This window comes from Microvirga sp. VF16 (assembly GCF_016864375.1).
GTDB lineage: Bacteria > Pseudomonadota > Alphaproteobacteria > Rhizobiales > Beijerinckiaceae > Microvirga.
In genome coordinates, this window is record NZ_CP069355.1 from 1,198,618 (window position 1) to 1,310,306 (window position 111,689).

115 protein-coding genes, 3 pseudogenes and 1 riboswitch (2 of these 119 only partly in view) are annotated in these 111,689 nt (G+C 62.2%); of the genes and pseudogenes, 88 read left to right on the plus strand and 30 right to left on the minus strand.

Annotated elements, in window-relative coordinates; all coding sequences use genetic code 11:
• The 7 genes in view from JO965_RS31170 to phnL (JO965_RS31200) are tightly spaced (at most 46 nt apart) and all read left to right on the plus strand, a layout consistent with a single transcriptional unit that may run on beyond the window.
• Positions 1–57, plus strand: the 3' portion of a protein-coding gene (locus JO965_RS31170; protein WP_203444754.1) for an alpha-D-ribose 1-methylphosphonate 5-triphosphate diphosphatase. It extends 1,083 nt beyond the left edge of the window; 57 of the gene's 1,140 nt are visible here — the last part of the coding sequence; its start codon lies beyond the left edge, outside the window; the stop codon is at positions 55–57.
• A 46-nt stretch (positions 58–103) separates the two neighbouring features.
• Positions 104–568: a phosphonate C-P lyase system protein PhnG gene (gene phnG / locus JO965_RS31175; protein ID WP_203444755.1), complete on the plus strand. Its 465-nt coding sequence runs from the start codon at positions 104–106 to the stop codon at positions 566–568.
• Entirely contained in the window at positions 565–1,197 is a 633-nt protein-coding gene (gene phnH / locus JO965_RS31180; RefSeq protein ID WP_203444756.1) for a phosphonate C-P lyase system protein PhnH, read from the plus strand. Before phnG (JO965_RS31175) ends, phnH (JO965_RS31180) begins: the two co-directional genes overlap by 4 nt.
• Complete coding sequence (locus JO965_RS31185) at positions 1,194–2,303, plus strand: carbon-phosphorus lyase complex subunit PhnI (RefSeq protein WP_203444757.1); 1,110 nt, start codon at positions 1,194–1,196, stop codon at positions 2,301–2,303. The genes phnH (JO965_RS31180) and JO965_RS31185 overlap by 4 nt, the downstream gene beginning before the upstream one ends.
• The gene (locus JO965_RS31190; protein WP_203444758.1) at positions 2,300–3,202 is read left to right on the plus strand and encodes an alpha-D-ribose 1-methylphosphonate 5-phosphate C-P-lyase PhnJ; all 903 of its coding nucleotides are present in this window, start codon (positions 2,300–2,302) and stop codon (positions 3,200–3,202) included. Before JO965_RS31185 ends, JO965_RS31190 begins: the two co-directional genes overlap by 4 nt.
• A gap of 5 nt (positions 3,203–3,207) precedes the next feature.
• Positions 3,208–4,005, plus strand: coding sequence for a phosphonate C-P lyase system protein PhnK (gene phnK / locus JO965_RS31195; protein WP_203445569.1), 798 nt, complete (start codon positions 3,208–3,210; stop codon positions 4,003–4,005).
• 17 nt (positions 4,006–4,022) lie between these two features.
• Positions 4,023–4,724 carry a phosphonate C-P lyase system protein PhnL gene (gene phnL, locus JO965_RS31200; protein ID WP_203444759.1) on the plus strand — a complete coding sequence of 234 codons (702 nt, stop codon included), beginning with the start codon at positions 4,023–4,025 and terminating at the stop codon, positions 4,722–4,724.
• Positions 4,725–4,892: 168 nt separating this feature from the next.
• Here the strand turns inward: phnL (JO965_RS31200) and JO965_RS31205 are convergent, their stop codons facing one another.
• The gene (locus JO965_RS31205; protein ID WP_246776970.1) at positions 4,893–5,618 is read right to left on the minus strand and encodes a GntR family transcriptional regulator; all 726 of its coding nucleotides are present in this window, start codon (positions 5,616–5,618) and stop codon (positions 4,893–4,895) included.
• A gap of 121 nt (positions 5,619–5,739) precedes the next feature.
• On the opposite strand from JO965_RS31205, the gene JO965_RS31210 reads away from it, so the two are divergent.
• The 8 genes from JO965_RS31210 to phnN (JO965_RS31245) all read left to right on the plus strand — a co-directional run bounded on the left by JO965_RS31210 (position 5,740) and on the right by phnN (JO965_RS31245) (position 13,527).
• Positions 5,740–7,290, plus strand: a complete 1,551-nt coding sequence (locus JO965_RS31210; protein WP_203444760.1) for an ABC transporter substrate-binding protein — start codon at positions 5,740–5,742, stop codon at positions 7,288–7,290.
• Positions 7,291–7,416: 126 nt separating this feature from the next.
• The gene (locus JO965_RS31215; protein WP_246776971.1) at positions 7,417–8,277 is read left to right on the plus strand and encodes a phosphodiesterase; all 861 of its coding nucleotides are present in this window, start codon (positions 7,417–7,419) and stop codon (positions 8,275–8,277) included.
• A gap of 7 nt (positions 8,278–8,284) precedes the next feature.
• The gene (locus JO965_RS31220) at positions 8,285–9,304 is read left to right on the plus strand and encodes an ABC transporter ATP-binding protein (protein WP_203444762.1); all 1,020 of its coding nucleotides are present in this window, start codon (positions 8,285–8,287) and stop codon (positions 9,302–9,304) included.
• Positions 9,301–10,314 (plus strand): ABC transporter ATP-binding protein, encoded by a 1,014-nt coding sequence (locus JO965_RS31225; RefSeq protein WP_203444763.1) that lies wholly within the window; start codon positions 9,301–9,303, stop codon positions 10,312–10,314. The genes JO965_RS31220 and JO965_RS31225 overlap by 4 nt, the downstream gene beginning before the upstream one ends.
• On the plus strand, positions 10,308–11,246 hold the full coding sequence (locus JO965_RS31230; RefSeq protein WP_203444764.1) for an ABC transporter permease: 939 nt from the start codon (positions 10,308–10,310) through the stop codon (positions 11,244–11,246). Before JO965_RS31225 ends, JO965_RS31230 begins: the two co-directional genes overlap by 7 nt.
• Complete coding sequence (locus JO965_RS31235; RefSeq protein WP_371826916.1) at positions 11,243–12,151, plus strand: ABC transporter permease; 909 nt, start codon at positions 11,243–11,245, stop codon at positions 12,149–12,151. Before JO965_RS31230 ends, JO965_RS31235 begins: the two co-directional genes overlap by 4 nt.
• A 51-nt stretch (positions 12,152–12,202) precedes the next feature.
• Entirely contained in the window at positions 12,203–12,967 is a 765-nt protein-coding gene (locus JO965_RS31240) for a DUF1045 domain-containing protein (protein WP_246776972.1), read from the plus strand.
• Positions 12,968–12,990: 23 nt separating this feature from the next.
• A complete protein-coding gene (gene phnN / locus JO965_RS31245; protein ID WP_246776973.1) occupies positions 12,991–13,527 on the plus strand; it encodes a phosphonate metabolism protein/1,5-bisphosphokinase (PRPP-forming) PhnN in 537 nt (178 codons plus the stop codon).
• Positions 13,528–13,663: 136 nt separating this feature from the next.
• Here phnN (JO965_RS31245) and JO965_RS31250 read toward each other — a convergent pair whose 3' ends face one another.
• A complete protein-coding gene (locus tag JO965_RS31250; protein ID WP_203444767.1) occupies positions 13,664–14,407 on the minus strand; it encodes a GntR family transcriptional regulator in 744 nt (247 codons plus the stop codon).
• 518 nt (positions 14,408–14,925) lie between these two features.
• Between JO965_RS31250 and JO965_RS31255 the strand changes: the two genes are divergently transcribed.
• The 3 genes from JO965_RS31255 to JO965_RS31265 are packed head-to-tail and all read left to right on the plus strand — an operon-like array spanning position 14,926 to position 17,077.
• The gene (locus JO965_RS31255) at positions 14,926–16,044 is read left to right on the plus strand and encodes a mandelate racemase/muconate lactonizing enzyme family protein (protein WP_203444768.1); all 1,119 of its coding nucleotides are present in this window, start codon (positions 14,926–14,928) and stop codon (positions 16,042–16,044) included.
• A gap of 13 nt (positions 16,045–16,057) precedes the next feature.
• Positions 16,058–16,396: an ABC transporter permease subunit gene (locus JO965_RS31260; RefSeq protein WP_203444769.1), complete on the plus strand. Its 339-nt coding sequence runs from the start codon at positions 16,058–16,060 to the stop codon at positions 16,394–16,396.
• Between the two features lie 9 nt (positions 16,397–16,405).
• Positions 16,406–17,077: a GntR family transcriptional regulator gene (locus JO965_RS31265; RefSeq protein WP_203444770.1), complete on the plus strand. Its 672-nt coding sequence runs from the start codon at positions 16,406–16,408 to the stop codon at positions 17,075–17,077.
• Positions 17,078–17,229: 152 nt separating this feature from the next.
• On the opposite strand, the gene JO965_RS31270 is transcribed toward JO965_RS31265, so the two are convergent.
• Positions 17,230–17,922 (minus strand): UTRA domain-containing protein, encoded by a 693-nt coding sequence (locus tag JO965_RS31270; RefSeq protein ID WP_203444771.1) that lies wholly within the window; start codon positions 17,920–17,922, stop codon positions 17,230–17,232.
• A 172-nt stretch (positions 17,923–18,094) separates the two neighbouring features.
• On the opposite strand from JO965_RS31270, the gene JO965_RS31275 reads away from it, so the two are divergent.
• From JO965_RS31275 to JO965_RS31345, 15 genes are all read left to right on the plus strand, one after another.
• Positions 18,095–19,651, plus strand: coding sequence for an ABC transporter substrate-binding protein (locus JO965_RS31275; RefSeq protein ID WP_203444772.1), 1,557 nt, complete (start codon positions 18,095–18,097; stop codon positions 19,649–19,651).
• Between the two features lie 7 nt (positions 19,652–19,658).
• The gene (locus tag JO965_RS31280; protein WP_203444773.1) at positions 19,659–20,648 is read left to right on the plus strand and encodes an ABC transporter permease; all 990 of its coding nucleotides are present in this window, start codon (positions 19,659–19,661) and stop codon (positions 20,646–20,648) included.
• Positions 20,645–22,225 (plus strand): ABC transporter ATP-binding protein, encoded by a 1,581-nt coding sequence (locus tag JO965_RS31285; RefSeq protein ID WP_203444774.1) that lies wholly within the window; start codon positions 20,645–20,647, stop codon positions 22,223–22,225. The genes JO965_RS31280 and JO965_RS31285 overlap by 4 nt, the downstream gene beginning before the upstream one ends.
• A complete protein-coding gene (locus tag JO965_RS31290; protein ID WP_203444775.1) occupies positions 22,213–22,995 on the plus strand; it encodes an ABC transporter permease in 783 nt (260 codons plus the stop codon). Before JO965_RS31285 ends, JO965_RS31290 begins: the two co-directional genes overlap by 13 nt.
• A complete protein-coding gene (locus tag JO965_RS31295) occupies positions 22,992–23,999 on the plus strand; it encodes a sugar phosphate isomerase/epimerase (protein ID WP_203444776.1) in 1,008 nt (335 codons plus the stop codon). Before JO965_RS31290 ends, JO965_RS31295 begins: the two co-directional genes overlap by 4 nt.
• Positions 24,000–24,141: 142 nt before the next feature.
• A complete protein-coding gene (locus tag JO965_RS31300) occupies positions 24,142–25,284 on the plus strand; it encodes an alpha-D-ribose 1-methylphosphonate 5-triphosphate diphosphatase (protein WP_203444777.1) in 1,143 nt (380 codons plus the stop codon).
• Positions 25,285–25,333: 49 nt separating this feature from the next.
• On the plus strand, positions 25,334–25,798 hold the full coding sequence (gene phnG, locus JO965_RS31305) for a phosphonate C-P lyase system protein PhnG (protein WP_203445572.1): 465 nt from the start codon (positions 25,334–25,336) through the stop codon (positions 25,796–25,798).
• Positions 25,795–26,448 (plus strand): phosphonate C-P lyase system protein PhnH, encoded by a 654-nt coding sequence (gene phnH / locus JO965_RS31310; protein WP_203444778.1) that lies wholly within the window; start codon positions 25,795–25,797, stop codon positions 26,446–26,448. Before phnG (JO965_RS31305) ends, phnH (JO965_RS31310) begins: the two co-directional genes overlap by 4 nt.
• Positions 26,449–27,555: a carbon-phosphorus lyase complex subunit PhnI gene (locus tag JO965_RS31315; RefSeq protein WP_203444779.1), complete on the plus strand. Its 1,107-nt coding sequence runs from the start codon at positions 26,449–26,451 to the stop codon at positions 27,553–27,555. It begins immediately after the preceding gene.
• A complete protein-coding gene (locus tag JO965_RS31320) occupies positions 27,552–28,445 on the plus strand; it encodes an alpha-D-ribose 1-methylphosphonate 5-phosphate C-P-lyase PhnJ (RefSeq protein WP_203444780.1) in 894 nt (297 codons plus the stop codon). Before JO965_RS31315 ends, JO965_RS31320 begins: the two co-directional genes overlap by 4 nt.
• Entirely contained in the window at positions 28,442–29,245 is an 804-nt protein-coding gene (gene phnK, locus JO965_RS31325; protein ID WP_203444781.1) for a phosphonate C-P lyase system protein PhnK, read from the plus strand. The genes JO965_RS31320 and phnK (JO965_RS31325) overlap by 4 nt, the downstream gene beginning before the upstream one ends.
• A gap of 15 nt (positions 29,246–29,260) precedes the next feature.
• Positions 29,261–29,992, plus strand: a complete 732-nt coding sequence (gene phnL, locus JO965_RS31330) for a phosphonate C-P lyase system protein PhnL (protein ID WP_203444782.1) — start codon at positions 29,261–29,263, stop codon at positions 29,990–29,992.
• Positions 29,992–30,708: a DUF1045 domain-containing protein gene (locus JO965_RS31335; RefSeq protein ID WP_203444783.1), complete on the plus strand. Its 717-nt coding sequence runs from the start codon at positions 29,992–29,994 to the stop codon at positions 30,706–30,708. Before phnL (JO965_RS31330) ends, JO965_RS31335 begins: the two co-directional genes overlap by 1 nt.
• Positions 30,705–31,268 (plus strand): phosphonate metabolism protein/1,5-bisphosphokinase (PRPP-forming) PhnN, encoded by a 564-nt coding sequence (gene phnN / locus JO965_RS31340; protein WP_203444784.1) that lies wholly within the window; start codon positions 30,705–30,707, stop codon positions 31,266–31,268. The genes JO965_RS31335 and phnN (JO965_RS31340) overlap by 4 nt, the downstream gene beginning before the upstream one ends.
• Positions 31,269–31,287: 19 nt before the next feature.
• Positions 31,288–31,473, plus strand: a complete 186-nt coding sequence (locus JO965_RS31345) for a hypothetical protein (RefSeq protein ID WP_203444785.1) — start codon at positions 31,288–31,290, stop codon at positions 31,471–31,473.
• A gap of 225 nt (positions 31,474–31,698) precedes the next feature.
• Here JO965_RS31345 and phnF read toward each other — a convergent pair whose 3' ends face one another.
• On the minus strand, positions 31,699–32,454 hold the full coding sequence (gene phnF, locus JO965_RS31355) for a phosphonate metabolism transcriptional regulator PhnF (RefSeq protein ID WP_203444787.1): 756 nt from the start codon (positions 32,452–32,454) through the stop codon (positions 31,699–31,701).
• Between the two features lie 223 nt (positions 32,455–32,677).
• Between phnF and JO965_RS31360 the strand changes: the two genes are divergently transcribed.
• From JO965_RS31360 to JO965_RS31390, 7 genes are all read left to right on the plus strand, one after another.
• Positions 32,678–33,931: an ABC transporter substrate-binding protein gene (locus JO965_RS31360; protein WP_203444788.1), complete on the plus strand. Its 1,254-nt coding sequence runs from the start codon at positions 32,678–32,680 to the stop codon at positions 33,929–33,931.
• Positions 33,932–33,984: 53 nt separating this feature from the next.
• Positions 33,985–34,875: an endonuclease/exonuclease/phosphatase family protein gene (locus JO965_RS31365; RefSeq protein WP_203444789.1), complete on the plus strand. Its 891-nt coding sequence runs from the start codon at positions 33,985–33,987 to the stop codon at positions 34,873–34,875.
• Positions 34,875–36,053, plus strand: a complete 1,179-nt coding sequence (locus JO965_RS31370; protein ID WP_203444790.1) for an ABC transporter ATP-binding protein — start codon at positions 34,875–34,877, stop codon at positions 36,051–36,053. The genes JO965_RS31365 and JO965_RS31370 overlap by 1 nt, the downstream gene beginning before the upstream one ends.
• A 122-nt stretch (positions 36,054–36,175) precedes the next feature.
• Positions 36,176–37,021: a carbohydrate ABC transporter permease gene (locus JO965_RS31375; protein ID WP_246777070.1), complete on the plus strand. Its 846-nt coding sequence runs from the start codon at positions 36,176–36,178 to the stop codon at positions 37,019–37,021.
• Entirely contained in the window at positions 37,018–37,848 is an 831-nt protein-coding gene (locus JO965_RS31380; protein WP_203444792.1) for a carbohydrate ABC transporter permease, read from the plus strand. The genes JO965_RS31375 and JO965_RS31380 overlap by 4 nt, the downstream gene beginning before the upstream one ends.
• Positions 37,849–37,866: 18 nt before the next feature.
• Positions 37,867–39,147 (plus strand): ABC transporter substrate-binding protein, encoded by a 1,281-nt coding sequence (locus JO965_RS31385; RefSeq protein ID WP_203444793.1) that lies wholly within the window; start codon positions 37,867–37,869, stop codon positions 39,145–39,147.
• A gap of 49 nt (positions 39,148–39,196) precedes the next feature.
• Positions 39,197–41,509, plus strand: coding sequence for an alpha/beta fold hydrolase (locus tag JO965_RS31390; protein ID WP_203444794.1), 2,313 nt, complete (start codon positions 39,197–39,199; stop codon positions 41,507–41,509).
• On the opposite strand, the gene JO965_RS31395 is transcribed toward JO965_RS31390, so the two are convergent.
• Positions 41,478–41,783 (minus strand): hypothetical protein, encoded by a 306-nt coding sequence (locus tag JO965_RS31395; RefSeq protein ID WP_203444795.1) that lies wholly within the window; start codon positions 41,781–41,783, stop codon positions 41,478–41,480. The genes JO965_RS31390 and JO965_RS31395 overlap by 32 nt on opposite strands.
• A 188-nt stretch (positions 41,784–41,971) precedes the next feature.
• Here JO965_RS31395 and JO965_RS31400 point away from each other — a divergent pair, with 188 nt between their 5' ends.
• The 10 genes from JO965_RS31400 (at position 41,972) to JO965_RS31445 (ending at position 50,937) form a co-directional block, all read left to right on the plus strand.
• Positions 41,972–43,402, plus strand: a complete 1,431-nt coding sequence (locus JO965_RS31400) for a Mur ligase family protein (protein WP_203444796.1) — start codon at positions 41,972–41,974, stop codon at positions 43,400–43,402.
• 42 nt (positions 43,403–43,444) lie between these two features.
• Entirely contained in the window at positions 43,445–44,233 is a 789-nt protein-coding gene (locus JO965_RS31405) for a cyclopropane-fatty-acyl-phospholipid synthase family protein (RefSeq protein ID WP_203444797.1), read from the plus strand.
• Between the two features lie 164 nt (positions 44,234–44,397).
• A complete protein-coding gene (gene phnG / locus JO965_RS31410; RefSeq protein WP_203444798.1) occupies positions 44,398–44,793 on the plus strand; it encodes a phosphonate C-P lyase system protein PhnG in 396 nt (131 codons plus the stop codon).
• Positions 44,794–44,798: 5 nt separating this feature from the next.
• Positions 44,799–45,398 (plus strand): phosphonate C-P lyase system protein PhnH, encoded by a 600-nt coding sequence (gene phnH, locus JO965_RS31415; RefSeq protein WP_203444799.1) that lies wholly within the window; start codon positions 44,799–44,801, stop codon positions 45,396–45,398.
• Between the two features lie 4 nt (positions 45,399–45,402).
• A complete protein-coding gene (locus tag JO965_RS31420) occupies positions 45,403–46,512 on the plus strand; it encodes a carbon-phosphorus lyase complex subunit PhnI (protein ID WP_203444800.1) in 1,110 nt (369 codons plus the stop codon).
• Positions 46,509–47,381, plus strand: a complete 873-nt coding sequence (locus JO965_RS31425; protein ID WP_305846604.1) for an alpha-D-ribose 1-methylphosphonate 5-phosphate C-P-lyase PhnJ — start codon at positions 46,509–46,511, stop codon at positions 47,379–47,381. Before JO965_RS31420 ends, JO965_RS31425 begins: the two co-directional genes overlap by 4 nt.
• A gap of 45 nt (positions 47,382–47,426) precedes the next feature.
• A complete protein-coding gene (locus JO965_RS31430; RefSeq protein ID WP_203444801.1) occupies positions 47,427–48,587 on the plus strand; it encodes an alpha-D-ribose 1-methylphosphonate 5-triphosphate diphosphatase in 1,161 nt (386 codons plus the stop codon).
• Positions 48,535–49,467, plus strand: coding sequence for a phosphonate C-P lyase system protein PhnK (phnK, locus tag JO965_RS31435; protein ID WP_203444802.1), 933 nt, complete (start codon positions 48,535–48,537; stop codon positions 49,465–49,467). The genes JO965_RS31430 and phnK (JO965_RS31435) overlap by 53 nt, the downstream gene beginning before the upstream one ends.
• 16 nt (positions 49,468–49,483) lie before the next feature.
• Positions 49,484–50,224 carry a phosphonate C-P lyase system protein PhnL gene (gene phnL, locus JO965_RS31440; protein WP_203444803.1) on the plus strand — a complete coding sequence of 247 codons (741 nt, stop codon included), beginning with the start codon at positions 49,484–49,486 and terminating at the stop codon, positions 50,222–50,224.
• Entirely contained in the window at positions 50,224–50,937 is a 714-nt protein-coding gene (locus JO965_RS31445; protein ID WP_203444804.1) for a DUF1045 domain-containing protein, read from the plus strand. Before phnL (JO965_RS31440) ends, JO965_RS31445 begins: the two co-directional genes overlap by 1 nt.
• 159 nt (positions 50,938–51,096) lie before the next feature.
• Here the strand turns inward: JO965_RS31445 and JO965_RS31450 are convergent, their stop codons facing one another.
• The 7 genes from JO965_RS31450 to JO965_RS31480 form a co-directional block, all read right to left on the minus strand.
• Positions 51,097–51,489: a methyltransferase domain-containing protein gene (locus JO965_RS31450; RefSeq protein ID WP_203444805.1), complete on the minus strand. Its 393-nt coding sequence runs from the start codon at positions 51,487–51,489 to the stop codon at positions 51,097–51,099.
• 11 nt (positions 51,490–51,500) lie between these two features.
• Positions 51,501–52,262, minus strand: coding sequence for an ABC transporter ATP-binding protein (locus tag JO965_RS31455; RefSeq protein WP_203444806.1), 762 nt, complete (start codon positions 52,260–52,262; stop codon positions 51,501–51,503).
• Positions 52,259–53,185 (minus strand): FecCD family ABC transporter permease, encoded by a 927-nt coding sequence (locus JO965_RS31460; protein WP_371826963.1) that lies wholly within the window; start codon positions 53,183–53,185, stop codon positions 52,259–52,261. The genes JO965_RS31455 and JO965_RS31460 overlap by 4 nt, the downstream gene beginning before the upstream one ends.
• A 101-nt stretch (positions 53,186–53,286) precedes the next feature.
• The gene (locus JO965_RS31465; RefSeq protein WP_203444808.1) at positions 53,287–54,288 is read right to left on the minus strand and encodes an ABC transporter substrate-binding protein; all 1,002 of its coding nucleotides are present in this window, start codon (positions 54,286–54,288) and stop codon (positions 53,287–53,289) included.
• A gap of 141 nt (positions 54,289–54,429) precedes the next feature.
• A riboswitch (cobalamin riboswitch) is annotated at positions 54,430–54,629 on the minus strand.
• A gap of 427 nt (positions 54,630–55,056) precedes the next feature.
• Positions 55,057–55,752 carry a 4'-phosphopantetheinyl transferase superfamily protein gene (locus JO965_RS31470; protein ID WP_203444809.1) on the minus strand — a complete coding sequence of 232 codons (696 nt, stop codon included), beginning with the start codon at positions 55,750–55,752 and terminating at the stop codon, positions 55,057–55,059.
• Complete coding sequence (locus JO965_RS31475; RefSeq protein WP_203444810.1) at positions 55,749–59,738, minus strand: non-ribosomal peptide synthetase; 3,990 nt, start codon at positions 59,736–59,738, stop codon at positions 55,749–55,751. Before JO965_RS31475 ends, JO965_RS31470 begins: the two co-directional genes overlap by 4 nt.
• Entirely contained in the window at positions 59,735–59,974 is a 240-nt protein-coding gene (locus tag JO965_RS31480) for an MbtH family NRPS accessory protein (protein WP_246776975.1), read from the minus strand. The genes JO965_RS31475 and JO965_RS31480 overlap by 4 nt, the downstream gene beginning before the upstream one ends.
• Positions 59,975–60,145: 171 nt before the next feature.
• Between JO965_RS31480 and JO965_RS31485 the strand changes: the two genes are divergently transcribed.
• The 3 genes from JO965_RS31485 to JO965_RS31495 all read left to right on the plus strand — a co-directional run bounded on the left by JO965_RS31485 (position 60,146) and on the right by JO965_RS31495 (position 64,115).
• Positions 60,146–61,186, plus strand: a complete 1,041-nt coding sequence (locus JO965_RS31485) for a GNAT family N-acetyltransferase (RefSeq protein ID WP_203444811.1) — start codon at positions 60,146–60,148, stop codon at positions 61,184–61,186.
• Between the two features lie 44 nt (positions 61,187–61,230).
• Complete coding sequence (locus JO965_RS31490; protein WP_203444812.1) at positions 61,231–62,568, plus strand: lysine N(6)-hydroxylase/L-ornithine N(5)-oxygenase family protein; 1,338 nt, start codon at positions 61,231–61,233, stop codon at positions 62,566–62,568.
• 119 nt (positions 62,569–62,687) lie between these two features.
• On the plus strand, positions 62,688–64,115 hold the full coding sequence (locus tag JO965_RS31495) for an MATE family efflux transporter (protein ID WP_203444813.1): 1,428 nt from the start codon (positions 62,688–62,690) through the stop codon (positions 64,113–64,115).
• Between the two features lie 14 nt (positions 64,116–64,129).
• Here the strand turns inward: JO965_RS31495 and JO965_RS48360 are convergent, their stop codons facing one another.
• From JO965_RS48360 to JO965_RS31525, 6 genes and pseudogenes are all read right to left on the minus strand, one after another.
• Positions 64,130–64,216, minus strand: coding sequence for a (2Fe-2S)-binding protein (locus JO965_RS48360; RefSeq protein WP_246777072.1), 87 nt, complete (start codon positions 64,214–64,216; stop codon positions 64,130–64,132).
• Positions 64,214–64,855, minus strand: a pseudogene (fhuF, locus tag JO965_RS48365) (siderophore-iron reductase FhuF); the annotation flags it as partial. The gene JO965_RS48360 and the pseudogene fhuF, both read right to left, overlap by 3 nt.
• A gap of 4 nt (positions 64,856–64,859) precedes the next feature.
• On the minus strand, positions 64,860–66,851 hold the full coding sequence (gene fhuB / locus JO965_RS31510) for a Fe(3+)-hydroxamate ABC transporter permease FhuB (RefSeq protein WP_203444816.1): 1,992 nt from the start codon (positions 66,849–66,851) through the stop codon (positions 64,860–64,862).
• Positions 66,848–67,729, minus strand: coding sequence for an ABC transporter substrate-binding protein (locus tag JO965_RS31515; protein ID WP_203444817.1), 882 nt, complete (start codon positions 67,727–67,729; stop codon positions 66,848–66,850). Before JO965_RS31515 ends, fhuB begins: the two co-directional genes overlap by 4 nt.
• 375 nt (positions 67,730–68,104) lie before the next feature.
• Positions 68,105–68,449 (minus strand): hypothetical protein, encoded by a 345-nt coding sequence (locus JO965_RS31520; protein WP_203444818.1) that lies wholly within the window; start codon positions 68,447–68,449, stop codon positions 68,105–68,107.
• Between the two features lie 56 nt (positions 68,450–68,505).
• Complete coding sequence (locus JO965_RS31525; protein ID WP_203444819.1) at positions 68,506–69,012, minus strand: sigma-70 family RNA polymerase sigma factor; 507 nt, start codon at positions 69,010–69,012, stop codon at positions 68,506–68,508.
• Between the two features lie 743 nt (positions 69,013–69,755).
• Between JO965_RS31525 and JO965_RS31530 the strand changes: the two genes are divergently transcribed.
• Positions 69,756–69,941: a hypothetical protein gene (locus JO965_RS31530; protein WP_203444820.1), complete on the plus strand. Its 186-nt coding sequence runs from the start codon at positions 69,756–69,758 to the stop codon at positions 69,939–69,941.
• 306 nt (positions 69,942–70,247) lie between these two features.
• Here JO965_RS31530 and JO965_RS31535 read toward each other — a convergent pair whose 3' ends face one another.
• Positions 70,248–70,427, minus strand: a complete 180-nt coding sequence (locus JO965_RS31535) for a hypothetical protein (RefSeq protein ID WP_203444821.1) — start codon at positions 70,425–70,427, stop codon at positions 70,248–70,250.
• Between the two features lie 1,576 nt (positions 70,428–72,003).
• Here JO965_RS31535 and JO965_RS31540 point away from each other — a divergent pair.
• The 3 genes from JO965_RS31540 (at position 72,004) to JO965_RS31550 (ending at position 73,371) form a co-directional block, all read left to right on the plus strand.
• Positions 72,004–72,342 carry an integration host factor subunit alpha gene (locus tag JO965_RS31540; protein ID WP_203444822.1) on the plus strand — a complete coding sequence of 113 codons (339 nt, stop codon included), beginning with the start codon at positions 72,004–72,006 and terminating at the stop codon, positions 72,340–72,342.
• Between the two features lie 252 nt (positions 72,343–72,594).
• Positions 72,595–73,020, plus strand: coding sequence for a PilZ domain-containing protein (locus tag JO965_RS49645; RefSeq protein WP_203444823.1), 426 nt, complete (start codon positions 72,595–72,597; stop codon positions 73,018–73,020).
• 3 nt (positions 73,021–73,023) lie between these two features.
• Positions 73,024–73,371: a hypothetical protein gene (locus JO965_RS31550; protein ID WP_203444824.1), complete on the plus strand. Its 348-nt coding sequence runs from the start codon at positions 73,024–73,026 to the stop codon at positions 73,369–73,371.
• 118 nt (positions 73,372–73,489) lie between these two features.
• On the opposite strand, the gene JO965_RS31555 is transcribed toward JO965_RS31550, so the two are convergent.
• Positions 73,490–74,635, minus strand: a complete 1,146-nt coding sequence (locus tag JO965_RS31555) for a diguanylate cyclase (RefSeq protein ID WP_203444825.1) — start codon at positions 74,633–74,635, stop codon at positions 73,490–73,492.
• Positions 74,636–74,990: 355 nt separating this feature from the next.
• A complete protein-coding gene (locus JO965_RS31560; protein ID WP_203444826.1) occupies positions 74,991–75,242 on the minus strand; it encodes a hypothetical protein in 252 nt (83 codons plus the stop codon).
• A 144-nt stretch (positions 75,243–75,386) separates the two neighbouring features.
• Between JO965_RS31560 and JO965_RS31565 the strand changes: the two genes are divergently transcribed.
• The 3 genes and pseudogenes from JO965_RS31565 (at position 75,387) to JO965_RS31575 (ending at position 76,803) form a co-directional block, all read left to right on the plus strand.
• On the plus strand, positions 75,387–75,548 hold the full coding sequence (locus JO965_RS31565; protein WP_203444827.1) for a hypothetical protein: 162 nt from the start codon (positions 75,387–75,389) through the stop codon (positions 75,546–75,548).
• A gap of 25 nt (positions 75,549–75,573) precedes the next feature.
• Positions 75,574–76,251, plus strand: coding sequence for a GTP cyclohydrolase I (folE, locus tag JO965_RS31570; protein WP_203444828.1), 678 nt, complete (start codon positions 75,574–75,576; stop codon positions 76,249–76,251).
• 54 nt (positions 76,252–76,305) lie between these two features.
• Positions 76,306–76,803 (plus strand): annotated as a pseudogene (locus JO965_RS31575) (PACE efflux transporter).
• Positions 76,804–76,885: 82 nt separating this feature from the next.
• Here the strand turns inward: JO965_RS31575 and JO965_RS31580 are convergent.
• The 3 genes from JO965_RS31580 to JO965_RS31590 form a co-directional block, all read right to left on the minus strand.
• The gene (locus JO965_RS31580; RefSeq protein ID WP_203444829.1) at positions 76,886–77,272 is read right to left on the minus strand and encodes a 6-carboxytetrahydropterin synthase; all 387 of its coding nucleotides are present in this window, start codon (positions 77,270–77,272) and stop codon (positions 76,886–76,888) included.
• A gap of 203 nt (positions 77,273–77,475) precedes the next feature.
• Positions 77,476–79,413: a bifunctional diguanylate cyclase/phosphodiesterase gene (locus JO965_RS31585; RefSeq protein ID WP_203444830.1), complete on the minus strand. Its 1,938-nt coding sequence runs from the start codon at positions 79,411–79,413 to the stop codon at positions 77,476–77,478.
• A 1,059-nt stretch (positions 79,414–80,472) separates the two neighbouring features.
• The gene (locus JO965_RS31590; protein WP_203444831.1) at positions 80,473–81,042 is read right to left on the minus strand and encodes a TetR/AcrR family transcriptional regulator; all 570 of its coding nucleotides are present in this window, start codon (positions 81,040–81,042) and stop codon (positions 80,473–80,475) included.
• Positions 81,043–81,166: 124 nt separating this feature from the next.
• Here JO965_RS31590 and JO965_RS31595 point away from each other — a divergent pair, with 124 nt between their 5' ends.
• The 6 genes from JO965_RS31595 to ugpC all read left to right on the plus strand — a co-directional run bounded on the left by JO965_RS31595 (position 81,167) and on the right by ugpC (position 87,124).
• Positions 81,167–82,054, plus strand: coding sequence for a metallophosphoesterase (locus JO965_RS31595; protein ID WP_203444832.1), 888 nt, complete (start codon positions 81,167–81,169; stop codon positions 82,052–82,054).
• Between the two features lie 23 nt (positions 82,055–82,077).
• Entirely contained in the window at positions 82,078–83,382 is a 1,305-nt protein-coding gene (locus JO965_RS31600; RefSeq protein WP_203444833.1) for an ABC transporter substrate-binding protein, read from the plus strand.
• Between the two features lie 81 nt (positions 83,383–83,463).
• Positions 83,464–84,408: a carbohydrate ABC transporter permease gene (locus JO965_RS31605; RefSeq protein ID WP_203444834.1), complete on the plus strand. Its 945-nt coding sequence runs from the start codon at positions 83,464–83,466 to the stop codon at positions 84,406–84,408.
• Positions 84,398–85,279 (plus strand): carbohydrate ABC transporter permease, encoded by an 882-nt coding sequence (locus JO965_RS31610; RefSeq protein ID WP_203444835.1) that lies wholly within the window; start codon positions 84,398–84,400, stop codon positions 85,277–85,279. Before JO965_RS31605 ends, JO965_RS31610 begins: the two co-directional genes overlap by 11 nt.
• Positions 85,279–86,016 carry a tyrosine-protein phosphatase gene (locus tag JO965_RS31615; protein WP_203444836.1) on the plus strand — a complete coding sequence of 246 codons (738 nt, stop codon included), beginning with the start codon at positions 85,279–85,281 and terminating at the stop codon, positions 86,014–86,016. The genes JO965_RS31610 and JO965_RS31615 overlap by 1 nt, the downstream gene beginning before the upstream one ends.
• 1 nt (position 86,017) lies before the next feature.
• The gene (ugpC, locus tag JO965_RS31620) at positions 86,018–87,124 is read left to right on the plus strand and encodes a sn-glycerol-3-phosphate ABC transporter ATP-binding protein UgpC (protein ID WP_203444837.1); all 1,107 of its coding nucleotides are present in this window, start codon (positions 86,018–86,020) and stop codon (positions 87,122–87,124) included.
• A 26-nt stretch (positions 87,125–87,150) separates the two neighbouring features.
• On the opposite strand, the pseudogene JO965_RS31625 reads toward ugpC, so the two are convergent.
• The 3 genes and pseudogenes from JO965_RS31625 to JO965_RS31635 form a co-directional block, all read right to left on the minus strand.
• Positions 87,151–87,396, minus strand: a pseudogene (locus JO965_RS31625) (tyrosine-type recombinase/integrase); the annotation flags it as partial.
• Positions 87,397–87,421: 25 nt separating this feature from the next.
• On the minus strand, positions 87,422–87,988 hold the full coding sequence (locus JO965_RS31630) for a transposase (RefSeq protein ID WP_371826964.1): 567 nt from the start codon (positions 87,986–87,988) through the stop codon (positions 87,422–87,424).
• Complete coding sequence (locus tag JO965_RS31635) at positions 87,874–88,455, minus strand: winged helix-turn-helix domain-containing protein (RefSeq protein ID WP_203444839.1); 582 nt, start codon at positions 88,453–88,455, stop codon at positions 87,874–87,876. The genes JO965_RS31630 and JO965_RS31635 overlap by 115 nt, the downstream gene beginning before the upstream one ends.
• A gap of 171 nt (positions 88,456–88,626) precedes the next feature.
• Between JO965_RS31635 and JO965_RS31640 the strand changes: the two genes are divergently transcribed.
• The 3 genes from JO965_RS31640 (at position 88,627) to JO965_RS31650 (ending at position 90,770) form a co-directional block, all read left to right on the plus strand.
• Positions 88,627–89,460 (plus strand): IS5 family transposase, encoded by an 834-nt coding sequence (locus JO965_RS31640; RefSeq protein ID WP_203439360.1) that lies wholly within the window; start codon positions 88,627–88,629, stop codon positions 89,458–89,460.
• Between the two features lie 88 nt (positions 89,461–89,548).
• Complete coding sequence (locus JO965_RS31645) at positions 89,549–90,382, plus strand: IS5 family transposase (protein ID WP_203439360.1); 834 nt, start codon at positions 89,549–89,551, stop codon at positions 90,380–90,382.
• A gap of 100 nt (positions 90,383–90,482) precedes the next feature.
• Entirely contained in the window at positions 90,483–90,770 is a 288-nt protein-coding gene (locus JO965_RS31650; RefSeq protein WP_203444840.1) for a hypothetical protein, read from the plus strand.
• 601 nt (positions 90,771–91,371) lie between these two features.
• Here JO965_RS31650 and JO965_RS31655 read toward each other — a convergent pair.
• Positions 91,372–92,517 carry a LacI family DNA-binding transcriptional regulator gene (locus tag JO965_RS31655; RefSeq protein WP_203445575.1) on the minus strand — a complete coding sequence of 382 codons (1,146 nt, stop codon included), beginning with the start codon at positions 92,515–92,517 and terminating at the stop codon, positions 91,372–91,374.
• Between the two features lie 242 nt (positions 92,518–92,759).
• On the opposite strand from JO965_RS31655, the gene JO965_RS31660 reads away from it, so the two are divergent.
• The 16 genes from JO965_RS31660 to JO965_RS31730 all read left to right on the plus strand — a co-directional run bounded on the left by JO965_RS31660 (position 92,760) and on the right by JO965_RS31730 (position 107,203).
• A complete protein-coding gene (locus JO965_RS31660; RefSeq protein WP_203444841.1) occupies positions 92,760–93,515 on the plus strand; it encodes an SDR family NAD(P)-dependent oxidoreductase in 756 nt (251 codons plus the stop codon).
• Between the two features lie 305 nt (positions 93,516–93,820).
• A complete protein-coding gene (locus JO965_RS31665) occupies positions 93,821–95,326 on the plus strand; it encodes an iron ABC transporter permease (protein ID WP_246776976.1) in 1,506 nt (501 codons plus the stop codon).
• Positions 95,327–95,350: 24 nt separating this feature from the next.
• Positions 95,351–96,424 (plus strand): ABC transporter ATP-binding protein, encoded by a 1,074-nt coding sequence (locus tag JO965_RS31670; protein WP_203444842.1) that lies wholly within the window; start codon positions 95,351–95,353, stop codon positions 96,422–96,424.
• Between the two features lie 91 nt (positions 96,425–96,515).
• On the plus strand, positions 96,516–97,586 hold the full coding sequence (locus JO965_RS31675; protein WP_203444843.1) for an ABC transporter substrate-binding protein: 1,071 nt from the start codon (positions 96,516–96,518) through the stop codon (positions 97,584–97,586).
• A gap of 55 nt (positions 97,587–97,641) precedes the next feature.
• Complete coding sequence (locus JO965_RS31680) at positions 97,642–98,493, plus strand: sugar phosphate isomerase/epimerase (RefSeq protein ID WP_203444844.1); 852 nt, start codon at positions 97,642–97,644, stop codon at positions 98,491–98,493.
• Between the two features lie 4 nt (positions 98,494–98,497).
• Positions 98,498–100,183, plus strand: coding sequence for an FAD-dependent oxidoreductase (locus JO965_RS31685; RefSeq protein ID WP_203444845.1), 1,686 nt, complete (start codon positions 98,498–98,500; stop codon positions 100,181–100,183).
• A gap of 36 nt (positions 100,184–100,219) precedes the next feature.
• The gene (locus JO965_RS31690) at positions 100,220–100,816 is read left to right on the plus strand and encodes a hypothetical protein (protein ID WP_203444846.1); all 597 of its coding nucleotides are present in this window, start codon (positions 100,220–100,222) and stop codon (positions 100,814–100,816) included.
• A gap of 138 nt (positions 100,817–100,954) precedes the next feature.
• Entirely contained in the window at positions 100,955–101,680 is a 726-nt protein-coding gene (gene pcaH / locus JO965_RS31695; RefSeq protein WP_203444847.1) for a protocatechuate 3,4-dioxygenase subunit beta, read from the plus strand.
• The gene (pcaG, locus tag JO965_RS31700; RefSeq protein ID WP_203444848.1) at positions 101,680–102,306 is read left to right on the plus strand and encodes a protocatechuate 3,4-dioxygenase subunit alpha; all 627 of its coding nucleotides are present in this window, start codon (positions 101,680–101,682) and stop codon (positions 102,304–102,306) included. The genes pcaH and pcaG overlap by 1 nt, the downstream gene beginning before the upstream one ends.
• Positions 102,307–102,328: 22 nt before the next feature.
• Positions 102,329–103,177, plus strand: coding sequence for a 3-keto-5-aminohexanoate cleavage protein (locus JO965_RS31705; protein WP_203444849.1), 849 nt, complete (start codon positions 102,329–102,331; stop codon positions 103,175–103,177).
• A 37-nt stretch (positions 103,178–103,214) separates the two neighbouring features.
• Positions 103,215–104,414 carry a 3-oxoadipate enol-lactonase gene (gene pcaD, locus JO965_RS31710; protein ID WP_203444850.1) on the plus strand — a complete coding sequence of 400 codons (1,200 nt, stop codon included), beginning with the start codon at positions 103,215–103,217 and terminating at the stop codon, positions 104,412–104,414.
• A 14-nt stretch (positions 104,415–104,428) separates the two neighbouring features.
• Positions 104,429–105,163: a CoA transferase subunit A gene (locus tag JO965_RS31715; RefSeq protein WP_203444851.1), complete on the plus strand. Its 735-nt coding sequence runs from the start codon at positions 104,429–104,431 to the stop codon at positions 105,161–105,163.
• Positions 105,163–105,843 (plus strand): 3-oxoacid CoA-transferase subunit B, encoded by a 681-nt coding sequence (locus tag JO965_RS31720; protein WP_203444852.1) that lies wholly within the window; start codon positions 105,163–105,165, stop codon positions 105,841–105,843. The genes JO965_RS31715 and JO965_RS31720 overlap by 1 nt, the downstream gene beginning before the upstream one ends.
• Before the next feature lie 11 nt (positions 105,844–105,854).
• Positions 105,855–106,286: a hypothetical protein gene (locus JO965_RS31725; protein ID WP_203444853.1), complete on the plus strand. Its 432-nt coding sequence runs from the start codon at positions 105,855–105,857 to the stop codon at positions 106,284–106,286.
• A 323-nt stretch (positions 106,287–106,609) separates the two neighbouring features.
• Positions 106,610–106,738: a hypothetical protein gene (locus JO965_RS49000; protein ID WP_256451928.1), complete on the plus strand. Its 129-nt coding sequence runs from the start codon at positions 106,610–106,612 to the stop codon at positions 106,736–106,738.
• A 9-nt stretch (positions 106,739–106,747) separates the two neighbouring features.
• Entirely contained in the window at positions 106,748–107,203 is a 456-nt protein-coding gene (locus JO965_RS31730) for a Crp/Fnr family transcriptional regulator (protein WP_203444854.1), read from the plus strand.
• A gap of 66 nt (positions 107,204–107,269) precedes the next feature.
• On the opposite strand, the gene JO965_RS31735 is transcribed toward JO965_RS31730, so the two are convergent.
• The gene (locus JO965_RS31735) at positions 107,270–107,818 is read right to left on the minus strand and encodes a cupin domain-containing protein (RefSeq protein ID WP_203444855.1); all 549 of its coding nucleotides are present in this window, start codon (positions 107,816–107,818) and stop codon (positions 107,270–107,272) included.
• A gap of 153 nt (positions 107,819–107,971) precedes the next feature.
• Between JO965_RS31735 and JO965_RS31740 the strand changes: the two genes are divergently transcribed.
• From JO965_RS31740 to JO965_RS31750, 3 genes are all read left to right on the plus strand, one after another.
• Positions 107,972–109,300, plus strand: a complete 1,329-nt coding sequence (locus JO965_RS31740; RefSeq protein WP_203444856.1) for an aspartate aminotransferase family protein — start codon at positions 107,972–107,974, stop codon at positions 109,298–109,300.
• 357 nt (positions 109,301–109,657) lie between these two features.
• Positions 109,658–110,317: an NAD(P)-dependent oxidoreductase gene (locus tag JO965_RS31745; protein ID WP_203444857.1), complete on the plus strand. Its 660-nt coding sequence runs from the start codon at positions 109,658–109,660 to the stop codon at positions 110,315–110,317.
• Positions 110,318–110,906: 589 nt separating this feature from the next.
• Entirely contained in the window at positions 110,907–111,215 is a 309-nt protein-coding gene (locus tag JO965_RS31750; RefSeq protein WP_203444858.1) for a hypothetical protein, read from the plus strand.
• Positions 111,216–111,407: 192 nt separating this feature from the next.
• Here the strand turns inward: JO965_RS31750 and JO965_RS31755 are convergent, their stop codons facing one another.
• Positions 111,408–111,689, minus strand: partial view of an ABC transporter ATP-binding protein gene (locus JO965_RS31755; protein WP_203444859.1) — the final stretch only. It continues 795 nt past the right edge of the window; the window shows 282 of its 1,077 coding nt (coding positions 796–1,077); the start codon falls outside the window, past its right edge; it ends in the stop codon at positions 111,408–111,410.

The window sequence follows — 111,689 nt, forward strand, 5'->3', positions numbered from 1 at the left end:
GTGGACGGAGTGCCCGTCATTCGAAACGTCTGGGTCGCCGGCCATCAATATATGTGACAGCGGTCAATCCGCACCATCATTTTCGTAGGGAAGCAAACTTCAGATGCACAACGAACAGGCTGCCAATGCGGAACGCGCCCATTGGCTGGGCGTGATGTCACGCAGTCAGGTGGGGGAACTGGAGGCCTTGGCGAGTGCCCTCGTCTCGGGCATCGAGTTCGAGCGGCTTCGCACACCCCATGTCGGGCTGGTCATGGTCCGTGGCCGCGCCGGTGGAACCGGCACGGTTTTCAATCTCGGCGAAATGACGGTCGCCCGCGCTTCGGTCAGGCTTCCGAATGGCACCGTGGGGCATGGATACGCCCAGGGCCGGAATCAGCGTCAGGCTGAGATGGCCGCCGTCATCGACGCGCTCTTGCAGCAAGATGACCGCCGCCACGACATCCTCACGGCCGTGATCGAGCCCCTGCGCAAGAAGGCGGAGGCCCGACGCCTGGAAAAAAGCCGCAGGGCGGCTGCGACCAGGGTTGAATTCTTTACCGTCGCCCGTGGGGAGGACCCGGAATGACCCAAAAGACCGGACCGTCCGTAGCGACGTTGCTCAAACCCGGCTTCAACGATCCGATCTTCGATGCTCAGGCCGTCTTTCGTGCAGCGATGATCTCAACCGCCTATCCCGGCCGCGTCGTCTCCCTCACCACTGAGATTGATGGCCCGCTTCCGTTCTGCAAGGCCACCGCGGCACTCAGCCTGACGCTGATGGATTTCGAGACACCCGTCTGGATCGACGGCCAGTCGAGATCGGATGAAGCCACTGCGTGGCTCCGCTTCCATTGCGGTCTGCCGCTCACGCCAGACACCGCGACTGCAACATATGCTGTTGTTACAGATCCAGAGAATATGCCTTCGCTGGCAGACTTCCACCAGGGCGATATCGAGTATCCCGAGCGTTCAACGACCCTCATCATTCAAGTGCCGTCGCTCACTGATGGTCCGACAATGAGGTGGACGGGCCCCGGGATCAACGGAAGCATCATCACGGCTATCGCGGGGCTCCCATCATGGTTCTGGTCTCTATGGGATCTTAACAGCGAACTCTATCCGCGTGGTATCGATGTCATTTTCACTTGTGGGAACATGATGGTCGGCCTGCCGCGCACCATTCTCGTCAATGACTCTATTGGGAGCGCCGCATGACCTATGTAGCCGTTAAGGGTGGCGAACAGGCGATCCTGAACACCCACAAGCTCATCTCGGAAAGCCGCCGAGGCAGTCCCCAATATCCGGAGTTGGCTCTCGGCCAGATCAGAGAACAATTCGGACTTGCCGTCGATCGTGTCATGGCAGAGGGTTCAGTCTTCGATCCCGAACTTGCCGCTTTGGCGCTCAAGCAGGCGCAGGGCGACGCCATGGAAGCCATCTTCCTCCTGCGGGCCTACCGCACAACACTGCCGCGCATCGCCGTTTCCAATCCGATTGACACCGCCGAGATGGCGATCCGCCGCCGCATCTCAGCAACCTTCAAGGACCTGCCCGGCGGCCAGGTTCTCGGTCCGACGTATGACTACACGCACCGCCTGCTTGATTTCACTCTTGCCGCCGAAGGACAAGAACGCCAGGCTGCTGTTGCCGCGCCGGAGCCTGTAGACGAGGACGTGCCAAGGGTCGTCGACTTCTTGGACAGTGAAGGTGTGATCGAGAGGGAGACGGACGAGGGACGGGAAAATGTTTTCGACCTGACACGACAGCCGATGAAGTTTCCCGCTGGACGGGATCAGCGGTTGCAGAACCTCGCACGCGGCGACGAAGGATTCTTGCTCTCTCTGGCTTATTCCACCACGCGCGGATACGGCTACAACCATCCGTTTGTCGGCGAACTTAGGCTCGGCGAGGTGGCGGTTGAAATCGTTCCGGAAGAACTCGGGTTTGCAATCGACATTGCCGAAATCACGGTGACCGAGTGCCAGATGATCAACAGCTTCCGGGGCAGCATCGAGAAAGCACCACAATTCACGCGCGGGTACGGCCTTACCTTCGGTCACAATGAGCGCAAGGCCATGTCGATGTCACTCGTGGATCGAGCCCTGCGAGCGCGCGAGCTCGGCGAGGATGTACGCCATCCCGCTCAGGATGAGGAATTCGTTCTCTCCCACACCGACAATGTCGATGGAAACGGCCTCGTCACCCATTACAAGCTGCCGCACTACGTCGATTTCCAGGCGGAGCTTCAGCTCGTGCGGCAATTGCGCAGCGAATATGAAGCCGCGCGCTCGGCAGCCAGCATCAAGGAGGCTGCGGAATGAGCGGCCAAGTCACAAACTATATCAATGACAGCCATGGGGACGAAAGCTACAACTACGCGTTCCTTGATGAACAAACCAAGCGAATGATCCGGCGCACACTCCTCAAGGCGCTGTCCATTCCTGGCTACCAGGTGCCTTTCGGCGGCCGTGAGATGCCGCTCGCCCAGGGCTGGGGAACCGGCGGAATCCAGATCACCGCCAGTGTCATCGGCCCGAGCGACGTCCTGAAGGTCATCGACCAGGGAGCCGACGATACAACCAACGCGGTTTCGATCCGTCGTTTCTTCCAGACGGTCGCCGCTGTCGAGGTGACCGAGCGCACCACCGACGCGACGATCGTCCAAACCCGTCATCGCGTACCCGAAGCTACATTGGAAGAAGGTCAGGTTCTCGTCTATCAAGTGCCGCAGCCTGAACCGCTGCGCATGATCGAGCCGCGGGAAACCGAGACGCGCAAGATGCACGCCTATGCTGAATATGGCGCCATGCAGGTCTCCCTCTACGAGGATATCGCGCGCTACGGACACATCGCCAAGACCTACGACTATCCGGCCCTGATCAACGGCCGCTTTCTGATATCGCCATCTCCGATCCCGAAGTTCGATAATCCGAAGATGGAGAACAGCCCGGCGATCCAGTTTTGGGGTGCCGGCCGGGAAAAGCGCATCTATGCGGTCCCGCCCTACACGTCGGTGCGCAATCTCGATTTTGATGACCATCCCTTCAAGGTGCAGACCTGGACGCAGCATTGTGCGCTGTGCGGCTCGACCGAAAGCTACCTCGATGAGGTTATCATGGACGATCAGGGCGGGCGCATGTTCGTCTGCTCTGACACGGATTTTTGCAACACCCGCCAGTCGCAGGCATCTGCTCACGGCGATGAAGGGGATCAGCCATGACTGGGATGAGCGCGATTGCACATATCGGCCCGAGGTCGCCCCTCCTGGAAGTCTCGCGTCTGTCAAAGTCCTATGGCGGCCAGATCGGATGCCTCGACGTCTCATTCACGGTCCGGCCTGGCGAGGTCCTCGGCATCGTCGGCGAGAGCGGCTCCGGCAAGTCGACCCTCTTAGCGTGCCTTTCCGGCCAGTTGCAGCCAGACAGCGGCAGCATCACCTACGACGTGCGCGGCCGCGGTCCGGTGGACATCCTGGCGATGTCGGAGCCGGAGCGCCGGCGCCTCGCGCGCACCGACTGGGGCGTCGTGCACCAGAATCCGCGGGACGGCCTTCGCATGGCGATTTCAGCGGGTGGCAATATCGGCGAACGGCCGATGGCGGTCGGCGCGCGCCACTACGGCAACATTCGCTCTGAGGCTCAGGACTGGCTCAGCCGGGTCGAGATTGATCTGTCGCGGACCGATCACCAGCCGAGGACCTTCTCAGGCGGCATGCAGCAGCGCCTTCAGATCGCCCGCAACCTCGTCACACGGCCTCGCTTGGTGTTCATGGACGAACCCACGGGGGGGTTGGATGTCTCAGTCCAGGCACGATTGCTCGATCTGTTGCGCGGTCTCGTCCGCGAGCTCGGCATTGCCGTGATCATTGTCACCCATGACCTTGCCGTTGTGCGCCTCCTCGCCGACCGGCTGATGGTTATGCAGCGGGGGCGTGTGATTGAAGAAGGCTTAACCGATCAAGTTCTCGACGACCCCCACCATGCCTACACGCAGCTGCTCGTGTCGTCCGTTCTGCAGGTCTGAGACGAGGGAATGAAATTATGACCATTTGCTTACACGCCAAGGGTCTTGCAAAGACCTTCACCCTTCACACGCAGGGCGGAACCATTCTTCCGGTCTTCAATGACGTCGAACTCTCCGTGAATGCGGGAGAGTGCGTGTGCCTTCACGGCCCCTCAGGAGCTGGCAAGTCAACGCTCCTGCGCTCGCTGTACGCAAACTACAAACCCGACGCCGGCGAGATCCTCATTGAGCATATGGGCCGCACGATCGACCTTCTCGGGGCCGAGCCCTGGGAAATCGTCGAGATCCGGCGCCGGACGATCGGCTATGTCAGCCAATTCCTGCGCGTCATTCCGCGAGTACCGACTCTTGATGTTGTCACCGAGCCCGCCATTGCCAACGGAACAGCGCGAGAGAAGGCGGCTGCTGAGGCACGGACACTCCTGTCGCGCCTGCGCATTCCAGAGCGGCTCTGGTCGCTCGCGCCGGCCACCTTCTCAGGCGGCGAACAGCAGCGCGTCAACATCGCTCGCGGCTTCATCGTCGACTATCCGGTGATGCTCCTGGATGAGCCGACAGCATCGCTCGATGCCAAGAATCGGGCGACCGTGATCGAACTCATCAACGCGGCAAAGGAGCGTGGCGCAGCCATCGTTGGGATCTTCCACGATGCCGAAGTCCGCGAGGCGGTGGCTGACAGGCTCTTCGAAGTCGCGCCGCAAGCCGCCAAGGCGGCCTAAGCGTAGCGGGAGGTGATGGAGATGAGGTTCGCAGTCCAATCGATGCAATTCAGCTCGATGGCCGAAAACTCCGGCTCCTCGAACCCACCCACTCATACCCCCAACCGGTGGGCGAGTTCGCCGGCCGGTCCAGCGCGCGCGGGAACAATAGCGCCATCGTTTGTCAGTTCAATTGTTGAAGAAGGCTGTGACGCGTCCCGCAGCGAAGCGCGCCACAGTGTAGTCGATCGGGACGTCGTTCGCCCTCTTGACGCTGCGGATCTCAAGAACCGGATCGGTCTTAGACTGCTCCAGTCTATGGGCCTCGTCGAGGGTCGGAAGGCGTGCCTCGATCTCGCAATAGGAACGCCAGGAGTCGCGATGCCCGTACATCTCGTAGACCTCCGTGATACCGACGAAATGCGCTACGTGAATGTTCGCCTCGGGAAAGTGTCGGGCTGGCAGATGGTGCCGGGTCATCGACAGGATAACGTCATTGGCTTTCCCGACTGTATCGAAGACGAGGATGGCGTCCCCGGCCGGAATATCCAGGCGCTCAGCGACATCGGAAGGCGCGGCTATCGTGAATCTGGTGAGGATTTGCGCACTGGGCGCCAAGCTCGCCTCACGCAGATTCGCCATGAAGGACGATCTGCGGCCAAGGTCGTAACGAAAATGGCGGGTCACGAAGGTTCCGCGGCCACGTTCGATGCGCAGCACCCCCTTGGCCTGCAGTTCGTTGAGCGCCCGACGCAAGGTGGTGCGCGTGACGCCGAACTGGCGTGCGAGGATATTCTCCCCCGGAAGCTTCTGGCCGACCGGGAGAGCTCCGGCATCGATCTCCTGGAGGAGCGCCATCTCAATGCGACGCCAATGAGGACGCAGCTCCGTCAATTCATCCATCCTATCGTCCATATGGGCCTCGTTCGTCACGGTCCTGTCACCCGATGATGCCAATGCATGCCACATGTAGACTTGTCTAAACAAGTTCCCGGTAGCCCTTTTTATCAACTCTCCCGAACGAGGACGTCACGCCATGGATATCTCCCGCCGCAACTATTTGAAGGCAATGAGTGTGTTGTCCTTCGTGCCGCTGGTCGCTCCCCGGCTCGCTTTTGCGCAGTCGCGGAGGGATCTCGTCATTGGCGTTCAGGCCAATCCGCCGCAGTTGGATCCGCTGCGGCTCGGGACCAATCCGACCTACCGCGTTACGGCCAACATCTACGACATGTTGATCCGCGTCGACCGCCGGAACGGTGATCGTCTGGTTCCCGGTCTTGCGGAATCGTGGAAGCAGATCGACGCCACGACCTGGGACTTCGTGATCCGGCAAGGCGTTCGTTTCCACGACGGATCGGTCATGTCGACCGAGGATGTTGCCTTCACGTTCGGCCCGGAGCGCATGCTAACCGAGGGACTCCCGAGCGTCAGCTTTTCCCGCCAGTTCTTCAGCGGCCTGCACAGTGTCGTTGCCATCGACGACCGCACTGTCCGATTCGTGACCAAGCAGCCAGATCCTTTGTTCGAGTTCCGGCTGTCGAGCTGGGCGAGTCAGATCATCTCCAAGGCGGCCTTCAAGAAGGTCAACGACTGGGACAAGTGGGCGCTTGCCCCTGTCGCCACGGGCCCGTACCGCGTCGCGAAAGTCGTCGCGGGCGACCAGATCCGCCTTGTCGCGCATGACGACTACTGGGGCGGCAAGCCACCCTTTTCGTCCGTGACGTTTAAGATCATCCCGGAAGCGTCGAGCCGCGTGAACGCCCTGGCCGCCGGCGACGTTCACATCATCACGGAGGTCACTGCGGATCAGATTCCCACGATCAAGGGGCATGGCGGTCTGACGGTCGTCGGCGGCGCAGTCAACAACATCCGCACACTGAACTACGGCACCCACGCCGGCCCGCTCAAGGACGCCCGCATCCGTCGTGCTCTCGATCTGGCCATCGATCGGCAGGTCATCACTGAACAGCTTTTTGCCGGCCTGATCGGAGTACCGAGAGGTTTCCAGTGGGAAAACTACGGCGATATGTACATCGAGAAGTTTCCCAGGCCGGGCCACGATCCGGAAGCGGCCAAGAAGCTGTTGGCCGAGGCGGGCTACACGGGCGAGCCGATCGAGTACCGCACACGGGAAAGCTACTACACGGCCGAGCTCGACACCGCACAGGCGTTGCAGCAGATGTGGCAAGAGGTTGGCCTCAACGTCCAGCTCAAGGTGGTCGAAAACGATGCACAATTGTTTGCACAGCCCAACAATGCGATCTTCAATGGCTCGGTGACTTCGCTCTACCCCGACCTGATGGGCTCGCTCTGGACGACCTATGGCCCGAACAGCTTTATCCGCTTCCAGGCAAAGAGCTGGGCCAATGCTGAATTCGACGAGATCGGTGCGAAGCTGGTGACGCTCACCGATCGTGCTGAGCGCCGCAAGCTGCATGAACGCGTGCTCAAGATCTTTGCTGAGGTCGATCCTCCGAGCTCGATCCTTCACGAAACACCGATGTTCTACGGCATGCGGGCCGATCTGGGCTTTATTCCACACAAGACGCCGATGATGGACTTTGGTCCGTTCAACGTTCAGGCCTGAGATAGGTCACGTAGTTCATGAAAGACGGTCGTGCGGACGCCCGCACGACAATGCCCTTGATAAGTGCGACCTGCCCGTCAGGGCAATGAAATGCGCAGGTCGAAATGCAAAAACCGAGGTATTCAGATGATCATCGCGCATCTCAGCGATATTCATGTCCGCGAGGCGGGCACACCCCTGCCGTCCGGCAATGTGGACTATTCGGCCATGGCGCAACAGGCTTTCGACCGCGTTGCCAGGATGCAGCCGCGTCCGGACCTGATGATCCTGACCGGCGATCTGGTCGACAGCGGGCAGGTTGGAGAGTACCGGCGGCTCAAGGACATGATCGAGGCCGTACCCTTCCCGGTCCACATGATCCTCGGCAACCATGACATCCGCGAGAATTTCCTTGCTGTCTTCCCGGAGCGGAAGGAAACAGACCTTGATTTCGTGCAGTTCTGCGTGGAGTACGATGACATCCGGATCATTGGACTGGACACGCTGATCGAGGGTGAAAGCCGCGGTGGCTTGTGCGCCGACCGTCTTTCCTATCTTCGCGCGCGCCTGGGCGAGCGCCCGGATGTTCCGACCATCATCATGCTGCACCATCAGCCCTTCCTGTTCAACGGCGGCGTTTACGACGACGTCGGCTTGAAGGAGGGCGTCAAGGAGCTCGGCGAAATCGTTGCCGCCAACAGGCAGATTGTTCGCATTCTCTGCGGCCACCTGCATCGCTCGCTTGACTGCCTGTGGAATGGTACGCTCGTCTCGATCGCGCCTTCGGTCGTAAGCGCAGCCAACCTGCCCGTGGGCGATGTCCGCATCTTCAGAAACATCGACGAACCTCCGGCTTTCAAGCTCCATGTCCTGGTACCCAACGAAGGCCTCGTTTCCCACACCGTCTTCGTCGAGGACTTCGGTCCCGCTTATGAAAACCTTCCCGACCCCAACTACCAGGCCATGGCTTCACTGACGAAGCAGACCGGGCAGGGCGCGATCCGGTAACGCGACGATGCAACAGTCCGGCACGCCTCCTCTTATTCAGATTCGGAATCTGTCCGTGACGATCCGGTCGCCGAAAGGCGAGACGGAAATTGTGCGCGGCATCGACCTGGATATCGGCCGCGGCGAGATTCTTGGCCTGGTTGGCGAGTCGGGGTGTGGAAAGAGCATCACCTGGCTTGCTGTGATGCGGGTGCTCGGGCGGACTGTCGCCACAACGGGTTCGGTCATGTTCGGGCAGGACAACCTTCTCGATCTCGACGAACGGGCGATGGCCGCCGTGCGCGGCCGCCGGCTCGCCATGATCGTGCAGGACGCCACCGCCTCGCTGAACCCAATCCACACGATCGGCTTCCAGCTGGCCGAGACCCTGGTCAGTCATCGCCGGCTCGGCTGGGCCGCGGCGCGGGCCGAGGCGAAGCGGTTGCTGGACCGGGTTCGCGTCCCGGCGGCCGAGCGACGTCTGGCGCAGTATCCGCACGAGCTGTCGGGCGGGACCAACCAGCGCGTGGCCATCGCGATGGCGTTGGCGGGCGAGCCCGAACTGCTCATCGCGGACGAGCCGACGACCGCGCTTGACGTGACGGTGCAGGCGCAGATCCTAGACCTGCTGCAGGAGTTGCGCACCGATACCGGCATGGCGATCGTCCTGATATCGCACGATCTCGGCGTCGTGCGCGAAACCAGCGACCGGATCGCCGTGATGTACGCGGGCCGGATCGTCGAGACGGCCCCGTCCGAGGAGTTCTGGCGGCACGCACGCCATCCCTACACGCGCGGGCTTCTGGCCGCGGCGCCCGACATCGATGAGCCCGTCGGACGGCTCAGTGCGATTCCCGGCCACGTGCCGGCGCCGAGCGCCATTGCGTCCGGATGCGCGTTCCACGACCGCTGTTCCGTGGCCATGGCCATCTGTACGGAAAGGCGGCCGCCGCTGCTTCCCGGGTCAGGCGACCATCGGACGGCCTGTCACCGGGTGGTCCCGCCTGAGACCGGTCTCGTCGAACCAGGTCGAAGGGTGTCCGCATGACCGCCTTCCTTAAGGTTGAGGGCCTGACCAAGCATTTTTCCGTCAAGGCCCGCAACGGCTTGTTTTCGCCGCGCATTGCGGTGAAGGCGGTCGACGATGTTTCGTTTTCCGTCGCGCGCGGCGAGACGCTGGGCATCGTCGGCGAATCCGGCTGCGGCAAGTCAACGACTGGCCGGCTCGTGCTCGGGATGATGGCGCCGACGCGCGGGGAGGTGATCCTCGACGGCATACCGGTGCACACCCGACACGATGCCGCCTGGCGCCAGCAGAGGCGCCGGATGCAGATGGTCTACCAGGATCCCCTGTCCTTCCTCGACAAGCGCCAGCCGATCGGTCGCCAGGTCGTCGAGCCGCTGGTGATCCACGGCGTGGGCGCATCGATGGCCGAGCAGCGGGAACGGGCAGAGGAGCTCCTGTCCATCGTCGGGCTGCGCAAGGATCAGTTCGACAGCCACCCGAACGAGCTGTCCGGCGGCCAGCGTCAGCGCGTCGTCCTCGCCCGTGCGCTGGTGCTCGACCCGGAGCTCCTCGTCTGCGACGAGCCGGTTTCGGCCTTGGACGTTTCGGTGGCAGCCCAGGTCGTCAATCTGCTGAAAGACGTGCAGGACCGACGGGGGCTCACCTATCTCTTCATCAGCCATGATCTCAAGATTGTCCGGCAGGTCGCCGATCGTGTCATGGTCATGTATCTCGGCAAGGTCATGGAAACGGCCGCCACTGCCGACCTGTTCCGACGACCCCTGCACCCCTACACCCGAGCTCTGATCGCCGCCGTTCCCAGCGTCAAGCCACGGCCTCAGCGCCGTCTCCTGGCGCAGGGGGATCCGCCCAATCCGCTGGAGGTGCCGGACGGCTGCGTCTTTAGTCCGCGCTGCCCGCTGGCCAGCGAGCTCTGCCGGACGCAGCGCCCGGCCCTGCGCCTGGCGGCCGGCGGTCGTGCGGTCGCCTGTCATTATCCCCAGGAGCCGATGGCCTCGGCCCCGCCGCAGCGGGAGGGTGTTGGATGCTGAGCTATCTCGCGACCCGCGCCCTGCGTGCCCTCGTCACGCTGCTTCTGATTGTGACGGCGGCCTTTGTCGTGCTGCGCCTGACCGGTGATCCGGCGATCAACATTTTGGGTCTCGACGCCTCTGCCGACGCGATCCTGGAATTCCGCCGGAGCTGGGGCCTCGATCAGCCCCTCTGGATCCAGTACCTCAAGTATCTTCAGTCTGTCGTGCAAGGCAACCTTGGCGGCTCGATGCTCGACGGACGCAGCGCCATGCTCGTCGTCGCCGAGCGACTGCCGGCCACCCTGGCCATCATGATCCCCGGCTTCGTCCTGCAGCTGCTGATCGGCCTTCCGGCAGGGGTCTTTTCCGCATTGCACCGGAGCAGCTGGCTGGATCGGGTGATCATGACTGGCTCGATCATCGGTTTCACGATCCCGGGCTTCGTCTTCAGCCTTCTGCTGGTGATGCTGTTTGCGGTCCACTTGCGCTGGCTGCCCTCTGGCGGGTCAGGAACGCTCCTGCACGTCATCCTGCCCGTCTTGAGCCTTGGCCTGTTCGGGGGCGCGGTGCTGGCGCGGTTCACCCGCTCGGCGGTGGTCGATGTGCTCGATCAGCCGCATGTGCGCGCCGCGACCCTGCGCGGGCTGGCCCGGTGGCGGGTTGTCGCCGTTCACATCATTCCCAATGCGGCGCTCCCGGTCGTCACCATCATGGGGATGATGCTCGGAGCGCTGGTGGCGGGTGCGGTGGTCACGGAAAGCGTCTTCGCGTGGCCGGGGATCGGCCGCCTGCTCGTCACCTCGGTCGCAAGCCGCGACCTTGCGGTGGTGCAGACGATCCTGCTGATGATCGGCGCCACCATGGTGGCGGCCAACTTCGTCGTGGATCTGACCTACGGCATCCTCGATCCCCGTCTTCGCCGCGGGCAGCCCGGGGGCAAGAAAGGATGAGGGAGATGACCACCGCCGACGAACAACCCATCCGCCGATCTGGCCGCCCGCATCTCGCCTGGGCAAGGCCGCTCAGGGCATGCCCGCCCTTCGTGCTGGTGGCACTGTGCTGGATCGTTCTGATGGCAGCGGTTGCCCTGTTGGCCGACGCCATCACCCCGTTCAGCATCACCGCGACCGACCTGCGCGCGCGGCTGTTGCCGCCGGTCTTCATCGAGGGCGGTAACTGGAAGCACCTTCTCGGAACCGACCAGCTTGGGCGGGACACGCTCTCACGCTTGATCTCCTCGATCAGGACCAGCATGACGATCGGGGTGATCTCGACGTTCATCGCGGCCGTGATCGGAATTGCACTAGGGTTTCTGGCGGCGCATACCCGCGGCCGGCTGGAGCAGGTCATTCTCATGCTGATCGATGCGCAGGCGGCCATGCCGTTCATGATCGTCGCGCTCGCCGTGCTCGCCTTCTTCGGCAACAGCCTCGTTCTCTTCACCTGCCTTCTGGGCTTTTTCGGCTGGGAACGCATCGCACGTCTCGCGCGCGGGCTTGCCCTGTCGGCGTCGGAGCAGGGCTACACCATCGCCGTCAGGGATCTCGGGGGATCCCCACTGCGCGTCTACGGTCTGCATATCCTCCCCAATGTCGCCTCGAGCCTCATCGTGGCGATGACCCTCAACCTGCCGGAGGTGATCCTGCTCGAGACGAGTCTGTCCTTCCTGGGGCTTGGCGTCCAGCCACCGCTGTCCAGCCTCGGCAACATGGTCAGCGCGGCGCGCGACTTCATGGAGCGGGCGCCTTGGCTGGTGCTCATCCCGAGCATCGTCATCATGCTCACCGCGCTGTCGATCTCGCTCGTGGGCGACTGGTTGCGAGATCAGTCCAGTCTCTCGGGCGGTCAGCGCTGACCATCAAGGCCCGATCTCACGGCGGCTAGGACCCGGCAGGATGAAACCGACATGACCATGCAACAGCACCAGGATGCCGGCCGGCCGGTGGACGACGATCCGACCGCAGCGGGCAAAAGACGCTACGCCCTCTACTACACGCCTTCCGCGGACCATCCGCTGACCGTGGCCGCGGCGCACTGGCTCGGGCGCGATGCCTTCGGGCGGAGCGGGATGGCGGAGGACGCCCGGCCGGACGCAGACCGGCAGCTGACCGCCGAGCCGCGCCGCTACGGCTTCCACGCCACGCTCAAGGCGCCCTTCCGGCTGCGGCCGGGGACCAGCCGGCCAGAGCTCGAAGACGCGTTGCGGCGGTTCGCTGAGAGCCGGCCGCCATGCCCGATCGGCCCCTTGCGCGTCGCCACACTCGGCAGCTTCGTCGCGCTGGTGCCCCGCGCCGCATCGCCCATGCTTCAGGGCTTTGCCGCCCAGGTGGTCTCGGAGTTCGATGCTTTCCGCGCGCCGTTGACCGAGCCGGAACGGCACCGGCGGCGGCAGTCCGGCCTCGATGCGACGGAAACGGGCTATCTGGAGCAATGGGGCTATCCTTACGTCTTCGACCGGTTCCGGTTCCACCTGACGCTGACCGGGCCGGTGCCTGAGAGCGCGCGAGACGGCGTGGCCCGGCGCCTGGAGGCGCTGTTTGCGTCGCTGCTCGACGAAGACTTCCCCCTCGATGCGCTGACCCTGTTCGAGCAGGATCACCCGGCCGGAGAGTTCGTGGCGATCGCCCGGTTCGGACTGGGCGTGCCGGGGCAGGACAGGGCGCGCGCATGAGGGCAGGGGGCTCAGTCACGGGCATGCTGGTTCTGGTCGTGGGTCCGAGCGGCGCCGGCAAGGACACCTTGCTGACCTGCGCGCGCACGGCGCTCGCCGGCGACGAGCGCTTCCGCTTCGTGCGGCGGGTCATCACCCGGCCGCCCGGGGGCGGGGAGGACAGCGCGTTCCTCACCGAGGAGGCCTTTCGCACGCGCATCGCGCAAGGGGCGTTCGCGCTGCACTGGCAGGCGCACGGCCTGTGCTACGGCCTGCCGGCGGACATCGACACGTGGCTGGCGCAAGGCCGGGTGGTGGTGGCGAACGGGTCGCGCGCCATCGTGCCGGAGGCCCGGCGCCACTATCCCCACCTGAAGATCGTGAACGTCACGGCCCCGCCCGCGGTGCTGGCTGAGCGGCTGCGCCAGCGCGGCCGCGAGGCGGGGGAGATGGTGTCCGATCGCTTGCAGCGCGGCGGCGCATTCGAGCTCGGCGGGCCGGATGTCGAGGACATCGACAACTCCGGTCCGCCGGACGTGGCCGCGGAACAACTCATTCGGACACTGCGTGGCTGGGCTTAAAAAACGGAGACAAGCGACCCTCAGCGCAACATGCAGAGCGCGAGGCGCTAGAGATCCGCAGCCCTGACGCTGACAGAGCATCGCGACAAGGCGGCATGGCTCATGAGCTGGGTTGGAACCTAAGCCTCAACGATTGTTATTGTTCTTGCGAGCCCTGCGGATCGAAGATGAACTGAACTCTGTCGGCAGCATAGGTGGTGACATGGCACCAGACCGGGCGCTTCTGAGCGTCCAGTTCTGAGCCGGTTTTCTCAACGATCGGGCGCGACACCGATTGGTCAAGGAGGCGAGCTTCGTCGTCCGTCGGCATGCGAGCGATCACTTTCGCAGGCCCGGGCCACAGCTTGGAGATCCCGTAGTGGCGCAGGGCATGATCGACGTCCGCATCCGGGCCAAGGGCTTCATCGAAGCCGTCGAACCGTTCCTGTTCCAGGTAACTGGTGCTGAGCGCAAGCGGGCGTCCATCGGCTTCGGCTAAGAGAGTCACAGCAAGCGTCGATGTGCCATTGAGCAGTCCCAAGGCTTCACTGACCCATAAAGGCGCCGGCTTGGTCACAGCCCGCAACATTCGGCGGCTTGGATACTTATTGTTGGCGACAACGTTTTCGGTGAAGGTGACCTTCTGAAGGATCCGGTACTGAACGACGTCGTTCTCGACGAAGGCTCCGCGCCCATGTTCGATCCGGATGAATCCTTTGTTCCGGAGGCTCGCCAGTGCTTTCCGCGCGGTGAGCCGACTGACGCCAAAGCGTTCGGCGACTTTCGTGTCGGCTGGGAGTTGCCGGTCCTGATTGAATTGGCCTTCAAGGATTTCTCTCTTCAGCGTCTCTTCGATCACGCGCCACCGCGGCAACTGCTCATCCTCCAAGAAATCCATCATGGTGTTCTCTGTCGTTGTCCTGTCATGTTAACTGGTATATACGAGCTTGTACGGGCCGGCACAACGTCGAGCTGACCACTCCAATTCAAGCACTGATTTCTGGGGAATGCACCTGTGAGCTCAACCATTACACATCGCAGCTTTACCGCTTCCCTCGCCGCCCATCGAAGGCAAAGGCAGGATGCGCGCGACGATCTCGCCGCGGGGGATGAGTGTTTCCACCATCGCCAAGAATTCGCGACGAGCCGCCAGACCATTATGCGGATCCGCGACGAAGCTTCCCCCTCCGTTCGACCTTAACGTGCGATTTCGAGCAGTTCTTGTTCCGACACCAGCTTGCCTTTGGGCGCGTTTGCGAGGCAGCTTTGCGCTAACATTGGATGCTTCAGAGCTCGCCGCAAAGGAGCGGGCATAGTCACAGTCCTGGATCATAGACTACCCCGCAACCAATGTGGACTAGCCCGGACTAGCCCACATTTGTGAGGATGCGCGCCCTTATATCATTTGCGGATATCATCATGAACAACATTATAACGCGCGTGACGGCGACACCCGTCCTCGTCCCTGTCATCGTAGGAGAAAGCGCGAGGTGGTTTAGACGAGAACATCTCGACCGAACGATCCTTGAAATCGAGACCGCCGATGGAATTTTGGGCCTCGGAGAGGCTCGCGGACTATGGCCGGCGGAAATCATTTCCGAACGCTTCGCACCGCTCTTGCTAGGCTCCGATGCCAGCGATCATGACGGACTTCGCAGACGTTGTCTCAAGCCCCTGGACTTTGGCTTTCCGGAGCGCCACTGCGACACGCTCGCCTACGCGGCTATTGATCTCGCCCTATGGGATATCGCCGGAAAGATGCAGGGCAAGCCGCTCTACGAACTCCTTGGCGGCGCCGTCCGCGAGCGGGCGGAATTCGGAGCGTTCGGTTATCCGCCGAATCCAGACGAAGGCTTCAGCGAGAAGGACGTACCCAGGGTGCTCGCGAAGCAGGCTGAAAAGGCAATTGAGGACAATGGGACGACGTATTTTGAGTTCAAGATTGCCCGATATCGGTCACACGTCGATATCCCAACCATCCGGGCCGTCCGGAAAGCCGTGGGAGACGACTTTCCGCTCGCGGTGGATGCCAATCAGACCTATGACGAAGAGACTGCGGCCGAAGTCTTCAGGCAGGTCGCGGAACAGCGTCTCGACAACTTCGAGGAGCCAGTCCGGTCCTTGGCCGGGATAGACCGGCTGGCAAAAGCCTTTGGCGTAAAGGTATCCTCTCACTGCGTTGATGCCGATGTCTTCCGTGCGTTGCCCAACATTACCGCCTCGGTTCCCGACATATGCATCTTCGGCAACCTCTCTGCCCTAATGAGGCATATGGAGGCCATGTCGCAAATGGGGCGGGGCACCTGGCTTCGCGCCATGTGGGAACTTGGCATTAGCTGGGCCGCAATGTGTCATGTCGGCATCTCTTCTTCTGCCATCTCGCGACCGTCGCAGGCGTTGATCGACTACGCGGAAGACGACCTCATCATGGGCGAACCGTGGAGCGTCCGCGGCGGCGGGGTCAAGGTACCAGCTGTGCCTGGTCTGGGCATCGAACTGGATAGGAGGGCACTCGAGAAATATCGAGCGGATAACTGAGTAGCCAAGCGTCATGGAGGCGGTTCCAATCGGGCAGATAGAAGCCGCGAAGGCGCTGGATCTCACATCGCGGCAGCGTCGGTTTTTCGTCGTCCTGCCGCACGCGCGTCGGCTAATGTTTCCGTCACTCGGAGGGCTCTACGTCGTCATCGTCAAGAGCACTTTCATCGTCAGTGTCGTCGGGATAGGTAAACTGGTGCACGCCGGAGACGTGGTCGCGATGAGAGCGCCGCGAGACCTATTCTTCGTCTATGGGGCTGTCGCGCTGCTTTATTTCGCGTACTGCTTTCCTCTTCTTCGTCTAGCCCACTGGCTCGAATTGCGGTCCGGGCGCGACGGTCCAATCTGCTGAAGAGACAAAATGACCGACAGCGAGCTTCATCATATTTCCGACCTTGAGCAACTCTCCACGGTTCCTGAACGCATCCGGCAACTCATCGACGAACGCGCTGCCCTGGGAGAGTTGAAACCGAACGGCCAGCTTCCTTCCGAGCGCCGGCTGACGGATCATCTCGGCGTTGCCCGGATGAATGTTCGTAAGGCCCTATGGCAGCTGGAGGCCGAAGGCTTCATTTATCGCTTTCACCGGTCGGGCTGGTACCTCTCGCCTCCGCGTTTCTTCTACGATCCTTCGCGCGACTTCAGTTTCACCAAGGTGGTCGTCGATCAGGGTCACGAGGCGGGAGCCAAGGTGCTTTCCACGGGAAGCATGGTCGCCAATGCTGCGATCGCGGGGTTGCTCGGAATAGAAGCAGGCACCAAACTCACCGTTATCCGGAGATTGCGCTTCATCGATGACCGACCCGTGTTCGTGGAGATTTCGCACGTGATCGAGGGCAGATGCCCTAAATTGGTCGAGCTTGCTTCGACCGACATCTCGTTGGCGACGGTTTACGAACGTGAATACGGCATCCTTCTCCGACGCCGCGAACTGTATTTCCATCCCACGGCACTAAGCGACCCCCATGCGCGTGACTTACGTCTGGCTCATGGCACTCCCGGCCTGTTCGTTCGGCGGATCACCGATGGATGATGCCGACGGAATGCCTTTCTCCTTCGACCACGAATATTGGCGACACGATGCCTTGGAAATCAAGATCGACGTCTAAGGCCGGCACCCCGACTAACCTTCTCTTTCGATATGCGACTAATAGGCGAAATCACATGACAGAAAACCGCAGCGCTCTATTTGCCTGGTTCAACACCATCGAAAACGAACTGCATCCGGTCGGCGGCATAGCAGGTTACATGGCACCACACTGGCCTGCCATTCTCGTCCACTTCCACGGCTTTCTTCTCGACCACCGGTCTTGAAAGGGACTGATCGAGAAGTTTGGCTTCCTCCTCCGTCGGCATGCGCGCGATCACCTTGGCAGTCCCTGGCCACAAAGAACAAAATCCAAATTTCTCCATGGCGGATTCGACATCCGCCTCTCGTCCCATCGCTTCCACGAAGCCCGAGAACCTGGGCAAGTCCAGAAAATTGGTGCTGAACGCCACAGGCCGACCATTGCTTTCGGCGATGAGTTGGACAGTCAATACGCTTGTTCCGGGGGTAAGGTCGAGACAGGAGCTTACCCATGCGTCGGCTGGTCTGTTTTCAACATGGATCAGCTTGCGGCTTGGCAGCTGTTTGTTGGCTCGGACGTTCTGCGGGAATGTGACACGAGAAGCCATGCGGTATTCGAGCACATCGGTTTCGATGAATGCTCCGCGGCCATGCTCGATCCTAATCAAACCCTTGTTCTGAAGAGTCGCAAGCGCCTTGCGGGAGGTCATGCGACTGACGCCAAAGCGCTCGGCTACTTTTGTGTCCGCTGGCAAACGCCCTTCCGCGTCAAACTCCCCCTCCAGAATTTCGCGATGCAACGTTTCCACAATCGTCTTCCAGCGGGGCTGTGCCGACGACCCGGATGGGGGTGAGCTCATAAATTCTCCCTTCTGTCATGCGTCTGTCACATAAACTCGTATATACGAGTTGTCAATCGCCCGGCAGAGATAACGTCGGCTGGTCGCGCATGCAAAGTCTCCTCAAACAACGGATTCGGCAATGCTTAATCGTCCCATTTCCCGACGCATATTCACCGTCTCTCTCGGCGCCTCCGCCCTTGCGGCGATAACGCGCCCAGGTCTGGCACGGGCAAACACCACGCCCAGCAAGGGCGGCCGCCTCAGAGTCATGTTGCAGGAGACTGCATCCTCTTCTCTGCTCGATCCCACCAAGGTCGCCTCCTTCACCGTTTACTTTGCCTATGCGACAGTCGGAGAAAGACTGGTCGGCGTCGACAGCCGCCTCAATCCCGTCCCGATGCTTGCTGAGAGTTGGGAGCCGGTCAACAACAAGGTCGATGGCTGGGTGTTTAAGTTGCGCCGCGGCGTGGAGTTCCACAATGGCAAGAGCCTGACCGCAAAGGACGTCATCTTCAGCCTGAACCGTCTTCGCGACCCTGCTTTGCAGTCGCCGTTGCGCGTGCTTCTCGAGCACATCAGCGACATTATAGAGGAGGACACTCACACACTGCGGTTCACGCTTTCGCGCCCGGATGCAGACTTCCCCCTATTGCTGGCGCAGGACCGCTTTTACATCTTCCCGGAGGGTTTTTCGACCTTCGAGAAGCCGGTAGGCACCGGTCCGTTCGTGGCGGATGGACTGAATCCAACCAGCGTCAACGTTTATCGCCGCTATCAAAACTACTGGCAGAACGGCAAACCTTACCTGGACCAGGTGGCGTTCCAGGGCAATCAGGATCCTGTCGCACGCGTTTCTGCTCTTCTTGCCGGCGATGTAGATGCCGTGCAGACGATCAACTTCACGCTCGCAAAGCGCATCGCGGCGACATCCGGTTTCCAGGTTGTGTCTTCCCCAAGCGGCGTGCACAACGTGGTGGCGATGCTGACCGACACCCCGCCCTTCGATCGGCCGGAAGTGCGCGACGCCTTGAAATATCTCTTCGACCGCGAGCAGATGCGCGACCGCCTTTGCGCCGGCTTTGCGCAGATCGGCAATGACCATCCCATTCCGCCCTTCAGTCCGTTCTACCACAGCGAGTTGCCGATCCGCGCCTATGATCCCGATCGGGCCAAGTCCATTCTTCAGAAGGCGGGGGTGAATTTCCCGACACAGGTTCTGCATGCCTCGGACGCCGTAACGCCCGGTGTTGCGGTCGATCTGGCTCAGATTTACGCCGACGGCGCCCGCAAGGCGGGGATCTCGCTTGAACCGAAACGCGATCCGGTCACCGGCTATTGGGACAATGTCTGGCTGAAGCAGCCACTGATGGTGGGCGGATGGGGCACGCGTTTCACACCCGATCTCATGTTGCGCGTTGCCTATCGCTCGGGTGCGAAATGGAACGAAACGCACTGGAGCCGACCAAAGGTGGACGCAATGATGGACGAGGCGGTTGCCACTACCGATGTCAACCGCCGTCGCGAGCTGTACTGGGCAATCCAAGAGACAATTCATAGCGATGGCGGTGCAGGCATGCCGCTGTTCTTCAACCAACTCGACGCGATCTCCAGAAAGGTGAAGGGCGTATCGCCCTCGCCCCTTGGCTCGCTGACCGGCCCAGCCATGGCCGACATTTGGCTGGATCAGGGCGCCTGACGTAGCCATGTCCGATCATTCCCTCACCTATGAGCAAGACGAGCGAAGGTCGCCCCTGACGAACCTTCACTCGATTGCTCTTGAACTGGCAATTCGGTTCGCCATTCTCTTGGGCGCCGCCGCCCTGATCTTTTTTGGGACGGCCCTCATCCCGGGCGACTTCGTGACGGAGTTGCTCGGTCAGGACTACACGCCGGAACTGGGCGCCCAACTGCGGCATAGCCTCGGGCTGGATCGCCCGTTGCCGGAGCGCTTTGTTACCTGGCTGCTCCACTTCCTGCAAGGTGAATTCGGTCAATCCTTTACCAGTCGCATACCGGTCTGGGATGTCGTTCAGCCGCGTCTAGCCAACACGCTCATGCTTGCCGCCGCCGCACTTTGCTGGTTCCCGCTCGCCTTCGCCGCCGGCGTGGCTTCGTTCCTCACGCCACCGCAAGTCCGGCGCTATTTCCAGCTCTCCATGCAGATTGTGCTCTGCGCACCGGAGTTTCTCATCGCCTACATTTTCATCTATGTTTTTGCGGTCCAACTCCATTTGCTGCCGGCCGTCTCGCGACTGGCGCCAGATCAATCGCTGACCGAGCACATCCGCGTGCTCATCCTGCCAAGTGCGTGTCTCGGCATCGGCATGATCGCCTATATCGGTCGTATGCTGCTGTCGCTGCTGCTGATGGAGGAAAAGAAGGACTACTTCGAGTTCGCTCGCCTGCGCGGGTTCAGTCGGGGCTGGATTGCGCTCCACTATGCGGTTCCGTCGATTCTCCCTTCGATCCTCAACCTCCTGCTCATTTACTGCGCCTACCTGCTGACCGGCGTGCTGGTGATTGAAGTCGTTTTCGGAATTTCCGGCATCGGCGAGTTGGCTGTGTCCTCCGTCGTTTGGCGCGATATCCCGGTCCTGCAGTTCTGCGCCGTGTTCATCACTGCAATCTATGTGGGCATCTATTCCCTGTCGGACATGATCGCCGGCCGCTTTAGCAAAAGAGGTGCCCTATGAAATCGGCCGCCTCGAAGAAACAAGTTACCGTCGATGCGACGACCAATGTTTTCGACGTCAAAGACCTTTCGGCTGTCATTTCCAACTCGACGACTGGTGCCCGGCGCATTGAAAAGCTCTCAATGGCTCTGAAACCCGGCACGCTGTCGACGATGATTGGGCCGTCCGGCGTCGGAAAAACCAGCCTTTGCCTCGCCCTCATGGGATGGATGAGGCCCAACGTTCGCATCCTCGATGGCGAGGTCCTGTTTGGTAATCAGCCATTGTTGCAGATGCAACAACGCCAAAAACAGGCCCTTTGGGGACGCGAGATTCTCTACGTTCCCCAGTCCTCCGCCACGGCACTCGTGGCGTCGCGGAATGTCGTCAGGCAGATCTCAGAGTTCGCGGGCGACACCGCGCACGAGCGGAGCGAGCGCCTGAGGCTTCTCAAGGCGGCCTTTGATCGGCTCGAGGTTCCGGGATTTCAGGAGGATCGTTATCCGCACCAATATAGCGGCGGACAATTGCAGCGCATCTTGATCTCGACGGTGTTCTGCGCCACGCCTGGACTGATTATCCTCGACGAGCCGACAACCGCACTGCACCCGGACCTGAAGGCGGGTGTAATGCAGGACATTAAGGCGCGCATTGAGGAGATCGGTGCTGCAGCGCTTGTCATCTCACACGAACTGCCATTCTTCGCCGAGTGTTCAGATCAGACAATTGACCTGAGCGGCTTTGTGGTGTCGGACGGAAAACCGGATCCGCCCCGTCCAACTGCGCTGCCTGTCACGGCATCTCGCCCCACATTGAAGCTCGCGCCGAAGCCGGTTGACCAGCCGCGATTGCGGGTCGCAGGGCTCTGCGTCAACGCGCCGAGCGGCCGGCCGCTGCTCCGCAATGTGGCTTTTCAGGTGCGGCCGGGAGACTGCCTCGGCATCGTTGGCCCCTCTGGCGCCGGAAAGACGACGATTCTACGCAGCTTGCTTGGGCAGCACGGCGACGCCAAAGGGACGATCGAGGTCGATGGTGAGCGGTTGCCGCGGTACTATTCCCGTCGAACGGTGGAGCAAAGGCGTCGACTCGAGTATGTGCCGCAGTCGGTGAAGCTGCACCTGAACCCCTCTCTCAGCGCTGATTATCTCATTCGCAGGCGGTTACGTCAGGCTGGCCGCGATGACTCGGCCGATGCAGTCGCGGACACGCTTGAGCAAATCCTCCTGCCGGCCGACTATCGTCACAAACGAAGTGCGGAACTGTCGGGCGGGGAATGTCAACGACTGGGTATAGCGCTGGCGCTGGCCAGCAGTCCGTCACTGCTGCTGCTCGATGAGGTCACGGCGTCTCTGGATCCGGCGAACGCGCGGATCGTCGCAGACATTCTCGACGGGCACCGGGCCAGTGGGAACATCGGCATGCTGCTCGTTTCGCACCAGCCGGAGATTGTCGCTCGCCTTGCGAGCGACGTTCTCGAACTACGCGATGGTCAGGTGGTGCAGCCGATCGGAGACAGCCATGAACCCTCCACATCCGGGCACGATCGCTCTGCAGGTAATTTCAAACGCGAGGGTGAGCCACGGCAATGCGCGCTCTGATATTCATCAGCTTTATCCTGTTCTTCATCATCGCGCCGTTCTTTGTCGGGGCGTCGGCAGATCGCTTTTCCGGAGGTGACCTGTTTGAAAACCCATCTGCAGTGCACCTCCTGGGAACCGACTATCTGGGCCGCGATATGCTGTCCGAGATTCTTCGTGCGGGGAGCGTGACCATGTTCATCTGCGTCGCGGCGACATTGCTGTCGCTGGCGTGCGGTTTGACTTGCGCGGTGCTGTCCAGCGCCATGCCAGCTGTTCCAGGCACAATCCTTGCCCGCAGCATGGACGCTCTGAATTCAATACCAAGCCTGATTATCGCATTCGTGCTCATCGCTGCATTCGGATCGAGGACGGCAAGCCTCATCCTTATTATCACCGTGGTCGAGTTCACCCGGGCCTATCGCTCGCTCAAAGCACCGGTGGTCCAAATCTTCGCCGAGCCATTCGTGGAGCTGTCCCGAATAAGAGGCGAAGGCTTTGCCTATCTTGTCACGCGAGACATTTGGCCGAACATTCGCCCCTACGCGGCCGTCGAACTCGTCAACCGTTTCGTCGCCTGCCTGATGTTTCTAAGCGCGATCAGCCTGCTAGGGATTGGCGTCCAGCCGCCGGCCACCGACTGGGGAACACTGATCAAGCTCAACGCGACCGGGTTGTTGCTGAATTCGATCGCGCCGCTCATTCCCGGAATCTTCATTCTTACCGCCTCACTGCTCGCGCTCTTTGCAGCCTCCGATGCATCGCGCCAATTGGACTTCTCGAAATCATGACAAAGCTGTTCCTGCATTCGTATGGCCTTCGCTTCCAGTACCGCCACAAACCAGGCTTCGATGTCTTCGCGCTTGTCGATCTTGCTGCCGATCTCGGATTTGACGGTCTCAACGTTTCGTGCTTCGGACCCAACTATCTCGAAATCTCTGGAATCGAGCCGGCGCATCTTCGCAAGCTTCGCGCCTATCTCGAAAAGCGCGGGATGCTCATCGATATCGAGACCGCCGGGACCGAACCGGCGCACATCGAGCATGTGCTGGGGATAGGGCGCGAAGTCGGCGCGGGATACTTGCGGACCTACACCAAGGGAACTCCTGACCGGCGACTTCGCGTCAAGGAAGCCAAAGCCAATCTCTCTGAAGCTGCACTTTTCGCCGAGCGCGTCGGAATTCCGCTGCTTCTTGAAAATCACGAGGATCTCGCGGCCAGCGAAGTCGCTGGAATCCTTTCACACATCGACAGCCCATGGGTACAGGGTCTTTTCGATTATGTGAATTCGATGCTGTTCTATGAGGAGCCGCTGACATCACTGGAACTGATGCGCCCTTGGATACGCTCGGCGCATCTGAAGGACTGCATAATTCTCGCTCCTGGCCAAGGTGGTCTGCTCGGCGTGCCGATCGGTACAGGCAAAGCTCCAGTGGCCGAAATCACCTCAGCGCTTCTGAACTGGGGTGTCGACCGGATCTGTTTCGAAAATACCTGGGCCTATCAAGCCGCGATGCGAGACCGGCGCGGCAATGCCGTTTTGGGCGAAGGATCGTTTGCACATCCCGCCCGACCGCTTCGTGAACCCGGCGAATACACGCATATCGATGCTCTCATTGAAAGCACTCCGCAGAAAGCCGCCGAGCTGGAGTATTGGGCCCTCGAACAATCTTTACAGTGGCTCAAAGAACAAATAACGCAATTCAGGCGGATCCACATCCCGGATCCTGGCGACGTGAGCGGGGTAGTGCGAAGGCGAGAAAGGGCTGGGAAAGCTGGCTCGTCAACGGCCTAGCCGTGTCGGTTTTCTCGTCACCACAGCTCACCGCCAGAGAATGTCGCCGCTGCGTCCGACGACACCGGCGTGACAATTCTTATGCCGACGGCGGCAAAGTCAAGCCGATCAAGATCGCCCAAGAAACCGAGGCTGACAGCCAATGAACCTGCAACTCATCAATGCGCACATCGTCCAGGAAGATCGCGTTGTCGAAGGCAGCCTGGAAATTCACGACACAATGGTGTCGTCCATCGATTGTGAACCGGTGGATCAGATTGATGTGCTCGATTGCGAGGGTGACTTCCTGCTGCCCGGCCTGATCGACCTCCACACCGACAATGTCGAACAGTTCATGTTTCCGCGGCCGGGTGTTCAATGGCCCGCACCGCTCGCTGCCGTGCTTGCACACGATTGGGAGTTGCTCGGCGGCGGCATCACGACGGTGCTCGATGCGCTGTCGCTCGGCGACTACGACAGCGGCGGCACCCGCACCGCCATGCTGAACGAGACGATCGATGGACTGACTGAGGCGCGGGCCGCCGGTCTTCTGAAGGCCGATCATTATTTTCACTTTCGCTGCGAGCTCTCCGATCCGGCCCTTCTGACGCTCGTTGAGCGGCATGTCGACAATCCTGGCCTCAGGCTCATCAGCATGATGGATCACACGCCCGGCCAGCGGCAGTGGCACAATCTGACGCTCTATCGCGAGTTCCGCCGCAAGAAGAACGCCCGCGTCTGGACGGAGGACGAATTCGCGCTCTACATCGCAGAACGCCGCGAGCACCAGCAGCAATATGTCCCGTCGAGCCGGTCAACGATCGGACAACTGTGCCGCGAGCGCAGTATTCACATCGCCAGCCACGACGATACGACAGCCGCGGACGTCGATGAATCGCACGCCGATGGCATCACGATCAGCGAGTTCCCGACAACGGTCGAGGCGGCGAGCCGCGCCCGCGAACTCGGCATGAAGATCGTCATGGGTTCGCCCAACATCATCCTCGGCGGTTCGCATTCCGGCAATGTCAGTGCGATGGAGCTCGCCGATCGTGGTCTGCTCGACGTGCTCACCTCCGACTACGTGCCCGGAAGCCTGCTGCATGCCGCATTCGCGCTGGTGGCAAAGGGCTTCGATCTCCCGGAGGCGGTCGCGATGGTGACGAAGAATCCCGCCGAGTTACTCGGTTTTACCGATCGCGGCCGCGTCGCATCGGGCCTGCGCGCCGACCTGATCCGTGTCCGCCTCGTCGACGGCGTGCCGGTGATCCGCAACATCTGGGTCGCGGGTCGACAATATCTCTAACGGGCTTCCCAAGCCCAAGGGAACTAAAACTATGAATTCGAACAGTAAGATGGAAGCGGAACAGACTGCTATCGCGCCGCGATCCGACTGGCTTGGCATTCTGTCGCGCAGTATCGGCAGTGAGCTCGAGGCCTTGGCGTCCGAGCTTGCGACCGGATTGGCATTTGAATGGCTGAGGACGCCTGATGTCGGCCTGGTGATGGTCCGAGGTCGTGCGGGTGGCACTGGGAACGTGTTCAATCTCGGCGAGATGACAGTGACCCGCGCGTCGATGCGGCTTGAAGACGGCATTGTCGGCCACGGCTATGTCCAGGGCCGCGACAAGCGTCAGGCTGAACTGGCGGCGATCGTCGATGCGTTGCTGCAGCGGCCGGAACGTTATGAGGAAATCATGGCGAAGGTTATCGAGCCGCTGCGGGAACTAGCCGAAGCAAGGCGTCTCAAACAAAGCCACAAGGCAGCAGCGACCAAGGTCGAGTTCTTCACCATGGTCCGTGGGGAGAACCCGGCATGACGGTACAGTCTTCAACATCATCCCTTCTCCGTTCCTCCTCCTCGGGCGGCGCTTCACTGAAGCCCGGCTTTGCCGATCCAGTCTTCGACGCCCAAGCGGTGTTTCGCGCGAGCCTGATTGCGACGGCCTATCCCGGCCGTGTGGTGCCACTTGAGCATACCTTGGCACCGCCACGGCCCTTCTCATCGGCGACTGCGGCACTCTGCCTGACGCTCATGGATTTCGAGACGCCGGCCTGGCTCGACCGGCAAACGGCATCCGGCGACGCGGCAGCCTGGCTGCGCTTTCACTGCAGCCTGCCCGTCACAGACAATCCTATGGCGGCTCTCTTCGCCGTCGTCACCGATCCCATGACAATGCCGCGCCTCTTTGAATTCCACCAAGGCGACGTGGAATATCCGGACCGCTCGACGACGCTTATCATCCAGGTTCCATCCTTCACGGAGGGACCAACGACCATCTGGACCGGCCCTGGCATCAAGACGAGCGCGAGCATCGCCATCGGCGGGCTGCCCTTCTGGTTCTGGTCAGACTGGGAACTCAACGGCGAGCTCTATCCGCGCGGGATCGACGTCATCTTCACTTGCGGCAATGCCTTGATCGGGCTGCCGCGTACGATCAAAGCGACAGATGGCACAGTGGAGGCTTGAATGTATGTTGCAGTCAAGGGCGGCGAACAGGCCATCCTCAACACCCACAGACTGATCTCGGAAACGCGCCGCGGTGATGCGGCCTTGGCCGAACTGACGCTCGCCCAGATCACCGAGCAGTTCGGTCTCGCCGTCGACCGAGTGATGACCGAAGGCTCGGTCTATGACCGCGAGCTTGCCGCACTCGCTCTCAAGCAGGCGCAGGGAGATGTGATCGAGGCGATCTTCCTGCTGCGTGCCTATCGCACCACGCTGCCTCGGGTCGCCATGTCGGAACCGATCGATACATCCAGAATGACGATCCGCCGCCGCATCTCGGCGACCTTCAAGGACATCCCGGGCGGTCAGGTGCTTGGCCCTACCTACGACTACACCCATCGGCTTCTCGACTTCGCACTCGCCGCCGAGGGACTTGAACGACCACAGGCGGCGCTTGGTCCCAAGCCACTTGACGAAGACATCCCGCGGGTCATCGACCTGCTCGACAGCGAAGGCCTGATAGAGGAGGAGACCGACAACGGCGACAAAGAAGTCTTCGACCTAACTCGCGAGCCGATGCGCTTTCCATCCGGCCGCGACCAGCGCCTGCAGAACCTTGCCCGCGGTGACGAGGGCTTTCTGCTCGGGCTCGCCTATTCCACGACCCGCGGCTATGGCGGTGCCCATCCCTTCGTCGGCGAACTGAGACTGGGCGAAGTGACGGTCGAGATCGTCCCGGAGGAGCTCGGTTTTCCCATCGTTGTCGCCGAGGTCACAGTCACCGAATGCCAGATGATCAACCAGTTCCGTGGCACGGCCGCCAAGCCACCGCAGTTCACCCGCGGTTACGGGCTCACCTTTGGCCATAGCGAGCGCAAGGCGATGGCGATGGCCCTGGTCGACCGAGCGTTGCGCGCAGGGGAACTCGGCGAGGATGTGCGCTACCCGGCCCAAGACGAGGAATTCGTGCTCTCACACACGGACAATCTCGAGGCGAATGGCCTAGTCTCGCATTTCAAGCTGCCGCATTACGTCGATTTCCAAGCGGAACTGCAGCTCGTGCGCAGGCTGCGGAGTGAACACGAGGCCACCCGCGCGAAAGCACAAACGAAGGAGGCCGCCGAATGAATGGCGCCACGACTACAAACGACGGCGACAATGGCTACAACTTCGCCTATCTCGACGAGCAGACGAAGCGGATGATCCGCCGCACGTTGCTGAAGGCCTTGTCCATCCCCGGCTACCAGGTGCCGTTCGGCGGCCGCGAGATGCCGCTTGCCTATGGCTGGGGCACCGGCGGCATCCAGGTGACCGCGGCCGTCATCGGACCTGATGATGTCCTGAAGGTGATCGACCAGGGCGCCGATGACACCACCAATGCCGTCTCCATCCGCCGATTCTTCCAGACGGTTGCCGCCGTCGCCGTCACCGAATCCACTGAAGAAGCGACCATCGTCCAGACCCGCCACCGGGTTCCGGAAACACCGCTGAAAGAAGGGCAGGTTCTGGTGTACCAAGTGCCGCAGCCGGAGGCTTTGAAGACAATCGATCCGCGCGAGACCGAGACCCGCAAGATGCATGCCTATGCAGAGTATGGCGCCATGCAGGTCACCCTCTACGAGGATATCGCCCGGTTCGGCCGCATTGCCAAGACCTACGATTATCCAGTTCTCGTTAACGGTCGGCATTTGATGTCGCCTTCGCCGATCCCAAAGTTCGACAATCCGAAGATGGAGGATAATCCGGCCATCCAGTTGTTCGGCGCCGGCCGCGAGAAACGCATTTATGCCATACCGCCCTACACCTCCGTGCGCAGCCTCGACTTCGACGACCATCCCTTCGAGGTGCAGAGCTGGAAGGGCTGCTGCGCGCTCTGCAGCTCGACGACGAGCTACCTCGACGAGGTGATCACCGACGACAAGGGCAGCCGCATGTTTGTCTGCTCCGACACCGATTTCTGCAACACCCGTCAGGCGGAGGCCGCGGCACAACCGAAGGTCGCCGGAGGTGAGGAATGACCACCAATGCAATTCGCAAGTTGGCTCCGAGGCCGCCGCTGCTCGAAGTATCGAGCCTTTGCAAGTTCTATGGCGGCCAGATCGGCTGCCGCGACATTTCCTTCGCGATCCGACCCGGCGAAGTGCTCGGCATTGTCGGCGAAAGCGGCTCCGGCAAGTCGACCCTGCTCGCCTGCCTATCGGGCCGGCTGACACCCGATTCCGGCACGATCACCTATGACATTGAGGGTCACGGCCCGGTCGACATCCTGAGGCTCTCCGAGCCAGAGCGTCGTCGACTCGCCCGCACCGACTGGGGCATCGTCCACCAAAACCCCCGGGACGGATTGCGCATGGATGTGAGTGCCGGCGGCAACATCGGCGAGCGGCCAATGGCGATTGGCGCCCGACACTACGGGAACATCCGCACTGAGGCCCAGGACTGGCTCCAGAAGGTCGAGATCGACCTTGCCCGCACCGACGACCAGCCACGCACCTTCTCCGGCGGCATGCAGCAGCGCCTGCAGATCGCCCGCAACCTCGTCACCCGCCCGCGATTGGTGTTCATGGACGAGCCGACCGGCGGCCTCGACGTCTCGGTGCAAGCCCGCCTGCTCGATCTCTTGCGCGGGCTCGTACGAGAGCTTGGCATTGCCGCCATCATCGTCACTCATGACCTTGCCGTGGTGCGGCTGCTCGCCGACCGGCTGATGGTCATGCAGCGCGGCCGGGTCATCGAGCAGGGCCTGACCGACCAGGTACTCGACGATCCGCATCACCCCTATACGCAACTGCTCGTCTCCTCCGTCCCCCAGGTTTGAGACGAAAGGACCCCGATGACCATTCGTTTGCACGCCAAGGGTCTGACCAAGACCTTCACGCTCCACACCCAGGGCGGCATTGTCCTGCCTGTCTTCGACAACATCGAGCTTGCGGTGAAATCGAGCGAGTGCGTCTGCCTGCACGGGCCGTCCGGCGCCGGCAAGTCGACGCTGCTGCGCTCGCTTTACGCCAACTACAAGCCAGATGAGGGACAGATCCTCGTCGAGCACATGGGCGAGTCTCTCGACCTGCTCGACGCCGAGCCCTGGGAAGTGGTGGAGATCCGCCGGTGGACGATCGGCTATGTGAGCCAGTTCCTGCGGGTCATCCCCCGCGTCGGTGCCCTCGACATCGTCGCCGAGCCGGCAATCGCCAACGGCATGCCAGCCGAAAAGGCCAAGGTGCGCGCCAAGACGCTGCTGACCCGCTTGCGTATCCCAGAGCGTCTCTGGTCGGTGGCGCCGGCCACCTTTTCCGGCGGCGAGCAGCAGCGCGTCAACATCGCCCGAGGCTTCATCGTCGAATATCCCGTCCTGCTGCTTGACGAACCTACTGCCTCGCTTGACGCCGCCAACCGAGCGACCGTCATTGACCTGATCAACGAGGCGAAGGCGCGCGGCGCCGCCATCGTCGGCATCTTCCATGACGAGGAGGTGCGTGAAGCCGTTGCCGACAGGCTATTCGAGATCGGCACTCAGTCCGCCGCAAGGGCTGTGCCAGCCGCGCAGCAGAAGGTTTGCGCCTGATGCCGGAACCGTCGACTCCTCGCTATGCCATTTACTACACACCCGCTCGGGAGCATCCGCTGACCGTGGCCGCGGCGTGGTGGCTCGGGCGCGATGCCTTCGGGCGGAGCGGGATGGCGGAGGATGCCCAGCCGGAAGCGGACCGGCTGCTGATCGCCGAGCCGCGCCGCTACGGCTTCCACGCCACGCTCAAGGCGCCGTTCCGGCCGCGGCCGGGGACCAGCCGGCCAGAGCTGGCGGAAGCGCTCCGGCGGTTCGCTGAGAGCCAGCCACCATGCCCGATCGGCCCCTTGCGGGTGGCCGTGCTCGGCAGCTTCGTTGCGCTGGTGCCCCGTGCCGCATCGCCCGTGCTCCAGGACTTTGCCGCCCAGGTGGTGTCGGACTTCGATGCTTTTCGCGCGCCGCTGACGGAGGCGGAATGGCACCGGCGGCGGCAGTCCGGCCTCGATGCGACGGAAACGGGCTATCTGGAGCAATGGGGCTATCCGTATGTCTTCGACCGGTTCCGGTTTCACCTGACCCTGACCGGGCCGGTGCCCGAGGCCGCGCGCGACGGCGTGGCCCGGCGCCTGGAGGCGCTGTTTGCACCGCTGCTCGACGAGGACTTCCTCCTCGATGCGCTGACCCTGTTTGAGCAGGATCACCCGGCCGGTGAGTTCACAGCCACCGCCCGGTTCGCACTGTCCGTGCCACTGCAGGAAGCGGCACAGGCATGAGGGCAGGGGGCTCCGTCACCGGCACGCTGGTCCTGGTCGTGGGTCCGAGCGGCGCCGGCAAGGACACCCTGCTGACCTGCGCACGGGCGGCGCTCGCTTCCGACGAGCGCTTCCGCTTCGTGCGGCGGGTCATCACCCGGCCGCCCGGCGGCGGGGAGGACAGCGCGTTCCTCACCGAGGAGGCCTTTCGCACGCGCATGGTGCAAGGAGCGTTCGCGCTGCACTGGCAGGCGCACGGCCTGTGCTACGGCCTGCCGGTGGAGGTGGATGCATGGCTGGCGCAAGGCCGGGTGGTGGTGGCGAACGGGTCGCGCGCGATCGTGCCGGAGGCGCGGCGCCAATACACCCGCCTGAAGGTCGTGAACGTCACCGCCCCGCCTGCGGTGCTGGCCGAACGGCTGCGCCAACGCGGCCGCGAGGCGGGCGAGACGGTGTCCGGTCGCTTGCAGCGCGGCGGCGCATTTGAGCTCGATGGACCGGATGTCGAGGAGATCGACAACTCCGGTCCGCCGGACGTGGCCGCGGAATGCTTCATCCGCACTCTTCGTGCATGGGCGTAAGAAAAGGACATCCAGAGCGATGGCCCTCCAGGAAATCGAAGCCGTCGCTCAAGCCCTCTATGAGATCCAGGTGGAAGCACGAAGCTGGGAGCGAGAACCCGAGCGGCTCAAGAGACGGTTCCGTGAGGAGGCCCGAGCTGCCATTGCTGCCCTGGACGAGCATCACATCCGCCATCACCGCTCAAAGTCAGCTCAGCCTCTTTAGACATTCAGGACCATCCGGCCCATTACCGTTCATGTCCCGGATTTGTCCAGGTTACGGAGGTTTCTGCGCAAGCCTTGCACGCTCCCCACATTGTCTCAATGCTCAACAGCTACTTGGGCTGGGCAACGGCAGCCACCGGATTTGAACTTCGGCAACGATCTTTCGATCATCAGAACTGAGCATAAATCGCTTATCAGACTTCATGAGTGTGCCTCATGTCGCTCGTCAGAAGCGCACCACTAGCTCAAGCCAGCGTGTCGAGACACACGATTGGCTGTACGCAATTGGTTGCCCGTGCTCGTCGACATCAAGACTCAAAATTGTCATCACGGGCAGCGTCCGCGCCTGATCCAATAATTCCGCTTCCGCGCGGCTGGGCATCCGGGCGCTTATTCTCGTCTCTTTCCGCTGATACTTATCAACTCCAAGTCTCGCCAAAGAGGTACTGATCGACCCCGTTTCGTCGATGTAATTTTCGATTCCAATGAAGCGCGGGAGCGGAAAATACATTGCGGAAAGCGTCGCAGGGATTCCGTTTATGCCTCCGAGCAGATCGACGCGTTGCACGGGCGACCGGCTCCGAAGCCGAAGGGCTCGCGACACTGTTTGATCAGCTTGGACCCGTTTAGATCCGAGCACCTTCCTGTCATTGCTTCGACTGAGCTGGCGAATGGTGGCGCTCAGGCGTCCTTCCGGAGTAACTTCATGCGCGACGGTCCTTTCGCGGACGTAGATGCCGTGACCGTGCTCGACCCGTATCAGTTCCTTGTCGCGCAAAGCGTCTAAGGCCCGCCGAACCGTGTGTCGATGAACATCGAACCGGAGTGCGAGTTCTGCCTCCGTGGGGAGCCGGTCGCCCGCGGCCAACTCGCCCTTCTTGATGTCCCGCTCCAGCTCCGCTTGCACTTGTCGCCACAGAGGCAATGCGCGAGCTCGATCGACCACCCCTTGCTCGAGTGGAGGCAGAACCTTCCGCACCATGTCAACCTCCTTGCACAGTAGGCTAATATTCTCTTCGCCGGCTTAACCCACCGCTGTCAATTCGCCCGAACAGACAACCACGTCCGACGTCTGAAATGTTTTAAACGGCGATCACTTTGCAGTCACGGGCCTGTCACAGAACCCGTTGAAAGCTGCCGGCATCGCGAGTGGGCCCGCTCAAACTCTATACTTGGCGATGCCAAGGTGAACAAGGACGCAGAAAATGAAGACCTTCAGAAGATTGCTAAGCATCTCGGCTGCGGTCGCTCTTAGTGCACACACGCCGGTCAATGCTGCGGAAATCACTCTGCGTCTCCTTCACAGCACACCCGTCGATCTTTATGGAGCCGTGAACACGCGCTTTCAGGAAACTCATGGCGGGATCAAGTTTCGCGAGGATCCTGCCCCATCCGACTACGATGTCCTGACACAGACCTTGTTGCGGTCAGCGCTCATTGGCGACATTCCCGACGTGGTGTTCCAAGGCTACAATCGCGTTGGCGTCACGGTGGAGCGTGGTCTCGCGATCCCGCTCGACAAGTTTATCGCCGAGGACGGCGACATGGCATCACAGGGCTATTCTAAAGCCAGCCTCGACATGTGCGCCGTCAACGGCAGGCCCTATGGGCTGCCCTTCGCCACTTCGGCCCCGATCGTTTATTACAATCTCAATCTGGTTGCAAAAGCCGGCCACAAGCCCGATGCCCTGCCGACAGACTGGAATGGAATACTCGACCTCGCGCGCGATATCCGGAAGCTCGGATCCGAGACCCAAGGCGCCTTCTTCGACTATGCGGTGACCGGCAATTGGACATTCCAAGCACTGTTGGCGAGCTTCGGTGGCCAGATGATCGGCGCTGACGGATCGATCGCCTTCAACAGCGATGCCGGCCGAAAAGCATTGCAAACACTCTCGGGTTTCCGTGATGCAGGACAGGTCGATATGGCCCGTACTCAGGCATGGCAGACATTCTCGGCGAGCGGTCTTGGAATTCTCATTTCCACCAGCAGCCTGCTTCCGCAATTCGAACAGCAATCCCAAGGACGTTTTGCACTCGCGACAGGTCCGTTGCCGATGGAGACAGCGACTCCTCGGCTCCCGGCGGGCGGCAATTGCGCCATGATCCTGACGAAGGATCCGTCCAAGCAGAAGGCGGCATGGGACTATATCAAGTTTGCATCGGGACCGGTCGGCCAATCGATGGTCGCGCTGAAATCCGGTTACATACCGATGAACTCCAAGGCTGTCGATGATCCCGAACTGCTGGGGAATTACTATAAGGAACACCCGAATTATTATACCGCGGTGAAGCAGATGCCGATCCTGACGCGGTTCGAGTCCTTCCCGGGTGAAAACACCATCAAGATCACGACCGTGATCAACGATCACCTCGCGGCACTCATGCGCGGCAAAGTCACCACTGAGGCCGCCATGTCGGCCATGGTCGCAGACGTGAACAGCCTGCTGCCGAAGTAAATCCCGCGAGCGAACGTCAACGTTCCTTCCAGTTCCTAGGCGGAATATTAAACGTGAACACTATTAGCGTCATGACATTCAACATTCACTCTGCCATTGGGCGGGATGAGACGGTCAATGTCGACCGGATCGTCGACGTCATTCGGGACGTCGACATCGTCGCGCTCCAGGAGGTGGACAACTATTGGGAGAGGTCCGGCAACGTTTCGCAGGTCGATCTCATCACCGACGCCCTTCCGGATCATTTCCACGCCTGGCATCCCGTGATCGATCTCTGGAAGTCGCCCCAAACCCGCCGGCAGTACGGCAACCTTCTGCTGTCGCGGTTTCCCATTAAGAGTATCAAGCGTCATGCGTTGCCGAAGTCCGCGCACGACGGCCGGTTGGCACTTCAGTGCGGGGTTCTCGAAGCAATCGTCGCCGTCCCATTCGCCGATATCAGAGTTTACGCGACACACGCCATTTCGAGCGATAGCGCCATGCAGATTGAGCGGCTGCTCGATATCTACAGGACATCACGCACAGAAGGGGCGCCCATTTCCGGGAGCCATGACGACAAGACTTGGTTCGAGGAAGAACAGCCAACCCAGATTCCAACATCAGCTGTCCTGCTCGGGGATTTGAACATTAGGCCAGGGAGCGAAGATTATCACTGCCTCACGAGGGCGGCCGTATCCCCGGAATGCCAGCCGTTGGTGGATGCCTGGTCGAGAGGCAATCCATCGTCATCGCCGAACGGATTTGACGGCGAGAGCGATCAAGGGGCGACGTATTACGTCGATTTTGACAAGAAAAGTGGAGAGCGGCTCGACTACTGCTTTGTGTCGGCTGACATCGCCGACCGAATACAATCGGCTCAAGTTCTGTCCGAACTGGATGCATCGGATCATCAGCCGCTGAAGGTCACTATCAATTCTCAACCCCCGTTTGAAGGCGGTCAGTGATGGCAAGCATACAAATCGACGGGATTGGGAAGAGCTTCGGCCCGACGTCTGTTCTGCGCGATGTGTCGTTGTCGATTGCCGATGGCGAGTTCCTGACGCTGCTGGGGCCCTCGGGCTGCGGGAAGTCGACGCTGCTGCGGATCCTGGCCGGGCTCGAGGTGCAGACCGGCGGCTCAGTGGCCATCGGCGAGCGGGCGGTGGATGGCCTCAGGCCGAAGCAGCGCGACGTGGCCATGGTGTTCCAGTCCTACGCGCTCTACCCGCATCTGACGGTCGCCGCCAACATGGCGCTGCCGCTGACGATGCGCCGGCTCTCGGCCTTCCAGAGGCTGCCGCTGCTCGGCCGCCTCGTGCCCGGAACCGCCCGGATCGCCGCCGAGATCGACCGGGAGGTCACCCGCACGGCCAAGGCGCTCGGCATCGGTCACCTGCTCGCGCGCAAGCCCGGCCAGCTCTCCGGCGGCCAGCGCCAGCGCGTCGCGGTCGGCCGCGCCATGGTGCGCCATCCGGCCGTATTCCTGATGGACGAGCCCCTGTCCAACCTCGACGCCAAGCTCCGGGTGCAGATGCGGGCCGAGATCAAGGAGCTGCACCAGCGCCTCGGCGTCACCTTCGTCTACGTCACCCACGACCAGGCCGAGGCCATGACGCTGTCGGACCGGGTCGCCGTGATGCTCGACGGCGACCTGCTGCAGGTCGCCCCGCCGCAGCAGATCTACACGGATCCGGAAGACCGGCGCGTGGCCGAGTTCATCGGCTCGCCGAAGATCAACCTGCTGGAAGCGGTGGTGCGGGACCGGGGCCTAGTCGACGTGGCCGGCACGGTGCTGGCCGTCGACGCCAGCCGCGAACCCGGCTCGGCGCTCACCCTGGGCATCCGGCCGGAAGCCTTCCATCTGGCCGATCACGGCGGGCCGGGGGTGATCACCGGGGCGGTCCGGCTCGTCGAGCATATGGGCTCCGACCTTTACGTGCATCTCGATGTGGCCGGCATGGCCGAGCCACTGATCGCCCGCCTGCTCGCCGAGCGCGCGCCGCAGATCGCCCCCGGCCAGACGCTGCATATCGGCATCCGGCCGGACCGGATCCTGCTCTTTACCCGCAGCGGGCAGCGCGTGCGCGGGGAGGCGGCGTCCAGCGGGGCGTCTGTCATGCCGATCCGGGAGCGGGCCCGATGAGCAAGCCTCTCACCCTGTCCGGCCTGGCCGGCGAACCCGCCGCGGGGGACGTTCGGCCCTTTCCCTCGGCGGCCCCCGCGCTGGCGCGCCGGCGGGCTGTCCGGGAGTCCCTGGCGGCGTGGATGCTGGCCGGCCCGGCGCTGGTGCTGCTGGTCGGCCTGTTCTTCCTGCCCGTCTTTGCCGTCGTGGGCATCGCGCTCACCGACTGGCAGTTCGGCGCCAGGACCTTGTCCTTCGTCGGCTTGGCCAACTTCCACGAGGTCTTTGCCGACGCGGGCTTTCGCGCCTCCTTCCTCAACACGATCCTCTATGTCGCCCTCGTCGTGCCCGGCACCATCGTGCTCGGGCTTGTGATCGCGCTGCTGATCGAAAGCGGCCAGTCCTGCCGCGCCTTCTACCGCGCCATCCACTTCCTGCCCTTCATGGCGACGCTGACCGCCATGGCGATCGCCTGGGAGGCGCTGCTGCATCCCACCATCGGGCTCGTCAACCAGACGCTCGCCGGCCTTGGCATCCCCAGCGCCAACTGGCTGCGCGACGAGGGAACGGTGCTGCCGGTGCTGGCCGTGATCGGCATCTGGCAGAACCTCGGCTATGCCATGGTGCTGTTCCTCGCCGGGCTGAAGGCGATCCCGCAGGACCTCTATGATGCCGCCGACATCGATGGCGCCGATCGCTGGCTCGACCGGCTCACCACCGTCACCCTGCCGATGCTCGGGCCGGTGTCGATGTTCGTGTTCATCGTCGTGGCGCTCAGAGCCTTCGAGACCTTCGACACCGTGCAGATCCTGACCCAGGGCGGACCGGGCCATGCCTCCGAGATGCTGCTGTTCACCCTCTACCGCGAGAGCTTCCAGTATCTGCGCACCGGCTATGGCGCCTCCGTCGCCGTGGTCTTCCTCGTCATTGTCGTCGCGCTGACGCTGATCCAGGCCCGGGTCATGGACAAGAAGGTGCACTACCAATGAGCCGCCTCTCACCGCCCTCGGCCATCCTGCGCCATGCCGTGCTGCTCGTCACCGGTGCGCTGATCCTGATCCCGTTCGTCTGGATGGTGTCGCTCTCGCTCAAGCCGCCGGGCGAGATCTTCCGCGCCTCGTTCAGCGTCTGGCCCGAGCAGTTCTTCGGGCTCGAGAACTACACCAAGGCGCTGACCACGGCGCCGCTGCCGCGCTACATGCTCAACGGGGTGTTTGTCTGTGCGCTGATCGTGGGGCTGCAGGTGCTGGTCTGCGCGCCGGCGGCTTATGCCCTGGCCAAGCTCGAGTTCCCCGGCCGGAGCCTGCTGTTCGCCCTGGTGCTGGTGGCGCTCATCCTGCCGCACGAGGTGCTGTCGCTGCCGCTGTTCATCCTCGGCTACCAGATCGGCATCCTCAACACCTATGCGGCGCTGATCTTCCCGTATGTGGTGTCGCCGTTTGGCATCTTCCTGTTCCGGCAGTTCTTCAAGACCATCCCGGACGACGTGGTCCACGCCGCGCGGCTCGACGGGCTCTCCGAGCTGGCGATCGTGTGGCGGATCATGGTGCCGATGGCGCTGCCGGCGATCATCGCGTTTGCGATCTTCTCGGTGGTGGGGCACTGGAACAGCCTGTTCTGGCCGCTGATTGCGGTGCGCGACGAGGCGCTGATGCCGCCGCCGCTCGGCATCATGGCGTTCAAGAACGAGGAGGCCGGCAACGACTACGGCCCGCTGATGGCCGCCTCCACCCTGGTGGTCGCGCCGCTCATCGTCGCCTTCCTCGCCGCCCAGCGCTGGTTCGTCGCAGGCCTCACCGGCGGAGCCGTGAAGTAACCAGAAAGGAAGTCAGTCATGCAGATGAAGCGAAGAACCTTAATGGCGGCCGCGATCTTTGGCATCGCCGCGGCGTCGGTCAATGCGATGAGCGCGCAGGCGAGCGAGAAGGTAAGCCTCACGATTTCGTTCTCATATGGCCCGTACAGCGAGCTATTTGATGCGCTGGCCCGCAAGTTCGAAGAAACACATCCGAACGTGAAGATCACGACGCTTCAGCCGATCAACGGCACCCATGAGGAGCATCTTCAGCAAGTCTTGCGGGCCGCGGTGACCGGCGGGCTGCCCGATGTGTCGTTCCAGGGCAACCATCTCCTCCCGATTCTCGTGCAGCGGGGCCTGCCTGTGCCGCTCGATCCCCTGATCAAACAAGATCCCGACTTTGCGTCGCTTGGCCTCACCGAGGGCGCGAAGTCTGTGGGCCGCATTGCTGGCGCCACATACGGCCTTGGCTTTCAGTCGTCAGCTCCGGCAATCTTCTACAATTCAGACCTGCTCACAAAGGCAGGTGGTGATCCGGAAAAATTGCCAAAGACCTGGCCGGAGATCGTTGACCTCGCCAAGCGCATCAAGGCTCAGAACCCCGAAGCGATGGGGGGCTATTTCGACTACGCGTCGAGCGGCGCATTCACCTTCCAGGCCATCATCCGTGGCCTGGGTGGCGAAATGATGAAGCCTGACAACAAGACGATCGCGTTCAACGGCCCGGAAGGCCTTCATGCAATGAAACTGCTGAAGCAGTTCGTAACCGGTGGCGGCATGAGGGACATGTCGCGTGACCAGGCCTATCAGGCGTTCGGCGCCGGCACCATCGGGGTCATGCCCGCGGCGAGCTCCAATCTGTCCCAGTTCGAGAAGCTTTCCGGCGGTCGTTTCCAGGTCTTGGTCGGCCCGTGGCCGATTGCCGCCAATGGCAAGCTTCCGACCGGTGGACGGACGGCCGTTATCTTTACCCGCGATCCGGCCAAGCAGGCCGCCGCCTGGGACTATCTCAAGTTCGTTACGGGGCCGGAAGGGCAAACGATGATGGTGAAGTTTACGGGCAGCCTGCCGAACAACGAGAAGGCGATCAAGGATCCTGCTCTGCTCGGTAAATTCTATCAGGAGAACCCGAACCAGTTCGCCACGACCCAGCAATTGTCCGATCTCGGCGACTGGTACACGTTCCCCGGGGATAATGCCGTCAAGATCAACACCGCGATCAATGACGACCTGCAGAGCGTGGTGTCTCTCAAGCTGGAGCCGGACGCCGCCCTCGACAAGATGGTGAAGGACGTTCAAGCGCTGCTTCCCCGTTAAGTCGGCCTCGGACGCAAACCTCGGACGCAAACCAAGAAGAAGAAGTCACTTGCCAACCATCAAGCTATCGCGCGCGGAGCTCTTTTATGAGCTCCGCGGCCAAGGCCCGATCATGTGCCACCTGCACGGCGGCACACTCGGCAGACACCACTTTGCATTGCTGAGCCCGATCCTGGCCGAGCGATTTCAGGTTCTGGATTTCGATCTTCGCGGTGTTGGTGACAGTGCTTCGGACCCGATGCCCGACGGCCTGAGCGACTGGGCGGATGATACTCTGGAACTGCTGAATGCGCTTGGACTGGATCGGGTGAGCCTTCATGGGTCGTCGGCCGGGGGACTCGTCGCCCTGGAGTTCGCGGCCAAGTATCCAGACCGGGTGGATCATCTGATATTGAGTTGCATCCATGCCCGGCCTGATAACGCCGATCGTCTCCGAAGACGCATCCGCGCGGCGCTGACGGATGGCGCCGACCCGGAGGCTCTCCTCGCCTGGTATACGTTCATGTTCTTTTCACGCGGGTATCTTGAATCTGCCCATTCGGTTGAAGGCCGATCGCTGCTGCGCCGGATGATGGACACAATGCAGGCCGCGCAGTCTCTGGCGCCGAGCGGCGGACCTCGAACGGACACGGATATGACCGCTCTGTTGCAGCGGATTTCGAGTCCAACACTCGTGATCGCGGGTTCGCAGGACATCACGATCCCGCTGAACGGGGGACTATCCGGCGTAGGTCCTCGACAAATGGCACGCGAGTTGAGCGGCCACCTCGAGGTCATTGATGCCGGTCATCTGGCGCTTGTTGAGCGTCCGCACGACGTTGCGGAGGTGATCACGCGCTGGATCGACGGCAATTTTCCTGCCGCAGCACACCGACGAAATCACGAGCCGCTTGCCGGTGACGAGAAACTCAACAAGGAGGGTATACGACACATGCTCGACCAATCTCCATTCGCCTGGCTCGCAAACCAACGCGTCCTGGTCGATGGACTCAGCGACGATGCCTGTGGGCTCGCGGATTTCCTGTTGCAGCGAGCACGCAAGGTCAGCGTACTCGGAACGAACCAACACGAGCATGCTGCTTCCCGCGTGGCGAAACTGAAATCCGCGGGAGCGACGTTCATTGAGCGCGACGAAAGCAAGGTAACAGAATTCGGCGACGCGGATACACTATTCGTCGATCTCTTCACGTCTCCGCGCTCGGCCTTGGTCCAAGAGGCACGGGACAGAGGTTTGAGGCTCTCGAGTCTTGCCGAGGTGATCGTCAGTTCGGGGCGAGGCCGAACGATCGGCGTGACCGGATCGGCGGGAAAGACGACGACGACCTATCTGATCAGCGCCGTTCTTCGGGCAGCCGGATTTGCCACGCGCGCCTCAACGGACGATCGTTTCACGCCCTCGGGACCGGGCCATGCAATGCTCGCATCGCTACCGTCGCTTCGTGACGAAGCCTGGCGGGTCGTCGAACTGACCAGCCATCATCTCGAATATGTCAGCACGAGTCCGCACATCGCAGTCGTCACGAACCTCTTTGCCGACCATCAGGACTGGCATGGTTCCTTCGATGCATACAAAGTTGCAAAAATGCGCCTGCTGTCCTTCCAGAACAGTGGCGACGTCGCAGTGCTGAACTATGACGATCAAACAATCCGGTCGGAGTTCGCGCCGATCGTCAAGGGGCGTACGTTATTCTACAGCATAAGCGATGCAGTCGATGCGGACGTGCTCGTCTCCGATGGCACGATTATGGTTCGAACTGCGCAAGGGTTGCGCGAACTCTGCACGGTCGACGACCTTTCGATGCCGCGGCACCACATTTCGAATGCCCTGGCAGCGGCTGCTGCAGGCGTCGCCGCGGGAGCAAGCCTTGAAAGCATTGCGAGCGCTTTGCGCGCGTTTGCTGGTCTTCCGCAGCGAGGGCAGGTGGCCGGGCATGTCGGTTCGGTCGCTATCCACGACGATACGATCGCGCTCAACCCGAAAAAGGCGCTCTTGGGGCTGGAAGCCTTCGCATTCGATGACGTGGTCGTCGTGTCCGGCGGGGCAACGGTCTCCCCGGGCGGGGAGCAGCGCGTCAGCAGCGATCTGGAGAAGGCTGATCTTCAGCTCTACTGCCGCGAGCTTGGTCGCAAGGCGAAGGCGGTTGTCCTTTACGGTGACGGTGGGGAAGCCATTCGCAAGATGCTCGCGACCGAGGGGCAGAAGCGCTTGACCGTCGATGTCGCACCAGACTTCGAAGCTGCTTTGGCTCAGGCGATAGCGCAGGCGGATCCAAACAGTCGGGTCCTGGTTGCGCCGGTGTTCTATAACCGACCGGCCGATTTGAAGCACATCATCGAACGAGCCGTTCAGCCGCAGAGCTGACGCTCAAAGAACCACCGTCATCGAGAAGCGAAGAGAAATAGCGATGACTGACGCGACCGACGTTATCCGCAAGCGAAGGAATGGGCGCCGCGGCAATGACGAAGACGGAAAACCTTCCGGACAGCAGGTCGAAATCTGTCTTATGCGGCCGATCACATTCCAGGGCCGGCTGGATCGCGCCGGTTTCGACGTCCTGGCTGTCGCCGGGAACGCCGCGCTCGAAGAAACGGGTCTCGACGGGCAAAGGCTCTGGGTGGTGGCTCGGCGGCGCCATCCGCCGTCAAGATCGCACTTTTGCGGAGAGGTTGCCCGACTCAGGGCGGAGAAAAGGACAGACCAGAAAGCCCGTCGTCTGCAAATCGTTGTCGGGATGTCCTGTTTGAGGCGGTAGGCACTCGGACCTGTGAACAATGGAATAGTGGTCTCCCGCGATGAACAACAATCCCATCGGAAAGTAGGAAAATGCCGGACCGATCAAAGTTTGACTGGCTTGAGACGCAAAGCGTCTTGGTCGATGGATTGAGCGACGACGCCTCGGGACTCACTGATTTCCTCATGCAAAGCGCACGGAAAGTCAGCGTCCTTGCCTCAGATCAACACCGGCGGGAGCCATCCCGGATCGCCAATCTGATTGCCGCGGGAGCAACGCTGATCGACCGGCACGAAGGCAAGGAGCCGGATTTCGGCGACGCGGAGACGATGTTCGTCGATCTGTTTACATCTCCGCGCTCGGCCTTGGTCGACAAGGCACGAAAGCGGAATGTGACGCTCTCGAGCCTGGCTGAGGTGATCGTCAAATCCCGGCCAGACAGGACGATCGGCGTCACCGGGTCGGCAGGAAAGACGACCACCACCTATTTGATTAGCGCCGTTCTTCGGGCCGCCGGAATGTCCGTGCGGGCCTCAACGGACGATCGCTTCACGCCGTCGGGGCCTGGCCACGCCATGCTTGCGTCGTTGACGAGCCTCAGTGACGACACCTGGCGGGTCGTCGAGCTGACGAGCCATCATCTCGAATACGTCAGCACAAGCCCACACATCGCCGTCGTTACCAACCTATTCGCAGATCATCAGGATTGGCACGGCTCCTTCGATGCCTATTGCGACGCCAAAATGCGGCTACTGTCTTTTCAGAGCGATCACGACGTTGCCGTGCTGAACTACGACAACGAAGTTGTCAGGACGCGTTTCGCTCCGATCGCCAAGGGGCGGACGGTCTTCTACAGCATGACCAACGTTCCTGCGGCCGATGTCTTCGTGTCGAATGGTTCAATCATGGTTCGCTCCGGCGAAGGCATGACCAACGTGTGCGCCGCGAGCGACCTTTCGATGCCTCGCCACCACGTTCCAAACGCTTTGGCCGCAACCGCCGCAGGCATTGCGGTGGGGGCAAGCCTCGAAAACATCGCGAGCGCTTTGCGAGCGTTCGCTGGACTTCCACAACGAGGTCTGGTCGTCGGAAAGGTTGGCGGAGTCGCTGTCCATGACGACACAATCGCGCTCAGTCCGAAAAAAGCGCTCTCAGGGCTGGAAGCTTTTGCATTCGACGATGTTGTCGTCGTTTCCGGTGGGGCTTTGGTCGCACCCGGCGGGGAGCTATGCGTCAGCAGCGAGCTGGAGAAGGCAGATGTCCAGCTTTACTGCGCCGAGCTCGGTCGCAAGGCGAAAGCGGTTGTCCTGTACGGCGACGGCGGGCAAGTCATTCTTGAGATGCTGAGAGGTGAACCGCAGGCGCGTCTGACGATTGATGTCGCACCAGACTTCGAAGCTGCTTTGGCTCAGGCTGTCTTGCACGCGCAGCCAAACGGTCGGGTTCTGGTTGCACCGCTCTTCTACAACCTCCCGGCTCATCTCAAGCACGTCATCGATCGAGCCATTCAGCCGGTGAGCTGACGCTCGTTCGCCAACCGGTTTCACCATCACATGAGAATATCGATGAGTGCACGCAAGGACTTGGCTTCAGCATTCGAGAGCGCGCCGGGCATGATCTACCGGAGCGCAGCCTGGTACGACCAGCTTTATCCTCAAGCCATGGAATGGGCGCAGCAAAGCCTCCAGATCGTAACGGCACATGCCGATGGTCACCTTGAAAAGGTGCTCGACATCGGCTGCGGTACGGGACGAGCACTTGACCTATTCCAGCGAAATGGGGCAAGTGCATGGGGCGTGGATATATTGCCGATCATGGTGGCGGCGTCCGAGGCGCGCTGCCCCGCCGCCCACGTTTCGCTTGGCGATATGCGCAGTCTTGCGCTGGACGAGATCTTCGACGCTGTCATATCGCTTGGATCCGTCTTCGCGCATGCCCTTACCGACGCCGACGTGCAGGCGACGCTCGGCACGATCGCCCGACTGACCCGGCCAGGAGGGTTGCTGGTGATTCACGTCTTGAACGCCGCCGCGGTCCTGGCAGGCGCCGTCAAACCGGAAGACCTATCGGTGAGTGCACGGGCGGACGACGGCGTCTACCTCGGCGAAGCGACTGGAAGGATTCAACGGCGAAATTCACGCCTCGTCCTGACGCGAATATGGCGCCGAGATGGGACGCCGGTCTCGGAAGAGCAAGTCGAGATCCGGCTTATGATGCCCATCGAATTCCAAGGCTGGCTGGATCGCGCCGGATTCGACGTCCTGGCTATCGCCGACAACGCCGCGCTCGAAGAAACGAATCTTGACGGGCAAAGGCTCTGGGTGGTGGCGCGGCGTCGCTCCTCGCAAAGATAGGCGCTTCGCAGAGAATTTCCCTCTTCAGGGGCGCGAAAAAGGACAGACCACGAAGCCCGTAGTCTGGAAATCGTTGCCGGGCTGTGCCGCTCGAGGCGGTAGGGTCCCGGGCATGGGAGCAATCGAACAGTGGGTAGAGTGCAATGACAACCAGAAGCGAACGGATGACGTTGCTTGCCGCGTCGGACCCTGCTGAGCTCGACAGGCATTGGAAGGAGTTCGAGTGCCATCCGTCCCTGACATGGACAAGGCGTCCGCAGGTGGGGGCAATCGCCGTCAGGGGGCGCGCCAGCCGCACCGGTTGTCTCTTCGAGCTTGGCGAAATGACGGTGACGCGGTGCGCGGTCGAGGTCGACGGGGTGAAGGGCTACGCTTACGTTGCCGGCCGTAACAAGCGACACGCAGCGATAGCGGCCGTTTTCGATGCGCTGGCCGAGAGTGATGGACGGAATCGATCGCAGATTGAGGGTATTCTGGCCGATTTGCGAGCACGGCTCGACTGTCGCCGGGCCGCGAAGATCGCCCAGGCGAATACGAGCGCAATCATTCTTCAGGAGTAGGAATATTGGCTTCTGATATCACTGCAACCACGGTGGCGTCCTGGGATGACGACCACTCCGAGAACCGTGGCTTCCGGGCCATTCTGCGGGCGATGAGCAGACCGGGTGTCCCGGTGCCAGTCGGCGATTCGAACGTGATCGAAAGCGGCCAACTGCCGTCGGCGATCAGGTGTGTCGCCAGATGCCTTGTCGACGTCGGCAGTTCCGTGTGGATGGATGCGGCCCTGCATTCGTCCCAGGCGAGAGACTTTCTTGCCCTGACGTGCGGAGCGACAATCGTCGATGACCCTGCCGCAGCGGCGTTTGCCTTGATCGGAGCGCCGGCCGACATGCCGCCGATCAGTCGGTTTGAGGCCGGCGAGCCGGACTATCCCGATCGCTCGACGACGCTGGTGATCTGTGTGCCCGACCTGATCGGCGGGCCCGCGGTGACGCTGACGGGACCCGGCATCCAGACGACCGTGACGATCGAGCCCGCGGGCCTCCCCCCGTGGTTCTGGCCGGCGTGGGACGACAATACGAAGATATTTCCTCGTGGCGTAGACATCTTTCTTACCGACGGCGTGAGCCTCGTCGGCCTACCGCGCACGTCCAGGCGGAGCTGAGACAATGCATATGAAACAAAGTGGCGAAGACGCCATTAAGGCATCACACCGCCTGCTGGCGGCGAAACGCCGGGGAGACCCTCAGATTCCGGAGCTTTCAGTCGACCAGATAGCCCAGCAGATGAGCCTTGCGGTCGATCGTGTGATGGTCGAGGGAGGATTGTACGACAGACCGCTCGCAGCTCTGGCGATCAAGCAGGCACAAGGCGACGTGGTGGAGGCTGCATCCCTGATGCGGGCCACGCGCGCGACGCTTGAACGCTTCGGCGCAAGTGAACCCGTCGATCCGGGCGGGATGACCGTTCAACGCCGGATTTCGACGACGCACCAGGACGTCCCGGGCGGGCAAATTCTCGGCCCGACCTACGACTATACGCACCGGCTGCTCGACTTCGACACGCCGGGACCTGAAGCACTGGACGACGGTGCCGACGACCTGGCCCCCTCGGCGGAGGCCTCTTCCGACCTGTCGTTGGGTGCTCACTCTGTGACCGGCAGCGATTTCGTTGAAGTCGAGCGAGACGAACCGGACGTCAGCGGCGAGGCAGATCAGACCGGCGCTAAGCGCCGAGGATCATCCAATCGGGCGGAGCGCTTGCGAAAGCTTGCGAACGGCGACGAAGGATTCCTTCTGGGTGTCGCCTATTCGAGCATGAGAGGGTACGGCGACACACACGGCTTGATCGGTGAAATACGCTACGGCGATGTGATGGTTGAGTTGACCGTCCCCGAGCTGGGCATCGTCGTTGGTGTCGGAGAGATCGAACTGACCGAGTGCCAGACACTGCATCCATTCCTTGGAAGCAGGGACAAGGCGCCGGAGTTCTCCCGCGGTTATGGTCTGGCGTTCGGGCAGGCGGAACGCAAGGCAATCTCGATGGCGATCGTCGACCGGGCTCTGCGCGGCGAGGAATTCGAGGAAGAGGTAAAGTATCCCGTTCAGGACGAAGCGTTTGTCCTGCCTCATGCAGACGGCGTCAGCTCATCAGGCGTCGTTCAGGTGCTGAAGCTTCCTCACTACGTTCATTTTCAAGGGCACCTGCAAGAACTGGAGGCCCTTCGGACTCGCCAGCAGCAGCAGAATCTCGCGCCAAGGGAGGAGATGTCAAAGTGACCATCGACCCAATCCCCCCTTTCGCCGAGGAGGTTGGCACCAACTTCGCCTATCTCGACCCGCGGACCAAGCGTAGCATCCGTCGGGCCATCCTGAAGGCTGTTGCAATCCCAGGCTATCAGGTTCCGTTCGAAAGTCGCGAGATGCCGATGCCCCCCGGCTGGGGAACAGGAGGCCTGCAGGTCACCGCAAGCCTGCTGACTCCGGATGATACCCTGAAGGTGATCGATCAGGGGGCTGACGACGCGACAAACGCCATCACGATCCGGGCTTTCTTCTCCAAGGCGTCCGGCGTGCCGATGACGGAGCGGACGGAAGATGCGACGATTATCCAGACGCGTCATCGCATTCCCGAAACGCCTTTGAATGAAGACCAGATTCTTGTGCTGCAGGTCCCTCAGCCCGAGCCCTTTCGGCGTCTTGTCCCCAGCGAAAAGGAGACGCGCAAGATCCACGCCCTTGGAAACTACGGCCTGATGTCCGTCTTGCTCTACGAGAACATTGCGAGGCTCGGCCGCGTTGCCATTGCCTATGACTATCCGGTCAAGGTGCATGATCGATACGTAGCATCGCCTTCGCCCATTCCAACGTTCGACAACCCGAAGCTCGATAACAGCCCGGCCTTGGCGATTTTTGGGGCGGGCCGTGAAAAGCGAATTTATGCGATCCCTCCCTTCACGAAGGTCAAAAGCCTGGAATTCGACGACTACGCCTTCACGACTCAAAGTTGGCAGGCGGAATGTTCTATCTGCGGGTCCTCAAACACCTATTTGGATCAGGTGGGTCAGGGCCCGGAAGGGAAAGCGCGCTACGTCTGCTCCGATACCTATTATTGCAAGAGCCATGCGAGTGCGCGTGAGCAGGGCTGACTGCATCTCAAACCATTCGAACCACAGCAACCAAGAGCCATACAGATGTCGCTTCCAATGCCGATCGCCGATCAGGACGCTTATCTCGAATTCACGAATGCCCGCATCGTCACCCAGACCGACATCGTCCATGGCACGCTTCGCGTCGACGGAGAAACCATCGTGTCGGTCGGACCAGGGAGTTCAGCTTCCTCTGCGGCCATCGACTGCAATGGCGACTATCTGCTTCCCGGACTGATCGACGTTCATACGGATCATATCGAGAAGCATGCTGTCCCGCGGCCACGCGTCTTCTGGCCCACGACGTCTGCGATCCTGAACTACGATGCGGCGATCATCTCGGCCGGCGTGACGACCGTCTTTGATTCGCTGTGTGTCGGGGCTGCCGGCAAGCCGTTTCGCAAGCGCATCCTTCCGGATCTCATCCAGGGACTGCACGCGACCGGCGCCGCTGGCCTGCTGAAGGCGGAGCATTTTCTTCATCTTCGGTGCGATCTCTTTGATCCCGATCTCGAACAGGATCTCGAAAGATTCATTGATAACCCTTCGCTTCGCTTCATGACGCTCATGGACGACAGCGCGCCGCGCCGGTCGGACGACTATTACCGCCGCGTGCAGCGAGAACGCGGGGTGACTGACGCCGAAGAGATCGAAAACCGTCTCCGGACAAGTCATGCTAACGATCCCGCCACGGCTGCGCGGGTCCGGCCATGGATCGTCGAATTAGCCAGAGAGCGCGGCATTGTGGTCGCCAATCACGATGACTCTTCTGTCGAACATATCAGGGAGGCGGTCGAACTGGGACTATCGCTTCTTGAGTTCGCCATTACCGACGAAGCGGCTAACGCCGCACAGGCGGCTGGCATGACGGTGATCGCTGGCGCCTCCAACGTCGTGAATGGCGGCTCGCATTTTGGCGGCGTGTCTGCAGAAGATCTCGTCAGGCGTCGAATCGCCTCCATTCTTTGCTCCGACTACGTCCCGGCCAGCTTGCTTCAAGCCGTATTCCGCATCGCCGGGAATGACGGCGGCCCGTCCTTGCCGGAAGCGGTTGCGCTCGTTTCCGCCAATCCGGCAAAAGCGTTTGGGCTTGAAGACCGGGGTGCACTATCGGCAGGCAAACGTGCCGATATCGTCCGGGTGTCGACCTTTGATGGCGCACCCGTCGTTAGCTCCGTCTGGCGGCAAGGGCGGCGGGTTCTCTAGCGATCACCGAAGCGTAGTTTGGCCTTGCGCCGCCCGAACAGAGGAACAAGAATTGCGAGTAGCAGCCGAAAATCGCGATCTGACGCCGATCGGCGATGCCCCACCGGGGCACCGCCCCCTCTTGCAGGTGAACCGCGTCACGAGGCTTTATCCAAACGGCCTCGGCTGTCGAGATATCTCATTTGTCGTGCATCCTGGCGAGGTGGTTGGGATCGTCGGAGAGAGCGGGTCCGGCAAGTCGACCCTGCTCTCCTGCATCTCCGGGCGTGCTCCAGCGGACTGCGGTTCGGTGGTTTATGACATGGACAGCGCTGGGCCCACAAACATCTTCGATCTGTCGGAGGTCGAGCGGGAGCGACTTGCGCTGACGGAATGGGGTATCATTCATCAAAATCCGCGTGACGGGGTGCGCATGGACGTCAGTGCCGGTGGGAACATCGGCGAACGCCAGATGAGCCTTGGTCTTCGACATTATGGCAAGATCCGGCAACAAGCCTACGAGTGGCTCGAAAAAGTGGAGATTGATCTCGCTCGGATTGACGACACCCCAAAGACGTTCTCGGGCGGGATGCAGCAGCGCCTGCAGATTGCCCGAAATCTGGTAACCCGTCCAAGGCTGGTCTTCATGGATGAACCGACGGGTGGTCTCGATATCTCAGTCCAAGCTCGCATCGTGGATTTACTCCGGGCACTGGTTCGGGAACTGCGGCTTGCCGCGATCATCGTTACCCACGACCTGCCAATGGTCCGGTTGTTAGCGGATCGCCTGCTTGTCATGCAGGGCGGTGCCATCATTGAAGAGGGCCTGACGGATCAAGTGCTCGACGATCCGCATCACCCCTATACCCAATTGCTCGTTTCCTCTCTTCCTCGAGCGTAGAGTCCGGAGTGCCCTGATGTCCATCCGTCTCAACGCTCGTGATCTCTCGAAGAGTTTCGTACTGCACACTCAGGGAGGTGTTGTCCTTCCGGTGTTCAAGAACATCAGTCTTTCGGTGGCAAGCGGCGAGTGCGTCTGCCTGCACGGCCCGTCCGGGGCCGGCAAGTCGACGCTGCTGCGCTCGCTGTATGCCAACTACAAGCCGGATGCCGGCCAGATCCTGATCGAGCATCGGGGCGAGACCGTCGACCTCTTGGCCGCCGAGCCCTGGGAGGTGGTGGAGATCCGCCGCCGCACGATCGGCTATGTCAGCCAGTTCCTGCGTGTCATCCCGCGCGTCGCCGCCCTCGACGTCGTCGCCGAGCCAGCCATTGCCAACGGCATGCCGGCCGAGGAGGCGAAGGCGCGCGCCCGAACCCTGCTCACGCGGCTGCGCATCCCTGAGCGTCTCTGGTCGTTGGCGCCCGCCACCTTCTCGGGCGGTGAGCAGCAGCGTGTCAACATCGCCCGCGGCTTCATCGTCGACTATCCGGTGCTCCTGCTCGACGAGCCGACCGCCTCGCTCGACGCCGCCAACCGGCAGACCGTGGTGGCCCTGATCACCGAGGCCAAGGCGCGCGGGACCGCCGTCGTCGGCATCTTCCACGACGCGGAGGTGCGCGAGGCCGTCGCTGACCGGCTTTTTGAGATCGGCATTCAAGCGGTCCCCAGGGCTGTGCCGGCGGTCGCGATGGCGGAGGCGGAGGCGGGCGCCTGATGCCCGAACCTTGCAGCTCTCGCTATGCCATTTACTACACACCGGCTCGGGACCATCCGCTGACCGCGACGGCGAGTTCATGGCTCGGCCGCGATGCCTTCGCGCCTAGTGCCGGGAGCGGGATGGCCGCCCTCGCATTCACGTCCGAGCCGCGCCGCTACGGTTTCCACGCCACGCTCAAGGCGCCCTTCCGGTTGCGCGGCGGCGCCTCGGTCGCGGATCTGGAACGGGCGCTCGGCCAGTTTGCGGCGTCACGGCCGCCGTGCCCGGTCGGGCCTTTGAGGATCGATCGGCTCGGCGGCTTCTTCGCGCTCGTTCCCGCCAGTTCGACCCCGTCCTTGCGGGGTTTGGCGGCGCAGATCGTGGAAGAGTTCGACGGTTTCCGGGCACCGATGAATGCATCGGAACTGCAACGGCGGCTGCGAACTCCGCTCGATGAGACCGAGACCGCCCATCTCGTGCAATGGGGCTACCCTTATGTGCGCGATCGCTTCCGGTTTCATCTGACGCTGACCGACCGCGTGCCCGCAGACGACCACGCCGGGATCAGACAGCGTCTGGAAACCGTCTTCCAACCGTATCTGTCCGAGGCTTACCGCATCGATACCCTGCCCCTATTCGTGCAGGAGCACGATCAGGCCGATTTCATGGTCCGCTCGCAGTTCGCCTTCCACAGCGGCGCGGTGGCCGCAGCGGCGCTCGGCGGCCCATGATGGCGCCGCGGGGACGACTGATCCTGGTCGTCGGGCCAAGTGGCGCCGGCGAGGACCATGAACCGCTCGACTGTGACGCGTTCCAGCGGCGGGTTCGCGAAGGGGCCTTCGCGCTGCATTGGCAGGCCCATGGCCTGTCCTACGGTCTCCCCTCGGCCATCAACGCGTGGCTCGAGCGCGGCGATGTCGTCGTCGCCAACGGCTCGCGGGCTGTTCCGTCCGAAGCGCGACGGCGGTATCGCAGGTCAGGAACGTGATTTGGGCTTTCGCAGCTTGAGCCTTGCGCCGCGCCCTGGCCATCATCGCCTCGGTAAAGTCCAATCCGGTGATATTGAAGCCAAGTTCATGCATCAGCATGGTCATGACTCCGGTACCGCAGGCGAGATCGAGCGCTTTGCGCCCGTCCCCATCCCCGAGGTGCGCGATGATCAGCCGCTTCCAGGCATCCATCTCCTCGAGCTTCGCGATCCCATGCCCGGGACTGAGATCGTAGGTCTCGGCCCGGATGGTCCAGTACTCGCGGATGTCGTCCTTCACCGACCAGTTCTGCATGGGCTCGATTCCTACATGACGAACTGGATGTGGGGTCGGCCGTGATGCTCCGACGTCGACAGATGGGCGCGGACACCGAAGACGGTGGCGATCAGATCCTCCGTCAGGATCTCTGCCGGCGTGCCGGATGCAACGAGATGCCCCTCGGCCAGGACGGCGATGGCATCGCAGAAGCGAGCGGCCAGGTTGAGATCGTGGATCGCCACGATCGTCGTCAGCGGCAGATCGGCGACCAGCCGCAGCAGTTCGATCTGGTGCTGGATGTCGAGGTGATTGGTCGGCTCATCGAGGATGAGGATGGAAGGCGATTGGGCCAGTGCCCTGGCGAGCTGCACGCGCTGGCGCTCACCGCCGGACAGCGTATGCCATGCCTGCTCGCGCCGATCCTCGAGGCCGACATGCGCCAGCGCCTCTGTGACGATCCGGTCGTCCTCGTCCGTCCATGGCGACAGCGCGGAGCGGTGCGGCGTGCGCCCGAGACGTACGACGTCCATGACGCTGACGTTGGCCTCGGTCGTCGAATGCTGCTCGACCACGGCCACCCGGCGGGCCAACTCTCGTCGACCGAAGCCCGCGATCGACCTGCCCTCGAGGACGACCTCGCCCGCGGCAGGCGCCCTCAGACCGGCCAGGAGCCGGATCAAGGACGACTTCCCGGAGCCGTTCGGGCCGATGAGCCCAAGGGTATGACCCGGCTCGACGGATACGGTGACATCGTCGACGATCACCTTCCGTCCGGCCAGCCAGCGGACGGCATTGGCTCCGAGGATCATGCAGCCCTCCTCAGGCGATACAGGATGACGGAGAAGAACGGCACCCCGACGAGCGCCGTCACGACGCCGATCGGCAGCACCTGCGGCGCAATGATGATGCGCGAGACGATGTCGGCCAGCACCATGAACAGGGCCCCGACGAGCGCGCAGGCCGGCAGCAGCCGGATGTGCCCGGGGCCAACGACGAAGCGGGCGGCATGCGGGATGACGAGGCCGACGAAGCCGATCGCGCCCACCATGCTGACCATGGTCGCCGTCATCAGGGCCGTGAACAGCAGCAGCACGAGGCGCACCCGTCGCACCGCGATGCCCAGCGACCGGGCGGCATCCTCGCCGAAGGTGAAGGCATCGAGCGCGCGCGCATGCCAGATGCAGACGGCAAGGCCGATGGCCACCACGCAGGCCGAGAGTGTCACCTCCGGCCAGCGGACGCCGGCGAAGCTGCCGAGCATCCAGAACATCACGCTGCGCGCCTGTTCGGCATTGGCCGACGTCGAGACGATGTACGAGGTGAGTGCATTGAAGAGCTGGGACGCTGCCACGCCCGCCAGGATCGTCCGGTCCGCGGTCTGGCGGCCGCTGGACAGGAAGACGACGAAGGCGAAGGCTGCCAGCGCCCCGGCGAAGGCGCCCATGGACAGCGAGACGGTACCCGCACCAAGCCCGAGCAGCATGACGCTCACCGCCCCCGTCGAGGCGCCCGCCGAGATGCCGAGCACGTAGGGTTCGGCCAGCGGGTTGCGCAGCAGCGATTGCAGGATCGCGCCGGACAGCGCCAGCCCTGCACCGCAGAAGGCCGCCACCAGGGATCGCGACAGGCGATAGTCCCAGATGACCGCTTCCTGGATGCGCGGCAGCGCAGTGCTGGTCAGGCCCAGGCGATTGGTCACGGCCGCAAAGATGGTGTCCATCGGGATCGTCATCTCGCCGATCGATACGCCCGCGGCGATCGCAACGAGAAGGGCCGCCAGCACCGCGCCGACGCTTGCGATGCCGACCACCCATGTCCTGGGGCGGAAGCGCCTCACTTGAGGAGCCCGAACTGCTCCAGGGCACTCGCAACCGTCTCAAGCCCCGTAATCGTGCGGATCGTCGGGTTCATGGCCTGCGCATCCATCTCGACGATGCGGCCCTTCTCGACGGCGTCGAGCTTACTGACGACCGGATCGGTGGTGAGAAACCTCTTCTTCACAAGAGGGTCGTCCGCGCCTTGCGTGCGGCGGTCCATGGTGCCGATCACGATCACGGTCGGATTGGCCGAGGCGATCGTCTCCCAGCCGACCAGCGGCCATTCCTTCTCGGAATCGATGATGTTGCGCGCGCCGATCACCTTGGTGATGTAGCCGGAGGCGCCGTTCTTCCCGGCCACCCAGGCATCGCCGGCGACATCGGGCGACGAGAACCAGTAGACGAGGCTGACGTCCCTGGCCTTGTCGGCCACCCGCTTCCCGACGGCTCCCTCACGCTCCTTGAGCTGCGCGATGAGAGCCTGCCCGCGGTCGGCCACGTCGAAGATGCGCGAGAGTTCGTCGATCTCCTGGTAGAGCAGATCCATGGTCAGCATCTGCTTGCGGGTGCCGTCCGAGCGCGTGTTGTCGGTGACAGCACAATCGGTCGGCGAGATGTAGCTCGGCACGCCGAGGTCGAGGAACTGCTGGCGCGTTCCGACGCGTCCTTGCGGGCCGACCGAGGTCAGGAACTGGGCGGCGATGAAGTCGGGCTGGCGCGCGACCACGGCCTCGAAGTTCGGCGCATTGTTGGCGATCCGCTGCACCTTTGCGTTGTCCGCCGTAAGCGCGGGCAGCACGGGCGAGACCCAGATCGCGCTGCCGGCCATGCGGTCGGCAAGGCCCAGCATCAGCATGATCTCGGTGCTGTTCTGCCCGAGCCCAACTGCTCTTTGCGGGGCTTTCTCGATGCTGACCTTGGCGCCGCAGTTCTCAAGCGTCAGCGGGTAGCTGGTCGGCGCGGCTAATGCGGCGACGGGAAGGGTGGCGAGGATGGATGCGATCAGGGCGAGCTTCATGTCCTGTCCTTTCAGGTGACACGGCGATGCCGGGATGAAAGGCAGGACAAAGCGGGGCCGAAGAACCGTCCCTCATCGATATGGCGTGCGACACGGTCGCTGGCGTCATCATCGTTCCCCTGCCGGAACCCCTCGTCCGGTGCTGGTTGGTCTCGCCACGGCAGGTCTCCTGACTTGCGGCTCGGACGCCTTCCCGTCTCCTTCCCGATCCGCTGGGGATCAGTGGCCTTGACGCGAGGCTTGCCGCTTACAGTTGCGAGGGCAGTCGCGGAATTGGCCTGAAGGCCTCACCGCGTTCCCTTTTCATCTGCGAATGCAGAACCGTAGCCCACCCGTGATAGGAAACCCGGCGAGGCTTGTCCAGCAATCATCCGCGAGAAAGCCGGATTTCGTGGAGCGGCGGGGGGGTGAAATCGATGGCGGGCAGACCAGGATTTTCGATCGGGCCACCGTGAGGCGGGTGACTTGCTTCTCGCGCACCAAAAGACCCTGCGCCGCTAGATCTAGCGATTCGACCCATCGCCGGAGCAGGGAGCACGCCCTCAGATATAGTTCCGGTAATCCGTGCTGACCGTCTGCCCTTCCTTGACCACCGATGAGGCTGTCGAGGCGTGGCGGCCAACCGCTGACAAGGAGGTTGCCTTCTCGTAACGGTTTGCACGTCAGGTGGAACCGACAACCTCCTCAGTGTCACGTGAAGCGCCCGAATGGCCGTCCAAATCGTCCAGTTCTGTCATGAAGTGCAACTCGACCGTCGTCTGTTGAAGACTATCCGCATAACGCCCAAGACGATGGGTCCCACCAGGCGCAGGCGCCCCATCGGCCATCGCCAATCAAACGTGTCGATTGTGCGCGCGGGGCGAAATCCGAGGTCACGACACTCTGCGAAAGACCCTTGCCCGTCATCTTGGCGTAGGCTTCAAGCTGACACCAGCGCTCCAGCACGAACTGGCGGCGGTCGTGCGGCCCGAGCCCTGCCATGCGCTGCCGCTCCTCGGGCGCAAGGAACTCGGCAGCCAGCAGGTCCCAGTCGATCGCCGGATCGTCGCGCTCTACGTCGACGCCGACGCGGGCATTCAGACCGATGGCGAGGGCCACCCAATCGTCGTCATGGGCGAGGCTGATGTCGATACTATCCGCCTCGAGCACCAGCGGCCGTCCGGTCGGCTCGCGCCCAAACCGAAGGGCGGCCGCATGGACATCGAGCAACCGCGCCACCAGCAGCCGCTTCAAGCCATGCGCGGCCGCGCGAACGCGGCGGTCGGTTTCGCGCTGTTGCCGGGCGATGGATCGACGCTCGTCGTGCGACAGCAGCGACTCGATGTCCGGATAGGCGCCGAGCACGTGCTGATGCGCGACGAAGACCGCGACACAGGCCGGTTCTGCACGCCTCCTCCGACGGAGGTCGTCGCAGGCGCCATCGAGATCCAGCGCGCCGACCGCCACCGTGACGGACACCCTCATCCCACGTCACGTCGATCAGCATGCATCGCAAGGCTGTCGCGAAAACTGTCATGGAAGGCACGGGCGCCGATGATGTCGAGATGGGTCGTGCCTGGCACGATCTCGACCCGCTCGACCCGCTGCGAATAGCGGCGCCAATCGATGACATTCAGCCCCTTGCGCAGGGAATCCTCCGCCACCCAGGCCTGAACCGGAACGTCGAGCGGGGTCATGCGATAGCGCCGGAAGACCAGCGCATTCTCCATCAGCACCCAGAACAGATGCTCACGACTGCCGGGATCGGGGCCGTCCAGGGGCAGGTCTTCCTTGGCGTCGCGGATGTAGCAGAGGAAGCGGGTGTGGCTGTCGTGGTCCATGCGCGCGATGAGCCGCTGCCATTCCGCCTGCATCGTGCTGCGCGGCAACCAGTTCGCCAGCCGCACCAGCAGCGCGCGGCGGTCGGCGTCGGCCAGCGTCATCACCGAATCCGGCGCGAAGGCGGCGTCGAGAGCACAGACGTCGAGCATGCCGACGAAGCGGACATCGACGCTGCCGCGCAGCAGGCGCGCCGCCTCGAACGCCAGAATGCCGCCCCAGGACCAGCCGACCAGCACGCACGATTGACCCCGGCTGCGCTGCCTGATCTCGTCGGCATAGCGGGCCGCTAGGTCCTCGACACCCGGCGAAGCATCGGTGCCATCGGTCAGCGAATGGCAGATGAAGCCCACGGCCGGCTGCCGCGGGCCGAGATGGTCGACGAGTCGCTGATACTCGCGCGTGCTGACGAGCAGGCCGGGGAAGCAATAGAGCGTCGGCTGGTCGCCGGTCTGGCGCAGATGCACGATGTGATGCGTCTGGTCCCGGGCCTGTCCGAGCACCGCGGCCAGGTCTTCGATGCGGGGATGATTGAAGAGATCGGCGATGGCGACCTTGAGCTCGGGCCGGCGGCGGCCGAGTGCGCTCACCACCCGCAAGGCTTTGAGGGAATCGCCGCCGATCTCGAAGAAATTCTGATCGATGCCGATGACCGGCTGCTTCAGCACCTCCTGCCAGATCTCCGCCAGGTCGCGTTCGAGGGCGCTGCGTGGCGGTTTCAGGTCCTCGGCCGCCAAGGACGGTGCCGGCAGGGCGGCGCGGTCGATCTTGCCGTTGGACGTGGTGGGGAAGCGGTCGAGCGCCACGATGACGGCCGGCACCATGTAGTCGGGCAGCACCGCGGCGAGCCCGCGGCGGAGCGCCGTGGGATCGATCGTGGCGCCCGGCGCTGGCGCGACGTAGCCGACAAGCCGGGGGCCACCCTCGTCCTGGCGCAGCAGCACCACCGCCTCACCGACGCTGGCATGGGCCATGAGCCGGGCCTCGATCTCCCCGGGTTCGATGCGAAAGCCGCGCAGCTTCACCTGATGATCACGCCGGCCGAGATACTCGACGATGCCGTCGGGACGCCAGCGGGCGAGGTCGCCGGTGCGGTACATGCGGGCGCCCTCGCCGAAGAACGGATCGGGCAGGAATCGTTCCGCCGTCGCTTGCGGATGACCGAGATAGCCCCGCCCCAGACCCTCGCCGCCGAGATAAAGTTCGCCGATCACGCCGATCGGCACCGGATGGAGGTCGTCGTCGAGCACGTAGGCCCGCCGTGCGCCGACCGCCCGGCCGATCGGCGCATAAGCGGTCTCAAAGGACGTCGTTTGGTCCGCCTTCCAGACCATGGGCGAGATCACGGTTTCGGTCGGGCCATAGCCGTTGATCAGCAGCCGCGGCCGCAGGCTGCGCTTGACCAGCTCGAACGTCTCCCTCGGCATGGCCTCGCCGCCGAAGGAGCAGAGGTCGAGCGTCGGCGGGGCGCCGGCACGCTCCGCATATTCGGCGAGCTGCAACAGATAGCTCGGCGGGAAGCCGGCATGGGTCACGCCGTGGCGCAGCATCGCGGCGTGGGTTTCTTCCACACTCCACAGATCGGCGTCGCGCATGACGATACTGCCGCCGAAGGCGAGCGGCGTCATCCAGCGCTCCTGGCCGCCGTCGAATCCGAACGACAGCACATGCAACTCGCGCGAATCCGGGCCCATTTCGTAGAGCAGGCCGGTCGCCTGGCAATGCATGCTGAGCGGCCCATGCGCCACCTCGACACCCTTGGGCCGGCCGGTCGAGCCTGAGGTGTAGATAACATAGGCGCGCTGGTCGGGATGGATCGGGACATCGGGTGCGGCGTCGGGCTCGCCGGACAGATCGAGAGCATCGAGATCGAAGATGTCGACGCCGGGCAACTCCGGCAGTTGGGCCGCCGAGCGGTGGTCGGTCAGGAGGAGCACGACGCCCGCATTGCCGAGCACCCAGGCAATGCGATCGGCTGGATGCGACGGATCGACGGGCACGAAGCTGGCGCCGGCCTTCATCACCGCCAGCAAGGCCACAATCACCCGGGGCGACCGGACCATGGCGATGCCGATCCGCACCTCCGCCAGCGCGCCCCGCCGCAACAGGCGATGGGCGAGCCGGTTGGCGGCGCGATCGAGCGCGCCGAAGCTCAGGGCCTCGTGACCGCAGATCACCGCCACGGCATCGGGCCGGGCGCGCGCCTGGGCTGCGATGAGCTGATGCACGAGGCGCGGATCGTTGCCTTCGGCATCGGGCCAGGGGGCAGACAGGGGCTCGAGGTCCGCCGGCGACAGCAGCGCGAAGGCGGCCAGTCGCGTGTCCGGGTCGGCCAAGGCCGTGCGCAGGAGGACACGAAAATGCTGCGCCATCCGCGCAATGCGGCCGGCACTGAACAGATCGCGCGCATAGCGAAGCCTGGCCTCGAAGCCGCCGTCGCGGCGCGTGGTCACGGTCAGGCAGAGCTCGGCCGGCAGACGATCGCTGCAACGCTCGATCGCCGTGACGGTCAGTCCGCCGGCCCGATGCGGCAACGGCGCCTGGACATGATGCTCAAACAGCACTTGCGGCCTGAGCCGGGCGGTGTCGACAGTCGTCATGCCCGCCGCAATCTGCTCCAGCGACGCCGCGGGCTGCGCCACCCCCTCGCGGCGGGCACGGTGAACGGCGTGGACGAGCGCCACGAAGCTGTCGCGGCCATCGACCCGCAGGGCAAAGGGAACGATGTGGGCGAGCGGGCCGACGATGTCGTGCCATGCCCTGCACCGATTGGGCGCCAGAAGGCCAACCTGAAAGGCGGATGGGGCGCCGTAGCGGCGCAGCAGCAACGTCAACACTGCGAGAACAACATCGTCGGCCTCGACGCCGAGGGCACGGGACATCGCCGTGAGGGCGACGACGTCGGCCGCTTCGAGGTCAAGATCGAGGCTCGCGCCGTCATGGCCCCGCTGAGCGCGGCGCGGCCCGTCTATGGGCAGGTCCGGGCCGTTGCAGGCGTCGCCCAGCGTCTGTCGGAGGTGTTGGAGGTGCCGTTCACCGTCCGGCGAGGCGAACCACGCCGTCGCTTCGCCGAGATAGGCGCCAAAGGGGCGAGCCTGCGACTGCGCGCCGCCGCCGCCATCGCGCACGGCCTCATAACAGGCCATCAGATCGCGCAGCAGGATGTCACCGGAGGCGTCATCGCTGGCGATCCGATGGCAGGTCAGCAGCAGCATATGGTCGTCCGCCGCGCGGCGCAGCAGACGGGCCCGACAGAGTGGGCCGGCGTCGAGGTCGAAGCCCTGCCGCAACTCCTGTGCCGAAATCGCCGCCACCTGCTGGCCCTGCTCCTCGGGGGACAGGCCCGTCAGATCGTCGATGCCGAGCGCGACAACCACCTGATCCACGACCACTGGCTCCAGCTCGCCCCAGGAACGGCGCACGAGGCGCGTGCGCAATGCCTCGTGCCGGGCCGTCACGGCGGCGAGCGCCGCCTCCAAAGCGTCGAGGTCGAGCGCGCCGGACAGCTGAAGGCCGAGGCCGAGATGGTTTAGGCTGTCGGCGCCGCCGAGCTGGTTCAGAAACCACAAGCGGCGCTGTTCGTCGGACACCGGTAGAACGACGGCAGCGGGATCGGCCACGCGCGGCGTCATCGGGCGAGGCTCCGCAGCGCCTGGCGCAGGGGCACGGGCCGCATGTCGCGCCAGCGTTGCGCCACTTCGGCCAGGCAGGCCGCTTTGTCCCCTTCGAAGCCCGTGTCCTGCCAGCCTGGGGGCACGCCCCGCTCCCGCGGCCAGATCGCATGCTCGCCCCGCGGGTTCATCACCACGCGGAACAGCGCGCCTTCGTCGTCCAAAGCCATGTCTGATACCTTTCGTGGTGGGTTCAAGGACTGTTCGCAGCGAGGACGAGCGGCCGCACGAGACTTTCAGCTCAAGAGGGATGCAAAACTTGCATATCGCTTATGCGAAAACAGCGGCGCTTCCGGTCGTCTTAAGGGGCGAGGAGCTGCGAGCAGCACATCGCCACGCTCCCCTTTTCGAAAGGCGTCCGCGTGCACATGCATGTCAAAACTCGTCCAACAACACAGCGCAGCGAACTCACGTCGCGCTCCGGCCCGCGCGCCACGGTGGCGGGCGTGACCGTGGCGGTGCCTGGCGCCTCCGGCGCAACGCTGAGTTTTCGCCTGACCGTCGAGCCGAACCTGCGCCTGGAGCGGCCGGGCGCGGTGTCATCCGAGGCGCTGTTCGAGCCGCTCTGCGCCGCGGCAGAGGCCTTGTTCGTCGCCTATCCGCGTCACCCCTCCATTGCCTTGGCGGGTGAGGGCTGGCCAGAGGAGTTGCTGCGCGCGGGCATCGTGGTCCGTGACGACACCGGTGTCCCCATGCTGCGCCGCGAGGGCTTTTGGCAGCAGGCCGAACGCTGGCTGATCGAACCCCGACCGGCCTTTCCGCAGATCCCGGTGCTGTCCGGCGACCGCTGCCATCCCCTGCGACCGCCGAAGCCGGCCGGGACGGTTTACGCCCGCCATATCCCGTGGCTGGACCAGGAGTTCTCGTTGCGCGTCGCGACGCTCGACGACGATCTCGATGCCCTGCATCGCTGGATGAACGATCCCCGCGTCGCCCAGGTCTGGGGCGAGGCGGGCGATCGGGAGGCGCATCATCGCTATCTCGGCGGCATTGTCGCCGATCCGCATATGATCCCGCTGATCGGGGCCTTCGACGGTGTGCCCTTCGCTTATTTCGAGATCTATTGGGCCAAGGAGAACCGGCTCGGGCCACATTACGATGCGCAGGACCATGACCGCGGCTGGCATGTGCTGGTGGGGGAGGAGGCCTATCGCGGCCGGCGCTGGCTCACCGCCTGGCTGCCGTCGCTGATGCATTATCTGTTCCTCGACGACGCCCGCACCCAGCGCATCGTCGGCGAACCGCGGTGCGATCACCGGCAGCAGCTTCGTAATCTGGAGCGCTCCGGCTTCGCCTATCTCAAGACCGTGACCTTTCCCCACAAGCGCGCCGCGCTGGTGATGCTGCTGCGCGAGCGGTTCTTCGGCGACGGTCTGATCAACCCCGCTCCCGACGAAGCCGCCGCCTGAGCCCCTTTCCCGTCGTCCCGCATCGTTGAGCCAGGTGGAGAGCCATGACCCTGACTGCTGTCATCCGCGAGGAGAGCCTTCGATCCCAGCCGGCCCACGATGTGGTCGGCATCGGCTTCGGGCCGTCGAACCTGGCCTTGGCCATCGCGCTCGAAGAGGCGCGGCGCTCGGTCAGGCCAGGGCTGGACGTGCATTTCATCGAACGGCAGCCGCGCTTCGCCTGGCATCCCGGCATGTTGCTGCCCGACAGCGACATGCAGATTTCGTTCCTCAAGGACCTCGTCTCGCTGCGCGATCCCACGAGCCCCTTCACCTTCGTCAATTATCTCCACCGCAAAAACCGGCTGCAGAGCTTCATCAACCAGAAGACGTTCTTTCCGAGCCGGATCGAGTTCAACGACTACCTCGGCTGGGCGGCCGCGCACTTCGCCGACCGGTGCAGCTATGGCCAGGAGGTCGTGGCGGTGGAACCCGAAAGCCGCGGCCGCGATGTGACCCGGCTGCGCGTGATCAGCCGCCATGCCCAGGGCCGCGAGCAGACCCGCCTCGCCCACAGCCTGGTGCTCGCGGTCGGTGGCGTGCCGCATGTGCCGGAGGTGTTCACGCCGCTCGGACGGCATGAGCGGCTGGTGCATTCGTCCCGTTATCTGCCGGCGCTGGAGCAACTGGACCTCCAGCAAGGGCGACCGCGTCTCGCCGTGGTCGGCGCCGGCCAGAGCGCGGTCGAGGTGATGCTCGACCTGCATGGGCGTGTGCCTGGCGCCACGATCGATCTCGTCTATCGTGGCCTTGCGCTCAAACCCTCCGACGACAGCCCGTTCGTCAACGAGATCTTCGACACCGCCTTTACCGACTTCATGTTCAGCCAGGCGAGCGAGGACCGACGCGAGCTGATCGCCGCGTTCCGCAACACCAATTATGCCGTGGTCGATTCCGACCTCCTGCAACGGCTCTATACGCTGCTCTACCGCCAGCGCGTTGCCGGCCATGGCCCGATCGCCTTGCTCGGCAGCCGGGAAATCACGGCGGCCTCGTCCGACGGCGCAGGCCTGGTCCTCGATCTCGCTGAGCGTCGCGGCGGTAGTGTCGAGCGCCGCAGGTATGACGTGGTCTTCCTCGCCACCGGCTACCGCCGCGATGAGGTGCCAAGCGTGTTGAACGGCCTGGAATCCTATCTCGCCCGCGGCGGCGTCGACCGCAATTATCGGCTCGGCACCGCGGGCTTGCGGCCGGCGATCTTTTTGCAGGGCTGCTCGGAAGCGAGCCACGGGCTCAGCGACACGCTGCTCTCGGTGGCCGCGGCGCGCGCCACGGAGATCGCCGACGCTCTGCTCGCTCACCTGGCCCAGCCCTGTCGCGAGGGATCGTCGAGCGCGGCGTAGGGCCTTGGCGCGCCGCACCTGCCGCCGTCGCCTCCTCACGAGCAGGGGAGGATCGCGCCTCCCGGCGGCGCAGACCAAAATCCGCCGTCTTAGCGTCACACTCAAAGAGCAATCAGCCCATGGCCGCCTCCGCCGTCGATCTCGCCGATCCCGACCTGCCGCGGCTGATCCTGCGGCTCGCGCTGCCGTCGGTGATCGGGTTGTCGATCAATGCCCTGCATCACGTCGCCAATGCCGCCTTCGTCGGCCTGTTGGGCCCGCCGGCGGTGGCGGCGATGAGCGTGGTGTTCCCGCTGGTGGTGCTGCTGGCGGCGATCGGCGAGGGCATCGGCATCGGCGCGGCCTCCTGCATCTCGCGCGCGCTCGGCGCCGGCAAGGTCTCGCTGGCCAGCCGCGCCGCCGGCATGGGCTTCCTGACGGCCGCGGTCCTTGGCGTGCCGGCCACCGTGCTGCTGCTGGCCGGGCTCGATCCGCTCCTGACCGCCTTCGGTGCCAGTGTCAGCACCTTGCCCCTGGCGCGCGGCTATGGCGGGCTGATCATCGCCGGCTATACGACGATGATGTGCCACATCCTCTGCGATCTCGTGGCCATCGCGGAAGGTCGTACCCGCTTCAGCATGCTGGTGCTGCTGATCTCCTTCGCGGTGAATATCGCGCTCGATCCGGTGTTCATCTTCCTGTTCGACTGGGGCGTGACCGGCGCGGCCGTCGCGACGCTGGCCGGGCAGGCGGTGGCACTCGGCATCTATGGCTGGGATTTCGCCCAACGCCGCGGCACGCTGCGGATCGGCCTGCGTCTGCTGCGACCCGTGCCGGCCCTGCTCCGCGAGATCGCGGCCGTCGGCCTGCCGGCGAGCCTGGCGAGCGTGCTCTCGGCGGTCGCCTTCGCGCTGATCTATCGCGCTGCCGGCGCCCACGGCGACGCGGCGGTGGCGGGCGTCGGCATCGCCTTGCGACTGTTGACCGGCGGATCGCTGCCGGTGATTGGCTTCTGCCTCGGTGCCCAGCCGATCTTCGGCTTCGGCTGGGGGGCAGGCGCCTATGCGCGTTTGCTGCGGGCGATCCAACTCACCGTGGTCTTCGCCTCACTGTTCACCGGCGGCTTTGCCGGACTGATGCTCGCCTTCAGCCACGAGGTGGTGGCGCTGTTCACCACCGATGCCGGCGTGCGCGGCGTGGCGGCGCGGGCGCTGATGGCCTTCACCATCGGTTTCGCCTTGTTCGGTGTGCAGATGGTGCTGGTGACGCTGCTGCAAGCGACCGGCCGGGCTCGGCTGGCGGCTTTTCTCAGCCTCGCCCCGCAGGGCCTGGTCCTGATTCCGGCGCTTCTCATCCTGCCACGCCGGTTCGGCCTCGACGGCCTGCTCGCCAGTCAGGTGCTGGCCTCCGGGCTCACCAGTGTGCTGGTGGTCGTTGTGATGACCCGTATGGTCGGCGAACTGCGCCGTCGCGCGGCTGAAGATTGTCTCGCACGTGCGGGATCTCCCGCACGTTCCCCCGATGACGAGAGGATGCTTGACCCCGGCCGTTTCCCCGCTGCTCCGTGAGAGCGGTCAAACGCTCACCGCTCGACCCATTTGACATTGGGGCAGCCGGAGCAGGCCGCGACGCCGGGGAGCCGGTGACGCAGGCAGCAGACCCGCCGCATCCGCTGGACCGCCTCCGGCTCACCGACATAGCGCACGGGATCATAGAGCCGGTTGCGCCAGCCGTCGGGCCATTGGCGGCAGCGCAAGAGCTCATAGCCCTGGTCGCGCCGGCCGTCCGGCAGGCCGGGGATGCGCATCATGTCGCCGACGATCCATTCGATCAGGTGCCCGGCATTGCCTCAGGGTACCCGCGGCGACAGGCCGCCATGCGTCGCGACCGCCTCGCACAACGGCGCGAGATGATGGCGCACGAGTCCCTCGAAGCGGTCGACCATGTCGGCCGGCGATGACACTTCGCCTTCGTGCGACAGCAGCAGCGCAGCCGGCTGGGCATCCTCGTTGAGCACGAGCGCCGTCTCCTCGAGTCGCAGCGGCAGCCGGTGATCACCGATGAGGCTCGCCAGCATCACCGGCGGCAGCACGACGCCGAGGTACCATTGCGACCACATCGACACCAGCGGCCGGCGGTCGGCGCCCGGATAGTGATGGGCGCCGAAGGCATCAACGATCTCGTCGAAACGGGCGCGATCGAGCAAGTCGGCACCGGGAATGACGCGGCGGCCGGCGGCATCGAGCGTCAGCGTGTGGCCGAACGGAGCGAACACGCCGTGAAAGACCGGGCGCAGCGCTTCAATCATGGTTCTATCGCCGCCTTGCCAGCTGGATGATCAGGGCCGGTCCGCCGACGAGGGCGGCGACCAGCCCGGCGGGCGCCTGCCGCGGCAAGAGCATGGTGCGGCCGAGCCAGTCGGCGGCGGTCATGAGCAGGGCGCCGAGCAGGGCCGCGCCGAGGATCTGCGGCAGGGCGCGGCGCAGGCCGAGCATCTTGGCCAGATGCGGAGCGATGAGGCCGACGAAGCTCAGCGGGCCGACGACGGTCGCCGCGCCCGCCGTCAGACCCGCGGCGACGAGAAGCACGTGGCGTCGCGCACGCCTCAGATCGAGGCCGAGTGCCTGGGCGGCCGGACCGCCGAGAGGCAGAAGGTCGAGCGGCCGCGCCATCAGCCCGCTCAGAGCGGTCCCGACGAGGCCGAGGATCGCGGCGCCGGCCGCCTCGGCCGTGGTCACGCGATAGGTCGAGCCGGTCATCCAGCCGAGCAGCATCTGCGCGCGCTGGTCGCCGCTGGCGATCAGGGCCGAGACCAGGGCATCGCAGAGCGATCCGAGCGCGATGCCAACGAGCACCATGCGCTCGGGCGTGAATCCGCCGCGCCTGGCGACGCTGAGCACGGCGAGGGTGGCCAGGAGCGCCCCGGCGCCGGAGGCCATGAGTTGTGCCGGGCGGCCGGCATCTGCGACGAGGACGGCGAGTGCCGCCGCGCCCAGCATGGCGCCGGCGCTGGTGCCGAGCACCTCGGGGCTCGCCATGCCGTTGTCGGTGAGGCGCTGCAACACCACGCCGGCCACCGCGAGCATCGCCCCGGCGACCAGAGCCGCGGCGAGGCGCGGTCCGCGCCAGGGCAGCACTGGCGCGAGATCCTCGCCGAGGCTGATGGTCCAGCCGCTCGGCCCTGGCGCCGCGACCAGGGCGATGGCGATGGTCGCCATCAGGCCGAGACACAGCAGCATCAGCACGCGCCAGGTGGGACAGGGCCGGCGCGTGACGGCCGGCGCCTCCCTGCGCGGGGGCGTCGGCAGCATGGTCAGGCGCGGCAGCATGAAAAGCAGCAGCGGGGCGCCGAACAGGGCCGTGACCGCGCCGGTCGGCACGAATTCGCCGGAGGAATCGACGGCATGCCGGGCGAGACCGTCGGCCAGCCAGAGCAGTCCGCCCCCGATCGGCGGCGCCCAGATCAGCCGGTCGCGCAGCCGCCGCGCGCCGGCGAGCCGGGCGAGCGTCGGCGCGACGAGCCCGATGAAACCGATTACGCCGACCTCGGCGACCACGCTCGCGGGCAACGCCACCGCCAGCGCCAGCCCGGCGATGCGGATGCGGCCGGACGCGACGCCGAGCGATGCCGCCATGTCGCCATCGAGGTCGAGCAGGGTGAGGGGGCGTATCATCATGAAGGCCGCTGTGAAGCCGAACACCAGCGCAAGGCCGATGGTGTTCGGCGCGGACCAGTCCTGCAGGCTGAGCGAGCCGCCGCCCCAGATGAACAGGCCGGTGAGATAATGCTCGTTGAACAACACCAGGATGGCGCCGAGCGCGCCCGCATAGAGCCCGATCACCAGCCCGGCGAGCACCAGCGTGGTGGGCGCGAAGGCGTTGCGCCAGGCGATCAGGCAGGCGCCTGCCAGCGTGGCAGCCCCGCCTGCAAAGGCGACCAGCATCGGGAATCCCGCCGCCAGGACCGGCGTCCACAAGGTTCCGGCGGCGAGCGCCAGTCTGGCGCCGGCCTCGATGCCGAGGGTGGTCGGCGAGGCGAGCGGATTGCGCAGCACCTGCTGCATCAGGACGCCGGCGAGCGCCAGGGCGGCCCCGGCGAGGAGCGCCGTGACGAGGCGTGGCAGCAGGCTGTAGAAGACGACGAGCTGGCGCATGTCGTTCGGATCGGGCGACAGCAGCGCTGTCGACCAGGAGGCAGCCGGCAGCAGCCGCGCCAGGTCGAGCAGGCTCGCCGTGGCGGCGGCGCCCAGAAGCGCCAGCACCAGCACGGCGGGATGACAGCGCAGGCGGTCGCTGACACTCATGCGCGCGATCCAGCTGCGGCGAGGGCCGTCCCCAGCACGCGGGCGAAGCGCGCCGCCGCCGGCAGGGTGCCGAACATCAGCACCGGCGGCAGCACGGCGGCGGCGCCACGCCGGACCAGCGGCAAATGCCGCCACAGCGGCCCTTCGGCAATGGTGCGGCGCGCCTCCTGCGGCACCGGTTCGAGATAGAAGAGCCGCGCCTGCAGCGTCCCCGCCAAGGCCTCGACGCCAAGCGTGGCGAACCCCCAGACATTGGTCCCGCCGCTCCAGGCATTTTGGAGCCCCAGACGATCGAGCACGTCCTGGAACAGGCCGTGCCGGCCGTAAACGCGCAGATGGCGGCGATCGATGAAATTGGCGATGTAGAGCGGCGGCTGCGGCATCCGGATCGCGGCGGCTACGGCGGCGATCCGGCTGCGCGTTTCCGCGATGAGGCGTTCCGCTGCCGTGGCGCGATCCGACCACTCTCCGATCAGCCGCGCCGCCTGTTCCGAACGGTGATAGGGGCTGCCGTCCGGAGCGTAGATCGGCACGGCGAGAAAGGGCGCGATGCGTTCGAGCTGCGGTCGCAGGAGTTCGTGCTCGGGAATGCCGACGATCAGGTCCGGGCGCAGCGCCGCCATCAGCTCGAAGTTCGGCTCAACCCGCAGGCCGATGTCGGTGATGTCCGGCGGCAGGGCGGGTTCGACGACCCAATCGGCATAGGGCGCGGCCTCGGGCAAGCCGACCGGGGCGATGCCGAGCGCCAGCAAGGTTTCGGCGAGGCCCCAGTCGAGGGAGATCACCCGCGGCTGGCCGGGTGCCGCACGCAGGCCGGTCGCGACGATGCCGGCGAGGGCCCCGCCGATCAGCCCGCGTCGGGAGACGCGCGGCTTCACAGCGCCATTCCGATCGGCGAACCGCCTTGGGGATGCGGCCGCCCCGCCAGCGGCGGGCCAGAGATCGCCTCCAGCGTCTCGGGACGCACGACGGCCGCCGGTCTCTCCGCGTCAGCAGCCGGCCGCCGCGTCGCGCCGCGATCCCGTCGGGCGGGGGGCATTTGCTGGGCCAAGGCCGGCGCAACCGTCAACGCCAAGAGGGCGGTCGACGCTTGCCAGGCTTTGCCTGGAGGCTGCCGTCCGGCAGGTTTCGATCCCCGTTCACACCACGCCATCGTCATCATCATCTCGTTTCGTCGCAAGGCCGGGCGACTGTGATCCTTGCGGTTCACCGCACCGGCATCGGTGGAAAGACGAACGTGGCGCGCTCTTTTTTCAGCGCGGGAGAGGAATCTTTCGCTTGCGCGTCAGGACCGGCTTCGGCGCGGCCGGGATTGCGGATTGAGATGGAATGCTTTCCGGACCCCCGGATGGTTCGGTCGTTTGGGGCGCGAGCGCGCCGGTGAGGCGCCAGACCTTTTCCGCGTGCCGGTAGGCCTGGACATGGGCAGGGCACTCGGCGATCCAGGCGTCGCGCACAGCGGTAACCGCCTGATCGCCCGGCGCCGCCTGCACGGCCATGATGAGGTCGAACGCCGTTTCCAACAGCCGCTCGTCACCGGGTGCCTGTTCGCCCATACCGCGCCATTCCTGTCCGGACGCAAGACATGCGCCACTCACGTCTTCTTGTCTAGAGACGTTCTGAACAGCCGCTTTATTCAGGGGCTATGACGAGGTCAATCCACGGGCCGATCAAGCCGGCGGGCGCAGTGCAGCAGAGCCTCGCGCACCAGCCGGTGTACGCCGGCGACGGAGAGGCCCAACGCGTCGGCGATGGCTTGCAGGGTCAGGCCATCGAAGCGATACATCTCGAATGCCTTGCAGGTCCGCTCCGGCAAGTCTGCCAAGGCCGCAGCGACCTGACGCAATTCGTCGCGATGCACCACGATGTCTTCAGGTTCAGCAGTCATCTGCGGCGCGACCCCGATGCGGTTGAATTCATCCAGCACGCGGGCGTCGAGCGCGCCGCGCCGCAGGTCGTCGAGCGCGAGGTTGCGGACGATGCGGCGCAGATAAGCAAGCGGTTGTCGAATGGGATCGGAAGACAGGTTCGCGAACCGCAGATAGGCATCCTGCACCACGTCCTCGGCCCGCGCCCGGCAACCGGTGATGCGCACGGCGTAATGGACCAGTGCTTCTCGATTTTGAAGGAACAAGTCGAGATTGGCTGAGGGATGGCTCACTCTGTCGTCCACCGCGCAGAGGGTCTGAGATCGGGGTACCTATCATGAGAAATTCGTCGCCATCAACCCAACAATACACGGGAGTGATATATTTTTATTGTTCTAAGTTCCGATTCTTCGGAAGAATTAGACCGCTTTGACCAGAACTACTTTTGAGCTGTTCCAGGGAAAAACTTTCAGGTGTGTCACGTCCGCCTTGCCCTCGCGCCGGCAACTCTCCCGGAACCGACCGATTACCTCGAACTGGAATGCCAGGTGGTGCCCATCGCAATCGACTTCGTCTGGTTGGTACCGTCGGGTTGTGCGCCCGAGCCACGCCCACTGAAAGCGATGTCCTGAAGGTCTCCGGGTCTTCCATCGCAGTGGGGAAGGGCGCTGAGGTGACTACGGAAGGAGCATGAGGTTGTGTGAAGCATTTGATTGGTAGGCCAAGATCCGCGAGGAGTGGACCACAGCTGCCACTATCTGTTTGTTCTGATCACTCCCTCGTTGCGATGGACTTGCACCATCTCCTCCTTGCCCGTCTGAAGGCGCACGTTCTGCCCCACACATGATCGAAACTGATGGGCGCCCGAGCAAATCATCAGCGAGAATAAGAACTCGCCTTGCGCCCATGCGCAAAATCGGGAATGTAGCCTGTGGCCTGCCGTCCTGACCAGGCTCGACACTCGATGGCAATGTTACGGCGGGGCTGTGGCGCTATGCGATGCTTCTTTCATCTGGTGAGTACGCACGACCAGATCTTGGACGACAGCGGGCTCGAGGTCGCAGACCTGGGTGCAATGCATGAGCAAATTGCGCGGGCAATCCATAAAATTCGCCAGGACGATCATCACAATGAGGAGGATTGGCGCGACTGGCAGCTCAATGTAGTCGATGAAGCCGGGAACCTTCTCGTCACAATCCCGCTTGGCACGCAACCAGCCTGACACGCATCTACGCGGGGCGGGACGGCAGTCGTCTATCGCTGGCTCGCTTAGAGGAACGAGGGCTCAGCCGCGCCAGAATCACCTTGGTATATGCTGAAACCTGTTCGGCTTGTGTGGTCTCCTGTGAGGCTTGAGCGCTACTTCCTCCTTTGTCCTTCTTGCCATCGGTCATTGCCGGCTTTCTCTGCATATCGGTGGTCAGTATTGTTCGGTGTCTAACTTAACCTACACCATCGCCCTACAGGAGCTAACTTTAGTCGAGCGAGAGGTTTCGTCGCTGAGGCTAGAGCAGTGAATAGGGCACTGTCAGCGACCGATACCCGCATTGAGGAAGAGATAAGCAACCATTACCGCACCGCCGACGACGAGAACAACAGCGACAATCAGAATGGGCCAGCCAATTCGGGTTTCCCGAGCCAAGCGCTCGTTCACCTCGTGTCGCTTCTGATCGAGTGCCACATCCGCCTCATTGTGTCCGTAGATCATCGCTGCCCCATCAGAGATGGCGCGCACCGGCAAGGTCCGACAGGTGCACACTTGTTTCCAATGTTAAGACCATCACAGGCGGCGTGGCCAGTGCCCTAAGGGGGAGAATGGTGCGGCAGTCCGTCATGCCGAGGGAGTATTATAGCCTGAAGAGGCCCTCACTTGTCTCAAGTCACTTGTCTCAAGAGCGACATCGAATGCGGGTACTCTGCTCCAGCGGCTCAGACCGTACACACTCCAATCGACTTGGCCCCTCACATTGCGCTTGCGTGAGGGGCTTTTTCGATGGTGTCCTCCTTCGGCTCGCGGATGCGAAGCGGGAGGAGGGTCGAGCACGCCGACGGAAGTTCGCGAAGCAAGCCTGACGGCAATCGATTAGATCAGATCAGAGATTGCCGAATCAATGAGCCGACCTGATCCAAGCGTCAGCAGCGGGTAAGATTTAGCCCCGCTGTGTGTTCGACTTCCCAGGCTTAAGATCTGGCTCGTCGGGTATGGAGTTGATCAACGTCCCAAAGGCAACAAGATTCATCCCGGCTGCCTCAAGCATCTTAGCCAGGGTCTCCGTGGAGGGCCAACGCTCCCGACTGGCACGGCATACTCGCTTTGATTTGTTGAAGGTGGTCGGATCCAAGGCTGCCTTTCTTGCGAGGCCTGAGATGGACAGCCCGGATTGCTCTGCCACGAGATCAATGGCTTGCCAAAGCTTCTTATGCGTGAGCATTGCCCTCATCCAAACGCAGCGGCCTATGAAGAGCGAAAATGGCCAATGGCAGAGTTCCGGAATCTGTTCAAGGCCGAGGCAGATCGCCGGAGGCAGGTCTGTTTGTACACTGTCCCTCCTTAGAGATAGCAGCCACAACTTTCCGCATGGCGCGATCTTTCGCGAAGGCCCGCGATGCGGCTGGTCGGATGCACGGCAGTGTCATCGCTCCAACGGTCAGTCATGGTCCATTCCGTGCTGCAAGACTCGACTTCCATGAGCGCCGACATCAACTCTAAACATGACTTCCAGATGGGCGGAGAGAGGGCCCTTATTCTGCGAGAGCTTCTAACGCGACCATGAGTCTGGGTTCAAGGGTTAAGTCTTCTCTTTTCATCGCGTGATAGAGATTGTTTTTGCTGTCCTTGGCTCGCAGACAGTCAGCGTGTTCTATTGGGCCAATTGCGGCGTGCGAAGGAACAAGCAATTCGGAATAGAGCCGGATGGCACACACTCTCTCAGCCCGTGACAGAAAGCAGTGTTGGGAGATCATGTGACTGACCTTTTGAAGACGTCGTCCCGCTCAAGTGCAAGAGCTGGGAGATTACGCAGGCGGGAGCAACCGTCCAGGCGAACCAGGACACCTGCGCTCTGTGTCCTCCCGGTCACAGATTCGGTTCGCTTGGAAAAATATAATTTCGTAATCGATTACATCAGCGACACGGGATTTCACTCGAGAGCGATTAGCAGTAGGAAATCTTTGCGGCCCGCATCCCCTTGCACCTATGCGGCGTCGCGCCTCTGAGAAGGCTATTCCTCCCAAACTCGGGCTGCTGGCAACAACAGCCCTTTTCTTCGAGTAAGGCTGTCCCGATGACCGGCAAGAGTGTCACGCGCGCAGACCTCGCTGAGGCTGTGTGCCAGCAGGCTCCCGTCACCAAAGACTACGCGTCAGATCTGGTGAATCAGGTCCTGGAGGCGATTTGCACCACTCTCGAACAAGGCGAGACCGTGAAGCTTTCGTCGTTCGGAGTGTTCACCGTGCGCCGGAAGGGTCAGCGCATCGGCCGCAATCCCAAGACAAACCTCGAAGTGCCCATTGAGCCGCGCCAAGTCATCGCATTCAACGCCTCGTCTCGTCTCAAGGCACACATGAACCGCGCTTCCTCCCTGTTATCGGGTTCTGACTTCATGACACTGAGGGTTGGGTAGAGTGACCCGCGCGAAAAGGGAGTTGGAACCGGAGCAGAATTTGAGCGTCTCAAGTGGCGCCCTCTATGGCTGCATGATTGGCAGAGCCCTTACAGGCTTCCACCCAATTCAATCCACCCTCGCCAGCGATGTCCCGAAAGGCGTTTTCACGCATCCAGTTTTCGAATTGATCGCCGGAAGCTTAGGCGGCGCAATTCTACTCGCAGTCACCACAGCTCTCCGAAATCGACTCAGTCGGAGGCGCTAGCTACAATGACGAGAGAGGACGAACGCCGCCGGCATCGTCAGTGGCCATGTGATTACAGGGCTAACGCTTTACTCAAAGGCCAATCTCTGTCCATAGTATGTACTGTGGTAGATATATCGGCGCGCGGTGCTCGTATCCGGTTCGCGGCCGCCGTCGCACTTCCACCCGACTTCGTGTTGGTGATTCCCAGCCTCACCCTGCGTGTCGATGCCCGTGTGGTGTCGAGCAGAGGTCAGCACCACAGCGTCAGGTTCACCTGGCGCATGGATGGGCCCCTTAATGCCCAAGCCATGACGCCGCGCAGCCTGCAAAAAACCCTGGAAGCAGAAAGTGTGATGTTCATTCCTGAGAATGGCAGCCGACCGGGCGTGAAATTGCCACGCGATCGACCGCCAGCCATCCGAATGCAGAAAAAGAAGGGGGAACGTTAGCCTATGTCCGTCACGTCCATGCCCAAGGTGATCCGCTACGACATCCTAGAGACATTCGAAGAGGTCGACGGCCTGCACCTGTCCCTTGTGAAAGCGGACGGCGTGGAAGACGGGTTTTTACACGGCCCACCCTGCCTCCATCTGCTGCTGAATGTTCCCGATGGAGCTTGTGAGCGGGTTTTCACCGTGCAAGCTGGCTATGAGGATCTAGCCAGGGCGATAGGACAGGGAATGACACTGGCCCTGTCGATGGCACGGGCCGAATGGGAAAGCTCGGCACCCGCGCCGCGATCTCGGAGTAAATGTGTCGTGATCCCGTTCCCTGTGAAATGTGAGGACGTGTCCACATGACCATCAGTGCTGCATTCTTTGCCCGCACCTGTGGAAAGAGGTAGAAAGTGAGCGAGTGAGAGGGTCACGGATCATTGCGAGTATCGTCAGCCCAACAGAGCTTCCGCGCCACCCGCAATTACCCGATGTTCACATTTGACGGTGCTGAGACAACTGCATTCCGACCCTGAGCCTTGGCTCGGTACAGAGCGGTGTCGGCATGGCGGAGCAGGTCTCTAACGGTTGATGTTGCACTGGTGGCACAACCGACACTGACGGTCACATCCACACGCTGGCCGCGAACAATCTTCGCAACAGATTCAAACGAATGCCGGATTTGCTCGGCCAGTCTCCCAGCGTCGTCTCCGGAAAGAGGAACGATTGCGCCGAACTCCTCTCCCCCCAACCGGCCATAGGCACCCTCTGAAAGATGGTCGGACAAAATAGAGCCGAAGATTTCCAACACATGGTCTCCCACCTCATGCCCATATGTATCGTTGATCTGCTTGAAGTTGTCCAAATCAAAGAGCAGACAACTGGTGGGCGCACAGCGTTGCCGTGTAATCAGCACTGTAGCATCTTCGAGAAAGGCTCTGCGGTTTGGGATCTTGGTAAGCGGATCGGTCAGAGCGGCCCGCTTGTATTGATGCTCCAGTTGTTCTTTCGCCATGGACAGAAAGACGAACGCTACGGTCGGCATGAACGTCGCAATTCCGATTGCCATCGCACCGGACCATGGGGGGACAGGGCCAGCGATCCAAAAAGACTGGGCGAGCGAGAACCCAAGCAGTCCTCGCAGTGTGTTAAAGCCAACCAATCCAATCAGGAGAATGATCGCAGCGACTTGCGACGCCAGTCGATGACGTGCATGCCACCAAAGCTCCCAGGCCGACATCAGCGCGTAACCAGCGCAGATTGCGGATGTAAGGACCAATCTCGTTGTTGAACTGTCAGAGATGAAAGGGAATGCCACCCACCACAGGACCATGCCTACCAATAGTGATGGTAGACTTATCGGTCGAGCATTGAACGTCTGGCAGCCTCCGTAGAGGACGCTATAGGCGGCGATCAAGACACTGTTGGCAATAAGTAAAGTGGCGAGGGTCAGTGTACCCCGCGCAACAACCATGAGGCCCATGCCCATAAGGACGAGAAAGAACGCAAGTCCCCACCAAGCCAGTGCTTTGACCTGTCGATTGAGCGCCCAGGCAAAGAAAAGCAGTGCCGTGAGAATGGCTGTGTTCAGAACGAACACAACACCAAGAGTTGGGAAGTCGAGCTGCATTAATCATCCGAAGCAGTTGAGCTTCGCTTCAAGGGGCGGCGGCCCAAGGTGCAGAGCAGAACGGCTCTGTTCTGGAGAACGGCCGGACGCTAGTGGGTCGCCAGCAGAGGCGTTATACGAACGTCGGAAATCGTGCAAGATCATGTCGCAAATGAAATCGATTACATTCACTTTATTGCGCGATGGGCCGCTGCGTCTGGATAAGAAAAAGGACGCTATTTCCAGCGGCCCGAAAACTCGCGAGGACAACGCCCAACAAGAGTGATGCGCTGCACACAGCAGCGCAGTGAGATCTTTCCATCTTGTACCTGAGTTGAATGACAGCATGCCCCCCGACATCTATGCGGTTTGCGCATCACGCGAGTAAGCAGCAGGTTATCGATCGCAGATCACCATCTTCATCTCGGCTCACCTGCTGGACTGTGCGGGGACTTGCCTGCTGGCCTATGCGTCCGAGTTCAATCTGGAAGAGTAGCGCAATGCGTTCGTCAAGCGAGCCATGGAGAACGCGCTGCCCGGACCAGTCGCGCATCACCAGCGTCTGATCCGCCGCGAACTCGGTCGCCTGCAGAGCCGACCCATGATAATCGCCCGCTTCCTTCGGCACACAGACCTCTCTGTTGCAGGCCTATCCAAAAGACTATTGCTACAGTAGCAATAATATTCAACGGTGCTCTCGGTCAATTTGCCATAAGAGACAATCTTCTCAGAGCTCGTCAGAGCTGGTAACGGTATGGATGGGGGCACGACCATGAAAACCTACGAGCTTGAGAAGCAGCGCAAGCTGGATGGCCTTCGGGCCCAGCGGGCGCGTCATGAAAAGGCAATCTGTATCACCCTTATGATCGTTATGATCTTAGCTGGACTGGCAATTGCGTGGTTCATGAATCATCTCTTTAGTCAGTCGATATAAGCAACCGGTAACTTTGCAGGGGCCCATGATGAACTTCCATGCTCACCCGCTTAATCTCGCACGCCTGTGCAACGAGGCGCTTGACACTCCCATGACCGAGGTCGAGCGCGAGATGATGATCGCCGCGGCCGCCCGGAAGCTGGAGGAGTTGTTCGACATCCTGCGCATTGATCATCAGAACGACCACAACACCCGCGAGACGCCGCAACGGGTGGCCAAGATGTACGTCGAGGAACTCCTGGAGGGCCGCTATACCGCCCCGCCCAAGATCACCGAGTTCGACAATGCCCAGGCCTATGATCAGCTGATCGTCACGGGTCCACTTGAGGTGCGCTCCATGTGTGCGCATCACATGATGCCGATCTATGGCGCGGCTACCATCGGCATCCTACCTGCTGCTGACGGCAAGATCATCGGCCTGTCCAAGTACGACCGGATCGTGGCGTACTTTGCCGCGCGGCTGCAGATCCAGGAGGAGCTCGTCAAGCAGATCGGCCAATACATCATGGACATGACCGCACCGCGGGGGCTGGCAGTGCGCATCAGCGCCGTGCACATGTGCAAGACCCACCGCGGCGTGCGCGCCAGTCACCGCAGCCGCATGATCAACCCCTACTACTGGGGCGAGATGGCCGATAGTGCTGACCTCAAGCGGGAGTTCCTGCAGGAATGCGCCGCCCTCAATCGGACATGTTCAGCGTAGGCCCGACGCACCTACGTGGCCCAGCTCGCCCCCTTCTCTTGAGGCTTTTCGATCATGCGCTCGCCTTGGGATCGCCTGCGCCACGCCATCAGCTTTGAGCTCGGCGGCCTTGTTCTGATCTCACCACTCGGTGCGTGGGCCTTCAGCATGCCGGTGGCAGATATCACCGTGGTGAGGATTGCCTGTGCGATCATCACAACCCTGTGGACATATCTCTATAATTTAGCGTTCGATTCCATCCTGCAGCGCCTAACCGGTGGAAGTGACAAAAGCATTCCCGTTCGTGTCCTGCACGCTGTCCTGTTTGAGGCCGGGCTATTGGCCATGCTGACGCCGCTCTTGGCCTAGTACCTCAGCATCAGCTTGGTCCATGCCTTTCTCATGGATGTGGCATTCGCCCTCGTCTTCATCGTCTACGCCTTCGTGTTCACTTGGGTCTATGATTGTGTTTTTCCTGGACCTGCGGCGCAACATTCGGCGAGGCCCCAGCCAAGCTCTTCGGGGAATGCGCCAAGTTGGATCGCAGGACGGATGAAGGGGCGCCCCGCCTGAGAAGGCATGACGGACTTCACGCCATCGGACAGCCCTGTTAAGTGCACTAAGCGGCTCTTTCGCAGGCGAAAGATGACAGTCCTCAGGCCGCGCGGCTGGCTTTGCTCGCAGCTTCACCACGATAGATGCAGCCTTCCGTCGAGCCGGGCATGCCGCGCTTGAGCTCGACCTCTTCGAGGTTCGGGAAACGCGCCTTCACCAGCCGCCAGATATAGGTGGTGACGTTCTCGAGAGAGGCGATGCCGATCTCGGGATTGAGATCGAGATTGCCGTGATCGAGGCCCGATCCGTGCTCGCCCTTGATTTCCTTGATGTAGTTCTCGACGTCATAGAGATTGACCGGCCAGCCATAGATCTCGTCGACGGCTCCACCGAAGGTGAGTTTGGCGATGAAGGTATGTCCATGCAGCCCGGAATAGGGAGCCACCGAGTGCGCGGCTTCGAACGTAAACTCGCAATATGTCTTCATTGATCGTGCCCCTGACCGTTATCTCTTTCGCGTGAACAGAGTTCTGAACACCATAGGTCCTGAGCTGGACACACCATCTCCAGGACAAGCTATCTTATCGCGTCGCTCGCGCTGCATCCAAGAGCGAGTTGGCGTTTTGGCCCGGCGCAGCGTGCAGTCTCAGAGAAGATGCACGGCTTGCAGCCGACATCGTCATCCTTCGGTTAGCCTGACGGTGCCGATAACGCTGGGTCCAGGGAATAGACCAGTTCATGGGCCGGCCTGGGACGTCCGAAGTAGTAGCCCTGGGCCTCCGTGTAGCCCGCCGTCTGGACCTGGAGGAATTGCTCCTTTGTCTCGATGCCCTCGGCAACAGTGGACATGCCAAGGCCAGCGCCAAGACTTGCGATCGATCGTACGATCGTCATCGCATCACGTCGTGATGAGAGATCCCGCACAAAAGACCGGTCAACCTTGATCCGGTCAAACGGAAAACTGCGGAGATAGCTGAGCGATGAATAACCTATGCCAAAATCATCAATGGCAATCTGCACTCCCAGCCGGCGCAGCTCATGCAGCGCCGCCATGGTCGCCTCGGTCTCATCGAGCAGCGACGTCTCGGTGAGCTCCAGTTCAAGCCGCCCTGGAGCAAGCCCCGTACTCTGCAGCGCATTGCGCACGCTTTGCACAAGGGTTCCGCTGCGGAACTGAACCGGAGAGACATTGACGGCAACCTTGATGTCCCGCGGCCATTTGACAGCTTTAGCGCAAGCCGCCCGTATGACCCACTCGCCAAGCGGTGAAATCAACCCAATGTCCTCAGCGACCGGAATGTACTCTGCCGGCGAGACCTTGCTCCATTTGGGGTGGCGCCAACGCAGAAGAGCCTCGAAGCCGTTGATCTCATTGAGCTGGATATTGACCTGGGGCTGGAAGAACAGCTCGAACTCGTCGTTTGCCAGAGCCGTGCGCAAGTCGATCTCAAGCGACCGGCGTGCATCCAATTGCGCTTCCATGCTCGGTTCAAACGAGCAAAACAGGCCGCGCCCCTGGGATTTAGCCGCGTAGAGGGCGAGGTCTGCGCGTTTCAGCATCTGGTCGGACGATACAATGTCTGCCTCAACTGCAGCGATGCCGATGCTGGCTCCTATGACGATCTCACGCCCGTCAACGGAGTAGGGGGCGCTCAACTGCTCCACAATGTGCCTCGCGAGGGCCATACACGGTTCAAGCCCGCCCGGAACCTCCTGGAGGATGGCAAACTCGTCACCACCAAGACGAGCGACGGTGTCGCTATCGCGTAGGCAGTTCCGAAGGCGATCAGCGACGATTTTCAAAAGCGCATCGCCGATCTCGTGACCTAATGTATCGTTGACGCTCTTGAACCGATCAAGATCCAAGCACAGGACAGCAAATCGAAGGCCCTCTTGCCGCCACCTGCCGAGATGCGTCTCCAGTTGCTCCTGGAAAAGCACGCGGTTCGCCAGCCCAGTCAGTGCATCGTGTCTGGCGGCATGGGTGAGATGACCGGTGAGAGCATGGAGATCCTTATGGGCTCGTTCCAGCAATTGATTATGCCGGCTGAAGAGGCCAATCAGAATCAGTCCAAGCAGGATCAGACCAAGCGATAGTCCCGAGAAGATCCAGTACAGGCGATTGAGCTCGTGCTGATCCTGGGCGATCCTCTCCCCTCCGCGGATCTGGGCGTAGGATGCGAGCTGCAGCAACCTTGGCTCCAGCGGCTCCAAGAGCTGAAGCGCCTGCTGGACGGAGCCAGGATGCTCGAGTTCTGCGATGAGAGGCTGGATTAAAACCAGTACCTCAGCGAGACGACGGAGGGTTGCCAGCTGATCGGCATCGTCCTGAATGATGCTGCGGAAGCGGCCCTCGATGAGGAGCTTGGCCCGGCTGATAAGGATCTCGAAGCGGAGCTCAACTTCGTCCTTATCGATGCCACGGCCCGGAACATTGAACGCATCCAGCCGACGCTCGAGGCGCATAAACTCGGAAACGGCCTGGCTGGCCTGCCAGGCCGGGTTATAGTGCGTGAGATCTCCCAGGAGCCTCTGACGTTCTGTAATCAGCACCGCGATATAAGCGCTCGCCAGGAGGAAGCAGACGGTAACGGCACCGAAAATCACTTTGAGCGTGCGCAGCGACACAGACACATCCTTAGGAGATTACGCGCCGATCCTATCTCGATGGATCATGACAGAACACTGTTAAGTATCTGTAGATATGCAAAACTGCGATGCTACCGGCTCGCCCGGCGAGCGCAATTTTTGTTTCATCATCGATACACCTCGAAACACTGGCCCTATCCGCCGTTATAAGGGCAACGCCAGCGCGATAGGGGTTAGAGAAATTCCCGCCCCGCCAGCGTCGGGGACCTCGCGAGTAGGGCAGTCCAGCGGACCAAGCCATGAGGCCCTAACATGAAATCAGCCGCTCACACCATCCCAGCGAAGGTTTTCTTTGGCTTAGGCCGGATCCCAAAATCTCTACCGCAGAATGGGCACGATCAAATGCGGCAAGCTCCTTAACCTGACGATGAATGTCTTATTCGGAGCAGAACTGTCGTGTACCCGACGGACGACATCGTTTTGGCAGGTACAGAGGCAACCCGGCCTTATGACATCTGCCCCTATGGGGCGGGCCTTAGAGCGTCCCTTCTGAACGATCCGCCCTTGCCACGGCAGATCGTGCAGGCAGCACTGATAGACGCTGTGTACGCCCCGGGAAAGTTGACCACAGCCGACGCAAGCCGCCGTGCGGCTTCGGAGCTGGGCGATAACGGTGATGAGCTCGGGATTAGGCAAGACCTGAACGACGCTCAGACCTGCAGGGATGAGGGGCAGCAGGCGCTTGCACATGACGGATCTCCCGAACAGAAATGCTGGCGATCATGTGTTGGGCAGTTCAGCCTGAAGCTGGAGGCAGCACGCAAAGTGCGGGGAACACCGCGGGAACTGGTTGCGATGAGCGAGCGTGATCTGCCGTGCATTGAGGATCTGTCGAAGGTTGTTGAGAGCCGCACGACGATCGTTTCGGAGGCTCATGTCCTGGCGCTGAGCCCCGGCAAGTCTGCCGATTGCTGGGGAGGTTGCGAGCCGCTTCGGCATGTGCCTAGAGGCCGCGGTAGGGCTCAAGCTTTGCGACATTGGCAAGCCATCTCGGTCGAGCGCACGATGCGGTGTTAGCAAAGTCTGAAGCACTCGCACTCACGCGGCGATCGCGCTCCAGCACATTTCCGCGATCGCGGCGCGCTCGGCCGGCAACAGCGTAGATCCATCGACGCGCCGCCATTTCAGCGTGTTGCGGATGCCCCCGCCAATGAAGCCGCCCATATCCGACACCGGTAGGTCGCGCAACACGCCCACCGCGCGGGCTTCCGTCACGAGGCGGGTGGTGTAGGCTGTGACGGGCGCGAACAATTTGCGCAGGTCCTCGGCCGGAATCAGCGGCACGTTGGAGAGGTATTCGAACAGGATGGCGCGGTCCGAGTCAGCCCATATGAAGGTGATGTAGTCGTCGATATAGCGGCGGATGCGCGCCTCGTGCGAAACATCCGGGCCGTGCTCGACCACCAGCGCGGCTAGCGCCTGCTCCGTCAGCCGGCCGTAGACACCACGGATCAGATCTTCCTTCGACTTGAAATAAAGATAGACCGTGCCGGTCGCGACACCGGCGACCTGGGCAATCTCCACCATCGAACATTGCAGCCCGTTCTTCACGATCAGGTTAGACGCGGCGGCCAGGATGCGCTCGCGCTTGTCGACGACGTGATCCAAAAGTCTCTCCCCACATGACTGAATGAACGTTCATTCAGTTGTCATGAACACGGATTACCTCCTCCCTTGTTCTCACGCAAGCCCCGCCCCTTACGGCAGGCGCGCCTCACAGGATCCGATGCTCATGTCCGCAACCCCGCTCACTTTCGTGCACATCACCGATCTTCATATCGGCCATCCGAATGTTCAGGACGATCATCTCTATTCCGATACCGAAGCAACGCTGCGGGCGATCCTTTCCGACATCAAGTCACTGCAGCCGGCTCCACGTTTCATCGTCGCCAGCGGCGACCTCACCAATCATGGCGAGCCGGAAGCCTATCAACGTTTGAAAACCATCATGGACGAGGCTGGTCTCGAGATGCCGGTGCTCTATACGCTCGGCAACCACGACAAGCGCGAGGGCTTTTATCCGGTGATGCTCGGCCGCACCGAGGAGACGGATGCGCCTTACGATCATGCTGCCGTCATCGATGGCATCCATGTCGTCATGATCGACTCAAGCAAGCCGTTCAAGATCGGTGGTCACTTCGAAGAGGGTCAGATCGACTGGCTTGCCGCCGAGCTGGACCGGCATCCGGACCTCCCGAAGCTCATTGTCATGCACCATGCACCAGCGCTGGATGAGGACGTTGCGCTTGAATGGGAGGCGCTGTCGATTGCCGATACACAGGCATTGCGCGACCTTCTCAAGGGGCGCGAGAACATCCTGGGCATCCTGTCCGGCCATATCCACTATGACCGGGTCAGCAACTGGTATGGAATCCCGGTGGTCGTCGGCATCGGCCAGCACGCGGCAACCGACGTGCGCTACCTGCATGAAGGTCTGCGGATGGTTTCCGGCGCATCCTTCGCCATCGGCACCGTCCGGCCTTCGGGGCTGACGATCTCCTTCGTGCCACAACCGGCCGAGCGCCGCGAGCTCAAGGTCCACACCTTCGCTGGCATGGCCGAGGTAATCCGCTTCTACGAGACGCAGGCGCAAGAAGCCGCTCTCGTCGCAGCCGAATGAATTCGCTCGATCGGAGCTCACCCATGAACCGCAAGACATTCCTCACCGGCTCGCTCGCTCTGCTTGCTGCCAGCGGCGTTCTTCCCGCCTTTGCCGGGGAGATCCCGGCCACCGTGCAAAAGCCGGTGACCATCAGCTACTACAACTACAATCTCGCTTCCGCCGGCAACGGCGCGGAAGCCACCAAGCGGATGATCGCCGCGTTCGAGAAGGCCAATCCGAACATCAAGGTCGAGGGTGTCGGCGCGAGCTCGGCCGACATTACGAGCCGCATCCAGGCTGACGTCGCGGCCGGCCGCATCCCAGACGTCGTGCAGATGGTCTTTTCCGACCTGAACTTCACAGTGGACAATCTCGGCGCGGTGGCACTCGAGGGCACCGTTCCGGAAGCCGAACTCAAGCAGCATTTCGAGGGGATCACGCCGAACGGTCTGCAGCTCGGTGTCATCAACGGCAAGACCTATGGTTTGGCTTATACCTTCTCCACGCCGGTGCTGTTCTACAATGCCAACCTGTTCAAGCAGGCCGGGCTTGACCCGGACAATCCGCCGAAGACCTGGGCCGAGGTAAAGCAGGCCGCCCTGGCCATTGTCGACAAGACCAAAGCCGAAGGGATTGCCACCGGGATCTTCGGCCCCTCGGCCGGTGATTGGCTGTTTCAAGGTGTGCTGCGCTCCAACAACGGCAGGCTGATGTCCGAGGATCGCAAGCAGCTTGCCTTTGCTCAGCCAGCGGCCGTGGAAGCGGTCGCGATGCTGCGCGACCTCTATGACAGTGGCGCCTACACCAATCTCGAATTGCAGGCGGCCATGGAAGGAATGGCGTCGGGCAATGTCGGCATGTATCTCCAGACCTCCGCAATCCAGGGCTTTCTGGTGAAGGGCGCGGAAGGCAAGTTCGACCTGCGCGCGACCACCATGCCGCGTTTTGGCGACAAGCCGCAGCGACCGAACAATTCGGGCAGCGCTCTGGTGATCCTGAGCCGCGACCCGCTGAAGCAACGCGCCGCCTGGGAGCTGATGAAGTTCATGACCTCGAAGGAGGCCTATACCGTCATCACCTCCGAGATCGGCTATCTGCCGCTGCGGACTGACATCGTCGACGATCCGAAGTATCTCGGCGACTGGGTCAAGAAGTATCCGCTGATCAAGCCGAACCTCGAGCAGCTCGCGATCCTGGAACGGTGGGAATCCTTCCCCGGCTCCAACTATCGGCAGATCCAGAAGATCATGATGGAAGGTGCCGAAATGGCCGTCTTCGGCGGCATGGATCCGGCGAGCGCCATGCAGGCGGCGCAGGACAATGCCCAGCCGCTGATGCCGAAGTAACAAGATGAAGCGCCGGCATCAGGCTCCTCGCCGAGCGAACCTGATGCCGGCCATCGGCCTTACCAGATCCGGAGAAAGTCAATGACAGACGCAGCGCTCAGCCAGCCGCTGCCGGCCCGCGCCCTCGCGGCCCCATCCCGGCGCGCCAACCTGCGGCACCTCGCGCCCTGGCTCTATCTCGCGCCGGCCGCGATCACCCTGATCATCTGGATCTACTGGCCGCTGATCGACGCGTTTCGCCTGAGCTTTTACGAGTGGAACATGCTGCCGACCTCCCCAATACGGTTCGTCGGCTGGCAGAACTATGCCAACATCTTCGCTTTGCCGAAATTCTGGCAGGCGCTGTCCAATACGCTGGTCTATGTCCTCGGCCTGCTGCCCATGGCCATCCTCATCCCGCTTGGCATTGCCATCTATACGCATGACCTGCCGGCGCGCTCGCGCAATGTCTACCGGGCAATCATCTTCGTGCCGATGATCATCGCCCCCGTGGTGGCTGCCGCAATCTGGCGCTGGCTGCTCGACCCCGGTCACGGCATGATCAACGAGGCGATCTCTCTGTTCGGTTACCGGCCGGTCCGCTTCCTGCAGGATCCTAAGGTGGCGATCTGGACGATCATCGGGCTCACCGGCTGGAAGCTGATCGGCTTCTCGACCCTGATCTTTTCGGCCGCCAACGCCAACATCAACCCATCACTGATCGAGGCTGCCCGTATGGACGGGGCCTCGCGCTGGCAAATCATCCGCGACATCCGCCTGCCATTGCTGCGCTCGACGATCCTATTCCTGACGCTGATGACAATCCTGCTCGGCGCGCAATGGAGCTTCTCCTACATCCATGTCCTGACCGGCGGCGGACCGCTCGGGGCAACCACCAACATCTTCTACATCCTCTGGGATTTCGGCTTCTCGACGATGTCGGTCGGCTGGAGCTCGGCCGCCGCCGTGATCCTTTTCCTCGGCTTCGGCGCCGTCGCCTTCGTTCTCTTCCGGCTGATGGACAGGTACTCGTTTCATGACAACTGAAACACTCTACGCTCCCGCCCGATCGCACGTCGCACCGCGCAAACGGGCGAGGGGCAAAACCGGAATCCGCTGGAACACCGCCGCCGGCCACGTCGTCATGGTTGTTCTGTCGATCTTTTGTCTGTTCCCGGTCTACTGGATGATCGTCTCGTCGTTTCGCCCGGCTAATGCGATCTTTGAGACGACGCTGTGGCCGAGCGCGGCCTCGCTGGACAACTATGTCCATGCCCTCAGGGCAATCCCGATCGGGACAATGCTCCTCAATACCTTCGTGGTGTCGGCCATTGTTACCGTCATACAGCTCTTCACCGGCCTGCTGGCCGCCTATGCCTTCGCACGCTGGCGCTTTCCGTTCGACAAGATCCTGTACACGCTGATTGCGCTGACGTGGCTCGTGCCGTTCCAAGTGGTGATGATCCCGAATTATCTGCTTGTCGCCAATCTCGGCCTGCTGGACAGTCTTTCCGCATTGATCCTGCCGCACTTTGCCGGCGCGCTGGCCGTGCTCATGCTGGCGCAGGCCATGCGCTCGTTCCCGGCCGAGATCATCGAGGCTGCCCGCATGGATGGCGCAAGAAGCTGGCGCATCCTGTGGGAGGTCATGGCGCCGAACCTGCGCGGCACCATCGCCTCGCTCGCGATCCTGCTCTTCATCTCGACCTGGAATGAGTATTTCTGGCCGCTGCTGCTCTCCCGCACCCCTGACAGCAGCGTGATCCAGATCGGCATCCAGATGTTCATGACCTCTGAGGGCACCGCTTGGGGACCGCTGATGGCTGCGTCCTCGCTGGCGAGCCTGCCGATCCTCCTCATCTACGTTGTCCTGCAGCGGCAGGTTATCCAGTCCTTCATGAAATCGGGAATTCGCTGATGCAACTCCAATTCGATCGACACGTTGCCGTTGCCGGCACCTTCAACATTCGTGATCTCGGCGGCTATGCCTTAGGGGAGGGGGAGACCCGCTGGCGGCGCCTGCTCCGCGCAGATGGCCTGCATCGGCTTGATGCCGCAGGCATGGCCATGCTCACCGACGAAGGCGTTCGGACTGTCATCGACCTACGCCGCGATCATGAACTGGAAAGCCATCCCAATCCGTTTCGTGACAATCCAAACGTTGCCTACCACAACGTCTCGCTCTTCGATGCTTTAGACCCGGCCGCGATGACAAGCGGCGACGTGTTGCTCGATCTCTACCTCGCGGCGCTCACCACCCGTCACGGCGCGATTGCGCAGGTCCTGACGCTGATCGCCGATGCGCCCGAGGGCATCGTGCTGTTTCATTGCACCGCAGGAAAGGACCGCACCGGCCTGATCGCGGCGCTGATGCTGGCTCTGGCCGGGGTTGAGGCGGCCGTGATCGTCGAGGATTACGCATTGACCGGCCCAATGATCGCGCCATTGCTTGAAACCTTTATTGCCGATGCGGTCGCACGCGGCACCGACATCGAGTCCTTCCGGCCGCTGCTGGCCTGTGAGCGGCAGACGATGGTCGCCACGCTCGCCTTCCTGATCGACAATCATGGCTCGGTCGAAGCCTACCTGAAGTCTATCGGACTCGACAACGATACCATCGGCCGCCTCCAGGCGCGGCTGACGGGGGAGGCTTGAGATGGCGCGGCTGACCCTATCCGGCCTCAAGAAGACATATGACGGCAAGCAGGTGCTGCACGGCGTCGATACCGAGATTTCCAATGGCGAGTTCGTCGTCATCGTCGGTCCATCCGGCTGCGGCAAGTCGACCTTGCTGCGCATGATCGCCGGGCTCGAAGAGGTGACCGAGGGTGAGATTGCGCTCGACGGGCGTCGCCTCAACGACCTCGAGCCGGCAGATCGCGGCTGCGCCATGGTGTTCCAGAACTACGCGCTCTATCCGCACATGACGGTTCGTCAGAACATGGCCTACCCATTGAAGATCGCCGGCGTGGCAAGGGAGGAGCGCGACCGCCGCGTCGCGGAGGTGGCAGCTATCCTCGATCTCTCCGATTATCTCGATCGCCGACCGGTGCAGCTGTCGGGCGGCCAGCGCCAGCGCGTTGCCATGGGCCGCGCGATCGTGCGCGAGCCGGGCGTCTTCCTCTTCGACGAGCCGCTGTCCAATCTCGATGCCAAACTGCGGGTCAGCATGCGCATCGAGATCAAACGCCTGCACAGGCGCCTCGGCGCGACGTCGATCTTCGTGACGCATGACCAAGTTGAGGCCATGACGATGGCCGATGTGCTGATCGTCATGAATGCTGGTGTGGTCGAGCAGATCGGCAGCCCGGTCGAGATTTATAACGAGCCATCCTCGACCTTCGTCGCAGGGTTCATGGGGGCACCGGCCATGAACCTGATGCCGTCGACCCTGAGGCAGGGTCGCGCCGTTCTCGACGCCGCGCCAGAGGCCATGCTCGATCTGCCCTTCCTCCAACCGGCGGATGGGCAGGCGCTGACACTCGGCATCCGGCCGGAAGACTTTGTTGTCTCGCACGATCCCGTCTCGGGTGGGCTGCCGGCGGCGGTTGAGCTGGTCGAGGAACTCGGCGGCAGTCGTGTTGCCCACTGTATGCTCGCAGAGCAGCAGTTGGCCGTCGTTCTGCCGAAGAGTTTCGATGTCATCGATGGCGGCGCGCTTTATCTGACGTTTCCTGAGAACGCCCTGCATGGCTTCGATGCCATTTCGGGCAAGCGCCTTGCCAACGCGGTCGCCGAAGGGTCCAGGCTCGTTCCAGCCTAAGCAAGCCTTGGGTAATCAATCCCGTCTCATAAAATCAGTACTCTATCACTCGAGTGATCGTCCTCATTGAGCGGATGGAGGTCACCGACCATCTGGTGGAGACGTGAGGTATCGAGGTGGGTGGTCTCGATGCCGGCGTGGTCGAGCAGCTCCTGCAGCACGCGCAAGTCGGTGCCGCCGGAATGCATATGGGTGGCAAAGGCATGCCGCCACACATGCGGCGACACGCGGTCCGCACTAGCCAGCCCTACGGCCACTGCCGCTTCCTTGATACCGAGCAGGACCACCTAATGATCTTCACGGGATGCCGGTAATGGAGAGGCCTGCATGGCGGAAGAAGCGGACGATCATCTCGGGGTGACGTTTGAGGCGGCCGAACTCGCGACGGGCGAGCCGATGCAGGTCATCGACTGATCCGGGCAGAGCGTTTGCCATGGCGCGCTTGACGAAGGCATTGCACTGCTCTTCCGGATTCAACTCCGGGGCATAGGCTGGCAGATAGGCCACCGCAAAGTCCTGTGCGTGCGAAGCGATGAAGTCCGTAGTCGCCCGTGAGCGGTGCGCGTTGAGCCGATCCCAGACCACCAGCAGCGGCGTGCCGATCTTGCAGCGGACAGAGCGCAGAGCCTGAATGACACAGCGGCTCGAGATGGAGGTGCGGAAATGACGCGCATACAGCCGCCCGTCCGGCGTGATCGCCACGATGCTCGACACCTCACGTCGCTTGCTCACCCGCTGGAGCACGGGGGTCAGCCCGCGTCGCGCCCAGGTCGTGCCCGGCCGGATCCGGAAGCTGTGGCCGGTCTCGTCCCAGAGAAGAAGCGTGCGGTGCTCGCGCTGGGCCTTTTTTTCAACGCCACCCAGTCGCGCTTGGGCCAGACCGCAATCACCAGCTCGTCGCGCTCCCTCGCCCGTGTGGCCGGGCGCTGTACGCTGAAGCCGTGCGCCTTCAGTGGTCGCTCCAGGTAGCGCGGATGATAATGCACCCCGAACTCGCGCTCGATCACGGCGGCGATGCGGCCAAGGGTCCAGCGCTCGGTGGCAAAGCCCGCCGCCACCGCACCCCGATCCAGCAGCCGGCCCAGCCGAGCCCAGGCCTTCTCATCGAGGCGAGAGGGAGGCCCGAGGTTGGGGCGCGCGGCCAGACCGCGCGGGCCCTCTTGGGCCAGGGTGGCGGCCCAGCGGCAGACACTGGCGCGGCTGACCCCCACATGCCGGGCGATGTCTGCTTGAGAGAGCCGCCCCTGCCGCAGCAGCGTCGCGGCCACCAGGCGACGCTCCTCCATCTGCTCCGACGTCAAATGCGTCGGCCGCCAAACGTTGTCTTCCATCGCGCACCTCCTCACGATGACGGACACCGTCCTATGTTACACCTGTCGCGTGAAGATCAATAAGAGGCTGGTGAGCAATTTTATTGCTCGATCCAAGTGTTTGATTCAGAATCGGTTTGGTGCTGGGCCGCGGAGGCGGATGCGGGCTGTTTCACGATCGAGGCCCGTGCCATGGATGTCAGTTCCTACGCCAGTGATCTCACCGATGCCGAATGGGCGCTGCTGGAGCCGCTGATCGCCCGCAGTCATCCCGCCGGGCGACGACAGACCTATCCCTTACGCCGCATCGCCGACGCCATCTTCTACCTGCTGCGGACAGGAGCTCAATGGCGGATGCTGCCGCACGAATATCCGCCACGCGACGCCGTCTTCTACCATTATACGCAGTGGCGGGAGAACGGCACGTGGGAGCACATCACTCAGGCGCTGCGCGAGAGTTATCGGCGCACGATCGGCCGGTCTGCTCAACCGAGTGCGGCGATCATCGACAGCCAGTCAGTCAAGACCACCGAGATGGGAGGGCCGCGCGGCTATGACGGCGCCAAGAAGGTGAAGGGCCGCAAGCGTCATCTGCTCGTTGATACGCAAGGCAATCTGCTGAAGAACAAGGTGCAGCCCGCCGACATCCATGACCGCGCCGGAGCTGAGGTCTTGTTGGAGGGTCTGCAGCATCTGTTTCCGGCCATCGAGCTGATGTGGGCAGACACCGCTTATCGAGGTTTGCGGGACTGGCTTCAGAAAGCCCTGGGCTGGAGATTATCCATCCCGCAGCATTGGTGGAGCGGCGGAACCTGGATGCGGATTGACGCAGAGCCACCGACGCGCCCGAGCGGCTTTCAGGTGCTCGCACGCCGATGGGTGGTGGAGCGGACCATCGGCTGGCTGACCACCAATCGTCGCCTCGCCAAGGACTATGAGCGCTTCGTCGAAACCGGCGAGATGCTGCTCTATCTCGCGATGAGCCGCATCCTGCTGCGCCGTCTCACTCGCAAAGGCGAAAGATAATTGCTCGATCCAAGTGTTTGATTCAGAATCGGTTTGGTGCTGGGCCGCGGAGGCGGATGCGGGCTGTTTCACGATCGAGGCCCGTGCCATGGATGTCAGTTCCTACGCCAGTGATCTCACCGATGCCGAATGGGCGCTGCTGGAGCCGCTGATCGCCCGCAGTCATCCCGCCGGGCGACGACAGACCTATCCCTTACGCCGCATCGCCGACGCCATCTTCTACCTGCTGCGGACAGGAGCTCAATGGCGGATGCTGCCGCACGAATATCCGCCACGCGACGCCGTCTTCTACCATTATACGCAGTGGCGGGAGAACGGCACGTGGGAGCACATCACTCAGGCGCTGCGCGAGAGTTATCGGCGCACGATCGGCCGGTCTGCTCAACCGAGTGCGGCGATCATCGACAGCCAGTCAGTCAAGACCACCGAGATGGGAGGGCCGCGCGGCTATGACGGCGCCAAGAAGGTGAAGGGCCGCAAGCGTCATCTGCTCGTTGATACGCAAGGCAATCTGCTGAAGAACAAGGTGCAGCCCGCCGACATCCATGACCGCGCCGGAGCTGAGGTCTTGTTGGAGGGTCTGCAGCATCTGTTTCCGGCCATCGAGCTGATGTGGGCAGACACCGCTTATCGAGGTTTGCGGGACTGGCTTCAGAAAGCCCTGGGCTGGAGATTATCCATCCCGCAGCATTGGTGGAGCGGCGGAACCTGGATGCGGATTGACGCAGAGCCACCGACGCGCCCGAGCGGCTTTCAGGTGCTCGCACGCCGATGGGTGGTGGAGCGGACCATCGGCTGGCTGACCACCAATCGTCGCCTCGCCAAGGACTATGAGCGCTTCGTCGAAACCGGCGAGATGCTGCTCTATCTCGCGATGAGCCGCATCCTGCTGCGCCGTCTCACTCGCAAAGGCGAAAGATAATTGCTCACCAGCCTCTAATGCGTCAGGGCCTTGGCGCCATTGCGCACCGAATGAAACAGCTAGCGGAGGGCGCTCCTCCGGAATAGGCGCCGGCCAGCCAATGCCACTGGGCAATGGCCCCGATTGCCCGCTCATGCAGGGGCACCGGCAGCATGCGAGTGCCCGCAAACGCGGCATCGGCGGGCAACGGCAGCGACTCGAACAGGCCAGCCCTGCGGGTGTAGCCGGCCTGCGCCGGTACAACCCGACCGTGGGATCGGCCGCCAGCCCGTGGGCGGTCTCCACGGGCGCTTCCGTCTCAGCAATCGACAGGACGAAGGGCAACTTCCAGGCTCGGCGCATGGTAAACGGATTGGAAGTGGGGGAGCGCCCAAGGTTTGTGCAATAAGCCGCGGCAAACAGGCCAGGTTCGGAACAACACCTCTAAGACGCTGCGGGCTTCTTAGTTGTGACGCACGCTGGAGCGATCAAAAGCTCTCAGGAAATCAAAGCCCTAGCCACATTGGCTATCTCTCAGTCGATGATCTGTGTCATCAAACAACGTGCATTCGTCCGGCATCCGACTGCCGACGTGTTGAGGAGCCACGCGACGCGAGAGCGCCTGCAAAACAGCGTCAAATTGGATGCTGTCGGCTCAATGTTCACACTTCGTCCAAATTACCGAGGTTTGTTGAATAGACCTTGCGCTCCCCATGCGGCGATGCGGGATCCGCGGGCGCGCTACGGTCGGCGAAGGGTCGCTGTGATGGCACGAGAGGCTGCCGCCGAGCCCCGGACAGCTCCGGGGGATCAAAGAGCTTCGCGTTTCCAACTCGGCTGAAGTCGTCGCCCAGGAAGCTTGGGATTTGAAGCGCTCGATGGCTTGGCGCGCGCTCCGATTCAAATTATTGTCTTTAACAATGAACGTTGAATCTCAATCTAAGCGCAGAGCCGAAGTCAGCGTTGAGATTGGTTCGCCTCCGTGTAGCGCGCCGTTGCTGCGGGCGAGGCTAATCTCGCGGTTCTTCAAGCATTCTGACTGTCTGACGATCGCCTGCCTCGGTTCGATGGAACTCACCATTCATGGGTGTAAACGGCTCACCGACCTCCGTCCCGCCGACTGGCGCATATGTGCTTTCGCGCTCACAGATCACAAAACCAACATCAATCCTTTTATGAGGCGCAGTTTCGCCGGCGATCCTCTGCAACAGCAATTGACCGGCCCTCCGGCCCATTTCGACACGATCGACGCTAACAGTCGTCAACGCTGGAGTCAGCGAACGTGCAATCGGCAGGTCGTCGAACCCACAGATTGCAAGCTGCCCAGGCACCGATAGGCCACGCCGGTGGCATTGGAAGACGGCACCGACCGCCATCACGTCAGTCGAACAAAGCAGCAGGTCGACAGGGTTCGACAGGCCCGTGGCGCGATCGACAGCTTCGGCACCGCCCAGAAAACTGTTCTCACAGGAAAACACGAGCTCATCCATATCGATCTCGAGCTCGCGTACGGCTGCCAGATAGCCCCTGAGGCGGTCCGCTATACGATCATTGGGATCACGAGAACTGGTGACGATCGCCATGCGTCGGTGCCCACGGCTGTAAAGAAGGTGCGCAATCTGACGCCCCGCTTCGAAGTTGTCGTACCCAACCACGGAATCGATCGGATCGTCGAACAGGTTAGCCCCCTCGACAACTGGCAAGCCACTTGCCTGGAGCAATTGCCTCGTCTGCGGTGTATGCCATCCACCGGTGAGATAGAAAGCGTCAGGCCGGCGCTCCAAGAAGTTAGCAACGATCTGCTCTTCTCGCTCGGGTGAGTAGCCGCAATGGCCAATCATGATTTGGATGCCGTTTTCATGAAGAACGTCGCCCAAACCCTGCATGACTTCGGCGTGCTGCGTGTAGCCAATGGCCGGTATGATGGCGCTGATCATTCCTGTGCGGTTTGCAGCCAGACCACGAGCGACCAGATTGGGCATGTAGCCGAGCTCTCGGATGCAGGCCTCGACCTTCTCGCGGGTCTCCCTGGACACATTCTTAGAGCCATTGAGAACGCGTGAGACCGTGCCAGCCCCGACATTGGCCCGTCTTGCAACGTCGGCAATCGTTACGTTCACCCATCTCTCCTTAGTCATCTGTTGAACCGAAACCATATTTCGGACGAGGCTCACAGGCAAGCAAGATATGCACTTGACAGCCTCTAGCTCCGTATCATATCAAATATGGAAGCGCTTCCAATTTCGCGAGAAGTGCAGAGGCTTAGGTTGAGGATAAAGAGCGCTAAGATCAGATACTGTATAGCGCCGCTAATCTTTAGGATAAACTTGTGAGCCGCAAGCTTCGCAACTGTTAAACCGTGCATACGCCGCCTAATCGCAATAGAAAGTTATCGATAATGCCTAGTTCCGGCAATCTAACGGACTTGTCTGGCCAAACCGCCATCGTCACCGGCGGCGCACGAGGCTTAGGTCTTGGGATCGCTCAGAGGCTTGCACGAGCTGGCTGCCGTGTGGCGCTGTGGGATGTGAATTTCGACGGCTTTGAGGAGACTAAGGCCGGCTTCTCGCCAACTCTCAAGCAGACCGTCGATGTCTCCGACGCCGTTGCAGTTGCCAGCGCCTTTGCTGACGTCATCACTGAGACGGGTCAGGTTGACATCCTTGTCAACAATGCCGGCATCAACGGGCCAATCCGTTCTACCTGGGATTACCCGTTAGACGCGTGGCAGAAGGTCCTGGCGATCGATCTGAACGGCGTCTTTCATGGTTGCCGTGTTGCGGCCCCGCACATGCGCGACCGGGGCTATGGCAGGATCATCAATGTTGCCTCCATTGCCGGTAAAGAAGGCAATCCGGGTGGCAGCGCTTATGCAGCGGCAAAAGGTGGAGTCATTGCCTTCAGCAAGTCGCTTGCAAAGGAACTTGCCACATCTGGTGTCATGGTGAATTGCATCGCGCCGACCATGGCAGAGACTGAGCTGTTGAAAGAAATGACTCCGGAATTCGTCTCGACCATCAAGGCCAAGATCCCGATGGGCCGCATTGTTCGAGTCGACGAGGTGGCAGAAATGGTTGCCTGGATCGCAAGCCCAGCCTGCAGTTTCACGACCGGCTTTACGTTCGATCTGACAGGGGGTCGCGCGACCTACTGAGAACGAGGCGCCAGAGCGGCGCAAGAAATGCGCCCGGCAAAAACAAGGTCGAAAAGACCCTAAAGACGATGGGAGGAATGATGGCAACTAACGCAACCGTTCAGACTGGTTCACCTCCGCGCAGTGCGCCAAAGCTGCTCGAGAGGCTGAGATCCCGGTCTGTCAAGCAGGCGGGTTGGTTGACGATTGCCTGCATCGTCTTGGCAATCTTCTCATTAATGCCCCTTGTTGCTCTTATCCTCCGGGGCTTCGTTGAGACCGAGGGCGGGAAACTCGTCCTCACTTTTGACGCCATCAGAACCGTGATGGGTCAATCCGGGTACTGGCTCGCGGCATGGAATACGGTTGTCATCTCAATCGGATCCATGGTGCTGGCGGCTGTCATCGGCGTGGTTCTGGCCTGGTGTCTGGTTCGCACAAACGTGCCGTTCGCACGGACTCTCGAACAGCTCGCCACCATGCCGATCTTCATCCCGCCCTTTGTCGGCGCGTTTGCCTGGGTGCTGATCGGTGCCCCGCGCATTGGTCTGTTCAACCTGCCCGCAAGCGGCCTCGGACTCGCCGAACCGCTCGATATCTATACCTATACGGGCATCATTTGGACCACGGGGATCTACATAGCGCCCTACGTCATGATGATCGTGGCGGCTGCGCTGCGCAACATGGATCCAAGCCTTGAAGAGGCCGCGCAGGTTTCGGGTCTCAGCCGCACGAGGACAATGCTGCAGATCACCCTGCCTGTCGTCGCCCCCTCAATCCTGTCTGGCGCCGTGCTCGCGTTCGTCATCAGTATCGGCCTGTTCGGTACGCCGGTCTTGCTGGGCATGACGAAGGAAATCTACCTCCTGACCTCTCGTATCTATCTGGAGCTCCAGCAATTCCCGCCGAGCTTTGGAATCGTTGCGGTGCTCGCGATCTACCTCATGATCCTATCGGTCATCGCTAACCTTCTCCAAAGCTTGGCTTTGCGCGGACGCTCCTTCGTCACGGTGACTGGAAAAGGGTTTCGCCCGCGGATTATTCACCTGGCGGCCGGGCGGTACGTCGTAGCGGGCATCATCTGGCTCTACCTGCTCCTGACCGTGATCGGCCCAATCATCATCATCATCGCAGCTGCGCTCTCGACCTATACGTGGTCCGGCAAATGGACCTGGGCGAATATCACTTTCCTCTGGCAGTCGGACGACGTGAGCGCGACCCTCGTCAACAGTCTGCTCATTACCCTTATCGCTGCGACTGCAGCGACAGTGCTTGGACTTGCCGTCTCCTGGATTTCGACACGCACCCGCATGCGCGGACGCCATCTGCTTGAGCACGTCGTATTGCTGCCGATGTCGGTACCAAGCCTCGCTTTTGCTCTTGGCGTCAGCTTCTTCTGGCTATGGATGCCATGGACAGTCTACGGGACCATCTGGATCATTATCTTCGGCCTGATCGGACGCTATGTCAGCTATTCTGTCCGGACGATCACGTCCAGCTTGGTTCAAATTCACCCGGAACTCGAAGAAAGCGCCCGCATCTCCGGCTTCGGCTGGGGCAGCACCATGCTCCGTGTGACCTTGCCGCTGGTGTTCCCTGCGATCGTTTCGAGCTGGGTCATGGTCTACTCGATCTTTATCTCCGAGTTATCCATGGTCCTGCCGCTCTACACAGCAAGCACCAGGACCCTCTCGATCCTGAGCTTCGATACCTGGGCTGTGGGCGAGTTTTCCCAAGTGGCCGCTCTTTCCTTCCTTCAGCTCGTGCTGGGGGCAGGCGTCATGTGGGTTGTCACGCTGATGACGAAGCAGCGGCAAGCCGCGGCAATTTGAAGTTAGGAAGCCGGGGAGGCAAAAATGAGCGTCCGAGTGGAAGGACTGACTAAAACCTTTGGTCCGCTGCGCGCAATCGACGATCTGAGCGTGACGTTTCAATCGGGAAAGATCTCCGTGCTGCTCGGAGCCAGCGGTTGCGGTAAGACAACGACGTTGCGCTGCATCGCCGGATTGGAACATCCCGATAAAGGCGAAATCCTCATCGACGATGAAGCTGTCTACGCTTCGGAGCGCGGCATCGATCAGCCGCCGGAAAAGCGGCGGCTTGGGATGGTGTTCCAGTCTTACGCCATCTGGCCGCATCTGACGGTTGAAGGCAACGTCGCGATGCCTTTGAAGGCCCAAAAAGTCCCGCGTGATGAGATCGCGCGACGGGTCAAGGAGACGCTCGGTATCGTTGGCCTGTTGGCTCATGCCGAAAAGAGCGCCATGAAACTGTCCGGCGGGCAGCAACAGCGCGTGTCGATCGCCCGCTGTCTTGTGGGAAACCCGCGGCTGATCCTGATGGACGAGCCGCTCAGTAATCTGGATGCGAAACTTCGTGTCGAAATGCGTCAGGAAATTCGACATCTGCAAGAGCGAATTGGTGCGACCATTCTGTTCGTGACCCATGACCAAGAAGAGGCCATGTCGCTGGGCGACGAGATCTTCCTCTTTGACAAGGGCAGGGTTGTTCAGAAAGGGCCACCCGAGGATCTCTACTTCCGTCCCGTGGTCCGTTACGTCGCGGAATTTTTAGGCAAGGCGAACCTGTTCAAGGTTTCGGTGAACCCAGACAAGGAAGGGGTGGCTATTGCCGCACTGCCCTCCGGCGAGGTGATCGCGAAAGGCAATATTCTTGGCCCCAACACCTCACGCGAAGCGCTCTGCATGGTGCGTCCTGAGTCCTGGAATGTGAGGGGAAGTGATCAGCCTGGTCTGCCCGCCGAAGTTAGCGAAGTGATGTTTGTCGGCGACCGGCGCGAGTTGCGGGTCGCGACGCCGATCGGCCCTCAGACGGTTGTCACATACGGTTACGAGCGCTTCCGGATCGGTGACCGGCTATCCCTGACCGTGGCCGCCGACCAGGCGCATCTCTTTCAAGGCGAGGCCTGAGACGTTTGTGCTCCGTTCCACCCGCCCGGAGCACTCAAAGGGAAAGCATGTGCGGGAAGAGTCTCAGCAAGACGAATAGGGAGGTCACACCATGAAGTTCACCAAGACGCGTCGCAGCGTGCTGCGTGGAGCTGCCATCATCTGCACCATGGCTCTTTGGGCCACTGTTCCGGCAATTCAGCCCGCCATCGCTGCCGATGCTGCATTAGTCGCTGCCGCCGAGAAGGAAGGACAGGTGGTCCTTTACGGAGATCCCTTCACTGTGCCGCTCCTGGTGAAGGCGTTCAGCGCCAAGTACCCGAAGATCAAGGTAACATCGGCCACCGGCGACGGCTGGCAGATGTATAATCGCTTTGTCGCGGAGAATACTGCGGGCCGGCCGATCATGGATATCATGTATCAGGCTGAGGACACCGTCATCACGGCCAGGACATCCGGATATCTGGCTGATTTCACCAGTAGCGAAGCCGGTAACCTGAACAAGCTTGGCCAAGTGCCAGGTGGTGGCTACGCCCGTGGCAACGGTAATCTGATCTTGTTTGCTTATAATCACGAAGCGATGGCCAACAAGCCACTTCCCAGGGACTGGACGGACTACATCAATCCTCCCAGGGAATGGGATGGCCTCGGCGCGATGTCGAACCCAGGCTCGTCCTCGGCAACATTCGCAACAGTGGCAGCCCTCTACCAGAACTACGGTGCCGATAAGGGCGGCGCCATCCTGAAGGGCTTCCGGAGTGCCAAGGGTGAATTGAACCCATCCATGGGCGTCATGGCAACGAAGCTGCAGACGGGCGAACGTCCGCTCGACTTCTTCAATATCACGAATGCGGTGTCGGGTATCATCAACAAGGGCGCCCCGGTGACCATGGCCGTCCCGGCGTCTGGTGGCGTCGCCCAGTTCAATGCCATCGGCATCAGCAAGAACGCCCCCCATCCGAACGCGGCCCGTCTTTTGGCAGACTTCGCGTTGAGCGCCGACATGCAGACGATCTTCTCGGAGGCTGGGGTTTATCCGGTGCGCACTGGCATTGCCTCGCCCAAAGGATTGCCGGTGCTCACCGAGGTCAAACTGATGGAGTTGGACCTGGAAAAGGCACTCAAGGACCGTGAGACTATCCTGAATTGGTGGTCATCCAGCACCGGCTTCAACTACCGCTGAAGATTTTTCTGCGAATTTGGCGGCAACCGGGATCCCGACACAGAAAGTCCATGCAATGAACAGAGCGATCAATCTACGTCAGGTCTCGGTTGCCAACCTCACGATCGGGAGAGTCGATCCGGTAGAGTTCATCGAAAGGGCCGCCGCTGCCGGATTCGGCGCAGTTGGCCTTCTCGTGATGAGCGCAACATCCCAGTCGCTTCAGCATGAGATCGTCGGACGCCCCGAGGTCATGCGCGCTGTGAAATCCGCGTTGGCCGCCAGCGGTATGCGCGTCTTCGATATTGAGGCCTTCATTCTGTCACCCCAGACTGATCTTGAGCGCATGCGGCCGGCGTTGGCGGCCGGCGCGGAACTGGGCGCCACCCATATCTCGTCAATCGGCACCGAGTTCCTGGGCGACAGCCAGTTTCTGGAACCGGCGCAACGGGTCGATCTCTTCGGCCACCTCTGCGATGAGGCAGCACAGTTCGGCCTTCATGTTGGCGTCGAGTTTATGCTCTATCGTGATATCCGCACCTGGAACGAGGCCTTGTCTTTAATCGAGGCCACCAGTCGACCGAATGCGGGCCTGATCCTCGATTTGCTCCACATCCTCCGGGCCCGGACGACCCCTGCCGATCTTGCGACGATCCCAGCGCACCGGGTCGCTTATGCCCAGCTATGCGACGCCGCCGACCGATCACCAGCTCTGGAGGAACTGCCTGCAGAGGCACGCACGGACCGTCTTCACCTCGGCGACGGCGTAGTGCCCCTCAACGAAATTATCGATCTTTTGCCAGACGGCACGCCGCTTGTGATCGAAACGCCAGTGGCAGCGGAGGCTGCCTGGCCGATCGACGAGCGCCTCAAGGCAGCGGCTGAAAACGCGAAGGCATTCTTCAACCAGCAGCTGACGCGGGCGTGACAGCATGAGCATGCAGACGTGCGATGTTCTGGTGATCGGGTCTGGCGCAGGCGGCCTCTCAGCCGCGGTCACAGCAGCCTGGCATGGGTTGAGGGTTGTGGTTGCCGAGAAGGAGGCGGTGTTCGGCGGCACGACGGCGTGGTCGGGCGGTTGGATCTGGGCGCCGCTGAATCCCCTGGCGAAGCGTAGTGGTATTGTCGAGGACATTGACGCACCCAGAACCTATCTCAGGCATGTCCTCGGAAACAATTTCGACGAGGTACGTGTCAATGCGTTTCTTGAAGCTGCCCCCCAGATGGTTGCCTTCTTCGAAGAGAAGACCGCGCTGCAGTTCCAAGACGGCAACAGGATCTGCGACACGTATGGAGCGGTTCCAGGCGCGGGGACCGGGGGGAGGTCCGTCATCGCAGCCCCGTATAACGCGCGTGGTTTGGGCGACCTCGTCAATCGCCTTCGTCACCCACTGCGCGAGACCACCTTCTTGGGCATGACGATCCAGGCAGGGGCGGACTTGGCGGCCTTCATGAATGTGACGAGATCGCCCCGCGCCTTGGCGTACGTCGCGCGGCGCTTTGGCCGTCATGTATTCGACCTTGCCGTCTACCGCCGAGGAATGCAGCTTCGCAATGGGTTAGCCCTTGTTGGGCGCTTGCTGCGCTCGGCCGCTGATCTGGGGGTAGACCTACGGGAGTCCTCACCGGCGATACGGCTGATCTATGAGAACGGCTCGGTGCGCGGAGCAGTTCTACGGACCCAGCAAGGTGAGGTGGAGGTCAGGGCAAGCCGGGGGGTTGTCCTTGCCGCCGGCGGATTTCCGCATGATAGCGCGCGTCGCCAGGAACTGTTTCCAGCCAATGACCAGCACTGGGCGCTGGCGGTTCCGTCCGCAACTGGCGATGGTCTGCGCTTGGGAGAGTCGGTGGGTGGGATTGTTGACACGACGCTCGCGGCTCCGGGCGCATGGTGTCCGGTTTCGCTCGTACCGTTCCCCGACGGGACGATCGGACGCTTCCCTCACATCATCGAGCGCGGCAAGCCAGGGATCATCGGCGTCCTCGCGAACGGGAGGCGCTTCTGCAACGAGGGCAATGGCTACCACGATTACGTGTCCGCCATGCTGGCCGCTGTACCGAAGGGCGAGGAAGTCGCTTCCTGGCTGATCTGCACGCGTGCCTTTCAGCGTCGGTACGGGCTGGGAATCGCCCGGCCAGCACCTCTGTCTGTCGAACCCTTCATTAAGTCCGGCTACATCAAGGTCGGTCAGACGATCGCCGAACTTGCCCTGAATTGCGGAGTTGATCCCGACGGCCTGGAGCGAACGTTGGCCGAGTACAACCAACATGCGCGAGAAGGCTCAGATCCCGAGTTCGGCCGAGGCTCGACGCCCTATAACCGGCTCCAAGGGGATGCGGCCCATAAGCCAAATCCGTGTGTTGCTCCCATAGAGCGCGGACCGTTTTATGCCGTCAAGGTTGTGCCAGGCAGCTTTGGGACATTCGCAGGGCTCAAGACGGACAACCACGCCCGCGTCCTGAACGCGACCAGTCAACCGATTCCTGGCCTCTACGCTGCTGGCACTGATATGGCGAATGTGATGGGCGGCCACTACCCCGCAGGGGGCATCAACCTTGGTCCTGCGATGACGTTTGGCTTCATCGCTGGACAACATCTTACTAGCCACCCGACCTGAGGACCGGCTTTCGATGTCCAAACTTCCTGAGGTTTGATGAACGCCTGCGAGGCACTGCGAAACAAACGCAAGGAGAAGGCGATGCACGGCAAGGGCTTCTACGCCATGCGGAACGGGATGGATCCGTCGCGGTTACCCGAGTTTAACCTCATGCATGCGCGCAATCACATGCTTGATCATGTCCGCTACCTTGGCCCGAACGGAATTCTGTCTGTGAGGCGCCATTACGACGGTGTGGGGTCGCTGCCTCCGTTTTTCTCCTTTTGTGACATCAGTAGTCTTGAAATCCTAACCGACGCCGAGCACCAGGATATGCGGGTGGTTCAATCCCCGTGGTTTGCGACGCTACGGCCGCATTACCGCGATCGCATCCGCCATCATTCTCATGTTCTCGCCCGTAGCGGAGCAGGGAGGGCGGGTTGCATCGGTACGCTGTTGTTCAAGCTATTTGAGCACGCCGCAACCGATAGAACGGTTGGGCAAGCTCTCGTTAGTGACCTGCTCAATACCAATGCGATCACCGCAGCACACTTTGGCAGGGCGGATCCGCTGGTCCCGACAGCGGTTGGCGGAGAGCCGCCTCCTCGACGGCCAGAGGAGGAGCCAGTTGGTACCCTCGTCATGGTGCAGTGATTGCCCCCATCCGCCTTGCCGCGCAAACGCGCCTGGCGCCTCCTCCGACGATGTGGAGGCTCAGATGAATCAGGGAGTGCTCCTATGCACAACGAAAATATTCCACGTGAAGTGAAAGAGCCCCGGCAGGAGGGGAGTATGAGCTTGGAAGGCGGATTCTACCACCGGGACAGGCACTGGCATCCACCAGCTTTCACGCCGCAATACAAGACCTCCATCCTGCGCTCCCCACAATATCCGCTGCTCTCGCTCGACAACACGATCTCGGAGAGGACGGGGCCGGTGTTCGGCCACGACAAGCTCGGCCCGCTCGATAACGATCTGATCCGCAACTACGCCAAGACCGGAGACCCGATCGGCCAACGCCTCGTGGTCTATGGCCGCGTGCTGGACGAGAACGCCCGTCCCGTGCCCGGTGCTCTCGTGGAATTCTGGCAGGCCAACGCGGGCGGGCGTTATCGCCACAAGAAGGAAACCTATCTGGCTCCCCTCGATCCGAACTTCGGTGGCTGCGGACGCGCGATCACGGACCAGGAGGGGCGCTACTGGTTTCGCACCATCAAGCCCGGCGCCTATCCGTGGCCGAACGGCGTCAACGACTGGCGGCCAGCCCACATCCATTTCTCGGTCTTCGGTCACGCCTTCGCGCAGCGTCTCATCACGCAGATGTATTTCGAGGGCGATCCGATGATCTGGCAATGCCCGATCGTCTCGACGATCCCGGACAGGCGCGCCGTCGAGCAGCTGATCGCGGCGCTCGACCGCGAGAGCACGCTGCCCATGGATGCGCTGGCCTATAAGTTCGACATCGTCCTGCGCGGCCGCCGCTCGACCCTGTTCGAGAACCGCCTTGAGGGGAACTGATGGTTCAGAAACTCGACAGGTTGAAAGAGTCTCCCTCGCAGACGGCGGGACCTTACGTCCATATCGGCGCGACGCCGAACTGGGTCGAGATCACCAGCGTGTGGAACGAGGATCTCGGTCTCGTTCTCGTGGGACCAGAGACGACAGGAGAGCGCATTGTCGTGAAGGGCCGTGTGTTCGACGGCAGTGGCACACCCCTGAAGGACGCGCTCATCGAGATCTGGCAGGCGGATGCGGAAGGGCTCTACAACAGCACGCAGGAAAAGCGCGGCCAGGCCGACCCGCATTTCACCGGATGGGGACGCCAACCGACGGACGGCACGACGGGCGAATACAGGTTCAAGACGATCAAGCCGGGCCGCGTGCCTTTCAAGGACGACCGCCTCATGGCGCCGCACATCACGTTCTGGATCGTCGCGCGCGGCATCAACATCGGCCTTCATACCCGCATGTATTTCTCCGATGAGGAAAAGGCCAACGCGGAATGCCCCGTGCTGGCGCGCATCGAACACAAGGTGAGGGTGCCGACCCTCATCGCTTCACGCAGCGAGGAGAACGGCGTGCCTTCCTATACCTTCGACATCCATTTGCAGGGAGGGAAGGAAACCGTGTTTTTTGATATCTAACTACTTGTCCAGGACCAATGCCATGAACCCTGTCGTCATCGCCGTTGCCATCACCGGCTCGGTGCCGCGCAAGAAGGACAACCCGGCGGTGCCGATCCTGCCGTCCGAGCAGGTCGCGAGCACGCGTGAGGCTTTCGAGGCCGGAGCGACGCTCGTGCACATCCATGTGCGCAATGACGACGAGACCTCCTCGTCCGACCCGGAACGCTTCCGGCAGGTGCAGGAGGGCGTGCGGCGGCTCTGCCCCGGCATGATCATCCAGTTCTCCACCGGCGGACGCGGGCGTGATCCGTCTCAGCGCAGCAGCGCTCTGTATCTCAAGCCAGACATGGCCTCGCTCTCGACCGGCTCGGTCAACTTCCCGACCATCGTGTACGAGAACCACACCACTCTCGTGGAGGAGATGGCCGGCAAGATGAAAGAGTTCGGCGTCAGGCCGGAGATCGAGATCTTTGATCTCTCGCATCTGCACGGGGCGCGCCGCCTCGCCGATCAGGGGCTCCTCGACGAGCGCCCGCATATTCAGTTCGTCATGGGGGTGCAGTATGCGCTGCCGGCGGAGGAGCGGCTGCTCGATACCCTACTCACGGAAGCCAAGCACCTGTTTCCAACCTGCACCTGGACGGCAGCCGGGATCGGCCGGCATCAGGCGCCGGTGATGGAATGGGCACTGGCCCGCGGGGCCGACGCGGTCCGCACTGGGCTGGAGGACAACATCCGGGTCACAAAGGAGCGGCTGGCAGCGTCGAACGCCGAGCTGGTGTCCTTGGCAGCCGATGCGGTGCGCCGTCACGGTCGGCGTGTGGCAACGGCTGACGAGGCCCGCGCGCTTCTTGGGCTCAAGTCCGCCCAGGGCACACAGGCTGCCTGATCAAACTCCCTAGCTCTCTGTTGATCGGATGTGACTGATGCCCTTGCTCAAAGTGAACGGTGTCGAAATCTTCCACGAGCTGAGCGGACCGACCGGTGCACCGGTTGTCATCTTCTCAAACTCGCTCGGCACAACGTTGTCCATGTGGGATGGGGTCGTTCCGGCTCTGCGCGGGCGCTACCGCGTTCTGCGTTACGACACGCGCGGTCATGGTCGGTCTCAGGTCGTGGATGCTCCCATCACGATCGATGATCTGGCCGCTGACCTTCGTGGGCTTCTGGACGGCCTCGAAATCGCGAGCGCCCATGTGGTTGGGCTGTCACTGGGCGGCATGACAGCTCAGATGCTGGCAAGCCGCTATCCGGATCGCGTGGCCGGCCTGACCCTGATGGCCACCGCCGCCTACATGCCGAGCCAGCAATCGTGGGACGAGCGGGCCTCCCTAGTGCGGGCTCAAGGGACAGGCGTGATCGTCGAGGCCACAATGGGCCGCTGGTTCACACCGGATTACCCTGCGCAAGCGCCGGAGCGGGTTTCTCCCGGGCGCGAAGCCTTCATCAGTATCGACCCGGCGGGTTACGCAGTCTGCTGCAACGCCATCGGACGCATGGATCTCAGATCCATCATTGGTCAGATCCAAGCCCCGACGCTCGTGATTGCAGGAGCCGATGATCCCGCTACGCCTGTGGCCATGGCGGAGGAAATTCGCTCCACAATCCCCAATGCCGAGATGATTGTCCTTCCTCGCGCTGCCCACCTGCTGGCGGTCGAACAGGCCGGAAAGGTGGGTGCCTATCTGGTCTCGTTCCTGGACCGCCATCGTCAGCTTGGCAGCGATTCCGCACCCGGCGCAGTGCCGTTCGACGTCGGGGTTCTGAACCGCAAGAGTGTGCTGGGCGAGGAGCACGTGGAGCGATCATTAGCGAGGGCCGGAGCCTTTGCCCAGCCCTGGCAGGACTTCATCACCCGAACCGCCTGGGGCGAGGTATGGGGCGACCCGCGCCTGCCTTGGAAGACCCGCTCTCTGGTGACGCTGGCCATGATGGTGGCCCTGCACCGGGAGGAGGAGTTCAAGCTGCATGTCAGGCCCGCGCTGAAGAATGGAGTGACGGTGGGCGAGCTGCAGGCGCTTCTGCTGCAGAGCGCGATCTACGCCGGGGTTCCGGCCGCAAACGCGGCATTCCGCTGGGTCAGAGATGTGCTTGGCGAGGAACTGGATAAAGACAGATCGAGCTAAGGTAAGGCAGTGCAATGAATAAGGTTTACAGCGATGCGCGGGCAGCGCTGGCCGGCGCGGTCAAGGATGGCATGGCCATCATGGCCGGCGGTTTCGGCCTGTGCGGCATTCCGGAGACGCTGATCGAGGCGATCCGTGATTCGGGGGCGAAGGACCTGACCTTCATCTCCAACAATGCCGGCGTCGACGGCATCGGCCTCGGCCGTCTGCTGGAAACCCGCCAGATCCGCAAGATGATCAGTTCTTATGTGGGCGAGAACAAACTGTTTGCCCAGCAATATCTCTCCGGCGAGCTGGAGCTGGAATTCAACCCGCAAGGCACGCTGGCCGAGCGCATCCGCGCTGGCGGTGCCGGCATCCCGGCCTTCTACACCAAGACCGGCGTCGGCACGCTGATTGCCGAGGGCAAGGAGGTCCGTGTGTTCAATGGCGAGCCATACGTCATGGAGACCGGCCTGTTCGCCGACATCTCCATCGTGCACGCCTTCAAGGGCGACACCGAGGGCAACCTCGTCTACCGCAAGACCGCTCGCAACTTTAACCCGATGATGGCGACCGCCTCGCGGCTGACCATCGCCGAGGTCGAGCATCTGGTCGAAGCCGGCACGATCGACCCGGATGGCATCCACACGCCGGGCATCTTCGTCAAACGCATGGTGCATGTGCCGAACCCGGTCAAACACATCGAGCAACGCACGACCCGCAAGCGCGCTCAAGGAGCGCCTGCCGGAGCAGGGGAGGAAGTCTGATGGCCTGGACCCGTGACCAGATGGCCGCCCGCGCGGCCAAGGAGCTGCGCGACGGCTTCTACGTCAATCTCGGCATCGGCATTCCGACGCTGGTGTCGAACTACATCCCGAAGGGCATGCGTGTGCAGCTGCAGTCGGAGAACGGCATGCTCGGCATGGGCCCATTTCCTTACGAGGGCGAGGAGGACGCGGACCTGATCAATGCCGGCAAGCAGACGATCACCGAGCTGCCGACGACGAGCTATTTCTCCAGCTCCGATTCCTTCGGCATGATCCGCGGCGGCCATATCGACCTGTCGATCCTGGGCGCCATGCAGGTGGCCGCAAACGGCGATCTCGCCAACTGGATGATCCCCGGCAAGATGGTCAAGGGCATGGGCGGCGCCATGGACCTGGTGGCGGGCGTCAAGCGCGTCGTCGTGGTCATGGAGCATGTCGCCAAGGCCAAGGATGGCTCGGAGGATGCGAAGCTTCTCAAGGCCTGCAACCTGCCGCTCACCGGCACCGGGGTGGTGGATCTCGTGATCACCGATCTGGGCGTGTTTGCCATCGACAAGAAGGGCGGCTCCGGCATGACCCTGATCGAGCTCGCCGAGGGCGTCACCCTCGATGAGATCAAGGCCAAGACCCAGGCCGCGTTCAAGGTCACCCTGAACGGCGGCCGCTCCAACGCGGCTTGAAGGAGACTCCAATGGCGCGGCGCAAATCGTTCTATCCAATGTTCTCTTCCAGCCTCTCCGATGCCATGCTGCTTGACCCCAATCGGCTCGAGCAAGACATCCTCCTCGCTTACGTGCAGCTCGCCGCGATGCCAGACCAGGCCAGCGGCGCGCGAACGGCAACGGTGGCGAATTTCGGATCGGTCGAGGTGCGCCTGACAGAGCTGACCCAGCCGGAAGTCAATCCTCGTTGTATCCCACCATTTTGGCTGGAGGTTTACTCCCACGCCACCGACACGGTACTCGATAGTTGCGGCTGCTTCGAGTTCGATGAGCCCGAATTGATCACTGCGGCCGACCTCATCTGCGACGCCAAACGGATCGCTGCGGCAATGCCCGAGGCGCATGCCTTGGCGGCCGCGACACCCCTCAGACCTCAAGGCAACGGCGGGATACGCCCTTGAGCCTGTTGGGCGGAAGTGTTTCTGGTCTTGTGAACGCAGGCCCTGGGCCTGCATCGGTCTCCCTGTCGGCGCCGCCGGCAGCGGAGGAGGTGGCCTCCGTCCCGGTCACCTTGTCTCCCTCTGGCAGGGAGATGTCCTCTGGGACGGTCCTCCCCACCTTGGGCTCGCTCGGCATCGCCGCAGCGAGCCCCTTTTCGGACGCAGAGGAGGAGCACGCCTCGCGAATACAAGCCCAGGCGCAGGTGGCTCCTGGCATGAGGGCGGTCACATGAGCGTCCTGGCCACACTCCCTCCGGACCGGATCATTTCGCGGGGACTGCAGCGTGATCGCCGGCGTCGGCGCGCTCTCGGCCTTTTGGCACGACTCCACCAACATCTCCGATCCCCAACAGCGCATGATCGCCAAGATGCTGACGCTCGCCGGGGTGGATGCCCCCCGCTCCAGGGCATAGGATCTTGCCATGTCACGATCCTCGCACCGTTCATGCCATTGCGCCAATCGCCTGCTGTCGGCGCTGCTCCCCGACGACTTCGCCATTCTTGAGCCACACCTTCAGCGGGTCGACCTGCAGCGGGGCATGGTGATCTATGAGGCCGGCGACCGCATGCCCTTCATCTACTTTCCGCACGACGCGATTGTCTCCCTCGTGATCGTTTTGGCCGACGGCAAAACCATCGAGATGGCGAAGCTCGGGGGAACTCAGCGCTTCAAAGAGGTGCGGTTCCGAGATTGTCCTGTTTCGCGGTTTATTGCACGAACCATATGTGCTCCCTCCGATCCCAAATATGTTCCGCGACACAGCGAGCGCGCTCGGGATCTGATCTCCCGTCGTGTGTCGGAGGCCGCTCACGAGGATCTCGCTGCCGATTGTTCCAAGAGTGGGGCGTCGAGGTCTCATGAACCATGGTCAGGTTGACGCTGTAGAATACGAGCACCCGTCGCGGACCGTTCCAAGAGTTCGGAGCGGTCCATGGCCGCGTGATCAGAACGTCGGCGGTGTACAGGCGCTGACAACCTCACACGCTACCGGGCCAACACAGCGGAAGCGATGCGGTCTCCAGCTCTCGAAGTAATAGGCATCCCCCGGCCCCAGAATGCGCCGCTCCCCTTCGACCGTGACCTCGAGCCGACCGCTCAGGATGATGCCGCCCTCTTCGCCCTGATGCGTCAGAGGAACTTTGCCGGTGTCCGCGCCAGGTTCGTACCGCTCCTTCAGGATCTGAAGGGCGCGGCCGAACAGGTTGTTGCCGACCTGGCGGAAGGAGATCTTGCCCTTTCCGATCTCGACCAGTTCGTCGGAGCGATAAAAGGCCTGCTTCGGCTTCTCCGGTTCCAGGGCAAAGAATTCCGCCAGCCCAATGGGGATGCCATCCAGGATGCGTTTCAACGCACCGACCGAGGGATTGGTCTGGTTCGACTCGATCAACGAGATTGTTGAATTGGTGATGCCTGCGCGCTTGGCAAGCTCGCGCTGGGACAGGTTGTGCAGCCCCCGAACATAACGAAGCCGACTGCCTAGATCGAATTCCATATCAGCGCCGCAAATCATGTGTTTCGGTTGTTCGAAATAAGAAAAACACACCGCGGCTGGATTAGCAATATCAGTGACTTAGCGGAATGAAGAAAAGGACTTGTTGGCGTCTCCCGATCATGGACATGATCCGCCATCGAAAGGATCACGGTCATGAACGCTCCTCAACGGCACAACAGCTTCCGGCTCGACAGTTACTGGATGCCCTTCACGGCAAACCGCCAGTTCAAGGCAGCACCCCGCCTGCTCGCAAGGGCGGAGGGGATGTACTACACGAGCGATGACAACCGTCAGATCCTCGACGGCACGGCAGGCTTGTGGTGCGTCAACGCGGGTCATGGCCGTCGCGAAATTGCGGAAGCTGTCGGGCGCCAGCTCTCCACGATGGACTACGCCCCATCGTTCCAGATGGGACATCCGATCGCCTTCGAGTTCGCCGAGCGGCTGGCCGCCATCGCACCGGGTGGCCCGAGTGCCGGCCTCGACCGCGTGTTCTTTACCGGCTCCGGATCCGAATCCGTCGACACGGCTCTGAAGATCGCCATCGCTTATCAGCGCGCCATCGGCCAGGGCACCAGAACGCGTCTGATCGGGCGGGAGCGCGGCTATCATGGCGTGGGCTTCGGGGGTATCACTGTCGGTGGCATCCTCAACAACCGCCGTGTGTTCCCGCAGCTTCCGGGTGCGGACCATCTGCGGCATACCCATGATCCGGCTCGCAACGCCTTTGTGCAGGGGCAGCCCGAGCACGGCGGCGAACTCGCCGATGATCTCGAGCGCCTCGTCGCCCTCCATGGGGCTGAGACGATTGCGGCCGTGATCGTCGAACCCGTGGCAGGCTCTACCGGCGTTCTCATCCCGCCCAAAGGTTATCTGGAGCGCCTTCGCACGATCTGCGACCGCCATGGCATCCTGCTGATCTTCGACGAAGTCATTACAGGCTTCGGGCGTCTTGGTGCGCCGTTTGCGGCGGACTTCTTCGGCGTCGTTCCGGACCTCGTGACCACGGCCAAGGGTCTGACCAATGGTGCCATTCCCATGGGCGCCGTGTTCGCCAGCCGGAAGGTGCACGATGCGCTGATGCAGGGGCCGGAGAGTCAGATCGAGCTCTTCCACGGCTACACGTATTCAGGCCATCCGGCCGCCTGCGCGGCGGGACTGGCGACCCTCTCCATTTACCAAGAGGAAGGACTGCTCACCCGGGCGTCCGAGATCGAAACCTACTGGCATGATGCCATCCACAGCCTCAAAGGCCTGCCGAACGTCATCGACATTCGCACCATCGGACTCATCGCGGGTATCGAGCTGGAAAGCCGTGCCGGATCTCCAGGAAGCCGGGCCTACGATGTATTCGTCGACTGCTTTGAGCGAGGCCTGCTGATCCGGGTCACGGGCGACATCATTGCCCTGTCGCCACCCCTGATCATCGAGACGTCTCAGATCGACGCCATCATCGAGACCCTGTCGGGTGTCTTGCACTGACTCACCCGCCTAGCCAGTTCAACCAGAATCAAACCTTTCAATCTCAACTAAAGGCTGATCATGCGTCCGCTATCGATCATCGTTGCACCCGGTCCATGGGACCCGGAGCCTTGGCGCAAAGAGTTTCTGAAAGCGGCAGAAGGAAGGCCAGTGCATATCTGGCCGCACGATGGGTCAGAGATTGGCGATGATCCGTACGTGATCTGCTCATGGAAATCGGATCCAAAGGTCTTCGATCAATACTCTAGCCCCACGGCCGTATTCTCCTTGGGCGCTGGTGTTGATCATCTTCATGTCCTTCGATCTCGACCGGACATCCCGATCGTGAGGGTCATTGATCCTGATCTCACGATGCGCATGGTTGAGTACGTAACCTTTGCAGTTCTCTACCTTCATCGGAAAATACCCCTTTATCAGGCCGAGCAAGCACGGCACGCCTGGCGACCACTGCATCAGTCTGCCGCGGCCCGGGTCCGGGTCGGCATTATGGGTGTTGGCGTCCTCGGCGAAGCCTGCGGCAAGTTGCTGACACAACTCGGCTTCGAGGTTGCTGGATGGGCACGCTCCCGGCGCGACGGCTCTCCGTTCCCAATCTTTGCCGGACAGGACAGCTTGGATGCATTCCTTGAGCGCACTGAGATTCTGGTCAATTTGCTTCCCAACACTCCCGAAACTGCCGGACTGATCGGTCGCGCGAGTTTCCAGGGGCTGGATCGGGATGGGAGTCTTGGGGGTGCATTCTTCGTCAACGCGGGGCGCGGCGAGACGGTTGTCGAGAATGAGTTGGTCGACGCGCTGGCCAACGGAACTCTCACCGGGGCTGTACTCGATGTCTTCAGCGTTGAGCCTCTGCCTCGTGACAGCCCCTTATGGGCGATGGGCAATGTCCTGGTGACCCCCCATGTTGCCGCCGATTCCGACCCTGAAGTCATTGTTGCGCAGATCCTTCGGGACGCGAAGCGCCTGGAGCGCGGCGAAGGACCATTGAGCGTCGTCGATATGAGTCGTGGGTACTGACGGAATGCTCTGACCACAGCACCTCTGGATTTCGGCCGCCTGGCACCCCTTGCGTCGAGGACCTAAGATCTGTCGGACCCATCGTGGGAGACCATCGCTGGTCGACTCGAGCAGGTTGCCATCCGCATCTACATCTGGAGCCGGCCTGGAGGGTTCAGGCGTGTCGCAAGCTGTGAGTTCTGATCAGGTTGTGCCGGCGAGGGCATGAGCTGGCGTTCGTCGGCCGAGACTACCATGCGGGCGCTGCTGATTGGACCAAATCACTCAGCGCGGGAGATCAGCCACTCGGGCATCCGATGAACTGAACGGGATTGCATTGCGGGCAACCATCGAGGCAGAAAATTCCATGGCGTGATCGCCCTGACGAAACCGACGGGCTGTTTGATTACCGGCATCCCCGGTCGTTGGACGGTCTAGAGCCATTTCCGGTTATTCCGAGTCAGAGAGATTCCGCTCTGAGGCCTGATGTGGCCTGCTTGTCTCCAGGCATGGAGGCTCGGCATGGCACGCGCTGACAGTCAGGATCTGCGGGACCGCGTGATCGAGACAGCCTTGGGCGGCGTCTCGGTGCGGCAGGCAGCCGCCCGCAATGGGGTTGGCATCTCAACGGCCGGTGCGCCGTGTCCGGTTCGGCGAGACCAAAGCGCGCCACCAGGGTCAACCGAAAGGTTCCAAGCTCGATGCGCATGCAGCCTTTCTCCTGGAGCTGATCGAGGAGACCTCGCCCATTAGCCTGCAAGAGATGCAGGCGAAGCTGCAGGAGGAACGTGGCGTCTCAGCCGGCATCGGCACGCTGTGGCGCTTTTTCCACGCGCGTGCGATCACGCTCAAGAACAACCGCGCACGCCTGCGAGCGCGACCGGCCCGATGTCAGGGCAGCGCGGCAGGCTTGGTTTGACGGGCAGCTGGATTTCGACCCCACACGACTGGTGTTTTTCCGCCCAATCTGAGGGTGGCATTGCTCGCTGGTCTTTCCTTGGTTGCGGCCAATCCCGCCCGCATCATTGACTATTCGCGTCCGGCGTGTCGTCTGATCTACCGAAGATACTTTGAGGCGTTCGCGGCCGCCGCTGTCTCGGTGCCTCTCCATTCATTCCTGCGGATAAAGGCGAAGCGCCTCGACCGGAATGCGGATCCTCGCCCTGGCACCGAGATGCCCTTGGGGACTTTCCATGCGAAGCCGCTGGCCGCCGAGCACGAAGGAATGCACGGTGCGAGCACCCTGATAGCTCGACATGTCCAACACCACGTCGAACGCATTATTCGCGTCCGCGCCGGCATCCTGCGTTGCCTCGATGCGTTCAGGGCGCACCGACACCATGACCTTCACTCCGGGGCGAAGACGGAAATCTGTCGCGGCATGGAGAAGCGT

What these genes read in the sequence shown, in the direction of transcription:
- phnG (WP_203444755.1), top strand. Translation starts at nt 104, where the DNA reads ATGCACAACGAACAGGCTGCCAATGCGGAACGCGCCCATTGGCTGGGC.
- phnH (WP_203444756.1), top strand. Translation starts at nt 565, where the DNA reads ATGACCCAAAAGACCGGACCGTCCGTAGCGACGTTGCTCAAACCCGGC.
- JO965_RS31185 (WP_203444757.1), top strand. Translation starts at nt 1,194, where the DNA reads ATGACCTATGTAGCCGTTAAGGGTGGCGAACAGGCGATCCTGAACACC.
- JO965_RS31190 (WP_203444758.1), top strand. Translation starts at nt 2,300, where the DNA reads ATGAGCGGCCAAGTCACAAACTATATCAATGACAGCCATGGGGACGAA.
- phnK (WP_203445569.1), top strand. Translation starts at nt 3,208, where the DNA reads ATGAGCGCGATTGCACATATCGGCCCGAGGTCGCCCCTCCTGGAAGTC.
- phnL (WP_203444759.1), top strand. Translation starts at nt 4,023, where the DNA reads ATGACCATTTGCTTACACGCCAAGGGTCTTGCAAAGACCTTCACCCTT.
- JO965_RS31205 (WP_246776970.1), bottom strand. Translation starts at nt 5,618, where the DNA reads ATGGACGATAGGATGGATGAATTGACGGAGCTGCGTCCTCATTGGCGT.
- JO965_RS31210 (WP_203444760.1), top strand. Translation starts at nt 5,740, where the DNA reads ATGGATATCTCCCGCCGCAACTATTTGAAGGCAATGAGTGTGTTGTCC.
- JO965_RS31215 (WP_246776971.1), top strand. Translation starts at nt 7,417, where the DNA reads ATGATCATCGCGCATCTCAGCGATATTCATGTCCGCGAGGCGGGCACA.
- JO965_RS31220 (WP_203444762.1), top strand. Translation starts at nt 8,285, where the DNA reads ATGCAACAGTCCGGCACGCCTCCTCTTATTCAGATTCGGAATCTGTCC.
- JO965_RS31225 (WP_203444763.1), top strand. Translation starts at nt 9,301, where the DNA reads ATGACCGCCTTCCTTAAGGTTGAGGGCCTGACCAAGCATTTTTCCGTC.
- JO965_RS31230 (WP_203444764.1), top strand. Translation starts at nt 10,308, where the DNA reads ATGCTGAGCTATCTCGCGACCCGCGCCCTGCGTGCCCTCGTCACGCTG.
- JO965_RS31235 (WP_371826916.1), top strand. Translation starts at nt 11,243, where the DNA reads ATGAGGGAGATGACCACCGCCGACGAACAACCCATCCGCCGATCTGGC.
- JO965_RS31240 (WP_246776972.1), top strand. Translation starts at nt 12,203, where the DNA reads ATGACCATGCAACAGCACCAGGATGCCGGCCGGCCGGTGGACGACGAT.
- phnN (WP_246776973.1), top strand. Translation starts at nt 12,991, where the DNA reads ATGCTGGTTCTGGTCGTGGGTCCGAGCGGCGCCGGCAAGGACACCTTG.
- JO965_RS31250 (WP_203444767.1), bottom strand. Translation starts at nt 14,407, where the DNA reads ATGATGGATTTCTTGGAGGATGAGCAGTTGCCGCGGTGGCGCGTGATC.
- JO965_RS31255 (WP_203444768.1), top strand. Translation starts at nt 14,926, where the DNA reads ATGAACAACATTATAACGCGCGTGACGGCGACACCCGTCCTCGTCCCT.
- JO965_RS31260 (WP_203444769.1), top strand. Translation starts at nt 16,058, where the DNA reads ATGGAGGCGGTTCCAATCGGGCAGATAGAAGCCGCGAAGGCGCTGGAT.
- JO965_RS31265 (WP_203444770.1), top strand. Translation starts at nt 16,406, where the DNA reads ATGACCGACAGCGAGCTTCATCATATTTCCGACCTTGAGCAACTCTCC.
- JO965_RS31275 (WP_203444772.1), top strand. Translation starts at nt 18,095, where the DNA reads ATGCTTAATCGTCCCATTTCCCGACGCATATTCACCGTCTCTCTCGGC.
- JO965_RS31280 (WP_203444773.1), top strand. Translation starts at nt 19,659, where the DNA reads ATGTCCGATCATTCCCTCACCTATGAGCAAGACGAGCGAAGGTCGCCC.
- JO965_RS31285 (WP_203444774.1), top strand. Translation starts at nt 20,645, where the DNA reads ATGAAATCGGCCGCCTCGAAGAAACAAGTTACCGTCGATGCGACGACC.
- JO965_RS31290 (WP_203444775.1), top strand. Translation starts at nt 22,213, where the DNA reads ATGCGCGCTCTGATATTCATCAGCTTTATCCTGTTCTTCATCATCGCG.
- JO965_RS31295 (WP_203444776.1), top strand. Translation starts at nt 22,992, where the DNA reads ATGACAAAGCTGTTCCTGCATTCGTATGGCCTTCGCTTCCAGTACCGC.
- JO965_RS31300 (WP_203444777.1), top strand. Translation starts at nt 24,142, where the DNA reads ATGAACCTGCAACTCATCAATGCGCACATCGTCCAGGAAGATCGCGTT.
- phnG (WP_203445572.1), top strand. Translation starts at nt 25,334, where the DNA reads ATGGAAGCGGAACAGACTGCTATCGCGCCGCGATCCGACTGGCTTGGC.
- phnH (WP_203444778.1), top strand. Translation starts at nt 25,795, where the DNA reads ATGACGGTACAGTCTTCAACATCATCCCTTCTCCGTTCCTCCTCCTCG.
- JO965_RS31315 (WP_203444779.1), top strand. Translation starts at nt 26,449, where the DNA reads ATGTATGTTGCAGTCAAGGGCGGCGAACAGGCCATCCTCAACACCCAC.
- JO965_RS31320 (WP_203444780.1), top strand. Translation starts at nt 27,552, where the DNA reads ATGAATGGCGCCACGACTACAAACGACGGCGACAATGGCTACAACTTC.
- phnK (WP_203444781.1), top strand. Translation starts at nt 28,442, where the DNA reads ATGACCACCAATGCAATTCGCAAGTTGGCTCCGAGGCCGCCGCTGCTC.
- phnL (WP_203444782.1), top strand. Translation starts at nt 29,261, where the DNA reads ATGACCATTCGTTTGCACGCCAAGGGTCTGACCAAGACCTTCACGCTC.
- JO965_RS31335 (WP_203444783.1), top strand. Translation starts at nt 29,992, where the DNA reads ATGCCGGAACCGTCGACTCCTCGCTATGCCATTTACTACACACCCGCT.
- phnN (WP_203444784.1), top strand. Translation starts at nt 30,705, where the DNA reads ATGAGGGCAGGGGGCTCCGTCACCGGCACGCTGGTCCTGGTCGTGGGT.
- JO965_RS31345 (WP_203444785.1), top strand. Translation starts at nt 31,288, where the DNA reads ATGGCCCTCCAGGAAATCGAAGCCGTCGCTCAAGCCCTCTATGAGATC.
- phnF (WP_203444787.1), bottom strand. Translation starts at nt 32,454, where the DNA reads ATGGTGCGGAAGGTTCTGCCTCCACTCGAGCAAGGGGTGGTCGATCGA.
- JO965_RS31360 (WP_203444788.1), top strand. Translation starts at nt 32,678, where the DNA reads ATGAAGACCTTCAGAAGATTGCTAAGCATCTCGGCTGCGGTCGCTCTT.
- JO965_RS31370 (WP_203444790.1), top strand. Translation starts at nt 34,875, where the DNA reads ATGGCAAGCATACAAATCGACGGGATTGGGAAGAGCTTCGGCCCGACG.
- JO965_RS31375 (WP_246777070.1), top strand. Translation starts at nt 36,176, where the DNA reads ATGCTGGCCGGCCCGGCGCTGGTGCTGCTGGTCGGCCTGTTCTTCCTG.
- JO965_RS31380 (WP_203444792.1), top strand. Translation starts at nt 37,018, where the DNA reads ATGAGCCGCCTCTCACCGCCCTCGGCCATCCTGCGCCATGCCGTGCTG.
- JO965_RS31385 (WP_203444793.1), top strand. Translation starts at nt 37,867, where the DNA reads ATGCAGATGAAGCGAAGAACCTTAATGGCGGCCGCGATCTTTGGCATC.
- JO965_RS31395 (WP_203444795.1), bottom strand. Translation starts at nt 41,783, where the DNA reads ATGGCGCCGCCGAGCCACCACCCAGAGCCTTTGCCCGTCGAGACCCGT.
- JO965_RS31400 (WP_203444796.1), top strand. Translation starts at nt 41,972, where the DNA reads ATGCCGGACCGATCAAAGTTTGACTGGCTTGAGACGCAAAGCGTCTTG.
- JO965_RS31405 (WP_203444797.1), top strand. Translation starts at nt 43,445, where the DNA reads ATGAGTGCACGCAAGGACTTGGCTTCAGCATTCGAGAGCGCGCCGGGC.
- phnG (WP_203444798.1), top strand. Translation starts at nt 44,398, where the DNA reads ATGACGTTGCTTGCCGCGTCGGACCCTGCTGAGCTCGACAGGCATTGG.
- JO965_RS31420 (WP_203444800.1), top strand. Translation starts at nt 45,403, where the DNA reads ATGCATATGAAACAAAGTGGCGAAGACGCCATTAAGGCATCACACCGC.
- JO965_RS31430 (WP_203444801.1), top strand. Translation starts at nt 47,427, where the DNA reads ATGTCGCTTCCAATGCCGATCGCCGATCAGGACGCTTATCTCGAATTC.
- phnK (WP_203444802.1), top strand. Translation starts at nt 48,535, where the DNA reads ATGGCGCACCCGTCGTTAGCTCCGTCTGGCGGCAAGGGCGGCGGGTTC.
- phnL (WP_203444803.1), top strand. Translation starts at nt 49,484, where the DNA reads ATGTCCATCCGTCTCAACGCTCGTGATCTCTCGAAGAGTTTCGTACTG.
- JO965_RS31445 (WP_203444804.1), top strand. Translation starts at nt 50,224, where the DNA reads ATGCCCGAACCTTGCAGCTCTCGCTATGCCATTTACTACACACCGGCT.
- JO965_RS31450 (WP_203444805.1), bottom strand. Translation starts at nt 51,489, where the DNA reads ATGCAGAACTGGTCGGTGAAGGACGACATCCGCGAGTACTGGACCATC.
- JO965_RS31455 (WP_203444806.1), bottom strand. Translation starts at nt 52,262, where the DNA reads ATGATCCTCGGAGCCAATGCCGTCCGCTGGCTGGCCGGACGGAAGGTG.
- JO965_RS31460 (WP_371826963.1), bottom strand. Translation starts at nt 53,185, where the DNA reads ATGACGATCCCGATGGACACCATCTTTGCGGCCGTGACCAATCGCCTG.
- JO965_RS31465 (WP_203444808.1), bottom strand. Translation starts at nt 54,288, where the DNA reads ATGAAGCTCGCCCTGATCGCATCCATCCTCGCCACCCTTCCCGTCGCC.
- JO965_RS31470 (WP_203444809.1), bottom strand. Translation starts at nt 55,752, where the DNA reads ATGAGGGTGTCCGTCACGGTGGCGGTCGGCGCGCTGGATCTCGATGGC.
- JO965_RS31475 (WP_203444810.1), bottom strand. Translation starts at nt 59,738, where the DNA reads ATGACGCCGCGCGTGGCCGATCCCGCTGCCGTCGTTCTACCGGTGTCC.
- JO965_RS31485 (WP_203444811.1), top strand. Translation starts at nt 60,146, where the DNA reads ATGCATGTCAAAACTCGTCCAACAACACAGCGCAGCGAACTCACGTCG.
- JO965_RS31490 (WP_203444812.1), top strand. Translation starts at nt 61,231, where the DNA reads ATGACCCTGACTGCTGTCATCCGCGAGGAGAGCCTTCGATCCCAGCCG.
- JO965_RS31495 (WP_203444813.1), top strand. Translation starts at nt 62,688, where the DNA reads ATGGCCGCCTCCGCCGTCGATCTCGCCGATCCCGACCTGCCGCGGCTG.
- JO965_RS48360 (WP_246777072.1), bottom strand. Translation starts at nt 64,216, where the DNA reads ATGCGGCGGGTCTGCTGCCTGCGTCACCGGCTCCCCGGCGTCGCGGCC.
- fhuB (WP_203444816.1), bottom strand. Translation starts at nt 66,851, where the DNA reads ATGAGTGTCAGCGACCGCCTGCGCTGTCATCCCGCCGTGCTGGTGCTG.
- JO965_RS31535 (WP_203444821.1), bottom strand. Translation starts at nt 70,427, where the DNA reads ATGATCTACGGACACAATGAGGCGGATGTGGCACTCGATCAGAAGCGA.
- JO965_RS31540 (WP_203444822.1), top strand. Translation starts at nt 72,004, where the DNA reads ATGACCGGCAAGAGTGTCACGCGCGCAGACCTCGCTGAGGCTGTGTGC.
- JO965_RS49645 (WP_203444823.1), top strand. Translation starts at nt 72,595, where the DNA reads ATGACGAGAGAGGACGAACGCCGCCGGCATCGTCAGTGGCCATGTGAT.
- JO965_RS31550 (WP_203444824.1), top strand. Translation starts at nt 73,024, where the DNA reads ATGTCCGTCACGTCCATGCCCAAGGTGATCCGCTACGACATCCTAGAG.
- JO965_RS31555 (WP_203444825.1), bottom strand. Translation starts at nt 74,635, where the DNA reads ATGCAGCTCGACTTCCCAACTCTTGGTGTTGTGTTCGTTCTGAACACA.
- JO965_RS31565 (WP_203444827.1), top strand. Translation starts at nt 75,387, where the DNA reads ATGAAAACCTACGAGCTTGAGAAGCAGCGCAAGCTGGATGGCCTTCGG.
- folE (WP_203444828.1), top strand. Translation starts at nt 75,574, where the DNA reads ATGATGAACTTCCATGCTCACCCGCTTAATCTCGCACGCCTGTGCAAC.
- JO965_RS31580 (WP_203444829.1), bottom strand. Translation starts at nt 77,272, where the DNA reads ATGAAGACATATTGCGAGTTTACGTTCGAAGCCGCGCACTCGGTGGCT.
- JO965_RS31595 (WP_203444832.1), top strand. Translation starts at nt 81,167, where the DNA reads ATGTCCGCAACCCCGCTCACTTTCGTGCACATCACCGATCTTCATATC.
- JO965_RS31600 (WP_203444833.1), top strand. Translation starts at nt 82,078, where the DNA reads ATGAACCGCAAGACATTCCTCACCGGCTCGCTCGCTCTGCTTGCTGCC.
- JO965_RS31605 (WP_203444834.1), top strand. Translation starts at nt 83,464, where the DNA reads ATGACAGACGCAGCGCTCAGCCAGCCGCTGCCGGCCCGCGCCCTCGCG.
- JO965_RS31610 (WP_203444835.1), top strand. Translation starts at nt 84,398, where the DNA reads ATGACAACTGAAACACTCTACGCTCCCGCCCGATCGCACGTCGCACCG.
- JO965_RS31615 (WP_203444836.1), top strand. Translation starts at nt 85,279, where the DNA reads ATGCAACTCCAATTCGATCGACACGTTGCCGTTGCCGGCACCTTCAAC.
- ugpC (WP_203444837.1), top strand. Translation starts at nt 86,018, where the DNA reads ATGGCGCGGCTGACCCTATCCGGCCTCAAGAAGACATATGACGGCAAG.
- JO965_RS31635 (WP_203444839.1), bottom strand. Translation starts at nt 88,455, where the DNA reads ATGGAAGACAACGTTTGGCGGCCGACGCATTTGACGTCGGAGCAGATG.
- JO965_RS31640 (WP_203439360.1), top strand. Translation starts at nt 88,627, where the DNA reads ATGGATGTCAGTTCCTACGCCAGTGATCTCACCGATGCCGAATGGGCG.
- JO965_RS31645 (WP_203439360.1), top strand. Translation starts at nt 89,549, where the DNA reads ATGGATGTCAGTTCCTACGCCAGTGATCTCACCGATGCCGAATGGGCG.
- JO965_RS31650 (WP_203444840.1), top strand. Translation starts at nt 90,483, where the DNA reads ATGCCACTGGGCAATGGCCCCGATTGCCCGCTCATGCAGGGGCACCGG.
- JO965_RS31655 (WP_203445575.1), bottom strand. Translation starts at nt 92,517, where the DNA reads ATGGTTTCGGTTCAACAGATGACTAAGGAGAGATGGGTGAACGTAACG.
- JO965_RS31660 (WP_203444841.1), top strand. Translation starts at nt 92,760, where the DNA reads ATGCCTAGTTCCGGCAATCTAACGGACTTGTCTGGCCAAACCGCCATC.
- JO965_RS31665 (WP_246776976.1), top strand. Translation starts at nt 93,821, where the DNA reads ATGGGTCAATCCGGGTACTGGCTCGCGGCATGGAATACGGTTGTCATC.
- JO965_RS31670 (WP_203444842.1), top strand. Translation starts at nt 95,351, where the DNA reads ATGAGCGTCCGAGTGGAAGGACTGACTAAAACCTTTGGTCCGCTGCGC.
- JO965_RS31675 (WP_203444843.1), top strand. Translation starts at nt 96,516, where the DNA reads ATGAAGTTCACCAAGACGCGTCGCAGCGTGCTGCGTGGAGCTGCCATC.
- JO965_RS31680 (WP_203444844.1), top strand. Translation starts at nt 97,642, where the DNA reads ATGAACAGAGCGATCAATCTACGTCAGGTCTCGGTTGCCAACCTCACG.
- JO965_RS31685 (WP_203444845.1), top strand. Translation starts at nt 98,498, where the DNA reads ATGAGCATGCAGACGTGCGATGTTCTGGTGATCGGGTCTGGCGCAGGC.
- JO965_RS31690 (WP_203444846.1), top strand. Translation starts at nt 100,220, where the DNA reads ATGAACGCCTGCGAGGCACTGCGAAACAAACGCAAGGAGAAGGCGATG.
- pcaH (WP_203444847.1), top strand. Translation starts at nt 100,955, where the DNA reads ATGAGCTTGGAAGGCGGATTCTACCACCGGGACAGGCACTGGCATCCA.
- pcaG (WP_203444848.1), top strand. Translation starts at nt 101,680, where the DNA reads ATGGTTCAGAAACTCGACAGGTTGAAAGAGTCTCCCTCGCAGACGGCG.
- JO965_RS31705 (WP_203444849.1), top strand. Translation starts at nt 102,329, where the DNA reads ATGAACCCTGTCGTCATCGCCGTTGCCATCACCGGCTCGGTGCCGCGC.
- pcaD (WP_203444850.1), top strand. Translation starts at nt 103,215, where the DNA reads ATGCCCTTGCTCAAAGTGAACGGTGTCGAAATCTTCCACGAGCTGAGC.
- JO965_RS31715 (WP_203444851.1), top strand. Translation starts at nt 104,429, where the DNA reads ATGAATAAGGTTTACAGCGATGCGCGGGCAGCGCTGGCCGGCGCGGTC.
- JO965_RS31720 (WP_203444852.1), top strand. Translation starts at nt 105,163, where the DNA reads ATGGCCTGGACCCGTGACCAGATGGCCGCCCGCGCGGCCAAGGAGCTG.
- JO965_RS31725 (WP_203444853.1), top strand. Translation starts at nt 105,855, where the DNA reads ATGGCGCGGCGCAAATCGTTCTATCCAATGTTCTCTTCCAGCCTCTCC.
- JO965_RS31730 (WP_203444854.1), top strand. Translation starts at nt 106,748, where the DNA reads ATGTCACGATCCTCGCACCGTTCATGCCATTGCGCCAATCGCCTGCTG.
- JO965_RS31735 (WP_203444855.1), bottom strand. Translation starts at nt 107,818, where the DNA reads ATGGAATTCGATCTAGGCAGTCGGCTTCGTTATGTTCGGGGGCTGCAC.
- JO965_RS31740 (WP_203444856.1), top strand. Translation starts at nt 107,972, where the DNA reads ATGAACGCTCCTCAACGGCACAACAGCTTCCGGCTCGACAGTTACTGG.
- JO965_RS31745 (WP_203444857.1), top strand. Translation starts at nt 109,658, where the DNA reads ATGGTTGAGTACGTAACCTTTGCAGTTCTCTACCTTCATCGGAAAATA.
- JO965_RS31750 (WP_203444858.1), top strand. Translation starts at nt 110,907, where the DNA reads ATGGGGTTGGCATCTCAACGGCCGGTGCGCCGTGTCCGGTTCGGCGAG.